This window comes from Nonomuraea insulae (assembly GCF_042656245.1).
Genome location: NZ_JBHSPA010000022.1, coordinates 202,562 through 316,403 on the forward strand (window position 1 = coordinate 202,562; position 113,842 = coordinate 316,403).

General features: G+C 69.3%; 104 protein-coding genes and 1 pseudogene (2 of these 105 cut by a window edge). 51 read left to right on the top strand and 54 right to left on the bottom strand.

Annotation, left to right across the window (positions count from 1 at the left end):
- The 3 genes from ACFPZ3_RS16900 to ACFPZ3_RS16910 form a co-directional block, all read right to left on the bottom strand.
- A protein-coding gene (locus ACFPZ3_RS16900; RefSeq protein WP_379515053.1) for a DNA translocase FtsK crosses the window boundary here: on the bottom strand, positions 1–1,822 show its 5' portion. Its footprint begins 689 nt before the window's first position; the window shows 1,822 of its 2,511 coding nt (coding positions 1–1,822); its start codon is at positions 1,820–1,822; the stop codon falls past the left edge of the window.
- Between the two features lie 70 nt (positions 1,823–1,892).
- Entirely contained in the window at positions 1,893–2,507 is a 615-nt protein-coding gene (locus ACFPZ3_RS16905) for a response regulator (RefSeq protein ID WP_379515054.1), read from the bottom strand.
- Positions 2,504–5,935 (bottom strand): HAMP domain-containing protein, encoded by a 3,432-nt coding sequence (locus ACFPZ3_RS16910; protein ID WP_379515055.1) that lies wholly within the window; start codon positions 5,933–5,935, stop codon positions 2,504–2,506. The genes ACFPZ3_RS16905 and ACFPZ3_RS16910 overlap by 4 nt, the downstream gene beginning before the upstream one ends.
- A 95-nt stretch (positions 5,936–6,030) precedes the next feature.
- Here ACFPZ3_RS16910 and ACFPZ3_RS16915 point away from each other — a divergent pair, with 95 nt between their 5' ends.
- Positions 6,031–8,481 carry a SpoIIE family protein phosphatase gene (locus tag ACFPZ3_RS16915; RefSeq protein ID WP_379515056.1) on the top strand — a complete coding sequence of 817 codons (2,451 nt, stop codon included), beginning with the start codon at positions 6,031–6,033 and terminating at the stop codon, positions 8,479–8,481.
- On the opposite strand, the gene ACFPZ3_RS16920 is transcribed toward ACFPZ3_RS16915, so the two are convergent.
- From ACFPZ3_RS16920 to ACFPZ3_RS16930, 3 genes are all read right to left on the bottom strand, one after another.
- Positions 8,474–9,415, bottom strand: a complete 942-nt coding sequence (locus ACFPZ3_RS16920; RefSeq protein ID WP_379515057.1) for an aldose epimerase family protein — start codon at positions 9,413–9,415, stop codon at positions 8,474–8,476. The genes ACFPZ3_RS16915 and ACFPZ3_RS16920 overlap by 8 nt on opposite strands.
- Positions 9,412–10,374 carry a LacI family DNA-binding transcriptional regulator gene (locus ACFPZ3_RS16925; RefSeq protein WP_379515058.1) on the bottom strand — a complete coding sequence of 321 codons (963 nt, stop codon included), beginning with the start codon at positions 10,372–10,374 and terminating at the stop codon, positions 9,412–9,414. The genes ACFPZ3_RS16920 and ACFPZ3_RS16925 overlap by 4 nt, the downstream gene beginning before the upstream one ends.
- Positions 10,375–10,467: 93 nt before the next feature.
- Positions 10,468–11,262, bottom strand: a complete 795-nt coding sequence (locus tag ACFPZ3_RS16930; protein ID WP_379515059.1) for an NAD-dependent epimerase/dehydratase family protein — start codon at positions 11,260–11,262, stop codon at positions 10,468–10,470.
- Positions 11,263–11,397: 135 nt separating this feature from the next.
- On the opposite strand from ACFPZ3_RS16930, the gene ACFPZ3_RS16935 reads away from it, so the two are divergent.
- From ACFPZ3_RS16935 to ACFPZ3_RS16955, 5 genes are all read left to right on the top strand, one after another.
- On the top strand, positions 11,398–12,711 hold the full coding sequence (locus ACFPZ3_RS16935; RefSeq protein ID WP_379515060.1) for a sugar ABC transporter substrate-binding protein: 1,314 nt from the start codon (positions 11,398–11,400) through the stop codon (positions 12,709–12,711).
- Positions 12,708–13,637, top strand: coding sequence for a carbohydrate ABC transporter permease (locus ACFPZ3_RS16940; protein ID WP_379515061.1), 930 nt, complete (start codon positions 12,708–12,710; stop codon positions 13,635–13,637). Before ACFPZ3_RS16935 ends, ACFPZ3_RS16940 begins: the two co-directional genes overlap by 4 nt.
- On the top strand, positions 13,634–14,494 hold the full coding sequence (locus ACFPZ3_RS16945) for a carbohydrate ABC transporter permease (RefSeq protein ID WP_379515062.1): 861 nt from the start codon (positions 13,634–13,636) through the stop codon (positions 14,492–14,494). The genes ACFPZ3_RS16940 and ACFPZ3_RS16945 overlap by 4 nt, the downstream gene beginning before the upstream one ends.
- 68 nt (positions 14,495–14,562) lie before the next feature.
- Positions 14,563–15,330, top strand: coding sequence for an IclR family transcriptional regulator (locus tag ACFPZ3_RS16950; RefSeq protein ID WP_379515063.1), 768 nt, complete (start codon positions 14,563–14,565; stop codon positions 15,328–15,330).
- 17 nt (positions 15,331–15,347) lie between these two features.
- Positions 15,348–15,716, top strand: coding sequence for a dihydrodipicolinate synthase family protein (locus tag ACFPZ3_RS16955; RefSeq protein ID WP_379515064.1), 369 nt, complete (start codon positions 15,348–15,350; stop codon positions 15,714–15,716).
- Here the strand turns inward: ACFPZ3_RS16955 and ACFPZ3_RS16960 are convergent.
- Positions 15,658–17,127 carry an aldehyde dehydrogenase (NADP(+)) gene (locus tag ACFPZ3_RS16960; protein WP_379515065.1) on the bottom strand — a complete coding sequence of 490 codons (1,470 nt, stop codon included), beginning with the start codon at positions 17,125–17,127 and terminating at the stop codon, positions 15,658–15,660. The genes ACFPZ3_RS16955 and ACFPZ3_RS16960 overlap by 59 nt on opposite strands.
- Positions 17,128–17,231: 104 nt before the next feature.
- On the opposite strand from ACFPZ3_RS16960, the gene ACFPZ3_RS16965 reads away from it, so the two are divergent.
- The 3 genes from ACFPZ3_RS16965 to ACFPZ3_RS16975 all read left to right on the top strand — a co-directional run bounded on the left by ACFPZ3_RS16965 (position 17,232) and on the right by ACFPZ3_RS16975 (position 21,121).
- The gene (locus tag ACFPZ3_RS16965) at positions 17,232–18,488 is read left to right on the top strand and encodes a glucarate dehydratase family protein (RefSeq protein ID WP_379515187.1); all 1,257 of its coding nucleotides are present in this window, start codon (positions 17,232–17,234) and stop codon (positions 18,486–18,488) included.
- 647 nt (positions 18,489–19,135) lie between these two features.
- Positions 19,136–20,269: a glycoside hydrolase family protein gene (locus tag ACFPZ3_RS16970; RefSeq protein ID WP_379515066.1), complete on the top strand. Its 1,134-nt coding sequence runs from the start codon at positions 19,136–19,138 to the stop codon at positions 20,267–20,269.
- Positions 20,270–20,623: 354 nt separating this feature from the next.
- Entirely contained in the window at positions 20,624–21,121 is a 498-nt protein-coding gene (locus ACFPZ3_RS16975) for a DUF402 domain-containing protein (RefSeq protein WP_379515067.1), read from the top strand.
- 45 nt (positions 21,122–21,166) lie between these two features.
- On the opposite strand, the gene ACFPZ3_RS16980 is transcribed toward ACFPZ3_RS16975, so the two are convergent.
- Positions 21,167–21,808: a response regulator gene (locus tag ACFPZ3_RS16980; RefSeq protein ID WP_379515068.1), complete on the bottom strand. Its 642-nt coding sequence runs from the start codon at positions 21,806–21,808 to the stop codon at positions 21,167–21,169.
- Positions 21,805–22,998, bottom strand: a complete 1,194-nt coding sequence (locus ACFPZ3_RS16985) for a sensor histidine kinase (RefSeq protein WP_379515069.1) — start codon at positions 22,996–22,998, stop codon at positions 21,805–21,807. Before ACFPZ3_RS16985 ends, ACFPZ3_RS16980 begins: the two co-directional genes overlap by 4 nt.
- A gap of 113 nt (positions 22,999–23,111) precedes the next feature.
- On the opposite strand from ACFPZ3_RS16985, the pseudogene ACFPZ3_RS16990 reads away from it, so the two are divergent.
- Both ACFPZ3_RS16990 and ACFPZ3_RS16995 read left to right on the top strand, forming a co-directional pair.
- Positions 23,112–23,762, top strand: a pseudogene (locus tag ACFPZ3_RS16990) (ABC transporter ATP-binding protein); the annotation flags it as partial.
- Positions 23,763–24,062: 300 nt separating this feature from the next.
- Positions 24,063–24,842, top strand: coding sequence for an ABC-2 transporter permease (locus ACFPZ3_RS16995; RefSeq protein WP_379515070.1), 780 nt, complete (start codon positions 24,063–24,065; stop codon positions 24,840–24,842).
- A gap of 636 nt (positions 24,843–25,478) precedes the next feature.
- Here the strand turns inward: ACFPZ3_RS16995 and ACFPZ3_RS17000 are convergent.
- From ACFPZ3_RS17000 to ACFPZ3_RS17010, 3 genes are all read right to left on the bottom strand, one after another.
- The gene (locus ACFPZ3_RS17000; protein ID WP_379515071.1) at positions 25,479–27,164 is read right to left on the bottom strand and encodes a ribonuclease J; all 1,686 of its coding nucleotides are present in this window, start codon (positions 27,162–27,164) and stop codon (positions 25,479–25,481) included.
- 54 nt (positions 27,165–27,218) lie between these two features.
- Positions 27,219–28,136: a 4-hydroxy-tetrahydrodipicolinate synthase gene (gene dapA / locus ACFPZ3_RS17005; protein ID WP_379515072.1), complete on the bottom strand. Its 918-nt coding sequence runs from the start codon at positions 28,134–28,136 to the stop codon at positions 27,219–27,221.
- Positions 28,137–28,989: 853 nt separating this feature from the next.
- Entirely contained in the window at positions 28,990–29,436 is a 447-nt protein-coding gene (locus tag ACFPZ3_RS17010; RefSeq protein ID WP_379515073.1) for a GNAT family N-acetyltransferase, read from the bottom strand.
- A 684-nt stretch (positions 29,437–30,120) separates the two neighbouring features.
- On the opposite strand from ACFPZ3_RS17010, the gene ACFPZ3_RS17015 reads away from it, so the two are divergent.
- Both ACFPZ3_RS17015 and ACFPZ3_RS17020 read left to right on the top strand, forming a co-directional pair.
- Positions 30,121–30,837, top strand: coding sequence for a GntR family transcriptional regulator (locus tag ACFPZ3_RS17015; RefSeq protein ID WP_379515074.1), 717 nt, complete (start codon positions 30,121–30,123; stop codon positions 30,835–30,837).
- Positions 30,838–32,210: 1,373 nt separating this feature from the next.
- Positions 32,211–32,927: a JAB domain-containing protein gene (locus ACFPZ3_RS17020; RefSeq protein WP_379515075.1), complete on the top strand. Its 717-nt coding sequence runs from the start codon at positions 32,211–32,213 to the stop codon at positions 32,925–32,927.
- Between the two features lie 2,204 nt (positions 32,928–35,131).
- On the opposite strand, the gene ACFPZ3_RS17025 is transcribed toward ACFPZ3_RS17020, so the two are convergent.
- Positions 35,132–35,911 (bottom strand): alpha/beta fold hydrolase, encoded by a 780-nt coding sequence (locus tag ACFPZ3_RS17025; RefSeq protein ID WP_379515076.1) that lies wholly within the window; start codon positions 35,909–35,911, stop codon positions 35,132–35,134.
- 57 nt (positions 35,912–35,968) lie between these two features.
- On the opposite strand from ACFPZ3_RS17025, the gene ACFPZ3_RS17030 reads away from it, so the two are divergent.
- The 3 genes from ACFPZ3_RS17030 (at position 35,969) to ACFPZ3_RS17040 (ending at position 37,972) form a co-directional block, all read left to right on the top strand.
- Positions 35,969–36,424, top strand: a complete 456-nt coding sequence (locus ACFPZ3_RS17030) for a MarR family winged helix-turn-helix transcriptional regulator (protein WP_379515077.1) — start codon at positions 35,969–35,971, stop codon at positions 36,422–36,424.
- Between the two features lie 530 nt (positions 36,425–36,954).
- Positions 36,955–37,443 carry a GntR family transcriptional regulator gene (locus ACFPZ3_RS17035; RefSeq protein WP_379515078.1) on the top strand — a complete coding sequence of 163 codons (489 nt, stop codon included), beginning with the start codon at positions 36,955–36,957 and terminating at the stop codon, positions 37,441–37,443.
- A gap of 40 nt (positions 37,444–37,483) precedes the next feature.
- Positions 37,484–37,972 (top strand): GntR family transcriptional regulator, encoded by a 489-nt coding sequence (locus tag ACFPZ3_RS17040; protein ID WP_379515079.1) that lies wholly within the window; start codon positions 37,484–37,486, stop codon positions 37,970–37,972.
- A 193-nt stretch (positions 37,973–38,165) separates the two neighbouring features.
- Here ACFPZ3_RS17040 and ACFPZ3_RS17045 read toward each other — a convergent pair whose 3' ends face one another.
- From ACFPZ3_RS17045 to ACFPZ3_RS17055, 3 genes are read right to left on the bottom strand one after another with little or no spacing between them, the layout of a single operon-like run.
- Positions 38,166–38,549 (bottom strand): ASCH domain-containing protein, encoded by a 384-nt coding sequence (locus ACFPZ3_RS17045; RefSeq protein ID WP_379515080.1) that lies wholly within the window; start codon positions 38,547–38,549, stop codon positions 38,166–38,168.
- A gap of 21 nt (positions 38,550–38,570) precedes the next feature.
- A complete protein-coding gene (locus tag ACFPZ3_RS17050) occupies positions 38,571–39,593 on the bottom strand; it encodes a hypothetical protein (protein ID WP_379515081.1) in 1,023 nt (340 codons plus the stop codon).
- Positions 39,594–39,638: 45 nt separating this feature from the next.
- On the bottom strand, positions 39,639–40,544 hold the full coding sequence (locus ACFPZ3_RS17055) for a DMT family transporter (RefSeq protein WP_379515082.1): 906 nt from the start codon (positions 40,542–40,544) through the stop codon (positions 39,639–39,641).
- 166 nt (positions 40,545–40,710) lie between these two features.
- Here ACFPZ3_RS17055 and ACFPZ3_RS17060 point away from each other — a divergent pair, with 166 nt between their 5' ends.
- From ACFPZ3_RS17060 to ACFPZ3_RS17085, 6 genes are all read left to right on the top strand, one after another.
- Positions 40,711–42,126 carry an aminotransferase-like domain-containing protein gene (locus ACFPZ3_RS17060; RefSeq protein ID WP_379515083.1) on the top strand — a complete coding sequence of 472 codons (1,416 nt, stop codon included), beginning with the start codon at positions 40,711–40,713 and terminating at the stop codon, positions 42,124–42,126.
- A 45-nt stretch (positions 42,127–42,171) separates the two neighbouring features.
- Entirely contained in the window at positions 42,172–42,687 is a 516-nt protein-coding gene (locus ACFPZ3_RS17065; protein WP_379515084.1) for a CGNR zinc finger domain-containing protein, read from the top strand.
- A gap of 44 nt (positions 42,688–42,731) precedes the next feature.
- Positions 42,732–43,340: a GNAT family N-acetyltransferase gene (locus ACFPZ3_RS17070; RefSeq protein ID WP_379515085.1), complete on the top strand. Its 609-nt coding sequence runs from the start codon at positions 42,732–42,734 to the stop codon at positions 43,338–43,340.
- Between the two features lie 15 nt (positions 43,341–43,355).
- Entirely contained in the window at positions 43,356–44,231 is an 876-nt protein-coding gene (locus ACFPZ3_RS17075; RefSeq protein WP_379515086.1) for a 1,4-dihydroxy-2-naphthoate polyprenyltransferase, read from the top strand.
- 9 nt (positions 44,232–44,240) lie between these two features.
- Positions 44,241–45,239, top strand: coding sequence for an adenosine deaminase (locus ACFPZ3_RS17080; protein WP_379515087.1), 999 nt, complete (start codon positions 44,241–44,243; stop codon positions 45,237–45,239).
- 67 nt (positions 45,240–45,306) lie between these two features.
- On the top strand, positions 45,307–45,996 hold the full coding sequence (locus tag ACFPZ3_RS17085; RefSeq protein ID WP_379515088.1) for a GAF and ANTAR domain-containing protein: 690 nt from the start codon (positions 45,307–45,309) through the stop codon (positions 45,994–45,996).
- A 143-nt stretch (positions 45,997–46,139) separates the two neighbouring features.
- Here ACFPZ3_RS17085 and ACFPZ3_RS17090 read toward each other — a convergent pair whose 3' ends face one another.
- The 6 genes from ACFPZ3_RS17090 to ACFPZ3_RS17115 form a co-directional block, all read right to left on the bottom strand.
- Positions 46,140–46,625 (bottom strand): GNAT family N-acetyltransferase, encoded by a 486-nt coding sequence (locus ACFPZ3_RS17090; protein WP_379515089.1) that lies wholly within the window; start codon positions 46,623–46,625, stop codon positions 46,140–46,142.
- Positions 46,626–46,768: 143 nt separating this feature from the next.
- The gene (gene dapB / locus ACFPZ3_RS17095) at positions 46,769–47,506 is read right to left on the bottom strand and encodes a 4-hydroxy-tetrahydrodipicolinate reductase (protein ID WP_379515090.1); all 738 of its coding nucleotides are present in this window, start codon (positions 47,504–47,506) and stop codon (positions 46,769–46,771) included.
- A gap of 9 nt (positions 47,507–47,515) precedes the next feature.
- On the bottom strand, positions 47,516–48,826 hold the full coding sequence (locus ACFPZ3_RS17100) for a M16 family metallopeptidase (protein WP_379515091.1): 1,311 nt from the start codon (positions 48,824–48,826) through the stop codon (positions 47,516–47,518).
- Positions 48,823–51,147, bottom strand: coding sequence for a polyribonucleotide nucleotidyltransferase (locus ACFPZ3_RS17105; protein WP_379515092.1), 2,325 nt, complete (start codon positions 51,145–51,147; stop codon positions 48,823–48,825). Before ACFPZ3_RS17105 ends, ACFPZ3_RS17100 begins: the two co-directional genes overlap by 4 nt.
- Before the next feature lie 298 nt (positions 51,148–51,445).
- Entirely contained in the window at positions 51,446–51,715 is a 270-nt protein-coding gene (gene rpsO / locus ACFPZ3_RS17110) for a 30S ribosomal protein S15 (RefSeq protein ID WP_106235181.1), read from the bottom strand.
- 176 nt (positions 51,716–51,891) lie between these two features.
- Positions 51,892–52,818 (bottom strand): bifunctional riboflavin kinase/FAD synthetase, encoded by a 927-nt coding sequence (locus ACFPZ3_RS17115; RefSeq protein ID WP_379515093.1) that lies wholly within the window; start codon positions 52,816–52,818, stop codon positions 51,892–51,894.
- An 82-nt stretch (positions 52,819–52,900) separates the two neighbouring features.
- Between ACFPZ3_RS17115 and ACFPZ3_RS17120 the strand changes: the two genes are divergently transcribed.
- The gene (locus ACFPZ3_RS17120; RefSeq protein WP_379515094.1) at positions 52,901–53,920 is read left to right on the top strand and encodes a TRM11 family SAM-dependent methyltransferase; all 1,020 of its coding nucleotides are present in this window, start codon (positions 52,901–52,903) and stop codon (positions 53,918–53,920) included.
- Here ACFPZ3_RS17120 and truB read toward each other — a convergent pair.
- The 8 genes from truB to rimP all read right to left on the bottom strand — a co-directional run bounded on the left by truB (position 53,917) and on the right by rimP (position 61,883).
- Positions 53,917–54,789 (bottom strand): tRNA pseudouridine(55) synthase TruB, encoded by an 873-nt coding sequence (gene truB / locus ACFPZ3_RS17125; protein WP_379515095.1) that lies wholly within the window; start codon positions 54,787–54,789, stop codon positions 53,917–53,919. The two genes, ACFPZ3_RS17120 and truB, sit on opposite strands and share 4 nt — an antisense overlap.
- A complete protein-coding gene (locus tag ACFPZ3_RS17130; protein WP_379515096.1) occupies positions 54,789–55,826 on the bottom strand; it encodes a DHH family phosphoesterase in 1,038 nt (345 codons plus the stop codon). The genes truB and ACFPZ3_RS17130 overlap by 1 nt, the downstream gene beginning before the upstream one ends.
- Positions 55,823–56,284, bottom strand: a complete 462-nt coding sequence (gene rbfA, locus ACFPZ3_RS17135) for a 30S ribosome-binding factor RbfA (protein ID WP_379515097.1) — start codon at positions 56,282–56,284, stop codon at positions 55,823–55,825. Before rbfA ends, ACFPZ3_RS17130 begins: the two co-directional genes overlap by 4 nt.
- Before the next feature lie 38 nt (positions 56,285–56,322).
- Complete coding sequence (locus tag ACFPZ3_RS17140) at positions 56,323–56,619, bottom strand: DUF503 domain-containing protein (protein WP_379515188.1); 297 nt, start codon at positions 56,617–56,619, stop codon at positions 56,323–56,325.
- Between the two features lie 120 nt (positions 56,620–56,739).
- Positions 56,740–59,973 carry a translation initiation factor IF-2 gene (infB, locus tag ACFPZ3_RS17145; protein WP_379515098.1) on the bottom strand — a complete coding sequence of 1,078 codons (3,234 nt, stop codon included), beginning with the start codon at positions 59,971–59,973 and terminating at the stop codon, positions 56,740–56,742.
- A 125-nt stretch (positions 59,974–60,098) separates the two neighbouring features.
- The gene (locus ACFPZ3_RS17150) at positions 60,099–60,398 is read right to left on the bottom strand and encodes a YlxR family protein (protein WP_379515099.1); all 300 of its coding nucleotides are present in this window, start codon (positions 60,396–60,398) and stop codon (positions 60,099–60,101) included.
- Complete coding sequence (nusA, locus tag ACFPZ3_RS17155) at positions 60,382–61,386, bottom strand: transcription termination factor NusA (protein WP_379515100.1); 1,005 nt, start codon at positions 61,384–61,386, stop codon at positions 60,382–60,384. Before nusA ends, ACFPZ3_RS17150 begins: the two co-directional genes overlap by 17 nt.
- A gap of 11 nt (positions 61,387–61,397) precedes the next feature.
- Positions 61,398–61,883, bottom strand: coding sequence for a ribosome maturation factor RimP (gene rimP / locus ACFPZ3_RS17160; RefSeq protein WP_379515101.1), 486 nt, complete (start codon positions 61,881–61,883; stop codon positions 61,398–61,400).
- A 234-nt stretch (positions 61,884–62,117) separates the two neighbouring features.
- Here rimP and ACFPZ3_RS17165 point away from each other — a divergent pair, with 234 nt between their 5' ends.
- Together ACFPZ3_RS17165 and ACFPZ3_RS17170 are read left to right on the top strand one after the other, a co-directional pair.
- A complete protein-coding gene (locus ACFPZ3_RS17165) occupies positions 62,118–62,573 on the top strand; it encodes a hypothetical protein (protein WP_379515102.1) in 456 nt (151 codons plus the stop codon).
- Positions 62,574–62,593: 20 nt separating this feature from the next.
- Positions 62,594–63,037 carry a ferritin-like domain-containing protein gene (locus tag ACFPZ3_RS17170; RefSeq protein ID WP_379515103.1) on the top strand — a complete coding sequence of 148 codons (444 nt, stop codon included), beginning with the start codon at positions 62,594–62,596 and terminating at the stop codon, positions 63,035–63,037.
- On the opposite strand, the gene ACFPZ3_RS17175 is transcribed toward ACFPZ3_RS17170, so the two are convergent.
- Complete coding sequence (locus tag ACFPZ3_RS17175; RefSeq protein ID WP_379515104.1) at positions 63,014–64,093, bottom strand: ArsR/SmtB family transcription factor; 1,080 nt, start codon at positions 64,091–64,093, stop codon at positions 63,014–63,016. The genes ACFPZ3_RS17170 and ACFPZ3_RS17175 overlap by 24 nt on opposite strands.
- 68 nt (positions 64,094–64,161) lie before the next feature.
- Here ACFPZ3_RS17175 and ACFPZ3_RS17180 point away from each other — a divergent pair, with 68 nt between their 5' ends.
- Genes ACFPZ3_RS17180 through ACFPZ3_RS17195 form a run of 4 tightly spaced genes read left to right on the top strand, consistent with a single transcriptional unit; the run spans position 64,162 to position 67,964 of the window.
- The gene (locus ACFPZ3_RS17180) at positions 64,162–65,010 is read left to right on the top strand and encodes an alpha/beta hydrolase family protein (protein WP_379515105.1); all 849 of its coding nucleotides are present in this window, start codon (positions 64,162–64,164) and stop codon (positions 65,008–65,010) included.
- Positions 65,007–65,993 carry a Bug family tripartite tricarboxylate transporter substrate binding protein gene (locus ACFPZ3_RS17185; RefSeq protein ID WP_379515106.1) on the top strand — a complete coding sequence of 329 codons (987 nt, stop codon included), beginning with the start codon at positions 65,007–65,009 and terminating at the stop codon, positions 65,991–65,993. Before ACFPZ3_RS17180 ends, ACFPZ3_RS17185 begins: the two co-directional genes overlap by 4 nt.
- Positions 65,990–66,463 carry a tripartite tricarboxylate transporter TctB family protein gene (locus ACFPZ3_RS17190; protein ID WP_379515107.1) on the top strand — a complete coding sequence of 158 codons (474 nt, stop codon included), beginning with the start codon at positions 65,990–65,992 and terminating at the stop codon, positions 66,461–66,463. Before ACFPZ3_RS17185 ends, ACFPZ3_RS17190 begins: the two co-directional genes overlap by 4 nt.
- A 1-nt stretch (position 66,464) precedes the next feature.
- A complete protein-coding gene (locus ACFPZ3_RS17195; protein WP_379515108.1) occupies positions 66,465–67,964 on the top strand; it encodes a tripartite tricarboxylate transporter permease in 1,500 nt (499 codons plus the stop codon).
- Positions 67,965–68,007: 43 nt separating this feature from the next.
- On the opposite strand, the gene ACFPZ3_RS17200 is transcribed toward ACFPZ3_RS17195, so the two are convergent.
- Positions 68,008–69,753, bottom strand: coding sequence for a proline--tRNA ligase (locus tag ACFPZ3_RS17200; protein ID WP_379515109.1), 1,746 nt, complete (start codon positions 69,751–69,753; stop codon positions 68,008–68,010).
- 136 nt (positions 69,754–69,889) lie between these two features.
- Positions 69,890–70,561, bottom strand: a complete 672-nt coding sequence (locus ACFPZ3_RS17205; protein ID WP_379515110.1) for a hypothetical protein — start codon at positions 70,559–70,561, stop codon at positions 69,890–69,892.
- A 133-nt stretch (positions 70,562–70,694) separates the two neighbouring features.
- Here ACFPZ3_RS17205 and ACFPZ3_RS17210 point away from each other — a divergent pair, with 133 nt between their 5' ends.
- Positions 70,695–71,636, top strand: coding sequence for an acyl-CoA dehydrogenase family protein (locus tag ACFPZ3_RS17210; RefSeq protein WP_379515111.1), 942 nt, complete (start codon positions 70,695–70,697; stop codon positions 71,634–71,636).
- Positions 71,637–71,652: 16 nt separating this feature from the next.
- On the opposite strand, the gene ACFPZ3_RS17215 is transcribed toward ACFPZ3_RS17210, so the two are convergent.
- Positions 71,653–72,129: a hypothetical protein gene (locus tag ACFPZ3_RS17215; protein WP_379515112.1), complete on the bottom strand. Its 477-nt coding sequence runs from the start codon at positions 72,127–72,129 to the stop codon at positions 71,653–71,655.
- A 101-nt stretch (positions 72,130–72,230) separates the two neighbouring features.
- On the opposite strand from ACFPZ3_RS17215, the gene ACFPZ3_RS17220 reads away from it, so the two are divergent.
- From ACFPZ3_RS17220 to ACFPZ3_RS17250, 7 genes are read left to right on the top strand one after another with little or no spacing between them, the layout of a single operon-like run.
- On the top strand, positions 72,231–73,298 hold the full coding sequence (locus tag ACFPZ3_RS17220) for an LLM class flavin-dependent oxidoreductase (RefSeq protein ID WP_379515113.1): 1,068 nt from the start codon (positions 72,231–72,233) through the stop codon (positions 73,296–73,298).
- Positions 73,298–74,368, top strand: a complete 1,071-nt coding sequence (locus tag ACFPZ3_RS17225; protein WP_379515114.1) for a phenylacetate--CoA ligase family protein — start codon at positions 73,298–73,300, stop codon at positions 74,366–74,368. Before ACFPZ3_RS17220 ends, ACFPZ3_RS17225 begins: the two co-directional genes overlap by 1 nt.
- Positions 74,369–74,380: 12 nt before the next feature.
- Positions 74,381–75,880, top strand: coding sequence for an AMP-binding protein (locus ACFPZ3_RS17230; RefSeq protein WP_379515115.1), 1,500 nt, complete (start codon positions 74,381–74,383; stop codon positions 75,878–75,880).
- A gap of 33 nt (positions 75,881–75,913) precedes the next feature.
- The gene (locus ACFPZ3_RS17235; RefSeq protein ID WP_379515116.1) at positions 75,914–76,375 is read left to right on the top strand and encodes a hypothetical protein; all 462 of its coding nucleotides are present in this window, start codon (positions 75,914–75,916) and stop codon (positions 76,373–76,375) included.
- Entirely contained in the window at positions 76,285–76,770 is a 486-nt protein-coding gene (locus ACFPZ3_RS17240) for an AMP-binding protein (protein ID WP_379515189.1), read from the top strand. Before ACFPZ3_RS17235 ends, ACFPZ3_RS17240 begins: the two co-directional genes overlap by 91 nt.
- Positions 76,771–76,779: 9 nt before the next feature.
- Positions 76,780–78,078 carry an FAD-dependent oxidoreductase gene (locus ACFPZ3_RS17245; RefSeq protein WP_379515117.1) on the top strand — a complete coding sequence of 433 codons (1,299 nt, stop codon included), beginning with the start codon at positions 76,780–76,782 and terminating at the stop codon, positions 78,076–78,078.
- Positions 78,062–79,204, top strand: a complete 1,143-nt coding sequence (locus tag ACFPZ3_RS17250; protein WP_379515118.1) for a DUF6986 family protein — start codon at positions 78,062–78,064, stop codon at positions 79,202–79,204. Before ACFPZ3_RS17245 ends, ACFPZ3_RS17250 begins: the two co-directional genes overlap by 17 nt.
- A gap of 7 nt (positions 79,205–79,211) precedes the next feature.
- Here ACFPZ3_RS17250 and ACFPZ3_RS17255 read toward each other — a convergent pair whose 3' ends face one another.
- The 4 genes from ACFPZ3_RS17255 to ACFPZ3_RS17270 all read right to left on the bottom strand — a co-directional run bounded on the left by ACFPZ3_RS17255 (position 79,212) and on the right by ACFPZ3_RS17270 (position 82,321).
- A complete protein-coding gene (locus ACFPZ3_RS17255) occupies positions 79,212–79,892 on the bottom strand; it encodes a copper homeostasis protein CutC (RefSeq protein WP_379515119.1) in 681 nt (226 codons plus the stop codon).
- Positions 79,893–80,030: 138 nt separating this feature from the next.
- Entirely contained in the window at positions 80,031–80,513 is a 483-nt protein-coding gene (locus ACFPZ3_RS17260) for a peptidoglycan-binding domain-containing protein (RefSeq protein WP_379515120.1), read from the bottom strand.
- 316 nt (positions 80,514–80,829) lie between these two features.
- Positions 80,830–82,047 carry a S8 family peptidase gene (locus ACFPZ3_RS17265; protein WP_379515121.1) on the bottom strand — a complete coding sequence of 406 codons (1,218 nt, stop codon included), beginning with the start codon at positions 82,045–82,047 and terminating at the stop codon, positions 80,830–80,832.
- A gap of 148 nt (positions 82,048–82,195) precedes the next feature.
- Positions 82,196–82,321, bottom strand: coding sequence for a hypothetical protein (locus tag ACFPZ3_RS17270; RefSeq protein WP_379515122.1), 126 nt, complete (start codon positions 82,319–82,321; stop codon positions 82,196–82,198).
- 282 nt (positions 82,322–82,603) lie between these two features.
- Here ACFPZ3_RS17270 and ACFPZ3_RS17275 point away from each other — a divergent pair, with 282 nt between their 5' ends.
- Complete coding sequence (locus ACFPZ3_RS17275) at positions 82,604–84,649, top strand: trypsin-like serine peptidase (RefSeq protein ID WP_379515123.1); 2,046 nt, start codon at positions 82,604–82,606, stop codon at positions 84,647–84,649.
- Positions 84,650–84,656: 7 nt separating this feature from the next.
- On the opposite strand, the gene ACFPZ3_RS17280 is transcribed toward ACFPZ3_RS17275, so the two are convergent.
- The 8 genes from ACFPZ3_RS17280 to ACFPZ3_RS17315 form a co-directional block, all read right to left on the bottom strand.
- Entirely contained in the window at positions 84,657–86,363 is a 1,707-nt protein-coding gene (locus tag ACFPZ3_RS17280) for a thiamine pyrophosphate-binding protein (protein ID WP_379515124.1), read from the bottom strand.
- A 10-nt stretch (positions 86,364–86,373) separates the two neighbouring features.
- A complete protein-coding gene (locus ACFPZ3_RS17285; protein ID WP_379515125.1) occupies positions 86,374–87,744 on the bottom strand; it encodes a hypothetical protein in 1,371 nt (456 codons plus the stop codon).
- A 14-nt stretch (positions 87,745–87,758) separates the two neighbouring features.
- Complete coding sequence (locus tag ACFPZ3_RS17290; RefSeq protein ID WP_379515126.1) at positions 87,759–90,674, bottom strand: peroxidase family protein; 2,916 nt, start codon at positions 90,672–90,674, stop codon at positions 87,759–87,761.
- 157 nt (positions 90,675–90,831) lie between these two features.
- Entirely contained in the window at positions 90,832–91,803 is a 972-nt protein-coding gene (locus tag ACFPZ3_RS17295) for a hypothetical protein (protein WP_379515127.1), read from the bottom strand.
- Positions 91,804–91,965: 162 nt separating this feature from the next.
- Positions 91,966–92,568, bottom strand: a complete 603-nt coding sequence (locus tag ACFPZ3_RS17300) for a GNAT family N-acetyltransferase (RefSeq protein ID WP_379515128.1) — start codon at positions 92,566–92,568, stop codon at positions 91,966–91,968.
- Between the two features lie 202 nt (positions 92,569–92,770).
- The gene (locus tag ACFPZ3_RS17305) at positions 92,771–93,508 is read right to left on the bottom strand and encodes a GntR family transcriptional regulator (RefSeq protein ID WP_379515129.1); all 738 of its coding nucleotides are present in this window, start codon (positions 93,506–93,508) and stop codon (positions 92,771–92,773) included.
- A gap of 827 nt (positions 93,509–94,335) precedes the next feature.
- A complete protein-coding gene (locus ACFPZ3_RS17310) occupies positions 94,336–94,770 on the bottom strand; it encodes a Zn-ribbon domain-containing OB-fold protein (RefSeq protein WP_379515130.1) in 435 nt (144 codons plus the stop codon).
- Positions 94,770–95,933, bottom strand: coding sequence for a thiolase C-terminal domain-containing protein (locus ACFPZ3_RS17315; RefSeq protein ID WP_379515131.1), 1,164 nt, complete (start codon positions 95,931–95,933; stop codon positions 94,770–94,772). The genes ACFPZ3_RS17310 and ACFPZ3_RS17315 overlap by 1 nt, the downstream gene beginning before the upstream one ends.
- A gap of 226 nt (positions 95,934–96,159) precedes the next feature.
- Between ACFPZ3_RS17315 and ACFPZ3_RS17320 the strand changes: the two genes are divergently transcribed.
- Genes ACFPZ3_RS17320 through ACFPZ3_RS17350 form a run of 7 tightly spaced genes read left to right on the top strand, consistent with a single transcriptional unit; the run spans position 96,160 to position 102,129 of the window.
- Complete coding sequence (locus tag ACFPZ3_RS17320) at positions 96,160–96,681, top strand: flavin reductase family protein (protein WP_379515132.1); 522 nt, start codon at positions 96,160–96,162, stop codon at positions 96,679–96,681.
- Positions 96,668–97,783 carry an acyl-CoA dehydrogenase family protein gene (locus ACFPZ3_RS17325; RefSeq protein WP_379515133.1) on the top strand — a complete coding sequence of 372 codons (1,116 nt, stop codon included), beginning with the start codon at positions 96,668–96,670 and terminating at the stop codon, positions 97,781–97,783. Before ACFPZ3_RS17320 ends, ACFPZ3_RS17325 begins: the two co-directional genes overlap by 14 nt.
- Positions 97,784–97,795: 12 nt before the next feature.
- Entirely contained in the window at positions 97,796–98,569 is a 774-nt protein-coding gene (locus ACFPZ3_RS17330) for an SDR family oxidoreductase (RefSeq protein ID WP_379515134.1), read from the top strand.
- A gap of 32 nt (positions 98,570–98,601) precedes the next feature.
- Positions 98,602–98,931: a PadR family transcriptional regulator gene (locus ACFPZ3_RS17335; RefSeq protein ID WP_379515135.1), complete on the top strand. Its 330-nt coding sequence runs from the start codon at positions 98,602–98,604 to the stop codon at positions 98,929–98,931.
- On the top strand, positions 98,928–100,010 hold the full coding sequence (locus ACFPZ3_RS17340) for a hypothetical protein (protein ID WP_379515136.1): 1,083 nt from the start codon (positions 98,928–98,930) through the stop codon (positions 100,008–100,010). The genes ACFPZ3_RS17335 and ACFPZ3_RS17340 overlap by 4 nt, the downstream gene beginning before the upstream one ends.
- 33 nt (positions 100,011–100,043) lie before the next feature.
- Positions 100,044–101,339 (top strand): DUF2252 domain-containing protein, encoded by a 1,296-nt coding sequence (locus ACFPZ3_RS17345; RefSeq protein WP_379515137.1) that lies wholly within the window; start codon positions 100,044–100,046, stop codon positions 101,337–101,339.
- 43 nt (positions 101,340–101,382) lie between these two features.
- The gene (locus ACFPZ3_RS17350) at positions 101,383–102,129 is read left to right on the top strand and encodes an SDR family oxidoreductase (protein ID WP_379515138.1); all 747 of its coding nucleotides are present in this window, start codon (positions 101,383–101,385) and stop codon (positions 102,127–102,129) included.
- On the opposite strand, the gene ACFPZ3_RS17355 is transcribed toward ACFPZ3_RS17350, so the two are convergent.
- The 3 genes from ACFPZ3_RS17355 to ACFPZ3_RS17365 form a co-directional block, all read right to left on the bottom strand.
- Complete coding sequence (locus tag ACFPZ3_RS17355) at positions 102,130–102,882, bottom strand: ATP-grasp domain-containing protein (protein WP_379515139.1); 753 nt, start codon at positions 102,880–102,882, stop codon at positions 102,130–102,132.
- A 164-nt stretch (positions 102,883–103,046) separates the two neighbouring features.
- Entirely contained in the window at positions 103,047–103,304 is a 258-nt protein-coding gene (locus ACFPZ3_RS17360; RefSeq protein WP_379515140.1) for a hypothetical protein, read from the bottom strand.
- A 44-nt stretch (positions 103,305–103,348) separates the two neighbouring features.
- Complete coding sequence (locus ACFPZ3_RS17365; protein ID WP_379515141.1) at positions 103,349–103,636, bottom strand: hypothetical protein; 288 nt, start codon at positions 103,634–103,636, stop codon at positions 103,349–103,351.
- 204 nt (positions 103,637–103,840) lie between these two features.
- Between ACFPZ3_RS17365 and ACFPZ3_RS17370 the strand changes: the two genes are divergently transcribed.
- On the top strand, positions 103,841–104,494 hold the full coding sequence (locus tag ACFPZ3_RS17370; RefSeq protein ID WP_379515142.1) for an NIPSNAP family protein: 654 nt from the start codon (positions 103,841–103,843) through the stop codon (positions 104,492–104,494).
- Positions 104,495–104,553: 59 nt separating this feature from the next.
- Here the strand turns inward: ACFPZ3_RS17370 and ACFPZ3_RS17375 are convergent, their stop codons facing one another.
- Positions 104,554–105,333 (bottom strand): SDR family oxidoreductase, encoded by a 780-nt coding sequence (locus ACFPZ3_RS17375; protein WP_379515143.1) that lies wholly within the window; start codon positions 105,331–105,333, stop codon positions 104,554–104,556.
- A gap of 45 nt (positions 105,334–105,378) precedes the next feature.
- On the opposite strand from ACFPZ3_RS17375, the gene ACFPZ3_RS17380 reads away from it, so the two are divergent.
- From ACFPZ3_RS17380 to ACFPZ3_RS17395, 4 genes are read left to right on the top strand one after another with little or no spacing between them, the layout of a single operon-like run.
- Positions 105,379–106,107 carry an enoyl-CoA hydratase family protein gene (locus tag ACFPZ3_RS17380; RefSeq protein ID WP_379515144.1) on the top strand — a complete coding sequence of 243 codons (729 nt, stop codon included), beginning with the start codon at positions 105,379–105,381 and terminating at the stop codon, positions 106,105–106,107.
- A gap of 32 nt (positions 106,108–106,139) precedes the next feature.
- Positions 106,140–106,901 carry a CoA transferase subunit A gene (locus ACFPZ3_RS17385; protein WP_379515190.1) on the top strand — a complete coding sequence of 254 codons (762 nt, stop codon included), beginning with the start codon at positions 106,140–106,142 and terminating at the stop codon, positions 106,899–106,901.
- A complete protein-coding gene (locus ACFPZ3_RS17390) occupies positions 106,873–107,604 on the top strand; it encodes a CoA-transferase subunit beta (protein WP_379515145.1) in 732 nt (243 codons plus the stop codon). Before ACFPZ3_RS17385 ends, ACFPZ3_RS17390 begins: the two co-directional genes overlap by 29 nt.
- On the top strand, positions 107,601–108,632 hold the full coding sequence (locus ACFPZ3_RS17395; RefSeq protein WP_379515146.1) for an NAD(P)H-dependent flavin oxidoreductase: 1,032 nt from the start codon (positions 107,601–107,603) through the stop codon (positions 108,630–108,632). Before ACFPZ3_RS17390 ends, ACFPZ3_RS17395 begins: the two co-directional genes overlap by 4 nt.
- On the opposite strand, the gene ACFPZ3_RS17400 is transcribed toward ACFPZ3_RS17395, so the two are convergent.
- From ACFPZ3_RS17400 to ACFPZ3_RS17415, 4 genes are read right to left on the bottom strand one after another with little or no spacing between them, the layout of a single operon-like run.
- On the bottom strand, positions 108,625–109,806 hold the full coding sequence (locus tag ACFPZ3_RS17400; protein ID WP_379515147.1) for an MFS transporter: 1,182 nt from the start codon (positions 109,804–109,806) through the stop codon (positions 108,625–108,627). The two genes, ACFPZ3_RS17395 and ACFPZ3_RS17400, sit on opposite strands and share 8 nt — an antisense overlap.
- A 28-nt stretch (positions 109,807–109,834) precedes the next feature.
- On the bottom strand, positions 109,835–110,506 hold the full coding sequence (locus ACFPZ3_RS17405) for a pentapeptide repeat-containing protein (protein ID WP_379515148.1): 672 nt from the start codon (positions 110,504–110,506) through the stop codon (positions 109,835–109,837).
- Between the two features lie 2 nt (positions 110,507–110,508).
- The gene (locus ACFPZ3_RS17410; protein WP_379515149.1) at positions 110,509–111,987 is read right to left on the bottom strand and encodes a glycoside hydrolase family 3 protein; all 1,479 of its coding nucleotides are present in this window, start codon (positions 111,985–111,987) and stop codon (positions 110,509–110,511) included.
- A gap of 45 nt (positions 111,988–112,032) precedes the next feature.
- A complete protein-coding gene (locus tag ACFPZ3_RS17415) occupies positions 112,033–113,244 on the bottom strand; it encodes an acetyl-CoA C-acetyltransferase (RefSeq protein WP_379515150.1) in 1,212 nt (403 codons plus the stop codon).
- A 97-nt stretch (positions 113,245–113,341) separates the two neighbouring features.
- Between ACFPZ3_RS17415 and ACFPZ3_RS17420 the strand changes: the two genes are divergently transcribed.
- Positions 113,342–113,842 carry the 5' portion of a TetR/AcrR family transcriptional regulator gene (locus ACFPZ3_RS17420; protein WP_379515151.1) on the top strand. Its footprint extends 168 nt past the window's final position, so 501 of the gene's 669 nt are visible here — the first part of the coding sequence; its start codon is at positions 113,342–113,344; its stop codon lies beyond the right edge, outside the window.

Genomic DNA, 113,842 nt, shown 5'->3' on the forward strand with positions numbered 1-113,842 from the left:
GCTCGCTGCCCGGCGGCGGCTGCAGCTTGCCCGCCCGCACGGCCTTGTTGAACTCATCCACGTGCCGGAACCCCGACGCCGCCAGGTCGTCGTAACGCCGGTCCATCTCCCCCACGACCCATTCGAGGGCCTCGGCGGCCTTCTTCGGGTTCGTGATGATGGGGGTGATGAGGTGGGGGATGCCCTCGTACACGCTGAGCTCGACCCGCTTGGGGTCCACCAGCACCATGCGCACCTCGTCGGGGGTGGCGCGCATGAGGATGCTGGTGATCAGCCCGTTGACGCAGACCGACTTGCCGGCGCCGGTGGCGCCGGCGATGAGCAGGTGGGGCATCTTGGCGAGGTTGGCGACGATGGTGCGGCCCTCGACGTCCTTGCCCAGGCCGACGATCATCGGGTGGTGGTCGGCCTGCGCCACCTGGGAGCGCAGCACGTCGCCCAGCGAGACCAGGTCCTTGTCGGCGTTCGGGATCTCTACCCCGATGGCCGACTTCCCCGGGATGGGGGAAAGGATGCGGACATCGGCGGACTTGACGGCGTAGGCGATGTTCTTGGTGAGCGCCGTGACCTTCTCCACCTTGACCGCGGGCCCGAGCTCGATCTCGTAACGGGTCACGGTCGGGCCCCGGGTGAAGCCGATCACCTGCGCGTCGATGGTGAACTGCTCCAGGACGCTCGTCAGCGCGTTCACCACGGTGGTGTTGGCCTTGGTCTGCGGCTTGGGCGCGCTGCCCGGGGTGAGGCGCTGCAGGTCGGGCACGCTGTAGGGGCCCGCCTGCGGCGACAGCACGAGCTGCTCCACCTTACGCGGCGCGGGAGTCGGCTCCGGCGCCTCAGAACGCCTCTCAGCCTCGGGAGCGGGCGCCTCCTCCTCGTCGGTCAGCCCCGGGACGATCTCGGGCGAGTGGTCGCTCCGCTTGTCCTTCTCGGCCAGCACGGGCGTGTCGTACGGCTTGATCAGGTCGCCGGGCTCGCCGTCCTCGGACTTCTTGGTCCTGACCCGCTTCCTGGCCGGCGACTTCGGCTGCTCGCTCTCGGAGTGCCGCTCGAAGAGCAGGTGCTTGAGCTCGGACAGCCGCTCGGGGATCCGGTGCACGGGAGTCGCGGTGATCACCAGGATCCCGAACCCGGACAGCAGCAACAGCAGCGGGATCGTGACCCACGGCGGCAGGATGCTCATCGGCGGCGCCGACACGATGAACCCGACCATGCCGCCGGCCTGCGACACCTTGTCCATGCCCTGGCCCTCGCCGGCCGGGTAGGGGGTGTCGTTCGCGACGTGGATGACGCCCAGCACGCCGACCAGCAGCGCGGCCCACCCGATCCCCATGCGCCCGGTGTCGGCGTTCTGGTCGGGGTGGCGCAGGTAGCGCCAGGCCAGCAGCCCGAGCAGCAGCGGCAGCGCCCAGGCGAGCGAGCCGAACACGCCCCGCACGGTCGTGTTGACCACGCCGGCCACCGCGCCGTCGGAGTTGCGCCACGTCATGGCCGCGAGCACGATCGCTCCGGCGAGCACCGTCAGGCCCACCCCGTCGCGCCGATGCGCGGGATCGAGTTCGCGGGCGTTCTTGCCCAGCGCCCGCGCGGTGCTGCCGATGCCGTTGGCGAGCAACATCCACAGCCCGACGATCAGCTTGCCGATCATGGTGAAGACCCAGCTGATGGGGTCAGGATGGGTCACTGAGGACTTGCGGCCGGCGGCGGTTCCCTTCGCCCTGGACCGCCCCGCCGACGTGCTCCCGCGCTTGGCAGGGGTCGAACGAGACGAGGTCGACCGCTTCGTCGGCCCCTTCGATGCGCTTTTCGGCGTACGGGTGGCCATGATGCCAAAGGTACGACGGAGACACCGCTGTACGCGCGTAGGCTCGCCGGTGTCCTGACATATGAACGCCTCAAAGCTGACCCCGTACGGACGACAGGGCCTCGAACGCGGCCTGCATGACCCCCACCCGATCCGCCAGATCCTTGACCGCCTCCCGCACCCCCTCGTCCTCCGCGTCCGACTCCGACAACCCCTCCAGACGCGACTCCACCGCCCCGAGCCGCCGCGCGAAGTCCCCCAGCGCCTCGTTGTCACGCACGAGCTGGGTCAGCATCGCCGCCTGCTCCATCAGCACGGCGCTCTTGCGGAACAACTCCAGGAACACCGCCACCTTCGACCTGAGCACCCACGGGTCGAAGGGCTTGGTGAGGTAGTCGACGGCGCCCACGGCGTAGCCGCGGAAGGCGGCGCCCGCGCCGGGCTCGGTGCCGGTCAGGAAGATGATCGGCACGTCGCGGGTCTGGTCGAGCCGCTTGATGTGGGCGGCGGTCTCGAAGCCGTCCATGCCGGGCATGAGCACGTCGAGCAGCACGACGGCGAAGTCGTGCCGCAACATCAGCTTCATCGCCTCGGGCCCCGACCTGGCCTTGAACAGGGGTTGCTGGAGCGGCCGCAACACCGCCTCCAGCGCGATCAGGCTCTCCTGGTTGTCGTCCACCAGAAGGATGTTGACCTGGCGGTTCATCCGCCAGCCTCCCGTTCGCCCGCGAGCCACCCGCGCATCACCTCCAGCAGCTGATCCAGGTCCACGGGCTTGGGCACGTAGTCCGACGCGCCGCACGAGATCGTCTTCTCCCTGTCGCCCGGCATCGCCTTGGCGGTGAGCGCGATGATCGGCAGGTCGGCGAACCTGGACATCCGCCGGACGGCGACGAGCGTCTCGTATCCATCCATCTCCGGCATCATCACGTCCATGAGGACCAGCGCGATGTCCACCTCGCGCTCCAGCGCCTCGATGCCCTCCCTGCCGTTCTCGGCGTAGACGATCTCCATGCCGAGCCGGCCGAGCACGTGGGTCAGGGCGTACACGTTGCGGATGTCGTCGTCCACGATGAGCACCCGCCGTCCGGCGAACGTCTCCCCGAGCGCGCCGTCCTTCAGCCGGGTGAGCTCGGAGGCGGACTGCCACAGGTCCTCGCCCACGGCGGGCCGGTCCGCGCGTGGCTCCGGCTCGCCGGGCGGGCTGGGCACCGGGGAGCCTGCGGGGACGTACAGCGTGAACGTGCTGCCCCGGCTGGGAGTGCTGCCGGCGTGGATCTCGCCGCCGAGCAGGCGGGCGATCTCGCTGCTGATCGACAGGCCGAGCCCGGTGCCGCCGTATTTGCGGCTGGTGGTGCCGTCGGCCTGCTGGAAGGCGCCGAAGATGGCTGGCAGCTTGTCGGCCGCGATGCCGATGCCGGTGTCGCTGACGGCGAAGGAGATCATCGGGTGGCCCTCCTCGTCGAGTCTGTCCTCGGCGAGGGTGACCGCCAGGCGGACCTCGCCCGCGGAGGTGAACTTGACCGCGTTCGACAGCAGGTTGCGCAGGATCTGCTGGAGGCGGCGCTCGTCGTTGTACAACACGCGGGGGGCGACGGGGCCGACCTCGATCTCCAGCTTGAGCCCCCGGTCCACGGTGAGGGGGCGGAAGGTGGCGTCCACGTAGTCGAGCAACTTGCTCAGCGGCAGCCTCTCCGGGCGTACGTCCATGCGCCCCGCCTCGATCTTGGACAGGTCGAGGATGTCGTTGATGAGCTGGAGCAGGTCGCTGCCGGCGTTGTGGATCGTGGTGGCGAACTCGACCTCCTGCTCCGACAGGTTCCCCCCGGGATTGTCGGCCAGCAGCCTGGCCAGGATGAGCAGGCTGTTGAGCGGGGTGCGCAGCTCGTGGGACATGTTGGCCAGGAACTCCGATTTGTAGCGGGAGGAGGTGGCCAGCAGGTGGGCCTTCTCCTCCAGCGCGGCGTTGGACCTGCGCAGCTCGGCCTGCTGGCGCTGCAGCTCGTCGGAGCGGCCCTGGAGCTGCTGGGCCAGCCGCTGCGACTCCGACAGCAGCGCCTCGGTGCGGGCGTTGGCGATGATCGTGTTGATCGCCACGCCGATGGTGACCACGAACTGGTCGAAGAAGGCCAGGTGCACGTCGCTGAACCGGCTGAACGAGGCCAGCTCGATCACCCCGAGCACGTGGTCCTCGAACACGATGGGCAACACCACCACGCTGGCCGGCGCGGCCTCGCCCAGCCCGGAGCGGACCTTGATGTAGCCGGGCGGCACGTCCTCCAGCAGGATGCGTTTGCGTTCGAGCGCGGCCTGCCTGATGAGCCCCGGCCCCGGGGCGCCCTGGCCGGGCCGCATGTCGTGGGCGGCGCCGTAGCCGGCGATGAGGGCCAGCGAGCCGGCGTCGGTCAGGAAGAAGGCGCCGTGCTGAGCGTTGACCAGCGGTGTCAGCTCGCGCAGGATCAGGTCGGCCACCTCGACCAGGTTCCTGTGCCCCTGCATGAGGCCGGCGATGCGGGCCAGGTTGCTCTCCAGCCAGTCCTTGGCGCGGGTGGTCTCGCGCAGGTTGGCGACCATGAGGTTGACGTCGTTCTTCAGCTCGGCGACCTCGCCCTTGGCCTCGACGCTGATCGAGCGGGTCAGGTCTCCCTGGGCGACGGCGCTGGCCACGTCGGCGATGGCGCGTACTTGGGTGGTGAGGTTGCCGGCGAGCTGGTTGACGTTCTTGGTGAGGCGTTCCCAGGTGCCGTAGACGCCTTCGACCTCGGCCTGGCCGCCCAGCCTGCCCTCGGAGCCGACCTCGCGGGCGACCCTGGTGACCTCGGAGGAGAACGACGACAGGGTGTCGACCATGGTGTTGATCGTGGACTTGAGCTCCAGGATCTCGCCGCGGGCGTCCACGTCGATCTTCTTGGAGAGGTCGCCGTTGGCCACGGCGGTGGCGACCTGGGCGATGTTGCGTACCTGGCTGGTGAGGTTGGAGGCCATGAAGTTCACGTTGTCCGTCAGGTCCTTCCACACCCCGCTCGCCCCGCGCACCCGTGCCTGACCGCCCAGCCGCCCCTCCGTACCGACCTCACGCGCCACCCGCGTCACCTCGTCGGCGAACGCCGAGAGCTGGTCCACCATCGTGTTGACGGTGTCCTTGAGCTGGAAGATCTCGCCCTTGACGTCCACGCTGATCTTGCGGCTGAGGTCTCCCTGGGCGACGGCGGTGGCGACCTGGGCGATGTCGCGCACCTGCTCGGTGAGGTTGGAGGCCATGAAGTTCACGTTGTCCGTCAGGTCCTTCCACACCCCGCTGACCCCGCGCACCTGCGCCTGACCGCCCAGCCGCCCCTCCGTCCCAACCTCACGCGCCACCCGCGTCACCTCATCCGCGAACGCCGAGAGCTGCCCGACCATGGTGTTGACGGTCAGCTTGAGCTCCAGCAGCTCGCCGGTGGCCTCGACGGTCACCTGCCGGGTCAGGTCGCCCCTGGCCACGGCCGTGGTCACGACGGCGATGTCGCGCACCTGGGCGGTCAGCCGCCCGGCCATGGCGTTGACCGCCTCGGCCACGTCACGCCAGCTCCCCGACATGCCCTGCGCCTTGGCCCGGCCGCCGAGCCGTCCCTCGGTGCCGACCTCGCGGGCCGCCCTGGTCACCTCGCCGGAGAACAGCGCGAGCTGATCGACCATGCGGTTGACCGCCTTGCCCATCAGGCGCAGCCCGCCGCGCAGCGGCCGGTCGTCCTCCTCCAGGTCCACCCGCTTCGACAGGTCGCCGTCCGCGACCGCGTTGACCACTCTGGTGGCCTTGGCGGCCGGGATGACGAGCGCGTCGATCAGGGTGTTGACGGCCGCCACGTTGGCCGCCCAGGCCCCCATGCCCGGGCCGGGATTGACCCGCTCGTCGAGCCGCCCGCGCCTGGCCACCTCGGTGCGCAGGCGGGCCAGCTCGCCCGACAGGTGTTCGTTGCGGTCGAGCACCTGGTTGAGCATGGTCGCCAGCTCCGCGAGAACGGGCGTGTCCGGCGGCTCCAGCCGCGCGCGGAAGTTGCCGTCACGCAGCCCGCGCAGGGCCACGAGCAGCGGGCGGAGGTCCGCAGGGTGGAGCGATCCAGGGACATATGCGGAATCCAACTGCGCGACCATGGCGGCCTTCTTCACAACTGGAGGTATCAGCGGCACCAGTCTGCCACCCTGAGAGTGACCGAACTGCCACATCGAGTGATGTTCTAGGACGCAGAGTGGACACGACCAGGGTGTCGAGCACGGCCTTCGACGGCACTGCCCATGCGCCGGCGCACGCGCGCAAGTTCGTCCGCCAGGTGCTCGGCGAATGGCGCCTGAGCCACCTGGCGGAGGACGCCGTGCTCCTGACCAGCGAACTCGTCACGAACGCGGTGGTGCACGCGGGCACCGGAGTCGAGCTGACCTGCCGCTTGGACGTCGACGCCATCCCGGCCAAACTCGAGATCGAGGTCGACGACCAGCACCCCACGCGCACGATCCCGAGCCCGGGGTCCGTCTCTCCCGAGGGGCCGCTGGCCACGTCCGGGCGGGGGCTGGCGCTCGCCGGGATGCTGGCCGACGCCTGGGGCGTGACCTACACCAGGACGGCCAAGCGCGTCTGGGTGCGCATGGAGCTCGGCGAAGGCTGTGACCCGCAGGAAGCCCAGCCGGGGCCGCCGGGCCGCGCCGTGGCGCCCCTGGAGACGCTGCACGTCGGCGTGGTGGTCGCCGACCTCGACGGGGTGGTGGAGTCGTGGAACTCCGAGGCGGAGAAGTTGCTCGGCTGGCCGGCGGAGCAGGTCGTCGGCCGGTCGCTGAAGGAGCTGGTGGCCTGGCGCGGCCACGGCCCCTACGCGTTGTCGCTGGCCGACACCCTCGGCCTGGTCCGCTGGCGGGGCGAGGCGCGCATGCGGCACCTCGACGGCAAGCTCGTCCCCGTCTACGTCTCCCATCTGCGTGCCCGCGGGCTGGCCGGGGAGCGCCGGACGATCTGGATGATCGTGGCCGGCGACCACCGCTACGTGCTGACGCCGCCGCCCCCGCCGGTGCGCAGGGAGGCGGGGCAGCGCATCAAGGAACTGATCGACCAGGACACGCCGTTCACCGAGTTGCTCGACACGATCGCGCAGATCGTCCAGGTCTCCAGCGGGGGTGACGCCGCCTACGTGCTGCTGGCCACCGAGGGCGGCAACCGGTTCGGCGTGGCGGCGGGCGCGGGCGCGACGGCGGCGCTGGTCGGCGTGCTGGCCACGGGCGTGCTGGGCGCCGACCGCAAGGCGCCCGCCATGATCGAGGACCTGCTCGCCGGTGACGTCGAGCTGGCCCAGCAGTTGCGCGCCAGGTCGCTGGCGTGCGCGCCGCTGCTGGTGGCCGGCGAGGTGATCGGCTATCTCGTGGTCACCGCCGCGCAGGCGAACCGCTTCGACCAGGAGCTCACGGTCAGCCTGCAGCACATCGCCGAGCAGGTGGCCGTTCCTGTGCAGCGGGAGCGGCTGGCCGAGCAGGACCGGGCCCATCGGGGGCGGCTGTCGTTCCTGGCCGAGGCGGGCGAGTTGCTGGCGGGCGTACACGATGAGGAGCTGATCGCGGCGCTCACCGCGCAGCTCGTGGTGCCCAAGATCGCCACGTGGGCGGCGGTCTATCTGACCGACCTGACCGGGATGACCAGGCTCGCCCACGTCTGGCACAGCGAGGAGCGCCACAACGCCGACCTGCGCAAGTCGTTGCCCGCCATCCCGCGCACGGCGCTCACCGAGGTGAGCTGGCCGGTGGGCCCGGAGACGGTGCTGGCGTTCCCGCTGCTGACGCAGGGCAGGTCGCACGGCGCGCTGGTGATCGGCCGCTCCGAGCCGACGCTGCCGCTGGAGCTGGCCGACCTGCTGGCGGACCTGTGCCGCCTGGTGGCGCTCAACCTGCACACGGCCATGTTGTACGCCAGGCAGGCGACCACCTCCCGGGTCCTGCAGCGCAGCCTGCTGCCCGTGCGCACGGCGCCCATGCCCGGCCTGGAGTCCGCGGTGATCTACGAGCCGGCCGAGGAGGGCGCGGACGTCGGGGGCGACTTCTACGACCTGTTCACGGTGGCCGACCACTGGTGCTTCGCGCTGGGCGACGTGTGCGGCAGCGGCCCGGAGGCGGCCGCGGTCACGGGGCTGGCCAGACACGCCGTACGCCTGCTCGCCAAGGAGCACTACACGGTGGCCGACATCTTCGACCGGCTCAACCACGCGCTGCTGGAGGAGGGCGAGGAGGGCAGGTTCCTGAGCCTGCTGTGCGGGGAGCTGACCCCGCTCCCGCAGGGCGGCGCGCTGTGCACGATCGCCTCCGCGGGTCATCCTCCGCCGCTCCTGCTGCGGGCGGACGGCGAGGTCGAGGCCATGGCGAGCCCGCAGTTGCTGCTGGGCATCGAGACCGGCGCCAGGTTCTACGTGGAGACGTTCGAGCTGGCGCCGGAGGAGGTGCTGCTGTGCGTCACCGACGGCGTGACCGAGCGCCGCAACGGCGACCGGCTGCTGGACGACGGGAACGGGCTGGCCGCGCTGCTGTCCGGCTGTACGGGGCTGAGCGCCCACGCGGTGGCCGAGCGGGTGCGGCACGCGGTCGAGACGTTCGCGGCCGAGCCGTCGCAGGACGACGTGGCCCTGTTGGTGATCAAGGCCTCCGCCACCCTGCGGCAGGTCATATGAAGCGGTAGGTGGTGGTGGAGGTGCGGCGCTCCCCCGGCCGCAGCACGGTGGAGGGGAACTGCGGCTGGTTCGGCGAGTCGGGGAAGTGCTGCGTCTCCAGGCACAACCCGGCGAACGGCCCGAACGGCGTCGCGGCCCCGTCCAGCATGCCGCCCGCGTAGAACTGCACGCCCGGCTCGGTGGTCGTGACCTCCATGGTCAGCTCGCCGCCCGTGACCTTGACGCCGCCGTCGCCGCCGTCGAGCACGAAGCAGTGGTCGTAGGCGCCCTCGTACCGCTCGCCCACCGCGTGCGGCTCGATGAAGTCGAACGGCGTGCCCTTGACCGGCGCGAGCTCGCCCGTGGGAATCTTGTCGTCGTCCACCGGCAGGTAGTGCTCGGAGCCCATCTGGACGACGTGGTCGAGCACGTCGCCCGCGCCCTTGAGGTTGAAGTAGGAGTGGTTGGTCAGGTTGACCACGGTCGGGGCGTCGCTCTCGGCCGCGTAGTCGATGCGCAGCGCGTCGTCCGCCAGCGTGTAGGTGACCGAGGCGGTCAGCGTGCCCGGATAGCCCTGGTCCCCGTCGGGGCTGATCAGCGTGAGCGTCACCGACGAGTCCGTGCGGCCGGCGATCGTCCACACCTTGCGGTCGAAGCCCTCGGTGCCGCCGTGCAGGCTGTTGGGGCCGTTGTTGGCGGGCAGCCGGAACTCGACCCCGTCGAGGGTGAAGCGGGCGCCCGCGATGCGGTTGCCGTACCGGCCGACGACCGCGCCGAAGTAGCGGCTGCGGGTGAGGTAGTCGTCGAGCGTGTCCAGCCCGAGCACGACGTTGACCCCGGACACCTCCAGCGTGCGCACGATGGCGCCGTAGGTGAGCACCTCGGCGCGCAGCCGTCCCGACGACAGCGCTACGCGCTCGACCTGCTGGCCTGATGGCAGCGTTCCGAAGATCATGTCTGTGCCCTTCCCGTGGACTCGCGGACTATGAGGGCGGTGTCGAGGGTCACTGTCGCGCCCTCGCCCCCCGACTGCAGCAGCAGATCGACGGCCATCCTCCCCGCGGCCACGGCCGGCATGGCCACCGTGGTCAGTTTGGGCCGGTTGAGCCGTCCCGGCAGGATGTCGTCGAACCCGATCACACTTATCTGGTCTGGTACCCCTATCTCCATCGCCGACAGCCCCTCGATGAGGCCGAGCGCGACGAGGTCGTTGTAGGCCAGCACCGCGCTCGCGCCGCAGGCGGCCACCTCGGGGGCCACGGACAGGCCGCCCGCCTCCGTCGGCTGGTTGGGGCCGAAGAAGACCAGGTCGAGCCCGACGGACTCGGCTGCCACGCCCTGCATCTCGTTGCTGGTCCACGAGCCGATCGGGCCGGACACGAGCGCGATCCTGCGGTGGCCGAGCGCGGCCAGGTGCTCCAGCGCCAGCTTGGCGCCCTGGGCGACGTTCATGAGGACGGCGGGCATGCCCTTGATGCGCCGGTTGATCACCACGAACGGCACGTCCTCCGCCAGACGCTCGATCATCTTGTTCGACAGCCGGGGGCTGCACAGCAGGACGCCGTCCACCTGCTTGGTGAACGTCCTGATCAGCTCCTCCTCCACCCGCGGGTCCTCATCGGTGTCTGCCACGAAGACGTGGTAGTCACGCCCTCTGGCCTGGGCCTGGGCGGCCTTGATGAGCGGCGGGAAGAACGGGTTGGAGATGTCGGCCACGATCAGGCCCATGTTGAACGTGCGCCCCGTGGTGAGCGCCCTGGCCGCCCGGTTGGGGCGGTAGCCGAGGTCGTCGGCGACGGCCAGCACACGACTCCTGGTGGCGGGATTGACCAGGTGCGGTGCGGAGAAGGTACGCGAAACAGTGGAGACGTGTACGCCGCAGGCGCGGGCCACATCCTTGATCGTCGCCGACATCGCCGCTCTCCCTTGCAAACGGTTGCCAGATCAAACCTTGACCTTTGTGCTTGTTGCCGTCAAGGTTCTTGCAACCGGTTGCTATGAGCTAGGTCACCATTTGCCGCCGAGTTCGTTCACCGTGAAGATGCCTCCGGCGTTCTTGTGCACCGGTTCCGACAGGTCGGGTTCGCCGTGCTGGGCGAGGAGGGCGGCGGCGAAGGGCTCGGAGGAGTCGCGGGAGTCGTACCCGATGGCCTTCCCCTCCTCCAGCGACCACCACCGGCGGGGGCTGTCGGAGACGCCCCAGACGACGTGGTAGCCGGGCGCCGTCAGCCCGGCCTCGACCAGGCGGGTCAGGTCGTCGGCCGAGATCCACGTGGCCAGCCCGCGGGTGTCCTGCGGCGCGTCGTTGCAGGTGCCGAGCCTGACCACGGTCACGTTCATGCCGAACCGGTCGTGGTAGAGGCTGCCGAGCGCCTCCATGACGACCTTGCTCACGCCGTAGAAGGTGTCGGGCCGCGGAAAGGCGTAGTCGGGCAGGTCCTCACCGGACTCCGGCCTGGGGTGGAAACCGGCCGAGTGGTGGCTGCCCATGAGAACGACGTGCTCGACCCCCTCCTTGTACGCCGCCTCCAGCAGAACCTGAGTCCCGTTGATGTTGGCCTGCACAATGTCGGCCCAGGGATGTTCCCTGCTCTGGCCGCCCAGGTGCAAGACAGCGTCCACGCCCTTCATCGCCTCGGCCATGGCATCCGGGTCGGCCAGGTCGGCCGTCACCCACTCCTCGCCCGGCCCGGGATCCAGCGGGTGAATATCGGAAAGCCGCAGCGTACGGCCCTCACCTGCGAGTCGCGGCCGTAGCAGCGTCCCGACCTTTCCAGCGGCCCCTGTCATGAGAATGCGCATGCATCATGATGTACACGAATCTGGCCGAAATTCACATCCTTGAATATTGACCGTGCGCCATGCCACTAGTTACGTTCACAGGCACACATCCAAGTCCACGACTCTCGTCCACATATGTGAACAGGAGGCGGTCTGATGTCACGTCGTCTGCTGGGAGTCGCGATAGTCACGACTCTGGCCGTAGGACTGACCGGCTGCGGTTCCGGGTCATCATCGTCTAGTTCGGACAACACTCTGGAGATCTGGATCAGGCAGGCGCCCGATTCCGACTCCGCCAAGACCGCCAAGAAGCTGGCCGACGCATTTACCAAGGCCAGCGGGGTGCAAACGAAAGTAGTCGCCCTTTTCGATGACTTCGAGACCAAACTGAACCAGCAGGCGGCGCAGAAGGATCTGCCTGACATCGTCATCAACGACACGGCCCAACTCGGCAACATGCAGTCGCAGGGCTGGCTGCAACCGGTCGACAAGGCCGCGCTGGCCGGCGGCGACCAACTCGCGGAGACGGCCTGGAAGGCCGCCGCCGGGGCCGACGGGAAGTACTACGCGGCTCCGTTCTCCGCCCAGTCGTTCGCGCTGATCGTACGCAAGGACTGGCGCGAGAAGGTCAAGATGGAGCCGCCCGCGACCTGGGAGGACCTCGCCAAGCTGGCCACCGCGTTCACCGAGCAGGACCCCGACGGCAACGGCAAGAAGGACACCTCCGGCTTCGTCGCCCCCGCGGGGACCAAACGCGGCTACGCCTCCTGGTACGCCTCCTCGCTCATCTACGCCAACGGCGGCGACTTCATCAAGTCGACCGGTGGGGGCAAGTTCGCCGCCACGGTGAGCGACCCCAAGACCGTGGAGGCCGTCCAGTACCTGCAGGACCAGTTCTGCAAGACCAAGACCGTCAACCCCGGCGCCGTCAGCAACGACACGACCGTCACGCACGAGGTCTTCGAGAAGGGCCTGGGCGGCATCTACCTGGTGGGGCCGTACGTGCTGGCCAGGTTCGTCACGAGCATCGGCACCGACAAGATCGAGGTCCTGCCCGTGCCCAAGGGCCCCTCCGGCGGTCCCGGCACGCTGGGCGAGGGCGAGAACGTCTACATGATGGCCGGGTCCAAGAACCAGGAGGCGCAGAAGAAGTTCACCGAGTTCGCGATCTCGCCCGAGGGCCAGAAGGTCGGCATGAACAAGGACGCCAACGGCGCCATTGTCCGCCTGCCGGTCAACACCACGGTCGACATGGCCGCCGAGCGGCAGGATCCGCGCTGGAAGGTGTTCCAGGACTCCTACGCGAACGCCGTCTACGCCCCGCCGGTGCCCAACTGGGCGCCGATCAGGCAGGACTCCGCCGACTCCATCAACACCGTCTGGGCCGACTGCGCGGCTGACGTCAAAACGGCGATGGATCAGCTCAACACCAAGCTGACCCAGGAACTGCAGAGCCAGAAAGCGTCATGACCTCCACACTCGCCCCGGCCTCCAACCGGACGGCGACCCCCGGCCACCCACCGAAGTCGGTGCGGTGGCGGGGGTCGCTGATCGCCTGGCTCTTCCTCGCGCCGGCGCTGCTGCTCTTCCTGTACTTCAAGTTCATCCCGATGTTCGTGGGCCTGTGGAAGAGCCTGTTCAAGGTCCAGACCTTCCTCGGTGACGAGTGGGTCGGCCTCCAGAACTACCAGACGATCATCACCGACGATGAGTTCGGTGCGGCGATCTGGCAGAGCATGGTGCTGGCGCTGGGCACCACGCTCGGCTCACTCGTGCTCGGCCTCGTGCTGGCGCTGCTCATCGAAGGCCCCGCCCGATATCTGTGGTTCGTCAGGACCGCGGCCTTCCTGCCGGTCGTCACCACGATGGCGGCCGTGGCCGAGGTGTGGCGCATCATGTTCCACCCCGCCGACAGCGGGATGCTCAACGTCGTCATCGGCTGGGTGGGCATCGACCCGCAGCCCTGGCTGGCCAGCGAGCACTCCTCGCTGTGGTCGATCATGCTGATGAGCATCTGGCGCGGCACCCCGTACGACATGATGATCTTCCTTGCGGGCCTGGTCGGCGTGAACCGCACGCTGTACGAGGCCGCGGCCGTGGACGGCGCCTCGACCTGGCGGCGGCTGCGGCACATCACGCTGCCGGCGCTGCGGCCGGTGTTCTGGATCCTGTTCACGCTGGCCGCCATTCGCGGGCTGCGGGTGTTCGTCGAGGTGTACGTGCTCACGAACGGCGGCCCCAACGGCTCCTCCGAGGTGCTGATGACGTTGATCTACAAGCTCGGGTTCCAGAAGAACGAGCTGGGGGTCGCCTCGGCGGGCGGGATCGTGTTGTTCCTGGCCACGCTGGTGCTCACCGTGATCGTCCAGACGATGCGGAGGAGGCAGGCGGCATGAGGTTCGACAGCGCGCTGGGCCTGGAGTCGCGGCGGGGGCCGCTGGCCGTCGTCGGCAAGGTCCTGATCTATGGGTTCATGGTGATCGTCTTCACCGGGCCGCTGGTCGGGTTGCTGATGAGCTCGTTCAGCAAGACCCTCGACCCCACCTCCTTCACCCTCTGGCCGGACGAGTTCACCCTCGAGAACTTCATCCAGGCCAAGGACAAGAACGTCTATCTCTACCTGCTCAACTCGTTCATCGTGGTGGGGTTCGGGCTGCTGCTGCAGATGCTGGTGAGCGTGTTCGCGGCGTACTCGCTGGCCCGTAAGAAGTTCCGTGGCATGACGTTGGTGATGCTGCTCATGCTCACCACGATGATGCTCCCCGAGGAGATCATCGCGATCCCCCTCTCCCTCGTCCTGTCCGACCTGCCCCTGCTGCACCTCAACCTCATCGGCACCTACGCCGGCATGATCCTGCCCGTCGGGGCCTGGGGCTTCTCCATCCTCGTCATGACGGAGTTCATGAAGGAGGTGCCGGTCGAACTGGAGGAGGCCGCGCGCATCGACGGCGCCGGCGAACTGCGCATCTTCGCCACGATCATCGTGCCGCTGTGCCGCCCCGCGCTCGGCGTGATCGGGGTCTTCGGGTTCACGATGATCTGGGACCAGTACCTGCTGCCGCTGATCGTCGCACCGGAGTCGGACATGTGGACGCTGCCCATCGCGCTGCGCTCGCTCCGCTCGGACGAGGAGGTCGGGATCGGTGTGCTGCTGGCGGCCTCGCTGCTGGCGCTGCTGCCCTCGATCATCGCGTTCCTGGCGTTCCAGCGGCAGTTCATGCGCGGTCTGACAAGCGGCGCGGTCAAGGGTTAGCCGTCCATGTATCTGGACGGCATCCCATATTCTGGATGCCCGAATCCGCCGAAGGATTACGAGATGGGATGAGCATGGAGCCCCAGCTGGTCAAGTCCGCGGAGCGGACCGTACGCATCCTGGAAGCGCTCGCCGAGTCGCACGACCACATGACGCTGTCGGAGCTCCAGCAGCGGACCGGCTTCCCGCGCAGCAGCCTGCACGCCCTCATGCGCACGCTGGTCGAGCTCAACTGGGTCGAGACCGACTCGGCCAGGTCGGCCTTCGGCATCGGGCCGCACGCGCTGCTGACCGGCACCGCGTACCTCGACAAGGACCCCGCGCTGCCGTTCGCCCAGGAGAGCCTGGAGGACCTGCGGGACGAGATCGGGCACACCGTGCACTTCGCCCGCCGTGACGGCGCCCATGTGCTCTACCTCGCGACCAGGGACTCGCGCGAGGCCGACCACATCATCCCGCGCGTCGGCCGGCGGCTGCCCGCCCACGTCACGGCGCTCGGGCAGGTGCTGCTCGCCCAGCTCACCGACGACGAGGTCGTGGCGCTGCTGCCCCAACCCCTGATCGCGCTGACCGACCACACCATCACCGACCTGGCCAAGCTGACAGGCGAGCTCGACCAGGTCCGCACCAGAGGCTGGTCCTACGAACGCGAGCAGGGCACGCCAGGCGTGGCCTGCGTGGCCGTGGCGGTCGACTACCGCATCCCCGCTACGGACGCGATCAGCTGCTCGATGCCCGCCGCCCTCGCGCCCGGCGCGGTCGAGCGGATCACCGAAGCGATCATCAAACACACCCGGAAGCTGGCTGCCACTCTCCGCCGGGAGGGCATCCGCTAGCTGGAAAGGAAGCGTTGATGCGCCTGGACGGCGTTCTCTTCTTCCCCGTGACCCCGTTCGGCCCCGATGGCGGCCTCGCCGAAGCCATCCTGGCCCGGCACGTCTCCGAGGGGGTCGCGGCTGGGGCGGGAGGAGTGTTCGCGGCGTGCGGCACCGGCGAGTTCAACGCCCTCGACCTCGATGAGTACACCCGCGTGGTGGCCACCTCCGCCACCGCCCTCACCACCTCCGGCACCGCCACTGCCGTCACCGCCACCTCCGGCACCATCGGCACCACCGCCACCACCGGAACCGCTCGTCCACGAACGCGATCAACCAATCACCGACTCACACGTGCAAACGCCCGTCCACCCTCCGCGGAACGGACAGCGGGTTGCTCTCCTTGAGCTCTTCCGGCAGCAACGCCTCCGGCCAGTCCTGGTAGGCAGTGGGAGCCAGCCACCGATCGATCGCCGTGGCGCCCACAGACGTGAACGTGGTCGTCGCAGCAGGCCACGGCCCCCCGTGCTGCATGGCCCAGCACACCGCGACCCCGGTCGGCCACCCGTTCCAGATGAGCCGCCCGGCCTTCCTTGCCAGCACCTCGGCGACCTCCGAACCCTCCTCGGGGTCAGTGCCGTGAACGGTCGCGGTCAACGACCCCTCGAGCCGCTCAAGAACCGGCCCCAGATCCGAGATTTCCCGATAAGTCACCACAATCGAGGCGGGCCCGAAGCACTCCTCCCCGATATGCGGCAGCTTCTCCGCGAACGTGTCGAGATCGGCGGTGAACACCTTGGGCGTGACCGCCCAGCTCCCCTCCCCCGGCTTGCCCTCGGCCAGCAACTGCAGCTCACCCAGCCGCTCGACGCCCCCGAGGTATCCGTCGCGGATCCGCTCGGCCAGCATGGCCCCGCCGCTGGTCCCTTCGACGGCCTCCACGATCGCCTGCCGCAGTTCCTCGCCCTCAGGCACGAACATGAGCCCGGGATTCGTACAGAACTGCCCGACGCCCAGCGTCAGCGACCCGGCGAACCCCGTCGCCACCTCCTTGGCAGGCGCCGACGGAAGCACGACCACGGGGTTGACGCTCCCGAGCTCGCCGAAGAACGGAATCGGTACCTCCCGCTCCTCGATCAGCTTCTGGATCGCCTTGCCCCCGGCCACCGACCCGGTGAACCCGGCCGCGACCACACTCGGGTGCTGTACGAGGTCGGCACCGGCCTGCATGCCCTGAACCAGCCCCAGCAGATCCGGGTACGGCAGTGCCTCCCGAACGATCTTCGCCACCCGCTCCGACGTGTTCGGGTGCCCGGGGTGCGCCTTCACGACCACGGGGCAGCCGGCGGCCAGCGCGGATGCGGTGTCACCCCCGGCCACCGAGAACGCGAACGGGAAGTTGCTGGCCGCGAACACGGCCACGACGCCCTGCAACGCGTGCTTCATCCGCCGCACGTCGGGCCTGGGCGGCGCGAGGGAAGAGTCAGCGTGATCGATGATGGCCTCCACGTAGGCGCCATCCCTGAGCACCTCGGCGAAGAGCCTGAACTGCCCCGCCGTACGCGCCACCTCGCCCCGCAGCCGTCCCTCGCCGAGCGCGGTCTCCTGGTCGGCGAGCTGCCACAGCTCTTCCACGTGCGCGGCGAGCGCGTCGGCGACGGCCTCCAGCGCGACGGCCCGCTCGGCCGCCGGAGTCGCCCGCCACGCCGTTCCGGCGGCGCCCGCCGCAGAAACGACCAGGTCGACCCCGGCGCTGTCGGTCTCGGGCAGGGCGGCGCCCACGGTCGCACCTGTCTTGGGGTCGTGTCCGTAGATCATCGAATGGCCCTTCGGAGTCTTGACACTTCTTCATCCCGATTCTTACAGTTGCGGCAACGTGTCCACAAATCTGGCTATTGTTCACATATATGGACGGCGCGCTAATGATCATTAGGCAGATCCACGTAACCCCCGTAGCTTTCCGGGATCCGCCCCTCCTGAACGCCGCCGGAGTCCACGAACCGTGGGCCCTCCGTACCATTGTCGAGGTCGTCACAGATGAAGGCCTGACCGGGTTGGGCGAGACCTACGGGGATCTCGATCATCTCGGCAAGGTACGCGAATGCGCGCAGGCCCTGATCGGCCTCGACATCCATGCCCTGAACACCATGTACGCCCGGATCGCCGCGATCGTCGGCGAGAGGGTGACCGACCTGCACGGCCTGACCGGCGTCGCCACGAAGGAGAAGAGCGTCGACCGGGTCTTCTCCCCCTTCGAAGTGGCTTGCCTGGACATTCGCGGCAAGGCGGCCGGCGTCCCGGTATCGGACCTCCTGGGCGGCAAGGTCAGGGACGCGGTCCCGTACAGCGCGTACCTCTTCTACAAGTGGGCCGGTCACCCGGATCAGGAACCCGACAGGTTCGGCGCCGCACTGGACGAGGCCGGCATCGTCGCGCAGACGGCGCTCCTCATCAAGGAGTACGGCTTCACCTCCATCAAGCTCAAGGGCGGTGTCTTCCCCCCGGACCAGGAGATCGCCGCGATCCGCGCGCTGCACGAGGCCTTCCCGGACATGCCGCTCCGCCTCGACCCGAACGCCGCCTGGTCGGTGGAGACCTCGATTCGCGTGGGCCGGGAACTGGACGGCACTCTCCAGTACCTGGAGGACCCGACCGCCGGCATCGCGGGCATGGCCGAGGTGGCCGCCGCCGTACCCATGCCCCTCGCCACGAACATGTGCGTGGTCACCCCTGAGCATCTCCCTCCCGCGATAGCATCCCGCGCAATCGGCGTACTCCTCCTGGACCACCACTATTGGGGCGGTCTCGTACGTTCGTCGCACATCGCCGCCATGTGCGACACCTTCGGCCTCGCCCTGTCCATGCACTCCAACTCCCACCTCGGAATCAGCCTGGCCGCCATGACCCACCTGGCCGCCGCCACACCGAACCTCACCTTCGCCTGCGACACCCACACCCCTTGGCAGGACGGCCAGGACGTGGTCCTGCCCGGCGCCCTCCGCTTCACCGACGGCGCCGTCCCCGTGCCCACCACCTCCGGCCTGGGCGTGGAACTGGACCGGGACGCATTGGCGGTGATGAACGAGCAGTACGAAAAGTGCGGAATCGTCGCCCGCGACGACACCTCGTACATGCAACGCTTCGCCCCCACCTTCTCCGCCAGGCGACCCCGCTGGTGACCCTCTCGCGACGGAGCGTCTTTCCTGGTGCCCGCGAAGGCAGCCTTTGCCGGTCCCCGCGAAGCGCCGTCTTTGCAGTGCCCGTGGAGCAGGTCCTTCCCGGTGCCCGCGATTGGGACCTTTGCCAGCGCCCCCACATCACCCCGCTGGCCACCCTCGACATCCACCTCGACCCGCACCTCAACGAAAAGCGCGAAAAGAGACCTCTTTCCCAGTGCCCGCGAAGGCGGTCATTGCCAGCGCCCCCCACATCACCCCGCCCATCACCCTCGACATCCACCTCGACCGGCACCTCGACGGAAAGCGGCGAAAAGAGACCTCTTTACCGGTGCTCGTGAAGGGGTCTTTGCCGGTGCTCGTGAAGGGCGTCAATGGGTGGCGTTCACCGGATGATGTCTTTGATCGCACCGCTGAGGACCGTCTCTTGTCGGCGCTCATCAGGAACGTCCATGCCGACGTATATCAACGGTCTTCTCGGCGGCGTTCCCGGGCGCCCGCCCAGCTAGGGAACCGCTCAACCTCCAGCAGCGAAGCCACGACCACCCAACGAACATCCGCAAACCCCCCTCAAGAACACCGACGATGAGCCCATCTGATAAACGTCGGCAAAGAAACCTACTGATGACTGTCGGCAAGGAGACCCGCTGGTGAACGTCGCCTACCTCTATCCGTGGGACGTGGTCGGGGACCCGTCAGCCCCCGGTCGCCTGGCAGACCTCGGCGTCCAGGCGGTCGCCCTGGCCGCCAGCTACCACTCAACGAGGGCGGCCACGCCGTACCACCCCGCCCACCGCGTACTGGATGTGCCGCACTCGGCCTTCTACCTCCCGATCCGCCCGGCGGCGTGGTCCCGCCTGATCCCCGCCGCCCCCACGTGGACCCCCGCCGACGCCTACCTTCAGGCGAGGGACGCGTTGAAGGCCGTCGGCCTCCAGGTGCACGCCTGGACGGTCCTCACCCACAACTCCCATCTGGGCACGGCCAACCCCGACTTGACCGTACGTAACGCCTTCGGCGACCCGTACCCGTACGCCCTGTGCCCCGCCCACGAGGACGTCATCGAGTACTGCGAACGCCTGGTCCAGGAAGTTCTCGAGATAGGCGAGCCGGACGGCCTGATCCTGGAGGCGTGCGGCCCCATGGGTTTCGGCCACCAGAGCGTCCATGAGAAGACGTCCGGCGCAGACTGGACACCGGTGGACATAGATCTCCTCTCCCTCTGCTTCTGCACAAGCTGCTCCCCTCGCTACCCATCAGCCACCAAGGCAGCGGTCCGCGCCGCCATAGACCGCTCGACCACCACAGCCCCCTCCGCACCCAGCACCATCGAAGAGGCCCTAGGCACATTCACCGATGAGGTACGCGCCGTCCGTGTCAGCCTGTCCACCACCCTCCGCGAGCGCCTGGTCTCCACCGCCAAGAGAATCGCCCCCAATCTCCCCATCACCCTGCACGCCAACCCAGACCCCTGGGCCACCGGCGCCTTCGCCCCGCTTCCCTCTGGTGAACCCGACGCAGACGTCCTGGTGGCCAACTGCTGGGGCGACCCGACCTCAGACGCCATCCGCCTCACCCGCCTGAAGGACCTCTCGACAACTGGCCAGCGAGTAGGCGCCTACGTCCTGACCCTCCCACCCCGCCCAGCCAACCCCGACACCTTGGCCGACCACCTGAGGACGTATGCCAAGGCAGGAGCGTCGGAGTTCCACCTGTACCACGCGGGCCTGGCTTCTCCCCAACGCCTGGCCGCCCTCTCCGAGGCCCTGCGCCTCCACCGGTAACCGCCCCTCACCCCCACGTAACCGCAACGGCGGCCCAGCTGACCACCGCCCGGCCGCCTCACCACACAGCCACCCGGGCCACCTGACCGCCTCACCACACAGCCACCCGGCCGCCTGACTGCCTGACCGCCCAGCCACCCGCCCGCCCGGCCACCTAACCGCTCGGCCACCTAACCGCCCGCCCGCCTGACTGCCTGACCGCCCGCCCGCCCGGCCGTCTGACCGCCCGGCCGCCCGGCCGTCTGACCGCCCGGCCGCCCGGCCGTCTGACACCAGCCACCTGACTACCTGGCCACCCGGGCCTCATCAGAGCCTTTCGTGTAGCTGCGATCCGACATGGATAGGTTGCTCGACATGACTGACGTACGAATCGTCTTCCGAAAGTACGGCGGCGCGTTGCACTGGAACCACCCCGGCCGTCTGCTCGGCGAGGACGAGCATGGCCTCTGGGTGGAGGTTCCGGGCGGAACGGTCGCTTACAAAGGCGAGGGTCCACCCGTCACGTGGGAGGCAACCGCGATCATGTTGTTCCCCCGGAATGCCTGGTGGGCGGCATCCTTCAACATGCCGCCCCACAGAAGCGAGATCTACGTCGACGTCACCACGGTTCCGGAGTGGAAGGACGGCGAGGTCACCATGCTCGACCTCGATCTAGATGTGATTCGCATGAGGGATGGACGGATCATTCTCGACGATGAGGATGAATTCGCGGAACACCAGGCCCTACTGAATTATCCACCTGAATTGATCGCGCAAGCAGAAGAAACCGCACACTGGCTACTCGACGCAGTAAGAGAAAGAAAGAGCCCATTCGACGGCGCACACTTGGATTGGCTCTCAAAATCAATCTGACTTCATCAGACCACAAAACCAACTGCAGGGCAACTTGGCACTCCATCACCCAGCGGCCGAAACCAACCCGCTCTCATACGCCACGATAACGAGCTGCGCCCGATCCCGCGCCTCCAACTTGGCCAACAATCGAGTGATGTGCGTCTTTACCGTAGCCAGGCTAAGTTGCAGATGCAGAGCTATCTCACTGTTGGACAACCCTCGCGCGATCAACATCAGCACTTCACGCTCCCGCTCCGTCACTCCCTCCAGCCCTTTCACCCGGGGCAGTATCGGAGTACGCGTGAACTCCTCGATCAACCTACGCGTAACCGTAGGAGCCAGCAACGCTTCCCCACCCGCCACCACCCGAATGGCGGCAAGCAAATCCGCAGGCGGCGTATCCTTCAGCAAAAATCCGCTGGCCCCAGCCCGAAGCGCATCATAAACATAAGCATCAAGGTCGAACATCGTCACCACCAAAACCCGAGCAACATCCCTAACGCGACGAGTAGCCTCAATCCCATCCATTTCCGGCATCCTTACGTCCATAAGCACCACATCCGGACGCATCTCCAAAGCAACGGCCACCGCTTCACTCCCGGTAGCCGCCTCCCCCACCACCTCCAAATCAGGCTCAGAGTCGACCAGCACTCTGAAACTCCCCCTGAGCAACGCCTGATCGTCGGCAACGACCACCCGAATCACGAGACCTCCTCATAGGGCAATCTCGCAAATACCCGAAATCCCCCTCCGGCAAGGCTCCCGGCGTCAAACACACCGCCGTACATCATGACCCGCTCCCGCATTCCAATGAGGCCATGCCCGGCGCCATCAGAAAGCAACGTGCGCCTTCCCGGCCCGGCGTCGACGACCTCTATCCGCACCTCCTTGCCATTGGCGACCACGGACACGCGGCAGCGAGTGGGCGCGGCATGCTTGACCACATTGGTGAGCGCCTCCTGCACGATGCGATAGACCGACAGCCCGACACCATCAGAGAGCCGCTCCCACCCGTCTGCCGCATCTCGCAGCGCATCGCCGACCTCGGGCTGCAGCTCCAGCTCCACCTCGACCCCCGCCAGCCGAGCCTGCCCCACCAACGCCTGGATCCCGGCCAGCCCAGGAGCAGGCACACGGTCGGGCACCTCCGTGGATCTCAGCACACCAAGCAGATGACGCATCTCGACCAACGCGCTCCGGCTGGCGGTCTCAATCACCCGCAAGGCATCGTGTGCCTCTTCCGGCTTGGTCGCCATGACGTGATTGGCGACCCCGGCCTTGACCGCGATCAGCCCCACGCTGTGCGTGACCACGTCATGCAGCTCGCGAGCGATCCGTAAACGCTCCTCCGCCACCGCCTGCGCCGCCAGCCGCTCCGTGTCACGAGCCGCGAAGGACCTGCGCTCCTGCACCGCCCGACCGACCGTCCATGCCCCTCCGAGCGCCGCGATGCCCAAAAGCGGCTGATCGAGGTGCAACACCCAGTCAGGAGCCTTCTCGCGCGACGCACCCGCCATCACCAAGCCGAGCATGGTGACCAGACTCACCAGCCCGATGGCCAACGTCGGGATCACCGGACCACGCCTGTCGGACAGGGCGACAATGTAGAGAGCGTACGCGGGCGCGAGGTAAGCGAGCCCTATGGCGCCGACCAGCGCCGTAATGATGGCGAGCAGCAGAGTGAAGCAGAAGACGGGCAGAGGCCACAGCCTGCGCAGGGCCAGCGGAAGCCCCAGCCCCGCGGGAAGGGCGATCCGCATCCAAAGCGGCAGCGTTGCGGCATGGACCGTCACCGTGAAGAGCACGAACGCCAGGCACAGGCCTGCCACAACATCGAGCATCACCAACTGGTGGCGGCTCATGCGCCTGGCGAAGAAGGGGTGCGTGTCGTCCACGCGTTGAACCGTAGCCGCTGAAGCGGCGTGCGCACGTCAACCCAGGGTCTGACCTTGAGGTTCGAACCGTAGTCCGACGCGCCGACGACCCCACCTCCCGCATCCTTTACGGCGTGATCGAACTCCAGCACCTCACCAAGCGCTACGGCCGCACTCTCGCCGTGGACGACCTGTCCTTCAGTGTCGAGCCCGGACATGTGACCGGCTTCCTCGGCCCCAACGGCGCCGGCAAGTCCACCACGATGCGCCTGATCCTCGGCCTCGACGCGCCGACCGCGGGCCGGGTCCTTGTCAACGGGCGCCGATACGCCTCGCTCGGCAAACCGATGCGCGAGGTCGGAGCGCTCCTGGACGCGACTGCGGTGCACGGCGGACGCAGCGCCTACAACCATCTGCTCTGCCTGGCCCGCACCAATGACATCGGCCACACGCGCGTGACCGAGGTGCTCGAGCAGGTCGGTCTCTCGGACGTGGCGCGCAAGCGGGTTGGCGGGTTCTCCCTCGGCATGAAACAGCGACTCGGCATCGCGGCCGCTCTGCTCGGCGACCCAGGCGTGTTGATGTTCGACGAGCCCGTCAACGGCCTCGACCCCGACGGCGTGCGCTGGATCCGCGACTTAATGCGCTCACTGGCCGCCGAGGGGCGGACGATCCTGCTCTCCAGCCACCTCATGAGCGAGATGGCCCTCACCGCCGAGCGCATCGTCATCGTCGGCCGCGGCAAGCTCATCACCGAGGCCACCGTAACCGAGCTGACCGCCCGCTACCCATCGCTGGAAGACGCCTACATGGCCCTGACCACCGACAGCGTCCAATACGGAGCGGCCCGGTGAAGGTCGTCCTCGTCCAACGGAGGCACCCGGCAAAAGCCGCTCCCATCCAATACGGAACCACCCAGCGAAAGCCGCCCTCACCCCGCGAAGCCACCCAGTGAAGGTCGTCCTCGCCCCGCGAAGCCACCCAGTGAAGGTCCTCCTCGCTCAATGGAGCCTCCTGACGAAGGCCCCCATCGTCCAACACGGACGCACTCAGTGAAAGCCGCCCTCACCCAACGGAGCCACCCGATGAAAGCCGTCCTTTCCTCTGAATGGCTGAAGATCCGCTCGGTCCGCTCGACCTACCTGATCCTCGGCCTCAGTCTCGGCACGGTCCTCCTGGGCCTCGCACTCGCCGTCATGGCCGCCGGCATGTACGACTCCGCTCCCCCTGAACGACAACCCATCGCCCAGATCGCGGACTTGGAGGAGGTGCTCGCAATAGTTCCCCAGCTCTGCATGGGCATCCTGGGCACCCTCGCCATCACATCCGAGTACGCAACGGGCTTGATCAGGACAACCCTGTCCATCGTCCCCCGTCGCTGGCCTGTCCTCACCGCCAAGTCCCTGATCGTCGGCGCTCTGGGACTGGTAGTCGGCACTGTGGCAGTCTTCGGCACCTATTTCGTGACCCGAGTCGTGCTCGGCGACCGTTTCTCCGGCGCGTACACCACCCCATTCGGCGACCGCCTTCCGCTCCTGATCGCCCTCAGCCTCACGGTGCCGCTGTTCGCGCTGCTCGGCGTGGGATTCGGCGCTCTCCTGCGCTCATCCGCAGGTGCGATAGCCCTCATCGTGGGCCTCGTCTACGTGGTTCCCATGATCATCGGCCATGTCCCCGAGCCGTGGAGCGAACGCCTCGGCTCGCTGATGATCGGCGCACTACCGCGTGAGATCACCGGCGACATCATCACCACCTCGGTGTACGGCTCGCTCCTGCCTCCCGCAGCAGCCGCCACCGTCATGATCGCTTACGCGGCGGTTCCCCTACTGGCTGCCACCTGGCTGGTACGCCGAAGGGACGCCTGACACATGAAGATCCCGAGTGGTGTCCCGCCGAGTGGTGGATCAACGATCTCGACGCGCGATGCCTACCTCGGCAAACATCGCTGAGCGGGTGCGAAATCACACTGCTCTGCTGGACGTCACCAGATCCATCCCGGTGTCACCACGTCGCTATTCCTCAGAACCTCGGCCTCCCGCTCCGGCAGGCGTGACAGAGCGTTCGGCGCATCATCCGCCTTCTTACCGGAGTCCGCCGCCGACCACACCCCGATGCCCACGACACCGAATACCGATCCGGCTGGGAGGCCACCCATGCACCACACCAACAAGGCACAACGTAACCCTGTCAGTAACCAGACAGACAGACCGCCAGAGACTCCTCCCCCAAAGGGATCGCAAAAGCCCCCGTACACCCATGCCATCGAGGAACTCCGCCGCAAGCCGTCACTTCAGAGCAACACCACGGCCTCGCCGCTGGCGCAGCTCGTTCAGGCCAACTTCCTCACAGCCACACCCGCGCAACCTCGCATCCCACGGAGTCCTCGAACAGCCCACCATGGCCACGTGCTGCACAGACCGCCAGCGCAACCGAATACCGACCGGGCATGGCGCCCTCCGCAGGTACGGCAGACGCGGACGCCTGCCGTACCGTCGGGTGGCTCAGACTTCGACCACCACAGGGATGATCATGGGTCGGCGGCGATAGGTGTCACTCACCCAGCGCCCCACCGTACGGCGTACGACCCTGCGGATCTCCTGCATGTCGACCACGCCGTCCGCGGCCTTCTCCGCGAGTGCCCTTTCGATCTGCGGTATGAACTCGTCGAACTGCATGGGGTCGATACCCGACCCCCGCGCGTGGATCTCCGGACCGGCGGTGAGCTTGCCGGTGTTGGAGTCGACCACGATGACCACGGAGATGAATCCTTCGTCGCCCAGGATCCTCCGGTCCTTCAACGAGGTGTCGGTGATCTCTCCCACCGACGAGCCGTCGACGTAGACGTACCCGGCATGGACCGCGCCGACGATCTTCGCACGACCGTCGACCAGGTCCACCACGACGCCATCCTCGGCGATCACGATGTGGTCCTCGGGCACGCCGGTGAGGGCGGCCAGCCTGGCATGCGCGCGCAGGTGACGCCACTCACCGTGCACGGGCATGAAGTTCGAGGGGCGCGTCAGGTTCAGGACGTACAGGAGTTCGCCCGCGGCCGCGTGGCCGGAGACGTGCACCTTGGCGTTGCCCTTGTGTACGACCCGGGCGCCCCACCTGGTCAGTCCGTTGATGACCTTGTTGACCGCCGTCTCGTTCCCTGGCACCAGAGACGAGGCCAGCAGCACGGTGTCGCCCTCGGCGATGCGGATGGGATGGTCACGGTTGGCCATCCTGGACAGCGCCGCCATCGGCTCGCCCTGGGAGCCGGTGCAGATCAGCACCACGTCCTCGGGCGGCCACTCCTCGATATCGCGCGAGTCGACGATGAGACCCGGCGGCACCTTGAGGTATCCGAGGTCGCGGGCGACGCCCATGTTGCGGACCATCGACCGTCCCACCAGGGCAACCTTGCGGCGGTGCCTGGCGGCGGAGTCCATGACCTGCTGGATGCGGTGTACGTGCGAAGCGAAGCTGGCCACGATGACGCGCTGTTCGGAGGTGCGGATCACCTCGTCGATGACCGGCGCGATCTCCCGCTCGCTGGTGACGAATCCCGGCACCTCGGCGTTGGTGGAGTCGGACATCAGCAGGTCGACGCCCTCAGTGCCGAGTCTGGCGAACCCGCCGAGGTCGGTGAGACGGCCGTCGCTCGGCAACTGATCCATGCGGAAGTCGCCGGTGTGCAGGACTATGCCCGCAGGCGTCCTGATGGCGACGGCCAGGGCGTCGGGGATCGAGTGGTTGACCGCGAGAAATTCGCAGTCGAAAGGCCCGAATACGTGCCGCTCGCCCTCGATTACCTCGAGTTTGGTCGGCTGGATCCTGTGCTCGGTCAGCTTGGCCTCGATCAGGGCAAGTGTGAGCTTGGAGCCGATGAGCGGGATATCGCGCCGCTCGCGCAGCAGATATGGCACCGCCCCGATGTGGTCCTCGTGGGCGTGCGTCAGTACGACGGCTTCGACGTCGTCGAGCCGATCTCTGATGTACTCGAAGTCGGGCAGGATGAGGTCGACACCCGGCTGATCGGGCTCGGGGAACAGTACCCCGCAGTCGACGACCAGCAGGCGGCCGTCATATTCGAAGACGGCCATGTTTCTGCCGATTTCCCCCAACCCACCGAGTGCGACGATGCGCAGGCCGCCTTCAGGCAGCGTCGGCGGGGGGCCAAGCTCAGGATGCGGATGGCTCATGCCAGGCCCCCACGGTCAGATCTTGTTCTCAAAACTCCCGGTTCCTCCCCGTTCCTATGCGTCTGTCAACTTCACCCCGCCGGCCACCAGGCAAGCACGCAGCTCGGCGATTTGCTTCTCTGTCGCGTCCACGAGCGGCAGACGTACCGAACCGACCGGTACCCCCACCATGCTCAGTGCCGCCTTTGCCATGATCGCGCCGCCCGCGCGCAGCATGATTCCGTCTACCACGGGAGACACCTGGCTGTGTACGGCCAGGGCCTGGGCGACGTCGCCGTTCTTGTGCAGGTGGATCATGCGCGCCAACTCGGCGCCCACCACGTGTCCGACGACGCTCACGAACCCGGCCGCACCAAGCGAAAGCCAGGCCAGGTTGAGCAGGTCGTCGCCGGAGTAGAAGACGAGGTCAGTAGAGGTCATCACCTGACTGGCGGCGAACAGGTCACCCTTGGCGTCCTTCACGGCCACGATACGTTCGTGCTGCGCCAGCCGGATCAAGGTCTCCGTCTTGATCGGTACGCCGCTACGTCCGGGGATGTCGTACAGCATCACCGGAAGATCGGTCGCGTCGGCCACTGCGGTGAAGTGCCGATACAGCCCCTCTTGCGGAGGCTTGTTGTAGTAAGGCGTCACCACCAGCAGGGCGTGCGCACCGGCCCGTGCGGCCTGCTTCGCGAGTTCGATGCTGTGACGGGTGTCGTTGGTGCCGGCTCCCGCCACCACGGTCGCGCGGTCGCCGACCGCTTCGAGAACGGCGCTGACGATGCGCTGCTTTTCCTCGTCCGAGGTGGTGGGCGACTCACCGGTCGTCCCGTTGACGATCAAGCCGTCATTGCGCTGCTCGTCCACCAGATAGGTGGCAAGGCGTCGCACAGCCACATAATCGACCTCGCCGTCAGAGGTGAACGGCGTGACCATCGCGGTCAGCATACGGCCGAAGGGCGCATCGGCGGTTCCAGTTGGCAATGCCATAGTGCGAACGCTACCTGGATTCAGAAATCCATTGGACGTCGCCACCCCGCTTCGCCTGCCTGGAGCCGGTAATTTGACCCCTTTTCGCCAACATCTGGACGCCAAGCCGCGCCACAGCCCGCCTCGAGGCCGCATCACTGATCGCCACTGGCCAGTCGAGCCGAACGGATCAAGCCAATACGGTACGTGCTGTGCCTGGAAAGCGTACTCGAGAGAGGGACTGCCTCGGTTCACCGGAAGGTCTGCAGGTCCAGCGATTTTTCCGGCCGCCAGCATCACTCGATCACCACTGGTGGGAGGGCATGCGAGTTCGCGGATGGCGCCTCACCCGGCGAGGAGAGCCTCGGCCGTCCTCGCACCTCCGAAGGAGGGACCATCGCGCGCTCCAGCGCTACGCCGTCCGGACAGAAGCCGACTTCCTCAAGCAGCACATCCCGCAGGATGCCCGACGTACAGCCATCGAAGCCTGAAATATCGAGACCAGATGGCCCTTAACGCCTCAAACCGTAAGAAATCTGCCAAGCACCACACTTGGAACGATCCACCGCTAAGCACCGTGCTCCATCAGAACGCCCGCGAAGCACTACAACCGGCGGAGTACGGTCTCACAACCGGTGGAGCGCGAGAACCGGTGGAGCACCTCGACCGGCAGGATCCAGGCAGCGCTGCCGACACCTCAAGCGCCACGCCACGGCCCTCACTTGCCGTGGCCGGTGCCGCATCCCAAAGCTGGCAGCGCCTCTTGAGCAGGGAGATTCCGGGGCATGGTTGGCCACGTCAGCGCGTACTGGAGCAGACATGGCCACTTCGGAGAGATCGGCCTGCCGCCGCCGGCGTTGCCGTCGATCCGCTGCTACTTCGGCAGTTCGATCTGGTAGCGGATGAAGCCACGGTTCTCGGCGACTTTGTCATACAGGCGGCGCGCTGTGCTGTTCGACTCGTGCGTGTTCCAGTACACACGGGAGCAGCCGCGCTCCCGAGCCCAGTCCGTGACGGCCTCGATCAGCGCCCGCCCCACACCTCTACCCCGTACGTCCGGAGCGGTGAACAGGTCCTGCAGGTAGCAAACGTCGGTGTCGGGCGCCGAGGTGTTCCCGTGGGTGAGGAAATGTGTGATGCCGACGAGCCGCCCGTCCAGCCTCGCCCCGAGGGCGTGCAATCGGGTGTCCGACTGGAATTCGCGCCAGGCCCGGTCGTACATGTCGTCCGGCTCGACCCTCTCGTAGAAGGTGATGTACGCGCGGAACAAGTCCTCCCATACGTCCCGGTCGGATGGACGGAGCCTACCAATGTCGATCATGGAATTCCTCTTGGCGATAGCGCGGGACAGCCCTGGCACTGTTCGGCGACACAAGGACATGGCCAGATGGAACGTGAACATGGCTTCGACGTCACAACTTAGGAAGAAGGTGGCTCTTGGGGTACGGCCACTCGGCAGTGAGATCAGGAGACCACTTGCGCTTGACGTCCAGAGGGCACTTCGGTGATCAACGAACGACACCCGCTCATCGGATTTCATGATCGGATCAGCCATCGACCGAGCTGAAGATACTTGAGGGTTCGCCAAAGAGCCCACCCCCGTACGTCGCAACGGCATGGCATGAGGAAGGGTGTGTGGCAAAGGAAGGCGGTGTGGTGGGAGCGCGAGGCGGGCATGGTGAGTCGGATCGACACGGCCGTACCGGCGTTCCAAACGCCTCGCGAAGCCCTACGAAAACGCCGTTCGACCAGGGGATTCATGGCCGTCGAGCAACGGAGCGCCAGGAGGCGGACATGGAAGAGGTCGCCGATATGTGCTCGGGGGTACACACATCGACGACCTCTACCGGAGAATCGGCACCCCTTACATCGGCGTTACAGGGTTTCGCCGATAATTTTCCGCCATCGCAAAGTTGGGGCTCCAGCTGTCATCGATGACGGTCGGTTACCTGCCGAATACGGCAACATGGGGCAACGCCTCACACGAACCCCCAGGGATGGACTAGTGGCCACCTCAGATCCGGTCTACCTGCGTGTCGTCGAAGACATCCGGCGACAGATCACCGACGGCACCCTTCCCCCAGGCGCGCCGATTCCCTCTCGGGCGCAGCTGACTCGCAAGTATCAGGTCGGCGAGACCGCCGCCCGTCACGCGCTGCGCGTGCTCGCCGGCGAGGGTCTCATCATCGGCCGAGTGGGCTCGGGCCATTACGTCAGAGAACGCCCCGATCTAACACCGCTCCACCGATGGCGTTTCCTGGATCACCCTGCCCCCTTCGCCGCCGACCTGCAGTCCCAAGGCAGGCGTGTGACATGGGACTGGCACAGTGAACCGGCCGAAGCGGGCCCCGACATCGGCAGACGGCTGCGCCTGCCGGAATCTGCCACGCTGACCAAAACGCATTACGTCTTCCGCGGGGACGGCAGGCCGCTGCAGCTTGCCACGTCCTACGAACTGCGGGAGTTCGTCCCACATTCAGATGAGGAGCGGCGGAGCCTGATCGCGAGGATGTACGCGCATGGCATAAAGATCACTGAGATCGTGGAAAGCGTACAGACGCGCATTCCCCGCCCTGTGGAGAGCGATGCGCTGGATCTGGCGGCGGGCGTGCACGTTCTGCATGTCGAACGTACCCATTGGGCGGGCGATCGGCCCGTGGAAACCAGCGACATCGTTATCCCTGGCGATCGCTTCCGGGTCACGTACAGCATGCCTGTTTAGGGCTGAGGGCTCCGGGCGAGGGCCCTCTCGTCCGGAGCCCCCACCTGCACCACTTCCAGGCGAACCCTCGAAGCTCCGATTCCGGCGGGCTTCGCCGGATCTGCGGGGAATGAGCATGACCGGGTCTGTCCCCGCAAGGACGCTGCGTACCGCCCCGACTGACGAGGTGCGTGCTTGGGGCGGCAGGAGCCGCACGGCGTCGCTGCGCGATCGCGTCGGTCTTGAGACGGACGGGCGCCGGCAGCATGAGCATGACGGGCGTGATGCTCAAGGGTGGCTGGATTTGTGACGACGTAACCGGCTCCTCCGTGGCAGGCCTGGAGCCGAGTGATCGGTGATGATGTACGCGGCTCCAGCAGCATGGAGCAAGGCACTGGACGTCGACGGAGTCGGTGACGACGTGCTCGCCCACAATGTCGGAATAGTCGCATAAGCACGAGCCCTGGGACTTCCCAGTCAAAAGACCAGGAACTTACTGACTCGCCGCCCCACCCCTCCTGCTGCGCCCTGCCGCTCTTCCTTGCCGGCCCACGCCTCCAACCGCCCTGCCCTCTTCCTCCCGGCCGCCGTCGCCTTACCAGTCCACCCCTCCACCATCCTGCTGCTCTCCCGCCTGCCGATCCGCCCCTCCACCGCCCCGCCACCGCCCCGCCCAGCCACCGCCCCGCCCTGCCACTGTGCCGCCCCCTGTTGATCCGTCGCCCTGCTGGTCCGTCGGCCTGCTGGTCCGTCGGCCTGCTGGTCCGTCGGCCTGCTGGTCCGTCGCCCTGCTGGTCCGTCGCCCTGCTGGTCCGTCGCCCTGCTGGTCCGTCGCCCTGCTGGTCCGTCGCCCTGCTGGTCCGTCGCCCTGCTGGTCCGTCGCCCTGCTGGTCCGTTGCCCTGCTGGTCCGCGACTTGCCGCTCGCCACGGTGCCTTACCGCCTCGGCAGGTGGCGTCCCACCGGGAGATCCCGCCATACGGCTTCTACCAGGGACAGAGCCGGTGTTGGAGCGGAGAAGCTCTACTCAGCACAAGCGGGTCGCCCGGGTCGCCCGCGACGGAGTCAAGGGGGGCCGGACAATACGGTCTGGCCCGCACCTCCTGCTACAGCGCTCGGCGGGACGTCATCCCCAACGGACCGACTTCCTGTCGAGCTGCGCGAGCCCAGTGTCCCGTCGATCCACTGGCCTACCGAGCCGTCGATCCGCTGGCCTACCGGGCCGTCGATCCGCTGGCCCGCCGGGCCATGATCCGCTCGCCCGCAGAGCCGTCGACCTGACCTCCTGCCGAGGCGCCTGACTGGTCTGCCGGCTCGTCGTGGCCGCCGCTGCGGCAGCGTGGCGATTCGCTGGCTTGATGGGGCATTGCTCACATACCACAACGAAGATTCATCGTGAACGTGCAGGTCAGAGATTGTCGGTGGGCGTTGATACAACAGTTGCGGAGGTTGCCGATGCGAGTCAAAGACCTGTCCATACGCGACCGGCCGCGCGAACGGCTCATGTCCTCTGGTGCCGCCGCGCTGGCGGACCGGGAACTGCTTGCCGTGCTGCTCGGTTCGGGGTTTCGGGGGGCGAGCGCACTTGACCTGGCCAGCCAGGTGATCGCGCACTGCGGAGATCTCGATGCGCTCGGTCGTTCCGAGCCGCACCGCTTACTGACGGTGCGCGGAATCGGTCCAGCGAAGGCCGCACGGGTGACCGCGGCCTTCCATCTCGTACGCCGGGCGGAGGCGTGGCCCGAGCGGGAGCGGATCAGCAGCACGTCCGACCTGGCGCATGCGTGCGCTCCGCTGCTGCACGATTGGACGCAGGAGCGGCTGATCCTGATCGTGTGCGACACCGGCGGGCGGATTCTGAAGCGGGCGGTGCTGACGGAGGGCGGGAGCGATCACACGGCAATGCCCGTACGTGAGCTGATCACTGAAGTGCTCACCTCCGGCGGGGCCATGTTCGGGCTTGCCCACAATCATCCCGGCGGGTCACTCGATCCGAGCCCGGAGGATCTGGAGGCCACGGCAAGGCTGGTGGAGGCCTCGCAGACGGTCGGGCTGCGACTCCTCGACCACCTCATCATTACGGAAGGGGCCTGGAGGCGAATTCCCACCTAAACCAATTCCAGCGCGGATGACGAGCCCAGCCAACCACAAAGGGAATGATCCCATGTATAGCGCCGAACAGCAGTTTCCCAACGGATGACCATGAGAACCTAATGGCGCGGGTAGGCCGTCACGGACGTCAGCCGGTTACTACTCGTCTTGGCGTGGCCCCATGTCCCCTGGTAAGCACGGGGCCACGTCCATGGTCTCGCACCGATCTCGGGCGAAGGCTTATTTCCTCGAGTGGAGGCCACTTCGAGGTTGAGCAGGCGCATCGTCCGGGATCATGCGGAGACACTGGTGCGTCCGGCGCGGCTTCGTGAGCGCGCCATCGCCAGCGGTGTCCGGTCGCAATATGCGGTGGGCATGGCGTTAACCGGGGTCCCCGGCCGCACCTTGTCACCGGACGGGAGGCTACGCCCGTCCGGTGACACCGCGGCGGAGACCGTATCCGAGCGATGGCAGCACGGCGACTGCCCCATCCGGCGAGAAAGCCCGGTGGAAACCACACTCTTGTTCGGTGACGGCACAGCACGAACTGCCCCTTCTGATGGCGGCACGGCGCGAAACTCCCCCATCCAGCGAGAAGCATGGCGGGACACCGCACCCTTGTTCGGTGGCGGCACGGCGCGAGGCTCCCCCATCCAGCGAGAAGCATGGCGGGACACCGCACCCTTGTTCGGTGGCGGCACGGCGCGAGGCTCCCCCATCTGGCAAGAAGTACGGTGGACCGGCGCCCCGTCTCCGTCTGGTGGGCGTACGGCACGAGACTCCGCCTGCCCGGTGGGAAGCACGACGGGACGCTACGCCCCGTCCGGGTGCAGGGCGGCGGGAGGGTGCGCTCTTCCGGTGGCAGAGTGCAAGCGACGCTGGCGCTCGTACGCCGAGGTACAGGCCAGGCGGGCGACGCTCAGCAACGCGGCGGGAGACCGCCCGGCGGCGGCGCAGGGGTAAACCCTGTCTGCTTGCAGCGCAGCAGTACTACGTCCATTCGGCGCAGGTTGCCGTACGGCATCCAGTCGGCACAGCCTCCAGCCGTACGGCGTCCAGCGGGCGCAACGCAGCTGTACGACGTCCGATCGGCGCGCCCCAGCGGGAGCGACACCCGATCGGCGCAACACAACTGCGCGGTTCCGGCCGGCGCACCCCAGCCGCACGACGTCCAGCCGGCGCAACGCAGCTGTACGACGTCCGATCGGCGCGCCCCAGCGGGGGCGACGTCCGGTCGGCGCGCCCCAGCGGGAGCGACACCCGATCGGCACAAGTCAACTGTGCGGTTCCGGTTGGCGCAACGGCGCCGTACGACGTCCAGTTGGTACGGCCCGGCTGTGCAGTGTCGAGTTGGCGGGGTGTGGTGGAGCTTCAGCTGTTCGGTGGCGGCGAGGCGGAGGGGCGCTCGGGCGGCGGCATTTGGGGGTGTTCGCGGCCTTCGAACCGGGGTCGAAACAGAAAGTCGGAGCCACCGGTCATGAAACCCTTCACCAACGGCCGTTCAGGCGGCACACTGTTGTCCGCGGCCATCGCGCTTGCTGTCCTCTGAACTGCGTCTTCAAAGGACCGCGATGGCCGTCACCATTTCTTCCGTCTGGATGCGGGTTCTCTTTCCATCGGGCACTTGGCGACGGTTCAAACGTCTGGCCAGCCCAGTCGGCGGGGAATCTGAAGGGTCGGCCTGCACTCCCCCACATGGCGGGCGTGTAGTAGAGGGCTATTCTCTTTGTGGCGATAATTCGGGCGATCGGGCAATGAGGCCGTGCAGACGATGGGGGCCTTGCCGGAGCAGTGCGACAGCGGGTCGTGCCCGTCGGCGGCGGCGGGAGAGGTGGTCAGTCAGGCTGGCGGCGACAGGCGGAATGGGGTCTGCGAACGGCTTCGGGGTTCTTCGGGGCTTCAGGGTGGCTGACAGGCGTGGATGTCCATGCACGACGCGGCTGGGCTCCGGGAGATCGCCTTTGGTCCGCTCGTCGCTGCCTCGCCGTAAGCAGCCCCGCACAGGCTGTCAGCCGCAGCCGACATTAACGTCCTTGTGACAGCCACCGCGCATGCCCTCTTCAAAGCGACGATTCATGGCGGAGGGGGGAACGCAACGCAGTGGTCGCGATGCCTGGTGTGGCGGCAGGGCAGGGGTGACACAGGAGATTCAGTTCTAGGGGAAGTTGCGTTGCCGCTGCTCAGGAGGTACGTAACGAGCTTGCGCGCTCCTGAGGGCGCCTCCGTTACGGGAGGGTGTGGAGGAAGTCTTCGAGGAGCTTGTTGTAGGTGTCCGGGCGTTCCATGTTGGGGTAGTGGGCGGTGCCGGCGATGGAGAAGGTGCGGCCGTTGGCGACGGCGCCGGTGAGGCGTTCGGCCATGCCGATGTGGTCCGGTGAGTCGATGGAGCCGTTGATGGCCAGTACCGGAACCTTGATCTCGGTGAGGCGGTTCCAGGTGTCGTGTACTGGGATGAGGTGGCTCGGTTCGCCTACGGCGTGTTTGGACATGGTGCCTCTGGCCATGTGACGCAGGCGGTTCACGGTGTCGGGGGCGAGGTCGTCGATGGTGCGGTACGGGCCCACGGCGAGGAGGGTGAAAGCCTCGATCGAGGCGTCCAGGTCGCCGGCGGCCATCGCCGAGTGCCAGGTGGTCATGGTTTGGGTGGTCCAGGGGTCGGTGAAGTACGGCTCGCTGGTGCCGGCGCCGGTGATGACCACGGCGCTGACCAGGTCCGGGTGTTCAAGTGCCGTGTCGACCGCGAGGCTCGCACCCATGGAGACGCCCACCAGGATCGCGGGGCCTGTGTTCAGCTCGCGGAGGAGCGCGGCGAGGTCGTCGGTGAGCCGGTACGGGGCGGCGGCGTTGGCGGAGCGGCCGTGGCCTCGGGCGTCAGGGGCGATCACGCGGTAGCGCGAGGCGAAGGCCGGGATCTGGTCGTCCCACATGTGGTGGTCCAGGAAGCCGCCATGCAGGAGAACGAGGGGGCGGCCGGTGCCGGTGTCGAGCCAGAACAGATCGTTCATGACAACTAAGGTGTCATTATTGGCCTTGAATGACAACTCAGGTGTCATAATGGAGGGGTGAGTGGGGCTGGAGAGCTGACCGATCGGCTGACTGAGGTGTTCGATCTGGTCGGGCCGCTGTACCGGCGGGCTCAGCGCAAGGTGGAGCAGGACGCGCCCATCGAGGGACTGTCGGTGGGGGTACGGGCCGTGCTCAACATGCTCCGTGAGCAAGGGCCCATGACCGTCCCGCAGATGGGGCGGGCGCAGGCGTTGAGTCGACAGTTCGTACAGCGCATGATCAATGACGCGGCGGCGCGGCATTTGGTGGAGTTCGTGGCCAACCCGGCGCACAAGCGGTCCTCGCTCATCCGGCTGACCACGGAGGGGCGTGCGGCCATCACCGCTGTGATCGACCGTGAGCACGCGGTACTGCGCCAGGTCGGCGGCGACCTGACCGAGGCCGAGGTCGACGCCTGCCTGCACGTGCTGACGCGCCTCCTGCGACTCCTCGACGACATCGACATGGATTGAGCGGATTGAGACGTGCGGCATACCCGGCAGGTGGCGTGCGGTGGGATGACACCTGCCGGGTACGGGCAGGCAGGGCCATGAAATGCCTGCCCCGATTGAACGGTCGCGGCGTGGTTGCCGCGTTGCCGTAGAACATGGCTCCGTGAGCACGTGAAATCCCCTTACACGGAGACCATGTGAGCCCGGCTCAAACCGGCAGGAAGTGAGCCGGGGGTCTTGGGGGAATCGGTCTGAGATCCAGGGGCCGTTGGGGAGACCGTGGAGGGGGCGGCCCCCGGATCGAGTGGGGGTGCCGCTCTACGGTGGCCTTTCTTCGTTGTGGCGGGCCCTTTTCGGGGACCTCCATGTTGCGACTGGGCCCTGCGCTACAGGGCCACCAGCGAGACAAACGATAAGAAAGTGGGAAGTTCCTTTCGGCTCATGGCTTCACTATAGCGCGATCGTACCTAAGGGTCTACCTAACGTATCGATACGCTCGTAGATGCGTCTGCTTTTGAGCGGGCATGTACGGTTTCGTCTATACTCCCGGCGTGCTAGACCGCGAGGGACCCGTGCCCATCTACAAGCAGGTCGCCGAGCTGGTACGCGATCAGATCGAACGCGGCGTGCTCAAAGCCGGCGATCCCGTGCCCAGCGAGGCCACCCTCGAGAAGGACTACGAGATCGCCAGGACGACGGCCCGGCGGGTGGCCCGGGAGCTGCGGGAGCAGGGGCTGGCGTACACGATTCAGGGCGAAGGTACGTTTGTCGGCCAGCCTGGCACTCCCCGCTCGCCCCGGAAGACGCCGATTTATCAGAAGATCGCCGGAGAGGTCATCGAACGCATCCAGAAGGGGGAGGTCGCGCCGAACAGGGCCATTCCCGGTGAGAAAGTGATGATGCGACAGTATGGCGTGGCAAAGGTGACAGTACGTCAGGCTGTCGCGTATCTCAGGGATCAGGGATGGGTGTTCACGGTGCCATATCGCGGCACATACGTGACCGACCCTGAGAAATGGCCCATAAATCAGGGTTCTTGATTGCCCTTCCTTTAGCAGGGCCGTTGGATACCCTTGAGGCGTGCTGAACCGCGATGGTGAAACCCATCTATATCTCCAGATCAGCGAGGTCATCAGAGCGCGCATCATGGCCGAGCTTTCGCCCGGAGACCTGGTGATCAGCGAGGCGGGAATCCAGCGGGAGTTCAACGTGGCGCGCACCACCGCGCGCCGGGCCATTCGTGTGCTGCGCAACCAAGGACTGGTTCACACGCGGCAGGGAGAGGGGACGTTCGTCAACGCTCCCGGGCAGAGTGGGCCATCTGGGCGCGGGGCGCCGTTCTACCGGCATATCGCGGGTGAAATCCGGGAGCGGATAAAAAGCGGTGAACTGGCGGTGGAACGGCAGATTCCGAGCGAAGTCGATCTGGTTCGTGGCTATGGTGCGGCGCGGGAGACCGTACGGCGGGCGATCGCGTTGTTGCGTGAGGAGGGGTGGGTGTACAGCGTTCCGCATCGGGGGAGTTTCGTCTCTCCCGAAGAGCGGTGGCCGCACGAAAATCTCCCCTGACGGGCGGTGACCGTACAAAGAAGATCCCCTGGCGGCGGTGGCCGTACGAAGAAGATCCCCTGGCGAACGGTGGCCGTACGAAAAAGATCCCCCTGACGAATGACGACCGTATGAAGAAGATCCCTGGCGAACGGTGACCGTACGAAGAAGATCTCCCATGACAAGCGCCGACCGCAAGTGAGAAGAGGCGCGGTTACGGGACGAGGCGGAACCAGAGGCAGACGATCGTGGTGGCGTCGTCCACCTCATGCCCCAGGCCCGACCAGTAACGGCGATGTGTTTCCCGCCAGTCCGCCGTAGAGGTGAAGCCCTCGCCCTCCGCCTGCGCGAACTCCCACGTGACCTCCGCGAACGGCATGAACTCCACCCGCGTCACCTCGACCTCCGCCACCCGCTCCCCCGAGTCGCCGACGAGCACGAGATGTTCGCCGATGTGCTCCACCTCCTCGCCCTCGGCCTCGTAGTCGAACAGCAGGAGCCCCGCGGTGGCCCTTTTCGTCCCCGACAACGCCAGGTCGTTGAGCCAGGTGCGGATTCTGCCGGGAGTGCCCAGTCCGAAGACTCGTAGTCCGTCCATGCGCGGCCACATGGTGACAGGTTAGAAGACCGGGATGATGTCCTCCGGGTCGATGAAATCCACCGGCACGCCCTCCAGATCCAGCTCGGGAATGGCCGGGAAGGCGATCCCCCATCGCTCGACGATCGCGCGGATTCTCGCCATCGCCACCCGCCAGTTCTCCGCCTGCTCCTCGTACGACAACACGCCCAGCCCCGCCTGCCTGGCGTGATCCATGAGGACACGGTGGTTGGCCAGGAAGTACGGCGGCAGTTCCCAGAAGCCTTCCGGCGGCTCCCAGAGAATCATGCTGAGGAAGACGAAACCCGCTCGGAGTTGGCGGGTGATGAGGACGCGGGTCTCGTCCGTGAGGCCCGGCCATTCGTTCTCCAGGATCGTCATGCAGATCTGCAGATGGCGGGACTCGTCACGGCCGATGCGGTGGAACATCTCGCTGAAGACGGGATGCCTGGTGCCCGAGGCCATGCCCCTGAACAGGGTCGAGGCGGCCATCTCCCCCATCATGAAACTCGTGAACAGGACCGGGAGCGAGTATTTGCCGACGGCCGAGGTATAGCCGGTCCAGTAGCGGCCGCCGTTGTGGTAGAGCCAGCCGATGTTGTTGTGGGCGGCCGATTCGAGGTCGTCGGACGGGGTCCAGTCGAGCGGGCCGCCCGGCCAGAGCCTGGCGATGGTGCGCTGGCAACATTCCTCGTGGTTCATCTCGTCACGGGTGATCGAGAAGAAACACTTCCTGACCGGGTCCTCCTCGTGTTTCTCGAACGCCTGAATGGTGGCGCGGGCGAACACCGCAGGCCCCGAGGCGTCGAAGTTCGCCAGGACAGCGAACCAGTACATGATGCCCAGGCGCTGCTCCCGCGTGAAGTCGTCGGGGTTCAGGCCGTCCCAGGGCAGGTCGGCCGGGTTCCAGACCACGCGCTTGGACTTCTCGTAAATGGCGGCGAGCTTCTCTGTCTCCACTCGCCATTCCATGGGATAGATATTGGGTTGCGGGATCTCCGGCGCCGGCCAGAAGCCGCCCTCCGGGATCGTGAGGTCCGCCATGATGTGACACCTCCTCTCCCATCCTGCGGTGCGGCGTCACGGCTTTCAAGTACGGGCGCGCTGGGTGATGGCCACGCACACGAGTACGGCCACGGCCGCCACCACCGTCGCCGGGCCGAAGCGCTCGCCCATGAGGAACCAGGCCCAGATCAGGGTCAGGAGCGGCTGGGTGAGCTGGGTCTGGCCGGCTCTGGCGATGCCGCCCTTGGCCAGGCCCGCGTACCAGGGGATGAAGCCCAGGAACATGGAGACCACCGCCACGTACGCGAAGCCCGTGACGGCCTGGGGAGTGATCGTGATGGGGGTGGCGATCGCCAGGACCGCCGTCGCGGGGGCGGTCAGGGGGAGGGAGAGGACGAGGGTGTGGGAGATGACCTGCCAGCCCGGGGTGCTCCTGGACAGGCGGGCGCCTTCCGTGTAGCCGATCGCGGCCGAGATCAGGGCGCCGAGGAGGAGCAGGTCGGGCCAGGAGGGTCTGCCCTGGTGCTGGGTGAGGGTGAACGTGGTGATGGCTATGGCGCCGGCCGTACAGGCTGCCCAGAAGAGGGGACGGGGGCGTTCCGAGGCTCTCAGGACGGCGCAGACGGCTGTGGCGGCCGGCAGGAGGGCCGTGACCACGGCGGCGTGGGCGGTGCCGGCGCCCAGGTCCAGGGCCAGGCCGCTGAAGAGGGGGAAGCCGAAGACCACGCCCATGGAGATCGCCGCGTAGGAAGGCCAGTGGGCTCTTGGGGGCAGCAGGGGGCGGCGGGTGACTTTCAGGCAGGTCAGGGCGATGACGCCGGCCAAGGCGGCTCGGCCTATGGCCACCAGCCAGGGGTTGAAGCCCTGCATCGCGTAGACGGTGGCGGGAAAGGAGCCGGAGAAGGCCAGGACGCCCAGGAAGGCCAGCGCGGTGCCTTGGCGGGCACCGGTGGGCTGCGCCGAGCCCTCCCGCCGACCCGGCGACCCCACGAGATCCGTGGGTTGCGCCGAGCCCTCCCACCGACCCGGCGACCCCACGAGATCCGTGGGTTGCGCAGAACCCTCCCGCCGACGCGGGAGCCCCGCGAGATCCGGATCCGGCCCATGGGCGGGGAGCGCTACTCCGCCATCACCAGTAGCGCTATTCTGATCCTTCATGAACAACGATAGCAGTATCGCGCAGATTGCCGCGATGCTGCGTGAGGAGGCCGACCGGCTGGGGCCGGGGGTGCGGTTGCCGTCCAGCCGGGAGATCATGCGGCGGCACAACGTCAGCCCCGTCACCGTCTCCAGGGCCATCGGGCAGCTGGCCGCCGAAGGGCGGGTCGTGGCCAAGCCGGGCAACGGGGTCTTCGTGGCGCAGCGGGTCGGCCGGGCGGCGCAGGACGCGGTCGATCTGTCGTGGCAGACCGTGGCCCTGGGCGATCGGGTGGTGGATGAAGGGCCCATCTCGACGTTGCTGGGGGCGGCGGCCGAGGGGGTGGTGCCGTTGACCGGCGGATATCTGCGGGCGGGATTGCGACCGGACAAGCAGCTCGCGGCCGCGGCGGTGCGCGCCGTACGGAGAGGTGAGGTCTGGGGGATGCCGCCCCTGGCCGGGCTGGCGGAGTTGCGGCGGTGGTTCGCGGTGCGGGCCGGCGGGGATGTGACCGCGGCCGACGCGTTGATCGTGAGTGGCGGGCAGGCGGCGCTGACGCACGCGTTCAGGGCGCTGGCAGCTCCGGGGACGCCCGTTCTGGTGGAGACGCCCACCTATCCGGGGGCGCTGGCGGCAGCCAAGGCGGCGGGGCTGCGGGCCACGGCGGTGCCGATGGACCGCGATGGCGTACGCCCTGAGCTGCTGGCCGAGGCGTTCGCCGTCACGGGGGCGCGGGTGTTCTTCTGTCAGCCCACCCTGCACAACCCCACCGGCGCCACCCTGCCCGTCGAACGCAGGGAGCAGGTGCTGGAGGTGGCCAGGGCGGCGGGGGCGTTCGTGGTGGAGGACGACTTCGCCCGATACCTGACCGAGCAGCCGCCCCCGTCCCTCGCCTCCATGGACCGGCACGGCACCGTGGTGTACGTCGGGTCGCTGACGAAGATCCTCTCGCCGAGCATGCGGGTGGCGGCCGTGATCGCCAGAGGGCCGGCCGCGCACCGGCTGCGGGCCGGTCAGCTCGTGGAGTCGTTCTTCGTGGCGCGGCCTCTGCAGGAGACGGCGCTGGAGTTCGTGGGGTCACCGGCCTGGCAGCGGCATCTGACGAACGTGCACGCCGAGATCAGGACCCGCCGCGACGCGCTCGTGGCGGCGCTGGCCGCGCACCTGCCCGAGGCCGAGCCGCACCTGCTGCCCTCCGGCGGGATGCATCTGTGGGTACGACTGCCCGCCGCCGTCGATGAGGGCGCCCTGGTGGAGGCGGCCAGGCAGCATGGGGTACTGGTGAGCCCGGGCAGGATGTACTACCCGTCGGAGCCACCGGGGCCGCGGCTCCGGCTCACGCACATGGCCGCGGCCCATCTGGGGGAGTTGCGGGAAGGGGTCCGGCGGCTGGCCGAGTCCTTGACGGCCATCGGCGGCAGACCCGCCCGTTGAGGTCCTGGTGATCATCGGCTTCCGGGGTCCCAGTAGAGTGACGGCATGCCGTTGCCCGCGGAGCTCGTACGAGACTTCGTGAACACCTTCGACGTCGAAGCCCAGACGGACGAGCTGTCCTCCCCCGCCGACCTGGCCCTGTGGCTGCGCGCACGCGACCTCATCAGCCCTCGCGACCGCGCCACGGACGACGACCTCAGCACCGCCCACGCCCTGCGTGAGGGCCTCAGAGCCGCGCTGAGACGCGAAGCGGCGCAACTTCCCGCGCTGCCCCTGTACGTCCAGGTGCGGGAGGGTGAGGTGCCCGAACTGGTCCCAGCGGGGGGCGGCGTTCGGGGCGGGCTGGCGGCGATCGCCTCGGCCGCCGTGGGAGCGGCATGGGACCGGCTGAAGGTGTGCGCGGAGGGAACTTGTCAGTGGGCGTTCATCGACTCGTCGAAGAACCGTTCCCGCTCGTGGTGTTCCATGCGTGTATGCGGCAACCGCACCAAGACGCGGGCTTACCGGGCGAGGAAGCGGGGTTCGCGTCCTCTACAAGGCTCAAACACCGATACGGTGTAACTCGTGCCTTGTGGCATGGACGGCAGGCGAAGGAGCGGGCCGAGATGGCAGACGTAGGCGTCCGGGCGGCCCGGCGCGAGGATGTGCTCCAGGTTGCGAATACTCAGATCCGCGCCTGGCGCTACGGCTATCGGAACTTCCTCCCCGAAGGCCCACTCGAGCAGATGACCGGCGCGGCGGCGGAGAAGATGTGGCTGCGCCAGTGGGACGAGGCGATCGTCGCCCCTCCCACGCCTATGCACCGGGTGCTGGTGGCGGTCGAGACCATCCTCGACACCGAGGGGTTTCCGGCGCTCGGCGCCGGTGGCAGCGCCGCCCTGGTGACCCCTCGCGGCGGAGAGCGCGTGGTGGGCCTGGCCTCCCATGCCCCCGCCGAGGATCCCGACCTCGACCCCAGCATGGTGGCCGAGATGCTCACGCTGCTGGTGGACCCCGACTTCGTCCGCCGGGGGCACGGCAGCCGGCTGCTCAACGCCACGGTCGACTACCTGCGTGAAGACGGCTTCCGGCAGATCGTCACCTGGGTGTTCGCCGACAACTACGCGGTGCTCGGCTTCCTGGAGTCGGCCGGCTGGGGCGAGGACATGGCCGAACGCGTTCTCGACATGGGCCGCCCGATCAGGATGGTCCGGCTCACCACGGATATCAGCTAGAGGTTGAATCAGAACATGGCAACACCGGGCCAGTGGATTGCCGGCGCCCGCCCGCGCACGCTCCCCAATGCGATCGTGCCCGTCATGGTCGGCACCGGCGTGGCGATCGGCGAAGACGGTTTCGTATGGTGGCGGGCGATCTTGGCGCTGCTCGTGGCGCTGTCGCTGCAGATCGGCGTCAACTACGCCAACGACTACAGCGACGGCATCCGTGGCACCGACGACGAGCGGGTCGGCCCGATGCGGCTGGTCGGCTCGCGCGCGGCCACGCCTCGCCAGGTGCTCATAGCCGCGCTGGGTTGTTTCGCGCTGGCGGCGGTGCTGGGGCTGATCCTTGTCGTGGCCATTCAGGCGTGGTGGGTGCTGCTGGTGGGCGCGGCGGCGATCGCGGCGGCCTGGTTCTACACGGGCGGCAAACACCCCTACGGCTACCGCGGGCTCGGCGAGCTGGCCGTGTTCGTGTTCTTCGGGGTCGTGCCCGTGGTCGGCACGGCCTACATGCAGACGGAGCATCTGAGCTGGGCGGCGTTGTTCGCCTCGATCCCGGTGGGGCTGCTGTCGTGCTCGATGCTGGTGGTCAACAACCTGCGTGACGTCGGCACGGACGGGCAGGCGGGCAAGCGTACGCTGGCGGTGCTGCTGGGGGCCGAGCGCACCCGCACTCTCTACGTCGCCTGCCAGGTGGTGCCGTTCGTGGTGGCGCTGGCCATGATCCCGATCACGCCGTGGGCGGCGCTGGTGCTGCTCGCCGCTCCGCTGGCGATCTCGCCCATCAGGGCGGTGCTGAGCAAGGCGGTGGGCCCGGCGCTCATCGGGGTGCTGCAGCAGACGGGCAAGCTGCAGATGGCGTACGGTCTGCTGTTCGCCGTGGGCCTGGCGATCATCTTCTAAGGTGGGACGGTGAAGGATTTCATCGCCGGATTGCCCAAATGCGAGCTGCACCTGCACATCGAGGGCACGCTGGAGCCCGAGCTCAAGTTCGAGCTGGCCAGCCGCAACGGCCTGGAGCTGCCCTACTCGACCGTGGAGGAGATGCGGGCGGCCTACACCTTCGACAGCCTGTCCTCCTTCCTGACGATCTACTACGAGGGCATGCGGGTGCTGCGCACCGAGCCCGACTTCTACGACCTGGCCATGGCCTATCTGCGCAAGGCCGCCGAGCAGAACGTGCGCTACGCGGAGATCTTCTTCGACCCGCAGGCGCACACCTCGCGCGGGGTGCCGTTCGACGTGGTGATCAGGGGGCTGCGGCGGGCGCTGATGGACGCGCACGCGCAGCTCGGGGTGCGGGCGCAGCTCATCATGTGCTTCCTGCGTGACTTCCAGGCCGAATACGCGATGGCGACGTTGCTGGAGTCGCTGCCGTACAAGGAGTGGATCGCCGGGGTGGGGCTCGACTCCGACGAGAGGGGCAACCCGCCGAGCAAGTTCGCGGCGGTCTACGAGCGGGCCAGGCAGGAGGGCTACCTGCTGACCATGCACTGCGACGTCGACCAGGACAACGCGGTCGAGCACATCCGCCAGGCCATCGAGGACATCGGCGTCAACCGGATCGACCACGGCGTCAACATCCTGGAGGACCAGCGGCTGGTGGAGGTGGTGCTGGAGCGCGGCATGGGGCTGACGTGCTGCCCGATCTCCAACGGCTACGTCACCGAGTCGATGAAGGCCGAGGGCATCCGCAAGCTGCTGGACCTGGGCGTGCGGGTGACAGTCAACTCCGACGATCCGGCATACTTCGACGGCTACGTATCGGAGAACCTGCTCGCCCTGCAGGACGCGCTCCAGCTCAACCGCGAGGAGCTGGCACAGCTCCAGCGCAACGCGTTCGAGATCACCTGGCTGCCCCGGCACGTCAAGGATGCCTACCTGGCCGAAGTGGACGCTTTCGTCTCGTGACGGCGTCCCCGAGCGGTTAGCCTGGAGTTGCCCGAGACAGCGAGGGACCGTGGCGAACCGGCCGAGAGTGCCCACCGACATCGAAGAGTTCGAGCGGGCACTCACTGACTGCGTCACCATCGCCGAGCAGGCGATGCCTGACTCGGCCATGCTCAGCATCACGCTGCTCGCCGACTACGGCCTGCGCACGGTGGCCGGTACTCATCCGCGGGCCGAGTTGCTCGACGGGCTGCAGGAGGCCATGAAGCAGGGGCCTGTCCTCGACGCCGTCGAGAGCGGGCAGCCTGTGACGGCCGGTGACCTGGCCTCGCGATGGCCGCGGTTCGCGGCGGAGGCGCCGGAGGTGCGCAGGGTGCACTGTGAGCCGCTGGAGTCGGAGGGCGCGCTGCTGGGGGTGCTGACGCTCTACTCCGGGCAGGCCGGTGGGTTCGCCGACGAGACCAGGGTCGCCGTACGCGTCACGGCCGCGCACGTCGGCGTGCTGTTCCGGACGGCGCTCGACGTGGCCCGCATGCGGGAGGTGGCGGCACAGCTCAAGGAGGCGCTGACCACCCGCGCGATCATCGACCAGGCGCTCGGCATCGTCATGGCGCAGCGGCGGTGCACCGCGCAGCAGGCCTTCGAGATCCTGCGCCACGTCTCCCAGGACAAGAACGTCAAGCTCCAGCAGCTCGCCACCTCCCTCGTGGAGAGGGTGAGCGGCGAGCCGGCGCAGCGCTCCCGCTTCCAGGATCCGCCGCCCGACATCGTGCGCTGACGCACTGACCCGCTGCCGGGCTGCCGGGCTGCCGGGCTGCCGGGCTGCCGGGCTGCCGGGTGCTGACGCTGATCTCCTGCTCGGAGGTTCAGGGCGCAAGGGGCCGTCGGGCACGTGGTTCCGCCGCCGGCCAAGCCCACCCTTCACCTCGGGAGCGCGACGCGCATCGCCACTCGCGGCGCGACCTCGATGCCCAGCTCCCGCTCGTGCTCGACGAGAGCCCGCAGTTCCGGCCCCCACTCGGCCTCGGGCATCACGGAGAAGCCGTGCCGGGCGTACCACGGCGCGTTCCAGGGCACGTCCCGGTATGTCGTCAGCGTCACGGCGGGCGCCCCGGCCGCTCGCGCGTGGTCGATCACGCCCCCCACCAGCCGCCCGCCGATGCCCTGGCGCATGCTCTCAGGAATCACGGCGAGCTGGTCGAGGTGCAGGTTGCCGTCCACCCACCCGACCATCGCGAATCCGGCCGGCGGCGCGCCCTCGACCAGCACGCAACCCGGGTCGTCCGCCTCTTCGACCATCGTGGTGCCGGGCGGGAACACGATGCCCACCTGCTCGAACAGCCGATCGGCGGCCAGCTCTATGGAGATCAGCCCGGGTAGTTCGTCCGCTTCGGCCCATCGCACCATGGCGACACGATCTCATGGTTCGGGCGGAGCTCGCCTCTGGTATTAGGGTTGAAGATCGTAGGCCTGGCTGTGCGGAGCCGGGACCCTCTCCTGACGACGTGCCCACGACCCATGTGCGGGAGTGGGCACGTCGTGCGTGTGGCCTAAAGGTCCAGCAAGGGTTCGAGGCCCACCGTGAGACCGCGCAGCTCACGCACCCTGCGCACGCCGAGCAGCACGCCCGGGGTGAACGCCGACCTGCTCATCGTGTCGTGCCTGATCGTCAGGATCTCGCCGTCACCGCCGAGCAGCACCTCCTGGTGCGCGATCAGCCCGGACAGGCGCACCGCGTGCACGTGCACGCCGCCCACGTCGGCCCCTCGCGCGCCGTCGAGCGCGGTGCTCGTCGCGTCGGGCATCGAGCCCAGCCCGGCCTTGGCCCGCGCCTCGGACACCAGCTCCGCCGTGCGGCGGGCCGTGCCGGAGGGCGCGTCGGCCTTGTTGGGGTGGTGCAGCTCGACGATCTCGGCGGACTCGAAGTAGCGGGCCGCCTGCTGCGCGAAGTGCATCATGAGCACGGCCGCGATGCCGAAGTTGGGCGCGATCAGGCAGCTGGCGCCCGGGTTGGCCGCCAGCCAGCCGCGCACGGTCTCCAGGCGGCCCTCGTCGAACCCGGTCGTGCCCACCACGGGATGGATGCCGTGGCCGATCATCCATTCGAGGTTGCCCATGACCACATCGGGATGGGTGAAGTCGACCACCACCTCGGTGCCGTCGAGCCCCTGGATGGGATCGTCCTTGTCGAGCGCGGCCACCAGATCCATGTCGGTGGCCGCCTCGACCGCCTTGCACACCTCGACGCCCACACGCCCACGGGCGCCGAGCACACCTACCCTGATCACAGGCAAACCCTATCGGACGGCGTCGGTGAAGTCCTTGTCGCCGTACGGGCCGATCACGGCGAGCGTGAGCGGCCGGTTGAGCACGTCGCGAGCCACCTCGGACAGCTCGTCGGGGGTGACGGACTCGATGCGCGAGAGCACCTCGTCCACCGACATCAGCTCGTCGTAGACCAGCTCGTTCTTGCCGATGCGCGACATGCGCGAGCCGGTGTCCTCCAGGCCGAGCACCAGCCCGCCCCGCATCTGCCCCTTGCCGCGCATGATCTCGTCGGCGCTCAGCCCCTCGGCCACCACCCGGGTCAGCTCATCCCGGCAGATCTTGAGCACGTCGTCGATCTTCGACGGCAGGCAGCCCACGTAGATGCCGAACTGGCCGGTGTCGGCGTAGGCCGAGGTGTAGCTGTAGGCGGAGTAGGCCAGGCCGCGCTTCTCCCTGATCTCCTGGAAGAGCCTGGACGACATGCCGCCGCCCAGCGCCGCGTTGAGCACGCCCAGCGCGAACCTGCGATCGTCCGTGCGTGCCAGCCCCGTCGTGCCGAGCACCAGGTTGGCCTGCTCGGTGGGACGGTCGAGCACCGCCACGCCTGAGTGCGACTCGGCGCCGGGGCCGCTGGTGCGCGGCGGCGCGAACTCGGCCGGGCCGTCCAGCGCGCCCGCCCGGTCGTACGCCCTGGCGACCAGCTCCACGACCTCTTCGTGCCGGATGTTGCCCGCCACGGACACCACAGTGCAACGGGGCCGGTAGTAGCCCCGGTAGTACTCGGCGATGCGCTCCTGCCCGAGCGTGTTGATCGACTCGACCGTGCCCAGGATCGGCCGCCCGATGGGCGAGTCACCGTAGAGCGCGGCGGCGAACTGCTCGTGCACCACGTCGGAGGGGTCGTCGTCGTGCATGGCGATCTCTTCGAGAATCACGCCCCGCTCGGACTCGACGTCCTCGTCGGTCACCAGCGAACTGGTCACCACATCGGCGAGCACGTCGACCGCGACCGGCAGGTCCTCGTCGAGGACCCGCGCGTAGTAGCAGGTGTACTCCTTGGCGGTGAAGGCGTTGATCTCACCGCCGATGCCCTCGATGGAGGCGGAGATCTCCATGGCGTCCCGCGTGGGGGTGCCCTTGAACAGCAGGTGCTCAAGGAAATGGGTGGCCCCCATGTGCTCGGGGGCCTCATCACGCGAGCCGATGCCGACCCACATGCCGACCGCGACACTGCGCACGGTCGGCATGGTCTCGGTCACCACGCGCAGCCCACCCGGGAGGACGGTGCGCCTTACCACCCCGGCTCCATCCTTGCCGGGGTGCAGCGTGGTCGTCGTCACGAGTTCCGGTCGTCCCCATCAGCGCGAGGGGTGCTGCGCACGCGGGTGCGGGTGCGGCGCGGCCGGTCGGACTTGTCATCGCCGGCGTCGGACTGCTCGGGCGCCTCGTCGGAACCGCCCTCGACGCCCTTGGCCTCCTTCTCGGCGGCCTCCTTCTCGATGACCTCGACCGGCACCAGCGAGAGCTTGCCCCGGCCGTCGATCTCGGCGATCTCGACCTGGATCTTCTCGCCGACGCTCATGACGTCCTCGACGTTCTCGATCCGCTTGCCGCCGTGCAGCTTGCGGATCTGCGAGACGTGCAGCAGACCGTCCTTGCCCGGCATGAGCGAGATGAACGCGCCGAAAGCCGCGATCTTGACGACCGTGCCCAGGTAGCGCTCGCCGACCTCCGGCATGTGCGGGTTGGCGATGGCGTTGATCGCGGAACGGGCGGCCTCGGCGGAGGGCCCGTCGGTGGCGCCGATGTAGATCGTGCCGTCGTCCTCGATGGTGATCTCGGCGCCCGTGTCGTCCTGGATCTGGTTGATCATCTTGCCCTTCGGGCCGATGACCTCGCCGATCTTGTCCACCGGGACCTTGATGGTGATGATGCGCGGCGCGGTCGGGTTCATCTCCGCCGGAGAGTTGATCGCCTCCTGCATCACGTCGAGGATCGCCAGGCGGGCGCCCTTGGCCTGCTTGAGCGCGCCGGCCAGCACGCTGGCCGGGATGCCGTCGAGCTTGGTGTCGAGCTGCAGGGCGGTGATGACGTCCTTGGTGCCGGCGACCTTGAAGTCCATGTCGCCCATGGCGTCTTCCGCGCCCAGGATGTCGGTCAGCGTGACGTAGGTGTCACCCTCGCCGATCAGGCCCATCGCGATGCCCGCGACCATCTCCTTGAGCGGCACACCGGCGTCGAGCAGCGCCATCGTGGAGGCGCAGACCGAGCCCATCGAGGTGGAGCCGTTGGAGCCGAGCGCCTCGGAGACCTGGCGGATGGCGTACGGGAACTCCTCACGCGTGGGGAGCACCGGGGTCAGCGCCCGCTCGGCCAGCGCGCCGTGACCGATCTCGCGGCGCTTGGGCGAGCCCACCCGGCCGGTCTCACCGGTGGAGTAGGGCGGGAAGTTGTAGTTGTGCATGTAGCGCTTGGTCCGGTCGGGGTTGAGCGTGTCGATGACCTGCTCCATGCGCAACATGTTGAGGGTGGTGATGCCCATGATCTGGGTCTCACCGCGCTCGAACAGCGCCGAACCGTGCACCCGGGGCACCACGTGGACCTCGGCCGACAGGGCGCGGATGTCCTTGGTGCCACGGCCGTCGATGCGGATGCCCTCGTTGACGACCCGCTCGCGCATGAGCTTCTTCATCACCGAGCGGAACGCGGCGGAGATCTCCTTCTCCCGGCCCTCGAACTCGGGCAGGAGCTTCTCGGCGGCCAGCGCCTTGACCTTGTCCAGCTCGTTCTCGCGCTCCTGCTTGCCCGCGATGGTCAGCGCGGCGGCCAGCTCGGTCTTGATCGCGGCCTCGACGGCGGCGAAAACGTCCTCCTGGTACTCCAGGAAGATCGGGTATTCGGCCGTCTCCTTCGCGGCGACCTGCGCGATGCGCGACTGCGCCTCGCACAGCACCTTGATGAAGGGCTTGGCGGCGTCAAGGCCCTGCGCGACGGTCTCCTCGGTGGGCGCGACGGCGCCCTCGGTGATCAGCTTGAGCGTGTCCTTGGTGGACTCGGCCTCGACCATCATGATCGCGACATCGCCGTCGGCGAGCACGCGGCCCGCCACGACCATGTCGAACGTGGCCCGCTCCAGCTCGTGGTGCGTCGGGAAGGCCACCCACTGGCCATCGATCAGCGCCACCCGCACGCCGCCGATCGGCCCGGAGAAGGGCAGGCCGGCGAGCTGCGTGGACAACGACGCGGCGTTGATCGCGACCACGTCGTAGAGGTGGTCGGGGTTGAGCGCCATGACGGTGACGACGACCTGGATCTCGTTGCGCAGGCCCTTGACGAACGACGGGCGCAGCGGCCGGTCGATCAGGCGGCAGGTCAGGATCGCGTCCTCGGAAGGACGGCCTTCACGGCGGAAGAACGAGCCGGGGATGCGGCCCGCGGCGTACATGCGCTCCTCGACGTCCACCGTGAGCGGGAAGAAGTCGAACTGTTCCTTCGGGTTCTTCGACGCGGTGGTCGCCGCGAGCACCATCGTGTCGCTGTCGAGATAGGCGACGGCGGAACCCGCCGCCTGACGCGCGAACCGACCCGTCTCGAAGCGGATCGTGCGCGTGCCGAATGTGCCGTTGTCTATGACGGCTTCAGCGGTGTGGACACCCTCCACGGGGGACCTCCTTGTGGTCGGTCACCCGCGCCCTTTTCTCACCGGCACCCTCGTTAGGTGCAGCGCCGGTCTTCGATCGAAGCGCCCGGTCACGTTCGTTCTTACCGGAAGCCACTACCGAGGACCGGCCCGCAGGCGTCGCGGGTCGCATGGTGCTGAACGGACGCGGGGGCTGTGTGTCTCGGATATTCAGTTGTACGTCAGTCGCGGGGGCGTTTTCACGCCGCCACGCGCCCTGCTGTTCGGGGTCCTACCCCATATGAGAAGGGAGCGGCGCGGACGCCGCTCCCTTTTCACGCTATCGGCGCAGGCCGAGCCGCTCGATGAGCGTACGGTAGCGCTGAATGTCGACCTTCTGCAGGTACTTCAGCAGGCGGCGCCGGCGACCCACGAGCAGCAGCAGACCACGACGGCTGTGGTGGTCGTGCTTGTGCGTCTTCAGGTGCTCGGTCAGCTCGCTGATGCGCTTGCTGAGCAGTGCGATCTGCACCTCAGGCGACCCGGTGTCGCCGTCAGCCGTCGCATACTCCTCGATGATGGTCTTCTTGGCAGCGGTGTCGAGGGACACGGCTCTCCTTCAATCTACGGACACGCGCGAGTGAGAATGAGAGTGCGAGCGACCGTGCGTGCCTACAGTCGCCGCGTGAAGGCCGTCATGGGCAGCGCGCAGCGCCGCCGCTACAGAGCCGACATGCAAGGTTACCACCATGCGTCGACTGCTCGGGCGGTCGCCTCCCGGACAGATCAGCTCGTCAGGCGTCGTGTGGCCTCCACGTCGGCGTGAATCTGGGCGATCAGCGCGTCGATCGAGTCGAAGCGGGTGTTGCCGCGCAACCGCGCGGCGAACTCCACCGCCACGTGCACGCCGTAGAGCTCCAGATCGTCCCGGTCCAGCGCGTACGCCTCCACGGTACGCGGAACGCCGTCGAACGTCGGATTCGTGCCCACGGAGATCGCCGCGGGCCAGCGCTCGCCCTCGTAAAGAGCGGGCAGATTGGCCACCGGGACGCACTCCATCCAGCCCGCGTAGACCCCGTCCGCCGGGATCGCGGTGTGCTGCGGCGTCTCGACGTTGGCCGTGGGGAAGCCGAGCTGACGGCCGCGCTGGTAGCCGCGTACGACGACGCCCTCCACGCGGTGCGGCCGGCCGAGCCGGTCTCTGGCGCCCTCCACGTCGCCCGCGACGAGCAACTGGCGGATGGAGGTCGAGGAGACGGCGTCGAGCGTGGGCACGGCCTCCACCTCGAAGTCGTACTTCTCGCCCAGCGTCCGCAATGTCTCTACATCGCCGCTGGCACCCTGCCCGAACACGAAGTCCTCCCCCACCACCACGACCGCCGCCCGCAACCGCTCGGCCAGCACATTCTGCACGAACTCATCGGGACGGCTACGCGACAACCCGAGCGTGAACTCGACCACCTCGACGTCGTCCACCCCGAGTGCGTACAGCAACTCGGCCCTGCGCCGTGGGCTGGTCAGCCGCTGCGGATGCGACCCCGGCCGTACGACCTCGTCAGGATGCGGCTCGAACGTGACGACCGCAGAGCGCAGCCCCCGCTCCCTGGCGACGGCGACGGCACGCCCGACCACCCGCTGGTGCCCGCGGTGAACTCCGTCGAACACGCCGACGGTGACGACAGACCTCTCCGAACCCTGCACGCTAGGCCCCATTCGCTCGTCCCCGGATCAACCCGTACAAGCCTGCCATGCGCGTCGGCATTCCCTCCAATCGAGGGGACTATCATCGGGCATCATGCCTCGTTACGCGCTTCTGATCCTGCCTGCCTTCAACCGGGTCTACGGAGAGAGCTCCATCCGGCTGACCCGAAGTGAGCTGGCCGTCTTCAGCGATCGCGCCCTCGAAGCCGAGGTGCTGGACAGCGACGAGAGGCGGATCGGCGGCGTCCCCTATGTGACGTTCGAGACCACGCTCCCGCTGAGCGAGCACGACGTGCGCCTGCTGTCCGACCTCTCCTCCGTCTACGCCGTCTTCGCGCTGGAGGGCGAGCTGCTCAGACCGCTGGAGATGCGCTCACGCGACCGGCTGAGCAGCGATCTGATCACCATCCAGAAATACGCCGGCAAGACCAACGAGCACTTCACCAAGCTGCTGCTCAACGTCACGGCGCTGGCGGGCGACAAGGGGCTGGCCGACGGGCTGTCGGTGTTCGACCCGCTCTGCGGGCGCGGCACGACCCTCAACCAGGCCCTCATGTACGGCTACGACGCCTACGGCATCGACCTGGACGGCAAGGACTTCGAGGCCTACACCGGCTTCGTCAAGACCTGGCTGCGCAACAAGCGGCTCAAGCACACCGCGGAGACCGTGCCGGTGCGCCGCGAGCGGGCCCTGGTCGGGCGGCGGTTCAACGTCTCCTTCGGCCTGTCGAAAGAGGCGGTCAAGGCCGGCGACACGCAGCGCCTGACCGTGGTCAACGCCGACACCCTCAAGAGCCGCGAGTTCTTCAAGCCGAACTCGTTCGACATCCTGGCGACCGACGCCCCCTACGGCGTCCAGCACGGCAGCAAGGGCGGCGCGGGCCTGTCCCGCAGCCCCCTGGAGCTGCTGGGCAGGGCCGTGCCGGTCTGGGCCGAGCTGCTGCGCCCCGGCGGCGCGATGGGCATCGCCTGGAACACCTACGGGGGCAAGAGCTCGGACCTGGCAGGAATCCTCACCGACGCGGGCCTCGAAGTGCAGAGCTACCCCGACTTCGAGCACTGGGTGGACCAGGCGATCGTCCGCGACATCATCGTGGCCCGCAAACCGCGTTAGCCGGCGAAGACGGCGAGGGGCCTGGCCATCCTGCCCTGCTCCTCCACCAGCGCCAGCAACTCGCCCTCCGGCCCGAACACGCCGATCGGCCCGCCGCCGAGCCCCACGGCCGGCAACCGGCCGCCGTGCCCAATCACGCGCGCCTCCTCGGCCGTGACGTCCCTGCGCGGGAACGCCGCCGCCACCGCCTCGCCGATCGGCAGGATCACGCACTCCTCGGTGAGTTGGTCGATGCTCCTGGCCAGCGAGAGATCGTAGGGCCCCACCCGGGTACGCCGCAGCCGCGTCAGATGCCCGCCCACCCCGAGCGCGCCGCCCAGGTCGCGGGCCAGCGCGCGGATGTAGGTGCCGCTGGAGCAGGTCACGACCGCGTCCACGTCCACCACGTCATCAGCGGCCCTGACGTCGAGCACGTCGAACACCCGCACCGTGACGGGCCTGGCCGCCAGCTCGACCTCCTCGCCCGCCCGCGCCATCTTGTACGCCCGCTGCCCGTTCACCTTGATCGCGCTGACCTGCGGCGGGACCTGCATGATCTCCCCGGTCAGCGCCGCGACGCCCTTGTGGATCTCGGGGGCGGTGACGCCGGCGGCCGAGGCCGTGGCGGTGACCTCGCCCTCGGCGTCGTCGGTGTTCGTGCTCACGCCGAGCCGGATGGTGGCCTCGTAGACCTTCTCGGTCAGCGTCAGGTGCCCCAGCAGCCGGGTCGCCTTCTCCACGCCGACCACCAGCACGCCCGTCGCCATCGGGTCGAGCGTGCCCGCGTGCCCCACCCGGCGGGTGCCCGCGATGCGCCGCATCTTGGCCACCACGTCGTGCGAGGTCCACTCGCCCGGCTTGTCGACGATGATCAGACCGCTCTCGGCCATCAGGAGACCTTCCCCAGCTCTCTCCGGAACTTGTCCATGGTCTCCTCGACGGTGTCGTAGGAGGTGAATCCGGCCGCGTTGTGATGCCCGCCGCCGCCCAGCGCCGAGCACACCGCCGCCACGTCAACCGTGCCCTTGGACCTGGTGGACACCTGCCAGTCGCCGTAGTCGTCCTCCTTGAGCACGACCGCGACCTCCGCCTCGTCGGTGCGGCGGACGATGTCGATGATGCCCTCCAGCTCGGAGTAGGGCAGCGCGTACGCGGCCCGGTCCACCCGCGTCACGTACGTCCACACCAGCCCGCCCTCCAGCGTCACCCGCTCGAGCCCGGCGGCCAGCACCTTGAGATAGCCGAACGGGGAACGGTCCCACAGCTCGCGGGCGATCTCGTCGACCCGCAGCCCGGTGGCCACGAGCCTGGCCGCCATCTGGTGCACGGCCGGCGTGGTCGAGGCGTAGCGGAAGGACCCGGTGTCGGTCACCAGCCCCGCGTACAGGCAGATGGCGATGTCCCGGTCGAGCCGCCCGCCGAGCCGGTAGACGAGCTGCTCGGCCAGCATCGCGGTGGCCGCGGCCTCGGCGTCGATGAGGTCGAGCGAGCCGAACCCCGAGTTGGACGGGTGGTGGTCGACCACCACGACCTCGGCCGCCGCGGCGGCGTTGGCGCCCAGCAGCCCGACCCGCTCGAACGTCGAGCAGTCGAACACGATCATCAGCTCGGGCGCGGCCGGATAGTCCTCGGGCGGCACCAGCATCTCCTGCCCCGGCAGGAAGCGCAGCAGCCGCGGCACCGCGAAGACCCGGTCGCCGAACGAGGCCACCACCCGCTTGCCCATCGAGCGCAGCACGAACGCGACGGCCAGCATCGAGCCGAGCGCGTCGCCGTCGGGCGTCACGTGGCAGGCCAGCGCGACCTCGTCGGCCCGGCCGATCAGCCGAAGTGCCCGATCCCACGACGTCTCGGGGATCGGGGTGCTCTCAGGCGGACCGCCCAGTCGGGGCGGACGGTCTGCCCTGTCGCGCACGTCGGGCGTCACGCCTGGTCGCCCTTGGCCACGTCCTGGCCCGTCTCTTCCTCCTCGGGCTTGCGATACGGGTCCGGCTCGCCCGCGTAGGAGGCGCTCTGAGCCTGCCGCGCCACCTCGGCGTCGCGTTCCCTGGCGGCGTTGATCAGGTCGTCCAGGTGGCGCGCGCTGTCGGGCAGCGGGTCGTGCTTGAACGTCAGCGTCGGGGCGAAGCGCACGCCGGTCTGCTTGCCCACCTCGGAGCGGAGAATGCCCTTGGCGCTTTCGAGGGCGGCGGCACTGTCGGCCCGCTCGGCGTCGGAGCCGAACACCGTGTAGAACACCGTCGCGTCACGCAGGTCAGCGGTGACGCGCGTGTCGGTCACGGTGATGAAACCCAGGCGCGGATCCTTGATCCGGCGCTCCAGCATCTCGGCGACGATCTGCTGGATGCGGTCGGCGAGCTTGTGTGCTCGTGCGGCATCCACCATCTTTGCCCCCCTCACGCACGACCTGGCCGTGCAGTCGTTCAATCTTCGTCGTTGTAGAGCCGATGCCGGGCCGACAGCAGCTCGATCTCGGGGCGGAAGGCCACCATCCGCTCGCAGGCGTCCATCACCTCTTTGCAGTTACCCGCGGAGGCGGAGACCACCGCCAAGCCGACCTCCGCCCTGCGGTGCAGGTCGAGATGGCCCGTTTCAGCCGCCGCGATGCTGGGATAACGGCGCTGCAACTCGGCGATCAGCGGACGGACGACAGAGCGCTTCTGCTTCAGCGATCTGACGTCGCCGAGCAGGATGTCCAGGGTAAGAGAACCCACATACATCGTTGGCAACCACCGCTTGACCTGGTGTGGTGAAAGCACGACCGGCCCGGTGCGGTGGGGACCAGGCCAGAGCGTGCGAGAGGCGCCCGGCGGATGTCCCGCCGGGCGCCCGGCCGCTTGTTACACGCGCGGCTTCTCCCGCATCTCGAACGTCTCGACCACGTCCTCGATCCTGATGTCGTTGTAGCCGACACCGATACCGCACTCGAAGCCCTCGCGGACCTCGGTCGCGTCATCCTTGAACCGACGCAGCGACGAGACGGTCAGGTTGTCCGCGATGACGACGCCGTCGCGGATGATCCTGGCCTTGGTGTTGCGGACGATCACGCCGGAGCGGACCAGCGAACCGGCGACGTTGCCGATCTTCGGCACCTTGAAGACCTCGCGGACTTCCGCCGTGCCCATCTGGACCTCTTCGAACTCGGGCTTGAGCATGCCCTTGAGCGCCGCTTCGATTTCCTCGATCGCCTGGTAGATGACCGAGTAGTAGCGGATGTCGACGCCCTCGCGCTCGGCCAGGTCGCGCGCCCGAGGCTCGGGGCGGACGTTGAAGCCGATGATGACCGCGTTGTCGTCGGCGACGGCCAGGTTGACGTCGTACTCGGTGATGGCGCCGACCGCGCGGTGCAGGACACGAAGCCTGACCTCGTCGCCGACGTCGATCTTGAGCAGAGCGTCTTCCAGGGCCTCCACCGAACCGGAGACGTCACCCTTGATGATGAGCTTGAGCTCGTCGACGCGACCCTTCTCGAGGTTGCTGAACAGCTCCTCGAGAGTCAGGCGGCGGCTCGACTTCGCCATGTCGGCGCTGCGCTTGCGCGCCGCGCGCTGCTCGGCGATCTGACGGGCCATGCGGTCGTCGGTGACGACGATGAAGTTGTCACCGGCGCCGGGCACGGCCGTCAGGCCCATCACCCGGACCGGACGGGACGGCGTGGCCTCCTCGACCGCGTCGCCGTTGTCGTCGAGCATCGCGCGGACGCGGCCGTAGGCCTCGCCACACACGATCGAGTCGCCGACGCGGAGCGTGCCGCGCTGGACCAGGACGGTCGCGACAGGGCCGCGGCCCTTGTCGAGGTGCGCCTCGATCGCGATGCCCTGGGCGCCCATCGACGGGTTGGCCCGCAGGTCGAGCTCGGCGTCCGCGGTCAGCACGATGGCCTCGAGGAGCTGGTCGATGCCCGTGCCGTTCCTCGCCGAAATGTCGACGAACAGCGTCGAGCCGCCGTATTCCTCCGCCACCAGGCCGTACTCGGTGAGCTGGGCGCGCACCTTGTTGGGGTCGGCGCCCTCCTTGTCGACCTTGTTGACCGCGACCACGATCGGAACCTCGGCCGCCTGGGCGTGGTTGAGGGCCTCGATCGTCTGCGGCTTCACACCGTCGTCGGCCGCGACCACCAGCACCGCGATGTCGGTGGACTTGGCGCCTCGGGCACGCATGGCGGTGAACGCCTCGTGACCCGGGGTGTCGATGAAGGTGATCTTCCGTTCCTGGCCGTCGTGCTCAGCGGCGACCTGGTAAGCACCGATGTGCTGGGTGATGCCACCGGCCTCGCGCGCCACCACGTTGGTCTTGCGGATGGCGTCGAGCAGCTTGGTCTTACCGTGGTCGACGTGACCCATGACGGTCACGACCGGCGGACGTGCGGCAAGGTCTTCCTCGTCGCCCTCGTCCTCGCCGAACTCGATGTCGAAGGCCTCGAGAAGCTCGCGGTCCTCCTCCTCCGGGCTGACGACCTGGATGTTGTAGTCCAGCTCCTGCCCGAGAAGCTGCAGCGTCTCCTCGTTGACCGACTGCGTCGCGGTCACCATCTCGCCCAGGTGCAGCATGATCTGCACGAGCGAGGCGGGGTTCGCGCCGATGCGGTCGGCGAAGTCGGACAGCGACGCACCGCGCGGGAGGCGGATCGTCGCGCCGTTGCCGCGAGCGACCTGCACACCGCCGATCGCCGGCGCCGACATGTTGTCGAACTCCTGGCGCCTCTGACGCTTGGACTTGCGGCCACGCGCGGGACGGCCACCGGGACGCCCGAAGGCTCCCGCGGTGCCGCCGCCACGACCACGGCCGCCGCCACCGGGACGGCCGCCGAAGCCACCGCCGCCGCCGGGACCACCGGTGCCGGTGCGCTGACCGGTGCCACCGCCACCCGGGCGACCGGCGAAACCGCCGCCACCGCCACCGGGACGACCGCCGCCGCCACCGCCGCCGGGACGGCCACCGCCGCCACCGCCGCCAGGACGACCGCCGCCGCCACCGCCACCGGGACGGCCACCGCCGCCACCGCCGCCGCCGGGACCGGCAGGGCGACCCTGCGGCATCATCATCGGGTTGGGCCGCGGGCCACCCGGACGCGGACCGCCCGCACCGGGACCGCCCGGACGCCCACCGCCGGAGGGCGGACCAGGACGGGGACCGGCTGAGCCGCCTCTGCCCTCGCCGCCGCCGCCACGACCCTGCGGCGGACGCGGCATCGCGCCGTCGCGCGGCGGACCGTCACGACGCTCGCGCTGACCGGGACCGCCACCGCCTTCGCGGTTGCCGCCGGGACGCGGCGGACGGGACTGGCCCATGCCGCTGGCGTTGGAAGAGAACGGGTTGTTACCAGGACGCGGGCCGCGCGGGCCGGGCTTGGGACCCGGTCCTGGACGCGGGCCGCCGCCGCCACCTGGGCGCGGCGCCTGCTGCGAGCCGCCGCCACCACCCGGGGCGCCCGGACGGGACGCCGGGCCGGGCTTGGGACCCGGACGAGGGGCGGGACCAGGCCGCGGGCCTGGAGCAGGACGAGAGGACGCGCCACTCTCAGGACGAGAGGGGGCACCTCCCTCAGGACGAGAAGGGGCGCCGCTCTCGGGACGAGAGGGGGCACCCCCTTCAGGACGAGCGGGCGCGCCGCTCTCGGGACGGGCGGGCGCGCCACTCTCGAAACGCGCCTGCGGGGCACTCGAGGTCTCGCCGCGGGCGGCCTGAGGCTCCTGCTGCGGCTGGTGCGGCATCGGCACCGGCGGCCGCGGCTGCGAGCCGCCGCCGCTCTGGGGACCCGGACGCGGGCCGGGCTTGGGGCCCGGACGCGGCGGGGCGGGGACCGACGCTTGACCAGCGCCGTTACCGGCCTGGCTGTCTGCCGGCCGGGGAGCAGCCCTTGGCGGCTGCGGCTTGTTGGACGGCTGACCGCCGCCCCTAGAGGGGCCACCTTTCGATGCCCCCAACGCTTCGGTGAGCCTGCGGACCACCGGCGCTTCGATGGTGGAGGACGCCGAACGGACGAACTCCCCCATCTCCTGGAGCTTGGCCATGACGACCTTGCTCTCTACGCCGAACTCCTTAGCGAGCTCGTATACCCGGACCTTCGCCACTGCACTCCCTTACTCGGCCCGGGAGGCTGGCTATGCCGTCCGGACCGTCGCTACCTTGACGTCTTCATCGCCGCGTGCTCATCAGGCGCTCATAGCAATCTGACTCCGCCCATCAACTCGGCGTCCTACATGACATTTCGTGGTTCTCCCTCCAAGTGCGCCCGCACGGGCGACACGTCAAGCGGCCCCGGCACGCGGAACGCGCGCGGAAACGCTCGGCGCCGCTCGGCAAGCTCCAGACAACTCAAGGACGGATGCAGCGATGCACCGCGGCCTGGAAGCTGTCCTCGCAGGTCAGGGACTACGTGATCCTCGACCCGCACCAGACGGAGCAGCTCGGTCTTAGCCGTGCGAACCCTGCAGCCCACACAGGTGCGCTGTGGGACCGCGTGGCCACCATATTCCAGCTTACCGTGTTGACGCATCTACGGAACCGGCGGCGTCCTCGGCTTGTGTATCGGGCCGGATGTCGATCCGCCATCCCGTTAGTCTCGCGGCTAGCCGGGCGTTCTGCCCCTCTTTGCCGATGGCCAGCGAGAGCTGGTAGTCGGGCACGGTGACCCGCGCGACGCGGCCGTCGAGGTCCAGAACCTCAACGTGGGAAACGCGTGCGGGAGACAGGGCATTCCCGACGAACTCGCCGGGATCCTCGGACCAGTCGATGATGTCGATCTTCTCGCCGTGCAGCTCGGTCATCACGTTGCGGACGCGCGAGCCCATGGGCCCGATGCACGCGCCCTTGGCGTTGACGCCGGGCTTGCGCGACCTGACCGCGATCTTCGTACGGTGGCCGGCCTCGCGCGCCACCGCGGCGATCTCCACGGTGCCGTCGGCGATCTCCGGCACCTCCAGCGCGAACAGCTTCTTCACCAGCCCGGGATGCGTGCGAGACAAGGAGACGGAGGGGCCCTTGTGACCCTTCTTCACCTGCACGACGTAGGCGCGGATGCGCTCACCGTGCACGTAATCCTCGCCCGGGACCTGCTCGGCGTGCGGCAGCACGGCCTCGATCTTGCCGAGGTCGACCAGCACGACGCGCGGGTCCTTGCCCTGCTGGATGACGCCGGAGACCAGCTCGCCCTCGCGGCTGGCGAACTCGCCGAAGTTGATCTCGTCTTCGGCGTCGCGCAACTGCTGCAGGATGACCTGCTTGGCGGTGGTGGCGGCGATCCTGCTGAAGTTGCCCGGGGTGTCGTCGAACTCCCTGACGACCTCACCTTCGTCGTCGAGCTCGGCGGCCCAGATCGTGACGTGACCGCTGGTGCGGTCGAGCTCGGCCCGCGCCTTGGAGGGGGCGCCCTCCGTGCGGGAGTATGCGATGAGCAGCGCGTCCTCGATCGCCTTGACGACCAGCTCGAAGGAGATGTCCTTTTCCCGCTCCAGGCTGCGCAGGACGCTCATGTCGATGTCCACGGCGGCTCCCCTTAGCCTTCGTCGCCGTCGACGTCGTCGAAGCGGCGGAACTCCACCTGCACCCGTCCGCGGGTCAGGTGTTGGTAATCAAGTCTTCGTGCCGTGCCCTCGACGTCGAGGTCGACGCCGCTCTCGTCGGCGGCCAGGACGCGGCCCTCCACGACGGCGCCGTCGTCCAGCTCCGCCTTTACCAGCCGCTTGGCCGCGCGGCGCCAGTGGCGCGGCTCGGTGAGCGGGCGATCGATGCCGGGTGAGGAGACCTCGAGTGTGTAAGCTGCCTGGCCCATCGCGTCGGTGTCGTCCAGGGCCGTGGAGACGGCCTGGCTCACGTCGGCCACGTCGTCGAGGCTCACGCCGCCGTCACGATCGACGATCACACGCAGCAGCCGTCTCTTGCCTGCCTGGGTGACCGTGATGTCCTCCAGGTCAAGGCCCTCCGCGCTGACCACGGGCTCCAGGAGCTCCATCAGGTGGTCGCGGGGTGAAGCGCTGCCCATATCGACCTCCCTTATTGTCATGTTCTCAGCCGGGCGGACCTCGCCTCTGGCTCTCCGCCGTCTGGCCGCTCAGCCAGCGACGACATTGACACCCTATCCGTATGAGGGCACGGAAAGAGCGCCACTCGTCGCGGTCGAATGGCGGTGCGTCGCCGGACGGCGATCACGGGCACTGGCCGTACGATGCTACCGAGGCCAGGAATAAGGGTCTGTGACAACTGGAGGTTCGAGTCCGTGCGCCCGCGTCAGCTCTCCCGGCGAGCCTTGCTGGCGGGCGGGGCGGCCGCTCTCACCGCCTGCAGCGCGTCCGGCCCGCCGCAGCCGTCCGCTCCGGCCCCTGACTCTCCCGAGACAGTCCTGCTGAAGGACCTCATCGCGGAGAAACAACGCACAATCGCGCTCTATTCATCCCTGATCACCGGCGGGGCGGACAAACTGGTGCCGTTCAGAGATCGCCATCAGGCCCATCTCAACGAGTTGCGCAAGCACGTGAAGGCCACCGCCTCGGCGCCGCCGTCGCCCACGCCCACCGCCAAGACGTCGTTGTCGCGGCTGCGCGAGCTGGAGCGCAAGGCCTCCGCGGCGCGGGCGCGCACGCTGGCCGGGCTCTCGCCCGGTGTCGCCCAGCTCGTCGCCAGCATCGGGGCCTGTGAGGCCGCCCATGTCGTCGCCCTGCCGAGGTCGTTGTGAACACCGGTGATGTTGACAAGTTGCGTAAGGCGCTGGCCGCGGAGCACGCGGTGCTGTTCGCGTACGGGCTGCTCGGCGCCCGCACGTCGGGGAGGTTGCGCGAAAGGATCACCTTGGCCTTCGACGAGCACCGGGCCGGCCGTGACCAGTTGCGCGGGTACATCACGGCGCGGGGCGGCCGGCCCGTCGAGCCGGACGCGTCGTACGCGCTGCCGTTCTTCCCCTCCAACGCGACGCTGGCCGCCAAGCTGGCGGCGCACCTGGAGAACGGGGTGACGGCGGCCTACCTGGAGCTGGCCGCCGCCGATGAGGCGGCGCTGCGGCGCTATGCCGCGCTGGCCATGCAGGAGGCGGTCAGGCGCTCCTACCTCTTCCGCCCCGACCAGCCCGCGGCCTTCCCCGGCATGCCCGTGGCGGCGGCGGTGCCGTCGGCGACGCCCTCAGCGGTACAGAACGGAGAGTAGGTCGGGGCCGAGGCGTTCGATGGCGTCGGCGTCGAGCTGGTAGTAGACGACCGAGCCGCGCCGGTGGGTGTGCACGAGCTGGGCCTCCCTGAGCCTGCGCAGGTGCCTGGAGACCTGGGGCGCGGTCATGCCGAGCTGGTTGGCCAGCTCGGCGGTGGCGACGGGGTTGCGCAGGATCGCGTAGCACAGGCGCAGCCTGGTGGGGTCCTGGAGTGCGGCCAGGCGTCTCCTGGCCGTCTCCAGGGTGGGGGTGCCGGCGCCGTCGGCGCTGTACTGGATGACGACCGGGTAACCCGGATAGTGCTTGATCACGAAGTGCGGGCGGCCGTGCACGGTGGGGACGAGCAGGCAGGGGCGGCGCTCGTCCACGCGGGCGGTGGCGTTGTAGAGCTTGTCGAACACGATGTGCAACGGGCCGCCGGAGCCCTGCTCGGCGCCCCGCACGGCGCCGGCCGTCGGCAGGTCGGCCAGCGCCAGGGCGCCCTTCCTGCGCAGGTCGCGCTCGCGTAGCGCGCCGTCGCGGTCGAGGGCGCGGCGCAGCGCGGGCCATTCGGCGTCGAAGACTGCGGCGGCGAAGGCGGCCAGGAAGTCGAGCAGCTCGCCGCGCACACCCTCGGGGTCGGCGCGCAGCCGGGCGCCGATCTCCATGCGGCTGGAGGAGATCAGCCGCAGCCGCTGCACGGTCTCGTCGCTGAGCCGCGGCGCCAGCTCGGTGTCGTTCTTGCCGATCAGGGCCTGCACGGTCATGGCCACGAAGTCGCCGACGGGCAGTGCCGCCACCTCGCGCAGCTCCTCCTCCAGGGTGCGCCGAGGACCCGCGGACAGCGGCAGCAGGTAGCGGGCGCGGAAGGGGCCCCAGAGCGGCGCCAGGACGGCGGCCGTGGCCAGCAGCGCGGTGTCCAGCTCGGCGTGCGCCCTGGCCACCCAGCCGGCGCTGGCGGGATGGTGGCCCGGCTCGTCGAAGGCGTGCAGGCTGGCGCACAGCTCGGCCAGGGGTGACTGCTGAACGGCGACGGATCCGGTGGTGGGTGAGTCGAGGAGGAGCGTGACGGCCACCCTGCAGATTACCGCATTGGCGTCAATCTCCTTGTGCGGGCACCGGCGTTTGCGCAGGCTGTCGCCTCATGGCTGAGGCACTGCACGTGGTCAAGCACCCGACCGGCTTCTATTCGGCGGGAGCGACGACCGTCTTCGCGTCGAGATACGACCAGAGGTTCTCCTACTGTCTGTACGTGCCGTCCGCCCACGACCCGGACGGCGCGCCCCTGCCCCTGGCGGTGCTGCAGCACGGCACAGGGCGGCGCGGACCGCAGTATCGCGACAACTTCGCCGAGTGGGCCGAGGAGCAGGGCTGCCTGGTGCTGGCCCCCCTCTTCCCCGCCGGCATCGGGGACGACCCCGACGACCTGCACAACTTCAAGTTCCTCCGGTACGGCGACATCCGCTTCGACCTGGCCATGCTGGCCATCGTCGAGGAAGTGGGCGAGCGCTTCAACGTGGACACCGAGCGGTTCCTGCTGCACGGCTTCTCCGGCGGCGGGCAGTTCGTGCACCGGTTCGCCTACCTGCACCCCGACCGGCTCGCCGGATTGTCAATTGGCGCACCAGGGCGGATAACGTACATCGATCCGAGCAGCCCGTGGTGGATCGGACTGAAGGGGTTCGAGGAGGAGTTCGGCTGCGCTCCGAGGGTGGAGGAGCTGCGCGACGTGCCGGTGCAGATGATCGTGGGCAGCGCCGACGTGGAGACCTGGGAGATCAACAACCAGGGTGACTCCAACTGGATGGACGGCGCCGACGCCCACGGCGTGACGCGCGTGGAGCGGCTCAGGGCGCTGCGCGACAACTTCGAGGCCCACGGCATCGGCGTGCGGTTCGACGTCGTGCCGGGCGTGGGACACGAGCCGATGCGCGTGCTCGGGCCGGTCAAGGACTTCTTCGCATCGATTCTCACCCCCCAGGAGACATCATGAAGATCAAGCTGCTCGCCGCCGTCGCGGTGGCCGTGACGCTCAGCGGCTGCGCCGTGGGCGAGAGCGCCGACGCGGGCGGCGAGTATCCGAGCAAGTCGCTGTCGATCATGGCGCCGGGCAGCCCGGGCGGCGGCTGGGACACGCGGGCGCGGGGCATCGCCAGCGCGCTCAGCGAGTGCAAGGTGACCGACGCGGACGCCACGGTCACGAACGTGCCGGGCGCGGGCGGGACGATCGGGCTGGCCCAGTTCGCCAAGAAGCAGGGCGATCCTTACCAGCTCATGGTCATGGACAGCGTGACCATGCTGGGCGGCATCGTGAACAACAAGTCGCCGGTCGACCTGTCCACGCTGACGCCCGTGGCGGGGCTGAGCAGGGGGCCGAGCGCGATCGTGGTGGCCAAGAAGTCGCCGTACAAGGAGCTGAAGGCCCTGCTGGACGCCATGGAGGCCAAGCCGCACAGCGTCAAGTGGACGGGCGGCTCGCTCGGCGGACCCGGCCAGATGACGGTGGCGGGGCTGGCCAAGAGCCGCGGCGTCGCGGCCAAGGAGATCAACTTCGTGCCCACGGCCGGTGGCGGCGAGTCCATGAACCTGCTGCTCAGCGGCGCCGCCACGGTCGGCGTCGACACCGTGGCCGAGCTGCGGCCGCAGATCGAGGCGGGCGAGCTGCGGGTGCTGGCGGTGGACTCCGAGGAGCGCGTCACCGGCATCGACGCCCCGACGATGACGGAGCTGGGCATGGCCGGCGAGGCGGTCTCCACGCTGGCCGGCGTGCTGGCCCCGGCCGGGCTGTCGAAGGAGCAGCAGCAGGACGTGATCGGCCTGCTCGACAAGGTGCGTCAGTCGTCGTGCTGGAAGAAGGTCCTTGAGCGCAACAACTGGACCGAGGACTGGAAGCCGGGCGAGGAGTTCGGCAAGGTGCTGACCGAGCAGCGTACGCAGGTCACCGCCATCCTGGGCGAGCTGGGGCTAGGCACGTGACGCAGCGGATCGTCTCGCTCGGCTTCCTGGCGGCGGCCCTGGTGGTGCTGGCGCAGGCGTTCTCGATCCCGCAGGGCGACGCCTACCAGGCGGTGGGGCCGCGCGCGTTCCCGCTGCTGGTGGGGGCGGGGCTGGGCGTGGTGTCGGTGATCGGGGTCGTCCAGGCGTTCAGGTCCGGCCCGTCGCCCGCGGAAGAGACGCCCACAGAAGAGACGCACTCGGAGGAGACGCACTGGCCTTCTGTGCTGATGCTGCTGGGGGCGCTGCTGGCGTACGCGCTGCTCCTCGTCCCTGTCGGTTACTGGCAGGCCACCACGTTGTTCTTCGTGGCCGTGGCCAGGGTGCTGGGCAGCCGGCGGCTGGTGCGCGACGTGCTCGTGGGGCTGGTGCTGGCGCTGGCCACGTACTTCCTCTTCGACCGGCTCCTCGGCATCACGCTGCCGCCGGGCCTGATCAGATTGGCGTTCTGAGATGGACGTGCTGGGCAACCTGCTCGACGGGTTCGGCCACGCGCTGAGTCTGCAGAACCTGCTGCTGGCCGTGCTCGGGGTCACCGTCGGCACGCTCGTGGGCGTCCTGCCGGGGCTCGGTCCCGCCACGACGATCGCGTTGCTGCTGCCGCTGACGTTCGTGTTCGACCCGGTGGGGGCGTTCGTGATGTTCGCCGGGATCTACTACGGCGGCATGTACGGCGGTTCGACGACCGCGATCCTGCTGAACATCCCGGGCGAGACGGCCTCGATCCCGACGACGCTGGAGGGCTATCCGATGGCCCGGCGCGGCCGGGCGGGGGCGGCGCTGGCGACGGCGGCCATCGGCTCGTTCGTGGCCGGGACGATCTCCACGGTCGTCATCACCTTCCTCGCCCCCGGAATGTCGAGCATCGCCAAGCTCATCCAGCCCGCCGAGTACTTCTCGATCATGGTGCTCGCGTTCGTGACGGTGACCTCGCTCATGGGGGACTCGATCGTACGGGGGCTGTCGAGCCTCTTCCTCGGGCTGACCATCGGGATGGTCGGGATCGACCAGATGACCGGCCAGCCACGCTTCGCCTTCGGCGTGCCCGAGTTGTACGAGGGGCTGTCGGTGGTCGCGGTGGCGGTGGGGTTGTTCGCGGTCGCGGAGGCGATCTCCACGGCCGCCTCGCGGCACCGACCGGCGCAGGCTCCCGTCACGGTGGACGGGAAGATCGGGATGACGCGGGAGGACTGGCGGCGCTCGTGGAAGCCGTGGCTGCGCGGGACGTTGTTCGGGCTGCCGATCGGGTCGCTGCCCGCGGGCGGGGCCGAGTTGCCGACGTTCCTGAGCTACAACGTGGAGAAGCGGCTGTCGAAGCACCCGGAGGAGTTCGGCCAGGGTGCCATCGAGGGCGTGGCGGGGCCGGAGGCGGCCAACAACGCGGCGTTCTCCGGGGTGCTGGTGCCGCTGCTCACGCTGGGGATCCCGACCTCGGCCACGGCGAGCATGTTGCTGATCGCGTTCCAGATCTACAACGTGCAGCCAGGGCCGCAGCTGTTCGACCAGCAGCCGGTGCTGGTGTGGACCCTGATCGCCAGCCTCTACATCGGGAACGTGATGTTGCTGGTGCTGAACCTGCCGCTGATCCGGGTGTGGGTGAAGTTGCTGAGCGTCCCCGCCGCGCTGCTGACGGCGGCGATCCTGACGTTCGCGACGCTGGGGGTGTACTCGATCTCGCAGAGCGTCTTCGAGGTGCTGGTGGCCTACGGGTTCGGGCTCCTGGGATGGGTGATGCACCGGGCCCGGTATCCGGTGGCGCCGTTGATCCTGGGGGCGGTGCTGGGGCCGTTGATGGAGGTGCAGTTCCGGCGGGCGCTGGCCTTCAGCGAAGGGGATCCGTCGGTGTTCGTGACGCGGCCGGTGTCGCTGGTGATCCTGCTGGTGGCGGTGGCGTGCCTGGTGGGGCCCGTGTTCGTGAGGAAGCGGTCGAAGACGGCCCTGCCCGCCGCCTGAGCGCGGAGCCCTCCCACGGCGGGAGGGCTCCGTGCGGCAGGACTCAGGCCGAGGCGGCGGCGAGGATGAGGTCGGCGGCCTGCGCGAGGGGGATCTCCGACTTCTCGCCGGAGACGCGGTCGCGCAGCTCCACGACGCCCTGCGACAGCCCGCGCCCGACCACCACGATCGTCGGCAGCCCCAGCAGCTCCGCGTCCTTGAACTTCACTCCGGGCGACACCTGCGCCCGGTCGTCCACCAGGACCCGCAGCCCGCGCGACTCCAGCTCGGCCCCCAGTTGCAGAGCGGCCTCCACCTGGTTCTCCTTGCCGGTGCCGACGATGTGCACGTCGGCGGGGGCGACCTCGCGGGGCCAGACGAGCCCGAGCCGGTCGTGCGCCTGCTCGGCGATGACCGCCACCGCGCGGGACACCCCGATGCCGTAGGAGCCCATCGTGATGCGGATCGGCTTGCCGTCGGGGCCGAGCGCGTCGAGGCCGGCGACGTCGGCGTATTTGCGGCCGAGCTGGAAGATGTGGCCGATCTCGATGCCCCGGTCGATGGACAGCTCGGATCCGCAGCGGGGGCAGGAGTCGCCGGCGCGCACCTCCGCGGCCTCGATCGTGCCGTCAGGGGTGAAGTCGCGGCCCGCGACCACGTTGGCGGCGTGCTTGCCCGCCTCGTTGGCGCCGGTCACCCAGGACGTGCCCGTGACGACGCGGGGGTCGACGAGGTAGCGGATGCCGAGCTCGCGCAGGACCTGCGGGCCGATGTAGCCGCGCACGAGCCCGGGGTGCCTGGCGAAGTCGGCGGCCTCGAAGATGGCGGGCTCGCCGGGCGCCAGCGACGCCTCCAGGCGCTTGAAGTCCACCTCGCGGTCGCCGGGCACGCCGATGATCAGCGTCTCGACCTTGTCGGAGCCGGGCGTGGAGACCTTGACGACGACGTTCTTGAGCGTCTCGGCGGCGGTGATGGCCAGGCCGTGGTGCTCGTTGACGTAGGACACCAGCGTCTCGATGGTGGGAGTGCCGGGGGTGTCCATGACCCGCAGCGGCGCCGCTTCGTCCACGGGCCTGGCGGCGGGGGCGGTGGTGACGACGGCCTCGGCGTTGGCCGCGTAGCCGCACGAGCGGCAGGCCACGAACGTGTCCTCGCCGGTGGGCGTGGGCGCCAGGAACTCCTCGGAGGCCGAGCCGCCCATCGCGCCCGACTGCGCGAAGACGATCTTGTATTCGATGCCGAGGCGGTCGAAGGTCCTGATGTAGGTCTCGCGGTGCTGCTCGTAGGAGTGCTTGAGCCCGTCGTCGTCGAGGTCGAAGGAGTAGGAGTCCTTCATCAGGAATTCGCGGCCGCGCAGGATGCCCGCCCTGGGCCGCGCCTCGTCGCGGTATTTGGTCTGGATTTGGTAAAGGGTGACCGGATAGTCCTTGTAGGAGGAGTATTCGCCCTTGACCATGTCGGCGAAGAGTTCCTCGTGCGTGGGGCCGAGGAGATAGTCGGCGCCCTTGCGGTCCTGGAGCCGGAACAGCGTGTCGCCGTATTCGGTCCAGCGGCCGGTCGCCTCGTAGTATTCGCGGGGCAGCAGGGCGGGGAAGAGCACTTCCTGGCCGCCCATGCGGTTCATTTCCTCGCGGACGATCTTCGCGACGTTTTCCAGCACCATCTTCCCGAGGGGCAGCCAGGAGTAGATGCCGGGCGCGACGCGGCGTACGAAACCGGCGCGGACCAGGAGCTTGTGGCTCGGCACTTCCGCGTCTGCCGGGTCGTCCCGCAGGGTGCGAAGAAACAACGACGACATGCGCAGCAACACGGCTACTCCTTGGTGGAACCTGGATGTGAGGGACTACAGGCTATCGAGTCGGAGGAGCGCCGCGCGCGGCCTTATCGGCCGCGATCAATGACGATCAGACGGAGCCGATCAGATGGGGCCGATCAGACGGGGCCGATCAGACGGCCAGAGGAATCCAGCCCGCCACGAAGGCGGCCAGGCAGACCATGAACACTCCCGCGAACACCGCCGACACCGCCAGCGCGCGCACCCGGCCGCGCGCGTTCCTGCGCAGCGCGAACACCACCGCCACGGCCGCCAGCCCGACCACCAGCGCGGGGACCGGCCAGAACGACCGCTCGCTGTCGATGAACCCCGGGGTCGCCCGGTCCACCACGTCGGCGATCAGCGCCGCGCCGATCGCGCCCGCCGCCAGGTCGCCCCAGCCGTCGTCCCTGCGCGTGGTGTAGGCCAGCAACCCCAGCCCGACCAGCAGCGCGAGCGTCCAGTTGAGCCCCGCGGCGCTGCCGCCGATGAACTCGAAGGCGTCGTGGCCGCGCACCGCGCTCGCGCCCAGGGCCGCGACCAGCGTGGACACCGCCGCCAGGAACGTCGTCAGCAGCGCCCACCCGAAGCCCGACGCGCTGACGCCCACGGCCAAGGACAGGGCGAGATAGGCGTAGGGGTCGTAGATCTGCGTGATCCATCCGGGGCCGATGCCGGAAAAGAGCATGCCGATCAAACCGACGACCAGACCTCCGAGGAAGGCCGCCAGCAAATGGCGTTCGATGGCACGCTGACGCCGGTCGTATTCGGCGTAGTCGGCGTAGTCGATGGTGGTGTTGTTCATCTCCATTTCCCTGGTCAACCCCTCCCCTGAAACATCCGGGGAAGACCAGCTTCAGATTATGTGACCGTCCCAAAAAGGCAAATTTCGGTCATCCCTATGCCAAAACGAGCAACCGCTTGGTTATGGTGGCGGCGTGGCACTCGCCGATGACCTTCGCGCCGTCGTCCGTGACTATCTCGCCGACCGTCCCGGAGCGTCGTGGCAGGCGTTCGCGCGGGACGTGGGGATCGCGGGGCTGCTCGTGCCCGAGAAGTACGGCGGCGCCGGTTGCGGGCCGGTCGAATTGGCGGCCGTGGCGGAGGAACTGGGGCGGGTGTTGTCACCGCAGCCGTTCCTCCAGACGGCGGTGATGGCGGTCGAGGCGGCCCTGGCGTGCGGGGCGGGCGAGGTGGTGGAGGCGCTGGCCGGGGGCGCCACGACGGCGGCCGTGGTGTTGCCAGGAGACGGTGACCTCTCGCTGGAGGGGGATCGGCTCACGGGTGTCGTGCCGTACGCGCTGGAGGGGGAGCTGGTCCTCCTCTACGCGGGCGGGGTGCTGGTGGAGGCGGTGCCGGAGGAGCGGGTGGCGTACCGGACGATGGACGAGAGCCGGCCGCTGTGGCGGCTCGACTTCCGCGACACCCCCGTGCGGCGGTTCGGGGACGGCTCGGCGTGGGAGCGCGTGCGTGATCTCGGGATCGCGGCGCTGGCGGCCGAGCAGGCGGGCGGGGCGCGGCGGTGCCTGGAGATGGCGGTCGAGCACGCCAAGCTGCGGCACCAGTTCGGGCGGCCGATCGGGTCGTTCCAGGCGATCAAGCACAAGCTGGCCGATCTGCTCCTCCTGGTGGAGTCCGCGCGGTCGGCGGCGCTGGCGGCGGCCGGGGACCCGGTCTCGGCGGCGGTCGCGGGGTCGTACTGCACGGAGGCCTATCTGGCGGCGGCGGGCGAGAACATCCAGGTCCACGGGGGGATCGGGATCACGTGGGAACATCCCGCGCATCGCTACCTCAAGCGGGCCACCTCCGACGCCCAGCTTTTCGGCCCGCCGCAGAGCCATCGCGCCCGCCTGGCCGCGCACGTGCTCGGCGGCGGCTGAAGCGCCTCGGAGGAGGTCAGCCGCCGAGGAGCTCTTCCCACGGGTGGCGGGCGTTGGTGCGGCGGGTGGTGTCGAGGGCTTCGGCCAGGCGCCAGAACCCCGGGCGGGCGCGTACGGTGGCCCGGCCCATCGGGTCGATGGCGCGCAGCTCGAAGCGGACGCCCATCACGTCGAGCACCGCGCTGGCCCCGTCGCCCGGCCCGGCCTGGGTGACCAGGGAGCCGTCGTATTCGGGGTCGCGGACCTGGTCGGCGAGCAGGATGGCGACCTCGGACGCGTAAGGTCCGTCGCGCCACTCGATGTGCCAGCTGTGGTCGGCCCCGCGCCACCACGTCAGGTCGCGGCACGACTCGATGAAGTCGGCCTCGGTCGCCAGCGCGGCCATCACCCGGCCGAACGCCTCGTATCTGCGGGTGCTGGTGAGCGAGAGATCGTCGCCTTGGTCCGGAGACGTGCCGTTCTTCGGCCGCCGCAACGCGTGCTTTCGCTTCACGAACAACCACTCTGATCGCCGCCGCGCCCTTCCCGCAAGTCTTTGCCGCTGATACGCTCTACCAAGCGAGCGCTTGGTTCCCTATGAACGCCGGAGGCGCGATGACGTCCCTACGGATCAGCCTGGGGTACGAGCTGGAGGTCCGCGGGCGCACCCGTGAAGTGGAGCAGCAGGCGTTCCAGAACGTGATCGACCAGGTCGTGCTGGGCGACCGGCTGGGCTTCGAGGCCGCCTGGTTCGTGGAGCACCACTTCACCAGGGGCTTCTCCCACTCCTCCGCCCCCGACCTGGTCCTGGCCGCCATCTCCCAGCGCACCGAGCGCATCCGCCTCGGGCTCGGGGTGGTGCTGCTGCCGTTCCAGTCCCCCATCCGCACGGCCGAGCGCGTCGCCACGCTGGACGTGCTGAGCGGCGGCCGGGTGGACTTCGGCACGGGGCGCGGCGCCTCGCCGCTGGAGTATCAGGCGTTCCAGCGGCCCTTCGAGAAGTCGCGGCAGATCTGGTCGGACTCGCTCGACGCCACGCTGGACATCTGGCGGGCCGACGGCGAGCCGATCAGCCGGTCGAACGAGTTCTTCGAGATCCCCGACGTGGCCGTCTACCCGCGCCCGACGCAACGGCCCCACCCGCCGGTGTGGGTGGCCTCCACCTCTCTGGACGGCTATCTGGCCGCCGCCAGGAGCGGCTACAACCTGCTCGGCATGACCATGGTCAAGGGCATCGACGACGTGGCCGCCGACATCGCGCAATATCGGGAGTGTCTGGCCGAGCATGGCTTCGACCCGGCCGAACGGCGCGTCGCCCTCATGATCCCCTGGTACGTCGCCCCCACCCGCGAGGAGGCCAACGCCACGGCCGCCGACCCCGTCCTGTGGTACATCCGCCGCCAGGTCAACCTCGTCACCCCGCCCGACTACTACGACGCCCGCCACGCCACCCACCGCGTGCTGGGCCAGCTCGCGGCCGGGCTGCCGCCGGACGAGTCCATGGCCACGCTGCGCGAGCACCTGATGGTCGTGGTGGACGACGTGGAGGGGTCGCGCAAGGCGCTGGCCAGGATCGCCGAGGCGGGAGCGACGGATCTGATCATCCAGGCGCAGGTGGGCGGGCTGGCGCACGAGCAGGTGTGCGACTCCATCAAGCTCTTCATGACCGAGGTGGCACGCTGATGACGCAGGCCGGGCGCTGGCTGACCCGTGACGACCTCGGGGCCGCCGCGGGCTCCGCCACCGGGCTGCTGCTCGTCTCCCCCGATGTGTCGAGCGTCTTCCCGCTGGGCCCCGACGACCGTACGGCGGCACGAGAGCTGACCGGGGCGGCGCTGCGGGAGGCGGGGGTCGGCGAGCGCGACCGCGTCGTGGTGGCCCTCGCGGAACCGGCAGGGGCGCTGTGGGCGAGCGCGGCGGCGGACGTGGCGCGGGCGGCCGCCTGCGTGGGGCCGCGCGGCCGGCTGCGCCTGCACCACGCCCTGTCCGCACTGAAGGCCACCACGCTGGTCGCCACCCCGACGGGCGCGATGGACTTCCTGGCCCGCCTGCACCTGGAGTTCCTGCTCGACCCCCTGGACCTCGGGCTCACGAACATCGTCCTGACCGGCGAGATCGCCTCCAGGCGCACGATGGGGCACCTGGCGGCCGAGTTCGCGGCCACGGTGACGGAGGTGCTGGCCAGCCCGTTCGGCGGGGGTGCGCTGGCGTGGCGGACGGCCGAGGAGGATCCGCTCAAACCGCTCGTGGACGGCGTACTGGGGCTGGCGTCGCTGACCGCGGACGACGCCGCTGACCCCGCGGCCGGGCTCGCCGAGCTGGTCGTCACCCCGCACGCGCACTCGACGCTCGGCGACGCCGTGCTCAGGACCGGGCTGGTCGCCAGGACGACCGGCCCCGGCATCCCCGCGCCCGCGCACACGGTGGGCGAGCACGTGCTGGTCAGGGGCGTGTGGCTGGCGCTGCCGCGCATCGAGAAGGCGCTGTCGAAGATCGACGGCGTGGCGGGCTGGGAGCTGGCGGTCAGCCGTCAGGGAACGCTGGACACGGCGGCGCTGACGGTGCGGTTCGCCAGGGAGAGCCTGGTCGGCAACCCCATGTGGAAGGCGCGCATCGAGCAGTCCGTACGCGCGCTCACCCCCGTGTCGGTCACCGTGGAGATCGACCAGAAGATCGCCGAGACCCCCGCGCCCGGCACCGTGAACGACCTGCGCGGCCACCACCTCGGAAGGGACCGGACCCCGCGCACCTAGAAGGGGCAGCCGATGGGATCGATGCCGGACTGGGGAACGCTCCCCCGCATGCTCCGCGACCAGGCAGAACGGCATCCCGGCGACGTCGTGATCGCGGGGGGCCTGACGCTCGCCGGGCTGAGGTCCGCGGCGGCCGGGATCGCCCGCGGCCTCATCGCCCTCGGCGTGGCCCCCGGCGACCGGGTGGCGCTGTGGGGGGTGAACTCGGCGGACTGGGTGGTCAACGCGTTCGGGATCTGGGACGCGGGCGCGGTGCTCGTGCCGCTGTCGCCCCGGTACAAGGGCATCGAGGCGGCCCAGCTCATCGGGAAGACGGGCGCGCAGGTGCTGATCACCGGCGTGGGCCCGGCGGAGGCGCCGCTGGCGGGCCTGCGCCACGTCGTGGCGTCCGGGCTGGCCGCCCTGGGCGCGCGGGTGCCGGAGCGGGAGGCCGAGGACCGGGCGCTCGCCGTAGGGCCGGAGGATCTGAGCGAGATCATGTCCACCTCGGGCACCACCGGCACGCCCAAGGGCGTCATGCTCGACCACTCCCAGGTCCTGCGCGGCTACTGGGACTGGTCGGAGATCGTCACGCTGGACGAGCACGACCGCTATCCGGTGATCGCGCCGTTCAGTCACGGGTTCGGGCTGAACGCCGGGCTCGTGGCCTGTGTGTTGCGCCGGGCCACGATGGTGCCGATCCCGGTGTTCGCGCCGGACGCCCTGATGTCGCTGATCTCCTCGGAGCGGGTCACGATCCTGGCCGGTCCGCCGACGTTGTTCCACCGGGTGCTGGACGAGCTGGACCGGGGCTCCTGGGACGTGTCGTCGTTGCGGGTGGCCATCTGCGGGGCGGCGGCCGTGCCGGCGAGCCTGATCACGCGGCTGGTGGAGCGGGTCGGGCTGGAGCGCATGATCAACGCGTACGGGCTGATGGAGGGCACGGTCGTCTCCATGACCAGGGCCGGCGACCCGATCGAGGTGATCGCCCGCACCGCCGGCAGGCCCGTGCCGGGCATCGAGGTCATGGTCGTGGACGACGACGGCAAGCAGGTCGCGCCCGGCGAGCGCGGAGAGATCCTGCAACGTGGGTACGGCGTCATGCGCGGCTACTGGGACGAGCCCGCCAGGACGGCCGAGGTGATCGACGGGGACGGCTGGCTGCACACGGGCGACATCGGCGTGCTGGACGACGCGGGCAATCTCGCCATCGTGGACCGCAAGAAGGAGTTGTACATCGTCAACGGGTTCAACGTCTCCCCCGCCGAGGTCGAGGCGCTGCTGCTGCGGGAGGGCTCGCTGGCGCAGGCCGCGGTCGTCGGCGTGCCGGACCCGGTGTCGGGGGAGGCCGGGCTGGCGTACGTCGTCCCCAGGCCGGGCGTGCGGCCCGACCCCGAGGCGCTGCTGGCGTGGGCGCGCGCGAACATGGCGAACTACAAGGTGCCCAGGCGGATCTCGGTGCTGGACGCCCTTCCGACGAACGCCAACGGAAAGGTGGACAAGCTCGCGTTGCGCGGGACTACGGGCGGGTAGCGGAAAAGGGCGCCCTTTGCCCCAGGAGCCGCCATGTTGCGCCTGCTGGCCGGTGAGGCCGCACGTAGGTTCGTGATCTGTTACGTCGCGGCGGCCAAGATCGGCGCGGTCACCGCGGGCATCGGCACCCAGCGTGCGCCGCCGTTCCCGCCGGACCCCGCGCGGCCCGTCGTGATCACCTACACCTCGGGCAGGACAGGACCGCCCAAGCTGGTCGTCTTCGGCAACCGCCAGCTCGAAGCCATCCGCGCCCATGGCGCCGGAGCCCGATGGGGCACCGGAGACGCGCGGCTGGTGCCGCACCCCCTGGGCCGGCTCGGCTTCGCCACCCGGCTGCCGGTGTTCCTGCAGACCGGTCGACCTGCCACGTCGTGCCCGAATGGAGCACGGACGCCGCCCTGCGGGTGGTCCGCCAGTACGGGATCGGGGTGTTGCAGGGCAGCCCGTACCAGCTGTCGCGCATCCTGGCCCTCGGCGAGGACCTGCCGGACCTGACGCTCATCCTGTCCAGCGGCGCCCCCGCCGCACCGGAGCTGATCAGGGCGCTGCGGGACCGCTACGGCGTGCCTGTCTGCAACCGCTACATCTGCACAGAAGCCGGGCTGGGGCTCGGCACGCGGCCCGACGACCCGCCCGAGGACGCGGAGGAGAGTGTGGGCAGGCCGCGCAGCGGGGTGGACGTGTCGATCAGGGACGGGCAGGGCCGTGCCCTGGCGGATGAGGACCCGGGCGAGGTGCTTCTCCGCTCGAAGGCGGTGATGAGCCGCTACGTTGGCAAGAGCCCCTATCAAGCGGTATTCGCCAGGGACGGGTTCATCCGGACCGGCGACCGGGGATACATCGATCACACTGGCCGGTTACATCTGGTAGGACGCGTTACACCGGCGTAGGGAGGCAGCGTGGCGTTGCACGTGGCGGTCATCGGGTCGGGCCCGGCCGGGATCTACACGGCCGAGGCACTGGTCAAGCAGTCGTCCGAGCCTGTCGAGGTCGATGTCCTCGAGCGTCTGCCGACGCCGTACGGGCTGGTCAGATATGGCGTCGCACCCGATCACACGTCGATCAAGTCGATCGCGAACTATCTGCGCAAGGTGCTGGAGCTGCCCCAGGTGCGCTTCCTCGGAGGCGTCACACTCGGCTCGCACCTGTCCGTGGAGGACCTGCTGGGCGTCTACGACGCGGTGGTCTACTGCACGGGCGCGATGGTCGACAGGCGGCTCGGCATCCCCGGCGAGGACCTGCCGGGGAGCGTGGCGGCGACCGACTTCGTCAACTGGTACTGCGGGCATCCCGACGTCGATCCCGGCCGGTTCACGCTCGACAGCTCCGAGGTCGCGGTGATCGGGGTCGGGAACGTGGCCGTGGACGTCGTCCGCGTGCTGGCCAAGACCTCCGAGGAGCTGCGCGCCACGGACGTGCCGCACGAGGTGCTCGAACGCCTGGAGGAGAGCCAGGTCAAGGCCATCCACATGGTCGGGCGGCGCGGTCCTGAGCACGCCAAGTTCACCCTCAAGGAGCTGCGCGAGCTGGGCGAGCTGACCAACGCCGACGTCTGCGTGCGCCCCGACGAGGCGATCGTCCTGGGCGCCGACTTCCCGCGCCAGGTGCAGGGCAACATCAAGATCCTTCAGACGTGGGCCTCCCGCGAGCCGGTCGGCCGTCCGCGCCGCCTCGACGTGCGGTTCTGGCTGCGGCCGGTGGAGATCCTCGGCACCGAGCGGGTGGAGGGGCTCAAGCTGGAGCGCACCCGGCTCTCGGAGGAGGGCCGCGTGGTCGGCACCGGCGAGTACGAGACGCTGCCGGTCGGCATGGTGCTGCGCTCGGTCGGTTACCAGAGCGTGCCGCTGCCCGGAGTGCCGTTCTCCGAGAAGAGCATGACCGTGCCGAACGAGGCGGGGCGCGTACGTGATCGCGAATACGTGGCAGGCTGGCTCAAACGCGGGCCCACCGGGGTGATCGGCACCAACAAGTCGGACGCGTCGGAAACGGTCCGCACGCTCCTGGCCGATCTGGAAGGCGGGCAACGGCTCGCGGGAGACGTCGACGCGCTGCTGGCCTCCAGAGGGGTGCGGCCGGTGACGTACGAGGAATGGCAGGCCATCGAGGCGGCCGAGGGCGAGCTCGCCCAGTCGCTGGGCCGGGGCGAACGCGTCAAGCTCGTGGGTTTGGAGGCCATGCTCCGTGCCGGCCGTCCCTGAGGGCTTCGACGAGGCCTACCGCCTCCAGCAGGCCCGCTACCCCGCCGCCGAACCCGGCTGGCAGCCCGTCCACACCGTCTACGTCCCCGCCGACCGCTTCTCCGCCCGCACGGCCGCCGAGTGGGGCGTCCAGGCGTTGTCCCTGGTCAAGGCGCACCTGGCCGGGCCCGAGGAGCTGACGGAGGTGTTCGGCGTGCCAGGCGCGCTGGCCTCCGTCGTCCACGACAAGGTGCTGCGCAAGTTGTCCACCGAGCCCGTCGAGGACCTGCGGGTGGACTTCGAGGACGGCTACGGCTCCCACCCCGACGCCGTCGAGGACGAGCACGTGGAGCAGGCCGTCGAGGCGATCACCTCGATGCACGCCATGGGGACGCTGCCGCGGCGGTGGGGTCCCCGGGTGAAGTCGTTCGCCGACGGTGACCCGTCGCGGTCGGTGCGGACGCTGCGCGGGTTCGTGGCCGGGGTGGTGGCGCGGGCCGGGGAGCTGCCCGGCGGGTTCACGGTGACCTTTCCCAAGGTGCTGATGGAGGCCTACCTCGGGCAGTTCGCGGCCGTGCTGGAGGAGCTGGAGGGTGAGCTCGGGACGCGGTTGCGGTTCGAGATGCAGGTGGAGGCGCCGCAGACGCTGCCGTTCCTGCGCGGCGACCTGAACGAGTCGCTCGGCGGGCGGCTGGTGGCGGCGCACTTCGGGGTCTTCGACTACACCGCCGCGATCGGGCTGCCGCCGCACGAGCAGCGGCTCGACCACCCGGCCTGCGACCACGCGCGGCACGTGATGCAGACGGCGTTCGCGGGGACGGGGGTGGAGCTGTCCGACGGGTCGCTGGCGGCCTCGCCCGCGTCCGACGGGGCTGCGGACGTGCACGGGTTGTGGCGGCGGCACGCCGAGCTCGTCCGCCACTCGTTGCGCCACGGCTTCTACCAGGGCTGGGACATGCACCCGTCGCACCTGGTGAGCCGCTACGCCACCGTCTACGCCTTCCACCTGGCCCGCTACGACGCCTATCGGGAGCGGGTGCGGGCCTGGGAGGAGCGGCGCTCGGCCGGGGGCGGCGTCATGGACGAGCCCGCCACGATCCGCACCCTGGCCGCCGCCCTGCGCCGGGCGGACGCGGCTCTGCCCTGAGCGATCCTCAGTCGCGCTCCACCAGCGCCCGCCACTGGCGCACCAGGCGCCACTCGACCGGATCCGACCAGCTCGCCCGTACGGCCGACCCGACGTGGAAGGCGCGGATGCCGTAGTCGAGCAGCGGCGGCACGTACACCGGCTTCAGCCCGCCGCCGGCCAGCACGATCGAGCCGTCGCCCGCGTCGGCGCGCGTCTTCAGCACCTTCAGCCCGTCCCCCACGCCCGTGGGAGAGCCTGAGGTGAGCACGGTGGCCAGGTTGGGCAGCAGCCGCACGGCCCGCCAGGCCGCCTGAACGTCGGCGGCGTGGTCGACGGCGCGGTGGAACGTCCACGGGAGGGGGGACACGGCGTGAATGAGCGCCTCGGTGGCGGCCAGGTCCACGGCGCCCGCACCGTCGAGGAACCCGAACACGAATCCCGCAGCCCCGGCCTGAGCCAGCGCCTTGGCGTCGCGGCTCAGCCGCTGGAGGACATCGGGATCGGCGGCGAAGTTGGCGTCGCAGCGCAGCATCACCATCTGGGGGAGGGGGCATTCCGCGGCGATCGCGGCAACCGTCTCCGGCGAGGGGGTCAGGCCGTCGGCCGCCATATCGGCGACGACCTCCAGCCGGTCGGCGCCGCCCTGTTCTGCGGCCACGGCGTCGCGCACGTTGAGCGCGATCACCTCGAGCAGGGATCCGGTCATGGAGGAGAGGTTATAGGGTGCTTTGCGCCTTTGTGCCAGAAGGTTGACCTCAGGCCCCAGCCCGAGCACGACCGGAGCGGGGAGACAGTTGAGCCGGCGTCCCTGAGCGGGGACGCCGGCCAGACGAGAAGGACGCGCTCACATGGCCGCTGCCACGGGCACCTTCTCCAGCCACGCCTCCTTCCACGTATTCGTGTCGATCTCGCCGGTCACCGGCAGACCCTTGAGCTTCTGCAACTCCTTGCAGGCCTTCTCCGTCTCATCGCCGAAGATGCCGTCGTCCTCGAGTTTCGGCCAGCCGCGGTTGTTGACCTGCCGTTGCCATGTCTTGACGTCGTTGTTCTTCGGGTCGCCCTTCTTCAGGGTGTGATTGGGTGCCGGCTTCGGCTTCGTGCTGCCGGCCTCCCAGGTGGCCTTCCACGTCTTCTCGTCGACGTCGCCGTTGGCGGTGAGACCGTGCTCCATCTCGAAGTTGGCGCAGAGACGCCTGCTCTCTTCGCCGAACTCGCCGTCGACGGCGATGTTCCAGCCGCGGTGCCTCATCTGCTGCTGCCAGATCTTGACTTCCGGCCTCTTGTCTCCGAAGTCCAGAGGGGGAGGGCGGAATCTCGGTGTCGTCACGGCTACCTCCTTGATGTCATGAGGGCGGATTCCACGAGGCGGGCCGAATTGTTGTCGCCCACGATCGCGGTCCGACCATTTGTGTGAGCGCTTGGAGTTTGCCCACAGCTCCCAGCACAGCACAGAAAAGTCCGAAATGCCATTAATCGCGTGCTTTTTGGGGGATTATTGACGCGTCGCACAGTAGCTCTGGCTAAAGTCATAAAAAGGCGATGTATAAATTCCCTGGCGTATTCGCAGTCTTCGTGGCGCATAGAAAAAGCACGCGCCGGACGCGGGCCGGCGCGCGTTCACTTCGGCGATCCAGGACGCCGTGCTACGGGGCCCGCACCAGGCCCACGCCTCGGTCGGCCACATCCACCCCGGCGGCCAGCGGACTGACGACGGCGCCGGCGAGCAGGCGCGCGGTGACCGTGGACGAGGTCGCCGGCAGCGGCGACTTCGTCACCTCTTCCCACCACAGCGCGGCCGCGCCCGCGACGTGCGGCGTGGCCATGCTGGTGCCGCTCAGGGAGCGCAGGCCGCCTCCGTTCCGCGCGGAGATGACGCCCACCCCTGGTGCGCTGATCTGCGGGAAGGTGTTGGAGAACGGCGCGATGACCAGGCCGTTACCCGTGGGCGACTGCGCCAGCGCGCCGACCGCGATAATGCCCTCCGCGGCGGCGGGCAGCGACACGGCGATCTCGAAGTCCGGCCCGGTCTGGCGTTCGCTCTCGTTCCCGGCGGCGGCCACGACGAGGGCGCCGAGGCCGAGGGCCTCTCGGGCGGCCACCATCCGCATGAGCGCGTCGAAGAGCCGCAGATTTGCCCGGTACGCCTCAAGGGCGCGCGACGTGGCGAACCTCGGCTGCCGTCCCCCGTCCACCATCCGCTGCACCATGCCGGGGAAGTCGAACCCCAGAGACATCGAGATCACCTGGGCGCCCTGGTGCAGCGCCCATTCCAGGCCGCGCAGCAGCCCTTCTGTGTCGCCGCTCCCGTCGTCGGCGAGCACCTTGCCGATCAGCGCCCGGGTCACCCCGGGAGCGACGCCGATCCGCGTGCCCTCGACCGGCCGGCCGAAGATCGTACCGGCGCAGTGCGTGCCGTGCCCCTGCTTGTCGCCCACGCCTGAGCCGCTGAAGTCCTCCTGGATGAGGGTCACCCCGGTGAAGGTGGGATGGGTGGCGTCGATGCCGGTGTCGAGGACGGCCACGATCGTGTCCGCTCCCGTCCGCATCGAGACGTCGGCGCCCACGGCCTTGACGCCCCACGTGGCCGCGGCGGCGGCCGCCTCGGCCTCCGCTCGTCCTTCGGAGCCGTCCTCGATCGGCTGGATGAGCCTGGTGGGCATGACCGGCGCCACCGCCCGCACCTCCGGGTCTCGTGACACTTCGCGCAGCTCACGCTTGCCGAGCTCGACCACCTCGACGTGAGGTTCGCTGCCCGCGGCGGCCGCCTGCGACGGCGCCGGACCTCCCGCCCCCGTCGATTCGAAGGGGCCCGCCGTGCGTACGCCGCTCATGTCGCGCAGCACGCTGTATCTCTCACCCATCGCCTATGCAGCTCCCGTTCGACACCGCCCCCCATGGACGGGGTGCCGGCCACCGGCCCCACAGGAACACTGCCCCCAGGTGGTTCCGCTGCCGCCCAAGCCACGCTGAAATGCGACCAAACGACTGCGCTCTCCCGCCGCCCGTTGCTCAAGGAAGCGGCGTGACGACGAAGAGCACCGTCAGCTCCTCCAGGCGGTCGAGCTCCGCCTCGGTGAGCTGCTGGCCTCGCCTGTCCAGGGACACGGCGGAGACGAAGTCGATGATGTCACCCATGAGACTCCTCTTTCCCTCACTTCCCACGCTGCGCCATGACGTGCCGGAAGACCAGAAAAGAAGAAATAAGCCATCTCAATGACATTTTTAATGACCTAACTTGACTTCGCGCGACCAGATGGAACGGGCACCGAATGCCGAAATATGGGTCAAGGCGCGGCTAATTACTCGCTGGACACCTGGACGACTGCGCGGCACGACGCACACATTCGAGATGAGATGCCTGCTTTATAGGAGCGGCGGACGATTATGGTTATATCAACGGAAGTCAGCGAAAGCAGGGTGCGGCAGACCAGGGCCGCCGCCGAACGGTATCGCTGGAGCAGCTCCGATCGCGACGAAGCCGAGCGCAGGAAGGAGCGGGGTGAGGCGTTCCCCGACTCCCCGGAGATGCTCGCCGCCCGTACCGCCCGCCTCATCCGGCGCAACGGGCTCCCGGTCGAAGCGGCGCTGGAGGCCACCAGGGCCGACGTCCTCGACCAGCCCCAGATGTACGAGCGCATCCTCGGGGTGGCCAAGGACCTGCAGTCGTGGAGTTTCCTGCCCCGCGGGGCACGGGCCGCGCGGACGGTCGCCCGGATCTCCGTCGTCGAGAACGGCCGCGAGATCCCGATCGGCACCGGTTTCCTGGTCTCCCCCAGGCTGCTGCTCACCAACCATCACGTGCTGCCCGACGCCACGGCGGCCGGCTCGGTGATCGCGGAGTTCGACGCCCAGGTCACCGTGGACAACACGCCCGAGGTCTCCCGGCGGTTCGTCCTGGCCCCCGACGCGTTCTTCGTCGCCGACGCCGCCCTCGACTTCGCTCTGGTCCTCGTGAGCCCTGACGCCGACGGCCGGCCGGCCGGGGAGACGTTCGGCTGGAACCGGCTCAGCGTCCAGACGGGCAAGCTGGTCATCGGTGAGCCGGTCAACATCATCGGTCATCCCAGCGGCCGGTTGAAGGAGATCTCCATCCGCGAGAACCGGCTGGAGGCGCGCCTGGACGACTTCCTCCAGTACCAGACCGACACCGAGCCGGGTAACTCCGGCTCCCCGGTCTTCAACGACCAGTGGGAGGTCACGGCCCTCCACCACAGCGGCGTCCCCAGAACGGACGAACAGGGGCATATCCTGCGCCGCGACGGACAGCTCTGGCGGGAGGGAGACGGCGACGACGCCGTCGACTGGGTCTCCAACGAGGGCGTGCGGATCAGCGTCATTCTCAAGCACCTGGCCGCCCTGCCCCTCGACGAGGCCCGGCAGGCGTACCTGACGGAGATGGGGCCCGAGTCGGGTCTCAAGGACGCGACCGCCCCGCGGCCGGCCGCCACCGCTCCGCCGGCGGCCGTCACCGTCCCGCCGCCCGCGTCGCCGGTGGACGGGTTGCTCACCGAGACGGACGCGCGCGGCACGCCCCTTCGCCCCGGCGCCGGCGTACCCGCCGCCCCGGACGCCTTCGGCGGGGCCAGGCACGTGGTCTTCCTGCACGGGCGCGGCCAGGAAGGAGAGAATCCCGAACAGTTGCGCCGCTACTGGACCGCGGGGCTGAACGGCGGGCTCACCCGGGCGGGGCTGGCCACGATCGCGCCGGCCGACGTCTGCTTCCCCTTCTACGCGAAACAGCTCCTCGCGGCCATGCGACCGCTGGAGTCCCTCCCCCGTTCGCCGCTCAGGGCCGTGGCCGATCCCGCCGAGGCGATGGCCCCGGCCCCCGGCTCCACGCGGCAGCTGTACGAGCAGATGATCATCGAGGCGGCGGGCCAGGCCGGTATGCCCGGGGCTCAGCCCGGGGGCATGGAGGGGCTGGGCGACGCCGTGCGCCGCGGATTGAGCTGGCTCGCCGACACCACCGACCTGGATCGCCTGCTCATCGCCGCGATCTTCGGAGACGTGGCCGCCTATCTCGACGACCAGGCGGTCCGCGAGACCGTACTGGACTGCGTGCTCAGGGACATGCCGCGGTCCGGCCGGCTGGTGCTGGTCAGCCACAGCCTCGGCACGGTGGTGGCCATGGACCTGCTCACCCGGCTCGACCCGGCGGTGGAGGTCGAGCTGCTCGTCACCGCCGGAAGCCCGCTCGGTCTCGACAGCGTGCACCAGCGGCTGCTCACCGGCGGGCCGCACCGTCCTGACCGGGTGACGCGCTGGTTCAACGCCTGGTGTCCCATCGACCCGGTCGCCCTGGGGTGCCCGCTGGCCGCCCACTGGCCCGACGGTCCGGACGAGGCCGCCGTCGCCAATCCGGCGGGCAGGGCCCACCACATCGAGGAGTACCTCGCCCATCCAGAGGTCGCCCACCCGATCGGGGCCTCGCTGAACGCGCCGGCCCCGCTCACTCGTGCCTGACGCCGTCTCAGCCACGCAGACGGTCCTCGATGGTCTCCACCAGGCCGGCGATCACTCCGTCGGGTGAGGGGCTGTAGTGCGGGATCGCCCACCGCGTGATCCTGGCGTCGATCACCGTGGGACGGCCCGAGGCCAGCGCCGCGCGGAAGGCGTCCTCGAACTCCTCGATCGTCTCCACCCGGTGACCGTCCGCTCCGCACGCACGGGCGTAGGCGGCGAAGTCCGGGTTCCGGAACTCGACCAGGCCGGACTCCAGGTATGTCGAGAGCTGGTAGAGCTTGATCAGCTTGAACTCCTGGTCGTCGAAGATGATCCAGATGACGGGGATGTCGTGCTCGACGGCGGTCATCAACTCGAAGCCGGACAACGAGTAGCACCCGTCACCGCAGCCGACCACGACCGTACGATCGGGCTGGGCGACCTTCAGCCCGATCGCGCCGTTGACATGCCCGGCCATCGGCCCGAACGAGCCGGCCTTGCGGAAGTTCTGGCCCTCCTCGACGTCCACGTAGTAGCCGAGCCACGCCAGGTGGGCCCCCGCGTCGGCCAGAAGCACGGCACGCTCCGGCAGCAGCCGGCCGATGGCCTGCGCGAGCTCCCCGGGGTGGATCTGGCCGGTCAGGTGCAGGATGTGCCTGCTCTCGTAGTCCTTCGCGGCCACATCGGCGGCCGGGACCTCCCCGACCTTCCGCTCCAGCGCCTCGACAAGGGCGGCGACCGCCGGGCGCGCGTCGGACAGGAGCGCGTGGTCAGGCTTGTACGCCTTGTGGAACTCGATCTCGGAGATGTTCACGTGGATGAGCAGCTTGTCGTCGAACAGGTCCTGGCGGTAGTTGAACGTGGCGTGCTGGTTCAGGGAGTTCCCGACGCACAGGACGACGTCGGCCTCGCGGAAGGCCTTCCAGGCGCTCGCGTGACCGCTGTCGGAGAAGACTCCCAGCGCGAGGGGGTGCGTCTCCGACACGATTCCCTTGCCGTCGAGCGTGGTCAGCAGCGGGATCTGGAACCGTTCGATCAACTGCTTGACGTGCGGGCCCGCGCCGCTGCGGACCGCGCCGAAACCGGCGAGCACCACGACCCGCCGGCCCTCCTGGATGGCGTTCGCCAGCACCGACGCGATCTCCTCGACGCGTGCCGGGTCGGGCAGGACCGGCGCGACGTCGAGCCGGACGGGCCGCTCGTTCCCGACCTCGACGCCGCGTTCGGTCAGGTCGAGGGGGACGTGGATGTGAACGGGACCTGGCCGCCCCTCGAAAGCGGTGTTGATCGCCTCCTCGAGCACGTCGAAGGTGTCCGCGGCGGTGTCCAGCAGGAAGGACTTCTTGGTCGTGGCGGCGAACATGGCCTGCGAGTCGGGTGTCCCGCCGAGGCCCGAGGTCTCGTTCAGCGAGCCCCACCCCTGCCACTCCCTGGGCGCGTATCCCGAGACGGCCAGGACCGGGTAGGAGTCGGACATCGCCATGGCCAGCCCGGAGAACAGGTTGAACGCCCCTGGCCCGGCCGTGGCGAAGCAGAAGCCCAGCTTTCCGCTGTACATCGCGTACCCGCAGGCCATGAACGACGCGGCCTGCTCGTGGCGGGTGATGATCGGCCGGATCCGCCGCGAATGCTTCAGTGCCAGCATCAGACCCGCCGCGTTCTCCCCCGCGCCGCCGAAGGCGGCCTCGACTCCGACATCTTCGAGCCCTGCGACGATGGCCTCGTAGACCTTCATGGGCTTCCCCTCAGTGCCATCGCGCGGCATGCCGCTGGTGCGCGTCGGTCATTCCGTTCGCGAAGAACCGCTCGTAGTACTCGGGCTCGATGTGATGCGTCTGCAGCCAGATGCCGGGAACGTGGATGGCGTCGGCGTGGGCGGGGAACCGGCCGTGTGTCTCGTGGATGTAGACGCAGACGTCCCGCACGCAGTCGATCACCGCCTGGTCGTACGCGCTCGCCTCGGCCAGGTAACGCCGCCCGTAGTCGCCCTTGTAGATGCGGGCGAAGGTCTTGTCGTCGGTGTAGATCCCGTCCGGGCCGAACTTCGCCCGCACGACGCTCTCGACGGCCGCCTCCATCGAGCGGTGGTTGGGCGGGCAGGCGGCCTTGATGAGGTGCTCCCCGTCGACCCGGAGGCCGACCGGGTGGGAGCGCAGGGCGGCGTACTTCGGCAGCGGCACGTGCCAGCGCAGGATGTCGGCGAGACGGAAGCGCGGCGTGACGAAGTCGAAGCCGAGCATCCTGCCATAGACCCGGGAGAATTTCGGGTCGCCCAGCATCATCTGCGGGTGGATCGTTCCATGGATCCAGGCGCCCAGCCCCATCGCGTCCGCGGTCAGCATCAGGTTCTGCACCAGCAGGTCGGCCTCGACCTGGGTGCGCATCGGCCCCATGGCTCCGAGCGGCAGTTTGATGTCGGCGTTCAGGAATCCGTTCTTCACCCATTTGCCCACGCCGGCCGGGCGGTAGAAGTTGCGGTCGTCGACGAACGTCGGCCTGGCTCCCTCCGGCTGGGTGAGCAGGTACATCAGGCAGTTGATGTACTGGTGGGAGATGTCCACCACGGGCAGGAAGATCGTGGTGCCGGGGAGATTGGACAGGAACCGGTTCGAGTCGAGGTAGGCCGGGAAGTCCCGCGCCCCCTCGGCCACGTCGAGCCGGCGGTCTAGGACTCGCACTTTGGCCTGACGGCCCCGCTCGATCAGCGCTTCGGCGGTGAAGGGCAGGTCCGGAGCGGGTGGGAGCTTCCTCAGGTAGTACGTGCCGGTGTCGTTGATCATGAAGAAGTGGGTGCCCTGCGCGTTGTCGGGGCTGCCAGCCGTCCGGCCGGCCATGGTGAGGTTGGGCTTGGCCATGATGGGTTCGCCGTCGCGTGGGTCCTCGAACGGCCGGTCGGGCATGGTGAGGCCGGAGCAGCCGGTGAGCGCGATGAGGATCGCCTCTTCCAGCTCCGTCAGCGGCATCGGCTGGTTCGGTGACCGGTAGCTCATCGAGCCCGCCGGGACGCGCGCGCCGCGGCTGACGCGATGGGTCCGGCGTTTCCAGATGCTCTCCAGGAGCGGCCGGGACAGGAGCTCTTCGAGCCCCTCCTGCCTGATGGCCGGTTTGACGTCCATGGTCGGCCTCGCTTTCAGTGGTGCCTGATGCCGGTGTTCGCCTCGGGCATGGCCGGACGCCACGGCGCGAAGGCGCTCGTGGTCCTGGGCAGGACTCCCGCCAGTTCGGGGCAGTGCCGCAGGATGACGCTGCTCATGCCGTTGCGCTCGATCCAGTCCAGCCCCAGCGGGGTGTAGATCTCGGGCCTGAAGTCGACAGTGAGGAAGCGGTCGCTCTGCAGCCGCCGGCTGGCCATGAGGATGAAGATGCGGAACGCCGTGTCACTGAAACCGAAGCGCTCGGGCGGGTTCTCCGCGAAGAGCCCGACCATCGTGTCGATGTCGTCGACCGAACGGTAGACCTCCTTCAGCCGGGCCAGGGAGTCAGGATCGGAGGTGAGGTCCTCGAAGCGCCGCAGGCGCGGCTGGTGCACACCGGCGCGGAAGTCGTTGTAGCGCGGAACGGCGCGGCGGCGCGTGCGGACCAGGTCGACCACGGACAGGTCGACGATCTCGCCGTCCCGCTCGAACGCCTGCAGCGCGCGCGGGAAGTTGCGCAGGGTGATCGCCCCGGGATGGGCGATGCCGAGCGAGTAGAGCGAGTTCGCCAGGCCCGCCCGGCGCATGAGCGGCTCGGTGGCGGCGCCCTGCACGTCGTTGAAGCCGAGGCTCTCCAGCGGCCGCCCGCTCCTGTGGTCGGCGATCTCGTAGTCGTCCGGGATCAGCGGGTGCATGCGGTAGACGGTGACGAAGTCCTCGGTGAGCGAGTACGGCGCGCCGTGATGGTCGGGCAGGGTCCCGGGGATGCCGGTGAGCGCGTGCGTGTCGGCCAGCCACAGCCCGAGCTGGGTCAGCCAGTTCTTCGGCGGCCCCGACCAGTTGGCCTTCAGCCCGATGTCGATCAGCTCGGTGGCGAGGATCGCGGGGGTCCACTCCACTGTGTGGATCTTGGCGATGAGGGCCGAGATCACGAGCCTGGCCGTGTGATAGACCGAGTCCTCGTCCATGCCGGGATACTCGTCGCGCAGGGCCTGGCACACGGCGTTGTGCTCGCGGGCGAAGAGAGTGTGCATGACGCTGAGCCCGAGCCACCAGTTGTCGCGGAACCCGGTGATCGGGACGCCGCCCGGTCCGGGCACCAGGTGGCCGTTCTCCAGCCGCAGCGACGCACCGCCGTCCGGCTCGCGCAGGGACTTCGCGACGCTCTCGTCCCCGCCGTAGACCTCCGAGCCGTCCCACCAGTGGGAGGCCGCGTTGGCGGACAGGATCGGCGGCCCCGTGCCGCCGGCCGGGCGCAGGTCCTCGTTCTCGGCGAAGCGCATCACGCTCTCGGGTGCGCCCCCCGGGGTGTTGGTCCACGTCATGCCGTGAGGGAGCGGCACCTCGACGCTCTTCGTGCCGGGTGGGCAGCGCCTGTGGTCGACCCAGTCGTGCACCTGGAACTGGATCCAGGCGGCGGCGATCACGTTCAGCGACCGCGCCGGGAGGAAGATGTCGCGGTGGAGCAGCTCCCTGCTGACGACCACCGGATTCGGCTCGTCGAACAGGTCCGGCCGGTAGACGGGCGGGAGATTGCGGCCGAAGGTCGAGCCGAGTGCTCCCATCGCAGGGGCGGACAGGTCGTTGTAGGTGCCGTCGTAGGTGCGCCGGACGCGCAGGCGATCCTCAAGGGGCGGGGACACCGGATGCGCCGCGGGCGGCCCCTGCCGCACGTCGGTGTCGATGAGGTTGTCGCGGCGCAGCACCTGCCGGATGGTCTCGACGTTGAGCAGACCGATCCAGGTCGGCAGCCTGTGCCAGGGGAGGAATCGGTTGAGGACGCGGAATCCGGCGCGCAGCAGCGCGCCGACGACCAGGTTGCGTTTCGGCGTCGGCGTGATGAAGCGGTATCCGCGGCGATGGGCGCTGCCGGCCTCGTAGGCGGCCTTGCGCGCGCGGTTCAGGTTGCCGAGGGGACGGAACTCCTCGGTGGTGTTCCACGGGTCGAAGGCGAGCTGGTCGATGCGGACCTCGGTGGCGCGCGCGTCGGCGGTGTCGAGATCCTGGCGCGGGATCGTCAGCGTGGCCACGGGGACGACGGGCACGTCCGCGTCCGGCCAGTCGGCCGCGCCGTCCTCGATGGGCGTGAGCCGGGCGTCCTCGTATCGCTGTACGCACAGGTCGAAGACGACGTCCTGCCCGGCCAGCCGTGCCGCGAGCTCGTGCGACAGGTAGTCGGAATCCCCTCGCGGCGGAGGGGGCGCCGCCGGGGTCCCCGAGGCCGGTCGCAACCGGAAGCGAACCGGGCCGGCCTCGCCCCAAAGGATGGAGCCACGGCTCCAGTACGTCTCCAGAGCGAGGCTGCGCACCTCACGCCGGGTGCCGGCGAGCACGTTGCGCCGCATACGGGCGGCGGTGGACCAGCCCAGAGCCCACGGCAGCTTGACGTACAGCGCCACGGCCTTGCGCAGATTGGAGTTCGCGCCCGCCATGACCTGCGCGAACACGACGAACTCGCGCGCGTTCCTGGCATGGGAGACCGGATGGCTCGTCATGAGAAGGTCGTGGGTCTCATCCGGCCCCACCTGGATCCGCAGGGCCGCGCCCCGCAGGTCGGGGGCGGAGTCGGGCTGGCGGGCACCGCTCGCGTTCGACAACCGGACGATGACCGGATATTCGGCGTCGGGCTGGGCGAATCCGGTGCGCAGCTCCTCGGGCAGGGAGGCGTTGAACCTCAGTCTGGCGTTCTCGACGCCGAGGATCGCCTTCGCGTGGAAGGCCCGGTCGATCCCGGCGGCGCCACTGCGCTCCTTGATCTTCAGCTGGACCCGCATGAGGTCGCGGGCGAGCCGCTCCAAGATCGTCCGCTCTCTCTCGGGTGAACCCCCGACATAACGCTCGTACTGCTCGGCCGTGGAGGGTTTCCGCGCTACCGGACGCTCGCCGGCAAGGTGCTCCTGCTGCTTGACCATGTGAACTCCCCCGAAATGCGGCCGCGCCGGACACAAGCGGTTGCGGCGCGAGAATCTTTGTCCGCTATTCCCCGGCCCGGGCGGACAATGCGCCGGCCTCCTCCAGCGCTCCTCATTCTTGGGACAACGACAATCTCCCGGAAACCGGCTTCGCCGATCAACCCGGCTTGGCGGCCTCCACGCCACGCGAGGCGCCGCGCACGTTCTCGAGAACGTGCTGGCCCTGCTCGTCGACCAGTCGCGTGACGAGCTGTTGCGCGGCGCCGAAGATGGCCGCCCAGCCGATGATCTGGGCGCTGGTGTCGAGCTCACTCAGCCCCGGGACGAAGCGCGCCTGGATCAGCACCAGTCCGATGACCGCGGACACCGCTCCGGCCGGGAGCTTCAGGAGCGCCAGCACGATCGGAAGCGTGTAGGGCGTCGAGGTCCCGTAGATGCGACGCAGGCCGATCGCGCCCACCAGCGAGGCCGCGGCCAGGCCGACGATCTCCACCACGGGCACGTCCCAGGCGGTCGGGACGCGCCCGATGGGACAGGAGGGCCCGGTGGAGGGCTCGTTGAAGCAGAGCTTGATCGCCTGGGGAATCAGCGCCCCCACCAGAGCCAGGGCCACGGCGACCAGGGCCATGACGGTGGTGGAGATCAGGATCGTGTTGCGGAAGCTGCGCAGCCGCACCTTCTCCTGCTGCGCGGCGATGTTGGCGGCCTGAAGCGTGATCACCGCCAGGGTACGGTCCTGCGGCGACAGCTGCCCGTCCTGGCCGCGAAGGTGCTCCTCCAGCTTGACCCTGCGCGGGTCCTGCGGTCCCAGGTGCTGCAACGCCCGCGCGAGGACATCGCTGCCCCACCACGGGAGGTCTTTGTCAGGCATCAGCCTCAGCAGGGCGACCTCCACCTGGTTGATGTTCTCCCAGGTGCGGTCCAGCGCTGTCCCGGACCAGGCCTCTCTCAGACTCTGTTCGCCCGCCGCGGCCTCGCGAGCCGCCTCGAGGTGCCTCTGCGCGCCCTGGGCCCCCGGGGATCCGTCGTCGAAGCTGTCCAGCTGGCTCTGCAACTCGGCGATGTACGCCAATGCGCGCTGCCGCCACGAGAACGCGTTCTTTCCGGCCACATCCTGCATGGGGTCCATCGCTGTGCATCTTTCCGCGTGCGCGATCGTTGTCCACTGACAAGCTGCCCGGGACCGTACGCGGAGGAACGGCCGCCTATTCAATAACGACGAAGTCCGGGCCTGTTGTTGACGCCTTTGGGGCCCGGCCCCGAACGCGAGGCCGGGCCCACGGAAGGGGGGTTAGGCGCTGATCAGCTCGGCGACCGTGAGGTCGCGGAACACCGTGGTCGGCACGTCCTCCGACGAGCGCTGGAAGAGCGCCCCGGACGAGCGGTGCGGCAGGTCCACCGTGCGGACGTGGCGGAAGCCGCGGTCACGGTAGTAGCCCTGCAGCCGCGGGTTGGCCTTGGCGCAGTCGAGGCGGAGCCAGGGCAGGCCCGCCGAGAAGGCGGCGGCGCGGGCCCAGTCGAGCAGGGCGTCTCCGAGACCGGAGCCCGACCAGGGGCGGGCCACCGCGAGCTTGTGGATGTAGAGGGCCGAGCCCGGGTCATCGGCGGAGGTCCAGAACTCCGGGTCCGCATGGTCGTCGAGAGCTATGGTCGCGACCGGCGGGGCCGATTCGTCGGGGTCGAGGTATCTGAGTTCGTCGTCCAGCAGGAACAGCACCCGCTCCTCGATGAGCGGTTCGATCCGCTCGGGGCCGAATCCACCGCGGGGCCATTGCCGCACCCCTTGTGCGTAGAGCCACTCCGCCGTGTCGGAGAGCAGCGTCAGTACGCCGGGAAGGTCCGCGGGTTCCGCTCTGCGAAGCGAGAGCGGATGAAGCAGGGTGTTGGTGTGCATAATGCAACCCTTCGTTGCGATGTGTGAGCGCGTTTGCACAATGCGTGATGGCGCAGTGTCGCGCAGAGCCGAAATGGGTCCTTAACCCGATATATAGTGATAAATGGCGATTTAGGGGAGTATGCACGACTCCCCTAGGCCAGCGAGGCGGCTAATTCTCGCTGCACCCGGCCGGCGGGATCACCCCTTCACCCCGAGCTCGTCAGCGGCGATCGAGCTCGTACCTGATCAAATGTTTGTCGGCTGGCAGCACCGACACGGCGACACGCACTGGCATGTCTGCCCCGTCGTAACCCACTCGGACATACACCATGACTGGCGTGCCGAGCTCAAGTTGGAGGCGCTCGGCCTCCTCCTGGTTGGGCATGCGCGCCCAGATGTCGTCCACGACGCGCACCTGCGCGTGCCCCAACTCCTCCAGCACCCGGTTCGCCCCTCGCGCGATGTCTCCGGGCCTGGCGATCTCGGAGTCGGCAACCATGTCACGGGGGAAGTAGGAATCGTTGGTGTTGTACGGCTGTCCGTCCACGAAACGCAGACGGCGTCTCACCACCGCCAATTCCCCATCCGCCAACTCCAGCCTGCTGGCGATCTCCTCGACGGGAGACACCGTCAGCACCTCGATGTACTGGCTTGGCGCGCGGCCTTCCTGCGCCACGGCGAAGGCGAAGGCCTCCCGCAGTTCCCCTCTGGGTTGCGGCTCAAGTTCTCGCTGCGGATAGATCAGCAGTGGTCTGCGGTCTCTGACCACTGTTCCGCGCCGCGGGGTGCGTGTGACGAGCCCTTCATTGACCAGCTCCCCAAGGGCCAGCCTGACGGTGTTCCTGCTCACCCCATGGTCTTCCATGAGCTGCGCCTCGGTCGGCAGCTGCGACCCGGGGCCGAGGACACCCGAGTAGATGGCTCGTCGCAACTCCGAAGCCACCTGCTGATACAGCACCGACCTTGCCACTTTCACCCCTTTTGTTCCAACAATTTAGACGATCTGGTTCTAGCAGGCCACAAGCCCTTGACCGAACCCCCTCGACCGGCCCATCATCCATTCGTTGGTACAAATCCATCTAAAGGCCGGTGAGGGGGTGAAGGCCAGTGTCGCCGGACCGCACGGGTACGCCATACCTGCCCTGGCATGACCCTCGTGAAGCAACACGTTTACTGCGTTACGGGTTGCGTCGCCAGGGGTTCACCCACACCTACCAGAGCGACGGCTTGTCCGTGCAATCGGTGCTGACTGAGCTGACCGTGAAGTGCGAGGACGGATCCTTAGTCTGGAACAAGGAGGGTGGCGCCCCCGTCACGCACTTCGTCGATGACCCGGTTGGTGCAGCTCAACACATCGCCGCACGTTGCCGACGACAGGGATCTTCACGCTCCCCCATCGACTCCGTGTGCGGACCAACGGTCTAGGACTCCATCCCTCGCCGGAGTCCTGGCGCCGTCGCACACGGGGCAGGAAACGCGTCCTGGCGGGTCCCCCACGCCCGCCAGGACGCGTTTTCCTCCGAGGACCGGCCACGACATACGCCTCCATCTCCTGATGGGGGCTTTTCCGTGTCCTGGACCGGCGGGGCGCGGGCAGGCGGGATCGGGGCCATGTGCACCACCGGGTCCGTACCGCTCACGTCTGCCGCCAAGTCCTGGCCGTCCACGTCGACGACGCCTACATCACAATCATCGACCCTCGAAGCCCGACGCGTGGGCAGGTTTCATGATGGTGGGACTGGTGGGATTTTCCGGTACAAATCCAATTTCCAGGCCAACGGTCAACTAATGGGAGGGATTGCGCCGGAGCGGATGGGGATGCGGGTTCCCGGCGTCGGCCGGCGCCCAGTCCAGCAGCGTCACCCCCTCCTCGACCTCGGTGTACACACCCCGCACCCGCTCCCCGTACGCCGGAGGCCGCTCCCCGCGCCAGTTCCCGTACACCAGACACTCCGGCACCACGGCCAAACGAATCATTACCACTAGGTATGGATCGCGCCGCCCAGGAACGAACGGCTGATGGCTGACGATCCAGCTCTCCACCGTCCCCTCGGGCTCCGCCTCGTGCCAGTGCCACCCCTCCGTACGGCATCGCGGGCAGAACGCCCGCGGCGGGAAGCGCGACGTGCCGCAGGAGTCGCATTCCTGCACCGCGAACTCCCCCGCGGCGACCCGTTCCCACCACGGCGCGGAGTCCCTGTCGGGCTGCGGAAGGTACATCAGGCGCTCCTCAGGATCAGGGCGGAGGTGGCGGGCAGGATGTAGCCGGGCTGGGCCGTCGAGAGCGCCACCTCCGCGCCCGGCACCTGGCGGTCCCCGGCGTCGCCCCTGAGCTGGGACACCGCCTCCGCGATGTGGTTGATGCCGTGCACGTATCCCTCGGACAGGAAACCGCCGTGCGTGTTGACCGGGAGCGGGCCGTCCAGGGAAGTGGCGCCCGAGGCAGCGTACGGGCCGCCCTCGCCCTTGGCGCAGAAGCCGTAGTCCTCCAGCTGGACGATCACCGAGTAGGTGAAGCAGTCGTACAACTCGGCCACGTCGATGTCTTCGGGCCCGAGCCCCGCCTGCGCGTACAGGCGCGGGGCCAGGGCGGCGGCAGCCGTCACCGTGGGGTCCGCGCACGAGAGGTGGGAGGTGCCGCCGCCCCAGGCCGCGGCCGAGATGAGGACCGGCGGGCGGCGCAGCGAGCGGGCGCGGTCCGCCGTGGTGACGACCACGGCGCAAGCCCCGTCGGTCTCCAGGCAGCAGTCCAGCAGGCGGAACGGCTCGGCGATCCACCGGCTGGACAGGTAGTCGTCCATGGTGATCGGGGTGCGCATGAGAGCGCGCGGGTTCTTGGCGGCGTTGGCGCGCTGGGTGATCGCCAGGTGGCCGAAGTGCTCGGGCCTGGTGCCGTAGCGGAGCATGTGGGCGCGGGCGTACATGGCGTAGTGCTGGGGCGGCGCCACGTACCCGTACGGGGCCTGGTACTGCACCTCCGGGCTCACCGGCACGCCCCGGCCGGTCCCGCCCATGCGGAACTCGGAGCGGGCGTTGATGGCCCGGTAGCAGACGACGGTGTCGGCCATGCCCGCGGCGACCGCGAGCGCGGCCTGGCCGACGACGGCGTGGGAGACGCTGCCGCCGCCGAACTGGTCGAGGTGCCAGGAGAGGTCGCTCAGCCCCAGCGCGGGGCCGACCAGGGTGGGCGGGGCCGAGTCGCCGACCCGGTGCGTGGCCAGGCCGTCCACGTCGTCGGGCGACAGGCCGGCGTCCTCCAGGGCGGCCAGTACGGCGCGGCAGGCCAGGGTGAGGGTGCTGACGCCGGAGTTCTTGGTGAAGGGGGTGTAGCCGACCCCGGCGATCGCGGTGCGGTCACGGAAATCAAGCAAGCGCTTGGGCACAATGGTCACGGTAGGCAGCCTCTTTAGCCCGTGTCAACGCTGGTCGGGCGGCACGACTTGACACCGGTTCCGGCTTCCCCCTAGCGTCCAAGCAAGCGCTTGGTATGATGGGCGCAGTGGACGAGGAGGCGGACCAATGAGCACACACTCTGCCCGGCTCATCGCGCCGGACGGTTGTCGCGGCCTTCCGACGCCCCATCAGCGCAGGATTCGCGACGGAGCCGCCATGCCGACGGGCCAACCCCATCACAGCCCGAACGGTCACCTCGACAGCCGCCGTTTCCGTCAGGTCCTGGGCAGGTTCGCGACCGGCATCGTGGCGATCACCGCCGTCGATCCGCTGAACGGGCAGCCGTGCGGGCTGGCGGCCAACTCCTTCACCTCGGTCTCGCTCAACCCGCCCCTGGTGGCGTTCTGCGTGGCGCACACGAGCACGAGCTGGCCCCGGGTGCGCGGCTCCAAGGTCATCACCGTGAACGTGCTGGCCGAGGACCAGCAGGCCGTCTGCGCGCAGATGGCGGCCAAGGGCGGCGACAAGTTCGCCGGTCTCGCGTGGACCGGCTCCCCCGGCGGCAACCCGGTGCTCGAAGGCACGCTGGCCTGGCTCGACTGCGCGGTCGAGAACGAGCACCTGGCGGGCGACCACATGATCGTCGTGGCCAGGGTGCTGCAGCTCGACACGCACGCCGACGGCGGCCCGCTGGTGTTCTTCCGCGGTGGTTATGGGGGGTTCGTTGAGCCTTCGTGAGGAGGCGCGGTCCTGGCTGGCGGAGAGCCTCGGCGGGGAGTTCGCCCACGCGAGGGGCCTCGGCGGGCCGGGCCGCGAACACGAAGGGCACGAACTTCGCCTGGCCTGGGAGCGTCACCTCGGCGAGCACGGCTGGACCTGCCTGGCCTGGCCCCGCCGGTACGGGGGCCGCGACGCCTCCCTGGAGGACCAGGTCGCCTTCCACGAGGAGTACGCCAAGGCCGACGCCCCCGCCCGGGTGGGCCACATCGGCGAGGGCCTGATCGGCCCGACCATCCTCGAATTCGGCACCGACGAGCAGAAAGACCGTTTCCTGCCCCCGATTCAGCGCGGCGAGGAGCTGTGGTGCCAGGGCTACTCCGAGCCCGAGGCCGGCTCCGACCTGGCGAACGTCCAGACCAGGGCCCGGCTCGAAGGCGAGGAGTGGGTGGTCACGGGCCAGAAGGTGTGGACGTCGCTGGCGCACGTGGCCGACTGGTGCTTCGTCCTGTGCCGTACGGAAGAGGGCTCCCGCCGCCATCACGGGCTGTCGTACCTGCTGGTCCCCATGCGGCGACCCGGCGTCGAGGTGCGGCCGATCGTGCAGCTCACCGGGACCTCCGAGTTCAACGAGGTGTTCTTCGACGGCGCGCGGACGGCGGCCGGCAACGTCGTCGGAGCGCCGGGCGACGGCTGGCGGGTCGCCATGGCCACCCTCGGGTACGAGCGCGGCGCCTCCACCCTCGGCCAGCAGATCGGGTTCAGGCGGGAGCTGGCCCAGGTCATCGAGACGGCGCGGCGCACGGGCGCGGCCGACGATCCCGTGCTGCGCGACCGGCTCGTGCGGTCGTGGCTGGAGCTGGAGATCATGCGGCTCAACGCCCTCAGGATGCTCCGCCCCGACCCCGGCCCCGAGGCGTCGATCGCCAAGCTGTACTGGTCGGAGTGGCACCGCAGGCTGGGCGAGCTGGCGCAGGCCGTACAGGGCAGGGCGGGACTCGTGGGAGAGCTCGGCGAGTTGCAGCGGCTCTACCTGTTCAGCCGCGCGGACACGATCTATGCCGGTTCCAGCGAGATCCAGCGCAACATCATCGCCGAGCGCACCCTGGGACTCCCCCGCTGATTGGAGCCGCCGATGTCACCGCCCTACCCGAAGGCGCACGGCCTGCTCGACGGCAAGGTCACGCTGGTCACGGCCGCCGCGGGCGCGGGCATCGGCTACGCCACGGCCAGGCGCTGCGCCGAGGAGGGCGCCACGATCGTCGTCTCGGACATGCACGAGCGCCGCCTGAGCGCCGCCGCCGACGCGCTGACCGACCTCACCGGCGTCAAACCGCTCGCCGTCCCGTGCGACGTCACGTCGGAGCCGCAGGTGCTGGCGCTGTTCGACGCGGTGGTGGAGGCGCACGGCCGGCTGGACGTGGTGGTCAACAACGCCGGACTCGGCGGTACGGCGCCCCTGGCCGAGATGTCCGACGAGCAGTGGCACGCGGTCGTCGACGTCACCCTGAACGGCACCATGCGCTGCACCAGGGCCGCGCTCCGGCAGATGATCGCCCAGGGCTCGGGCGCCATCGTCAACAACGCCTCGGTGATCGGCTGGCGGGCCCAGCGAGGGCAGGCGCACTACGCGGCGGCCAAGGCCGGGGTGATGGCGCTGACCAGGTGCGTCGCGCTGGAGGTGGCCGAGCACGGCGTACGGGTCAACGCCGTGGCGCCGTCGCTGGCCGTGCACCCGTTCCTGGCGAAGGTGACCAGCGAGGAGCTGCTGGCGGAGCTGACGGCCAAGGAGGCGTTCGGGCGGTCGGCGGAGCCTTGGGAGGTGGCGAACGTGATCGTCTTCCTGGCCAGCGACTATGCCTCGTACATGACGGGCGAGGTCGTCTCGGTCTCCTCGCAACATCCCTGACGATATCTTGCGGGACAGGATATCGTGGGTCTGTGAATATCACGGAGCCCATGTTCCTGGCGCTGACCGCGCTGGTGGACGAGCCCCGCCACGGCTACGGGATCGTCCAGGAGGTCGATCGGTTGTCCGGGGGGCGCGTACAACTCAAGATCGGCACGCTCTACGGCGTGCTCGACCGGCTCTCCGCAGCCGGACTGGTGGTGCTCGACCGGGAGGAGGCCCAGCGGGGGCGGCTGCGGCGCTACTACCGGCTGACCGACGAGGGCGCGCGGGCCCTGCGGGACGAGGCGGCCAGGATGGCCGCCACCGCCGAGACCGCCACCGCCCGCCTGCGCGCCAGAGCCGCCGGAGGGACGGCGTGAGCGCGGGGGACGGCGTGAGCCCCGCGGACGGCCCGAGCCTCACGGACGGCGTGAGCCTCACGGAGGGCCCGAGCCTCGTGGACGGCGTGAGTTTGCTCGAACGGCGTTATCGCTCCGTGCTGCGCCTGCTGCCCGCCTCCTACCGCGCCGGGCGCGAGGAGGAGATGGTGGACGCTTTCATGGAGTCGTCGGGCGAGGCGCCCGACGAGGTGAACCCGCGGCCCAGCGCGGGCGAGGTCGCCAGCGCGCTGGCCCTGTCCCTGCGGGTGCGGCTCGGCGGTGCGAGCGCTACCCCCCGCTATTTCGCCTGGGGCGAGGCCGTCCGGCTCGTGGCGCTGCTCGGGCTTGCCTACCAGAGCCTGAACGCCGTCCAGCTGATCCTCTCCTGGGTCGGCGCGCTCGTCTTCGGCGCCGAGTTCGTCCCGATCGGCGCGCCCGGCTCGTTCGTTCGCCTGGTGTACATCGGCAACATGGGGGCGACCGTCTGCTGGGCCGTCGCGTTCATGGCCATCATGCGCGGCCGGGTCCGGCTGGCGAAGGTCACGGCCCTGATCGGCGCCGTGCCCACGGTGGCCTACTTCCTGGTCCCCATGGTCCTGGCCGGGCCCCGGCCGCTGACGGAGGCGGCCGATCTGATGTTCACGGTCGTGCCGGTGATCGCGCTCCTGCTCGGCTTCCACAGCGACGTCACGCCGTGGCGCCGTTCGTGGCGGCTCACGCTGTCGGTCGTGGCCGCGGGCCTGGCGGCGGTGGGCTGCGACAGGCTGGTGATCGCGCTGGAGCCGCAGGGATCGGACTGGCTCTACCTGTGGCTGCACCTCGGGCTGGCGGTCCTGGTGTGGGCCGCCGCTTCAGTGGCCGTGCTGGCTGGGCGGCACTCCGCGTCATGGTCGCTCGCGCTGGCGGGCGCCGGGTCGCTCCTGCTGCTGGCCCGGCTGCCGGAGCTCGAGAGCCTGCCGGAAGGCGCCATGTGGGGCACGGCCTGCGCGCAGTGTGTGCTGCTCGGGGCGCTCTCCGTCATGCTCGCCGTGGTGGGTTTGCGAGCTCTGCCCAACCCTGTCAGGGAAAGATCAGGGTAGGCGGAAGCGGGATTCGGATTTAAGGTCCGAAACATGGGCACACGCTCTTCCTTCCTGCTCGATGTCCTCATGACGGAGTTCGGCGAGTCGATCAAGCGAGACCCCGCCGCTTTCAGGCGGAAATTTCGGAAAATGGCGGCGACACCCTTCGCCTTCTACCGGGGCAGCGCCAGCCTGTTCTACGCGGACATGGCGGGAAGATACGCCGACGAGTCCTACCTCGACGGGCCGACCAGCAGAGTGTGGATCCACGGTGACCTGCACGCCGAGAACTTCGGCACGTACATGAACGCTTCCGGCGTGCTGGTGTTCAACGTCAACGACTTCGACGAGGCGTACGTGGGGCCGTACGTCTGGGACCTCAAACGGTTCGCCGGCAGCGTGGCCCTGCTCGGCTACGCCAAGGCGCTGTCCGACGACTCCATCAGCGTGCTCGTGACCGACTTCGCCGCCGCGTACCTGGTGGAGCTGGGCGCCATCGCGGCCGGCGGGGACGACGCGATCGGCTCGCTCACCCTCGGCACCACCAGCGGCGTGCTGCACCGCGTGCTCCAGCGGGCCCGGCTCAGCACCCGCGTGGCGCTGCTGGACGTGGAGACCGTGGTCGACGACTACGACCGGCGCTTCGCGCTCATGGAGGGGCGCGAGCCGGTGGACGCGGCGACCAGGCGGGCCGTGCTGGCGGCGTTCGACGACTACCTGGGCACGCTGCCGGTGACGGCCAACCCCGTCGAGCACGTGATCAAGGACGTGGCGCTGCGCAAGGGCGTGGGCATCGGGTCGGCGGGGCTGCCGTCGTACAACCTGCTGCTCGAAGGGCGCTCGCAGGCGCTGGAGAACGACGTGATCCTGTACATGAAGCAGGCGGCGGTGCCGGCGGCGGCGCGGCACGTCACCGACGAGAAGGTGGCCTCCTACTTCCTGCACCAGGGGCATCGCACGGCCGAGTCTCAGCGGGCGTTGCAGGCCTACGCCGATCCCTGGCTGGGTTACACCGCGCTCGACGGGGTGGGGCAGCTCGTGGCCGAGGTGTCTCCGTACTCCGCCGACCTGGACTGGGACGACGTCAACGAGCCGGACGAGCTGCGCTCGATCGTGCAGGACCTGGGGCGGGCGGTGGCGCGCATGCACTCCGTGGCCGACGACGAGTCCAGCCACGACCTGGTGGACTTCTCGACGGAGGAGGCGATCGTGGCGGTGATCGGCAACGACAGGGCCGGATTCATCGGGATGCTGGTGGACTTCGCCCACAAGTACGGGGTGCAGGCGCGGGAGGACCATCAGAGGTTCGTGGACCTGTTCCGCAACGGGCGTCTGCCCGGCGTGTGAGCGCACTGGCAACCGACCGGTCGGTATGGCATGCTGCCAGAACATGACTCTGTTCTCAGTGGAAGGCAAGACCGTCGTCGTGACCGGCGGCTCGCGGGGCATCGGGCGCATGATCGCCGCCGGCTTCGTGGAGGCGGGGGCGACGGTCTACATCTCCGCCCGCAAGGCGGCCGAGGTGGAGAAGACGGCGGCCGAGCTCGGCTGCTTCGCCGTGCCGGCCGACCTGTCCACGCCCGAGGGGGTGGAGCGGCTGGTGTCGGCCGTGGAAGGGCCGCTGCACGTGCTGGTGAACAACGCGGGGGCGACCTGGGGCGCGCCGCTGGAGGAGTACCCGGAGCACGCCTTCGACAAGCTCTGGGACATCAACGTCAAAGGCGTCTTCTACCTGACGCGGAAGTTCCTGCCCCGGTTGAGGGAGGCGGCCGGGGCCGAGGATCCGGCCCGGGTGATCAACGTGGGCTCGATCGACGGCATCAAGGTGCCCGCGCTGGAGAGCTACGCCTACTCCTCGACGAAGGCCGCCGTGCACATGCTGACCCGGCACCTGGCCAAGCAGCTGGCGAAGCAGCACATCACGGTCAACGCCATCGCGCCCGGGCCCTTCGACTCCAAGATGATGGCCTTCGCGCTCGACGACCCGGCCACCCGGGCGGCCATCGCCTCGAACGTGCCCCTGGGGCGCATCGGCCGGCCGGAGGACATGGCGGGCACGGCGATCTATCTGTCGTCGCGGGCGGGGGCGTACCTCACGGGGGCGGTGATCCCGGTGGACGGCGGGATCACCTGCTGATCAGAGCAGCTCGCGCAGCGCCCTGGCGAAGTTCGCCGGCGCCGACGGCTCGTGGCTCAGGAAGAGGTACGGCTCGGTCAGCTCCACCTCGATGACGGCGGGAGCGCCGCTGGAGAGCCGGACCAGGTCGATCCTGGCATAGAGAAGGACATGGGGTACGGCGGTGAGCACCTTCTCGGCAAGTTCGACCTGGTCCGGGGCTGGTGTGCGGAGCTGGGCCCGGGCGTCGTCCTCAGGACCCGCCCCGTGGGCGAGCATGGGGCTGCGGCGGACGGTGTGGCTGAGGCGGCCGTTGAAGTACAGCAGCGAGGTCTCACCCTCCGCCTCCACCATGTCGAGGTAGGGCTGCACCATCGGCGTGCGTCCCGCGGCCTCCAGCGCCGCGGCCAGCGCCATGGCCTCGGCGCGGTCGGCGGTCCTGGTGGTGTCGCGGGCGCCGCCGGAGACGGCCGGCTTGACGACGTATTCCGGCCAGTCCGGCAGCCCTTCCGACGTCCAGTGTGTGGGCACCGTCGGCACGCCGAGGTCGCGCAGGTAGGTCTTGTCGGTGTTGGACTCCAGCACGGCGTACGGGTTCAGCAGCCTCGTGACGGACTCCACGCCCCGCGCCCACGTCAGGAACTCCTCCCGCCTGAAGATGTAGTCCCAGACGGACCGGACCACCACGGCGTCGTACGCGCTCCAGTCGACGGCCGGATCGTCCCAGCGTTCGACGCGCCCGCCGATGCCGGACTCCTGCCAGGCCGCCACCATCGGACCGCTCTCGTCATCGTGGCCCTCGGGACCCGCGGAAGTTACATAAGCACAGGTAGTCACGCATGGATGCTAATACGGCGCGAGCCGGATCAAACCGGACCCGGCTCGCGCACGCTCCGGACACCGCCGCGTTCTGGCGGTCCGCGGCGCGACCCGCCGGACTAGTCGTGCACGTCGTCCACGACGACGTCGCTGCCGTTGGTGCCGGTCACGGTGTTGCCGTTGACGTTGTTGATGCCGGTCGCGCCGTGGCCGTTCACGTTGACGTTGGCGACGTTGCCGAAGTTGTTGCCCGACTGCGAGGAGTCGACGTTGGAGCTGGTGTTGCCGGCGTTCGTGTCGGCCAGCGCGGGGGCCGACAGCAGGGTCATGCCGGCCGCGGCCGCGATGAGACCGGTCACGCAGAGCTTCTTCATCATGAAGATGTCCTTTCAGAGTGCTGTAATTCCCGGACGTCAGCCGGTCAGTCGAAGATGTACGTCACCGCGATCCCGCCGTTGGTAGCGGTCTGGGCGAAGCCGTTGACGTTGTTGACGTTCGTCGAATATCCGTCGCCGTCGTTCTGGGCGAGGACGTCGCCGAAGTTGTTGCCCGACTGGGTCGAGCCGTTGTTGCCACTCCGGTTCGTGGACCAGTTGCCGCCGGCCCACGGACCAAGCCAGTCGTCGTCAGCGTGAGCGGGGACTGCCAGTAGTGTGCCGCCGGCGACCGCTGCCAGCACGGCCGTGGCGGCGCACATCCTTTTGATCACTTGTGCTCCTTCGCCCTTCGGAGACGGCGGCCGTCAGGGCCCAAGACGCGCCCCCGCCCCTTTGACCTTCCTTGACCTCGGGGGATCAAGGTCAGTGCGAGCATATAACTAAGAGTTGCCATTATGTAGCTCTGAGTGATCAGAATATTGTTCGGACCATACGCTGACACAAGATGTCAGCGACGCGGGCCTAACGTCCGGCGCATGATCTACGAGCTGCGGCACTACACGACGCGCCCCGGCCTGCGGGACACGCTGATCTCACTGTTCGAGCGGGAGTTCGTCGAGACACAGGAGGCTGTGGGCATGCGCGTCGCCGGCACCTTCCGCGAGGCCGGCGAGCCTGACACCTTCCCCTGGCTGCGGGCCTTCCCCGACATGGAGGCGCGACGGGCGTCGCTGGAGGCGTTCTACGGCGGGCCCGTGTGGCAGGCCCACCGCTCCGCCGCCAACGCCATCCTGGTCGACTCCGACGACGTGCTGCTGCTGCGGCCGGCGGGGCCCGAGTTCCCCTCCTGGGAGCGGCCGCCGGTGGGCGCGGGGGAACCGCCATCGTCCCTGTACGTCGCCACGATCTACCACGTCGAGGACGGCTTCGCCGCCTTCTTCGCCCGTGAGGTCGCCCCCGTGCTGGCCGGGGCCGGGGTGCCGCCGGTCGCCTGCCTGGAGAGCGAGCACGCGGACAACACCTATCCGCGGCTGCCCGTACGGGCCGGGGAGAACGTGTTCGTGTGGTTCGCCCGCTTCGAGACGCCGGAGGACGAGCGGGAGGTGGACCTGCCGATGCTGAAGACCCACCTCACCGCGCCCCCGGAACGCCTGCGCCTACAGCCCACCGCCCGCTCGTCACTGCGCTGACCCACCCCCGGGAGCGCCCCCCTCGTCACTGCGCCGACCCACCCAGGACCCGCCGCTCGTCACTGCGCTGACGTCTCCTCCGCGACCAGGTGGTGCCAGGCGGGGACCTCGCCGCCGCCGTCCACGCGTACCTCGGCGCCGGTCACGTAGCCGGGGGCGGCCAGCCACAGGCATGCCTGGGCCACGTCGGCGGGGGTGGCCATCCGGCCGGCCGGGACGGCCCTTTCGTCCAGGTCGGATCGGCCCCCGTAGTGGCCGGCGGCGTCCTGGGTGGCGGCCAGGCCCACGACGACCGTGTTGACGCGCACCCGTGGGGCCCATTCGGCGGCCAGGCAGCGGGCCAGGTGGTGCAGGCCGGCCTTGGCGGCGCCGTACGCGGCGGTGCCGGGCGAGGGGCGGGCGCCGCTCGCGCTGCCGATCATCACGATGGCTCCGCCGGCGGCGGCGAGCAGGGGGTGGGCGCGCTGCGAGATCAGGAGCGGGGCCGTCAGGTTGAGCTCGATGACGCGGGCGTGCAGGCGCGGCGAGGTGCCCTCCAGCGGTGCGTGAGGTGAGCCGCCCGCGTTGTTGATCACCACGTCGAGGCGGTCGAACCCGGAGATCAGCCGATCGACGTCCTCGGGGTCGCGCACATCCGCCTGCACGAACCGGTACGCCCCGGCGTGGGGCGGCTCGGCCACCCCGAGGGGGATGCGCGCGTCCGGCTGGGGTGGGGTGCGGGCGCAGATGGTGACTTCGGCGCCCGCGTCGCGGAAGGCTCTGGCGATGCCGGCGCCGATGCCTCTGGTGCCGCCGGTCACCAGGACGGCCTTGCCCGCGTAGTCGTAAGTGACGGTCACGGATGCTACCGTACCAAGCAAGCGTTAGGTGCAGATAGGAGCACTATGGGGATCTCGCTGCTGGGCGGGCCCGTCGCCGAGGTCGTCATGGACGTGCCCCCGGTGAACGCGCTGGCCGTGCGCGACTGGGAGGAGCTGGCGCGGGCCGTCCGGTCGGCCGGGGAGGATCCCGGGACCAGGGTGGTGGTGCTGCGAGCCGAGGGCCGGGGGTTCAACGCCGGGGTGGACATCAAGGAGTTACGGGACGCCGAGGGGTTCGAGGCGCTGGTCGGCGTGAATCGGGCGTGTTATGCGGCGTTCGCGGCGGTGTACGAGTGCGCGGTGCCCGTCGTCGCCGCCGTGCACGGGCACTGCCTGGGCGGCGGGATCGGGCTGGCGGGGAACGCGGACATCGTGGTGGCCAGTGAGGATGCCTACTTCGGGCTGCCGGAGGTGGACAGGGGCGCGCTGGGAGCGGCCACCCACCTGGCCAGGCTGGTGCCGCGGCAACTCGTGCGGGCCATGGTGTACACGTGCAGGAACGTCACGGCGGCGGAGCTGCACGCGTTCGGGTCCGTGCTGGAGGTGGTGCCGCGCGAGAAGGTGCGGGACGCGGCGATGGAGGTGGCGGGTCAGATCGCGGACAAGGACCCGTACGTGATCCGCCGGGCCAAGGAGTCCCTCAACGGCATCGACCCCGTGGACGTCAACCGCAGTTACCGCTTCGAGCAGGGCTTCACCTTCGAGCTGAACCTCATGGGCGTCGCCGACCGGCACAGGGAGCGGTTCCAGTGAGCTCCCCGGCCAGCCCTTCCGTGACCAAGGTGATGACGGCCGAGCAGGTCGCCGCGTCGGTGGAGAGCGGGATGACGGTCGGGATCGGCGGCTGGGGCTCGCGCCGCAAGCCCATGACCCTCGTCAGCGCCCTGCTCCGCTCCCCCGTCCGCGACCTGACGATCATCTCCTACGGCGGCCCCGACGTCGGCATGCTCTGCGCGGCCGGGAAGGTGCGCAGGGTCGTGGCCCCGTTCGTGACGCTCGACTCCATCCCCCTCGAACCGCACTTCAGGCGGGCCAGGCAGGGCGGGGAGATCGAGTTCACGGAGTACGACGAGGGCATGTTCATGTTCGGGCTGCTGGCCGGGGCGCACCGGCTGCCGTTCCTGCCGACGCGGGCGGGGCTGGGCTCGGACGTGCTGCGGGTCAATCCCGAGCTGCGGACCGTGCGCTCGCCGTACGGGGACGGGGAGGAGCTGGTGGCGGTGCCGGCGCTGACCATGGACGTGGCGCTCGTCCACCTGAACCGGGCCGACGCGCGGGGCAACGCCCAGTACCTGGGGCCCGATCCGTACTTCGACGACCTCTACGCCAAGGCGGCCGGGCGGTGTTACGTGTCGTGCGAGCGGGTGGTGGACACGGCGGACCTGCTGAAGGAGGGGCCCGTGCAGTCGTTGCTGATCAGCCGGTCCATGGTGGCGGGCGTGGTGGAGGCGCCGGGCGGGGCCGGGTTCACCTCGTGCGAGCCGGACTACGGGCGCGACGAGGCCGCCCAGCGACAGTATGTGGAGGAAGCCCGTGAGCAGGGCTGACATCTGCGTGGTGGCGTGCGCGGAGGCGTTCAGGGGCGATGGGGAGATCCTCGCGGCCGGGATCGGCGGCGCCGTCACGGTGCTGGCGGCGCGGCTGGCGCGGCTGACGTTCGAGCCGGAGCTGCTCACGCACGACGGCGTCTGCCTGCTCACCGGCGACGTGCCGGCGCTCGGGGCGGCGCCTGAGGTGGTGGAGGGCTGGCTGCCGTTCCGCGATCACCTGTGGCTGGTGCTGAACGGGCGGCGGCACGTCATGCTCGGGGCGAGCCAGATCGACCGGTACGGCAACACGAACATCTCCTGCGTCGGCGACTGGGCGCGGCCCAAGGCGCAGTTGCTGGGGGTGCGGGGAGCGCCGGGGAACACTCGGTGCGATCCGACGAGCTACTGGATCGCCCGGCATTCGAGGCGGGTCTTCGTGCCCGAGGTGGACATGGTGAGCGGGCTCGGCACGGATCGAGGGGCGTACGAGCTGCGGCGGGTGGTGACGGACCTGGCCGTGCTGGACTTCGGGGGGCCTGGCGGGGCGATGCGGCTGGTCTCCGTGCATCCGGGGGTGAGCGTGGACGACGTGGCGGCGGCGACGGGCTTCGACCTCGATACCCGAAATGTCGCCCAGAGCCGGGAGCCCACCGCCGAGGAGCTGCGCGTCCTGGACCGGCTCGACCCCGGCCGCCTGCGCGACCGCGAGGTGGCGGCGTGAGGACCGCGCTGACGGCGCTGGTCGGCTGCCGGTACCCGATCGTGCAGACCGGCATGGGGTACGTCGCCGGCGCCCGGCTGGCCGCGGCCACCTCCGAGGCGGGCGGGCTGGGCGTGATCGGGGCGGCCACCATGTCGGTGCCCGAGATGACGGCGGCGATCCGGCGGGTGAAGGAGCGGACGTCGGCGCCCTTCGGGGTGAACCTGCGTGCCGACGCCGACGACGCGGCCGAGCGGGTCGAGGTGCTGGTCAGGGAGGGAGTGCGGGTGGCGTCGTTCGCGATGGCGCCGCGCGGGGAGCTGATCGCCCGGCTCAAGGACGCGGGCGTGGTGACGATGCCGTCGGTGGGGGCGCGGCGGCACGCCGAGAAGGTGGCGGCGTGGGGGGCGGACGCCGTCGTCGTGCAGGGCGGGGAGGGCGGCGGGCACACGGGGCCGGTGGCCACCACGCTGCTGTTGCCGCAGGTGGTGGACGCCGTGGACATCCCGGTGGTCGCGGCGGGCGGGTTCTTTGACGGGCGCGGACTGGTGGCGGCGCTGGCGTACGGGGCCTGCGGGATCGCCATGGGCACCCGGTTCCTGCTGACCAGCGACTCCACGGTGCCCGACGAGGTGAAGAAGTTCTACCTGGCGGCGCGGGAGACGGTGGTGACGCCGAACGTGGACGGGGTGCCGCACCGGGTGCTGAACACGCCGTTCGTGGCCTCGCTCGACCGTTCCCGCCTGGTGCGGGCCATGGTGAACGGGGCTCGGTTCAAGCGGCTGTCGCGGTTGTCGTGGCGTTCGATGCTCCGGGAGGGGCGGCGGATGCGGCGGGGGCGGGAGCTGACGTGGGCGCAGGTGTTGCAGGCGGCCAACACGCCTGTCCTGTTGCGGGCGGCCATGGTGGAGGGGCGGGTGGATCTGGGGGTGATGGCCTCCGGGCAGGTGGTGGGGGTGATCGACGACCTGCCGTCGTGCCGGGAGCTGGTGGAGCGGATCATGACGGAGGCGGAGGCCGCCCTGACGCGGCTGACCGCCGTTACTTGACGCGGCCTCTGTCGAGGAAGGCGGCGAACATCATGACGACGAAGGCGACCAGGACGATGGCGGCGCCGACGTACAGCGGGGCGGTGTAACCGAAGCCGGCCGTGATGGCCAGGCCGCCGAGCCAGGCGCCCAGGGCGTTGCCGACGTTCGAGGCCGAGACGTTGGCGCTGGCGGCGAGCGGGACCCCGTGGGCGTGGTCGGTGACGCGGGTGATCATGCCGGGCACGCCGGCGAACCCGAACACGCCCAGCAGGAAGACCAGGGCCACCGAGGCCACCGGGCTGTCCGCCAGCAGGCCGAAGGCGATGAGCGTGATGGTGAGACCGGCCAGCGAGACGATCAGCGTACGGTCGCGGTCGTGGTCGGCCGCCCGTCCCCCGGCCAGGTTCCCGATCACCAGGCCGGTGCCGTACACGATGAGCAGCCACGCCATGTCGCGGCTGGAGAAGCCGGTGACCTCGGTGAAGGTGTAGGCGATGTAGCTGAAGGCGCCGAACATGCCGCCGTAGCCGAGGGCGGTGGCCACCAGGGTCAGCCACACCTGCCAGGAGCGGAACGCGCCGAGCTGGGGCCTCCCGCGGGTGTGCGCGTCCTCCACCGCCCCGGCCCAGGCCGGGACCAGGGTCGCGATCGCGATCAGGGCGAGCACGCCGAGCACGGTGATCGCGTAGAAGGTGGCGCGCCAGCCCCAGCGTTCGCCGACGAGGGCGCCGAAGGGCACGCCCAGGACGTTCGCGACCGTCAGACCGGCGAACATCACCGCCACCGCCCGCGACGCCCGCTCCGGCGCGACCATGCGCCGGGCGACGAGCGAGCCGAGGCCGAAGAACGAGCCGTGGCACAGCGCGGCGACGACCCGGCCCAGGAGCATCGACGGGTAGTCGGGCGCGAGGGCGGACAGCAGGTTGCCGGCGACGAACAACGCCACCAGCCCGACCAGGACCGGCTTGCGGGGCAGCGAGGAGGTGGCGGCGGTCAGCAGGATGGCGCCGACCGCGACGCTCAGGGCGTAGCCGGAGATCAGCCAGCCCGCCGCGGCCTCGGACACGGCCAGGTCGCGGCTCACCGCCGGCAGCAGGCCCGCGATGACGAACTCGGTCAGGCCGATCCCGAAACCGCCGAGGGCCAGCGCGACGAGCCCGGCGGGCATCCGCGCCATGTTCGTCCCTGCCATGTCGTGCCCTGGTTCGTTCGTCTCGTGCTCAGAGGACCGTGATGCCGCGGGCGGCGAGGATGGCGTTGGCCTGCGCCTGGTTGATCACGGCGCCGGCGAAGGCCCGTAGTCTGGAGTCGTCGGGCTCGCCCAGGTCGGCGCCGCGCAGGTCCGCCTTGGCGAACTTCGTCAGCAGCAGGCGCGTGCCGATGAGGCGGCAGTCGCTGAGCGTGGCCTCGGTGAAGTCGCAGCCCGACAGGTCGGCGTCGTCGAAGCGCACGCCCTCGATGAGCTCACCGCGCAGCGAACAACCACCGAGGTTGGCCAGGGTGAGGTTGGAGCGGGACACCTTGAAACCGGTGCCACGGGAGCCGGTGAGGGAGGCGCCGATCATGCGGCAGCCCGTGAACGAGGCATCCGTCAGCAGGGCCCCGGCGAACAGCGCCGACGACAGGTCCACGTCGGTGAAACTCACGTCGATGAGGTCGGCGTCGTTGAACCGCGTGCGCATCCCGCCCCCGCCCGTGAACACCGCCCCGTCGAGGTCGGCCTTGCGGAAGTCGGTCTGCTCCAGCACGCACGACTCGAACCGCGCCCCCGCCAGCGAGGCGCCCCACAGGTCGGTCTCCGTCAGATCGCACGCGCGGAACACATGCGACTCGCCGGACGGGAGCCGGTCGCCCAGCGCCTTGTGGGAAAGATCCTCGCCGTCGAAGTTCACGATCAGAGACTACCGGTCAGCACCTCCGCCGCCGCCTGGCCGCAGACCCTGGCGGAGCCGTACGTGGCGATGTGCACGGCGCCCAGGTCGGAGCGGGCGGGCAGGCCCATCTCCACCACCACGGCGTCCGGGCGGGCGCTGAGCAGGTGCCGCAGCGCCTCGGACTGCCAGGCGTGGCGGTGCACGTCCCTGACCACCACGACCAGCGGGTGTCCCGCCGCCCGGCCGAGCAGGCGCTCCAGCTCCGGGCCCGTGGCCTGGCCGGCCGTCAGGCGGGTGACCGTGGTGCCGGGGAGCAGCCTGCTCAGCGGCTCGCCGACGCCCCACGGGGTGTTTCTGTCGATGGCCAGGTTCATCGCCGGGGCCAGCTCCACCACGTGCGGCCCCGGCTCCAGGGGGAGGACGGCCGCGGTGGAGCGGCGCGTGACCCGGATCGCCCGGCGGGCCGCGACCAGCCCGACCTGACCGTTCCCCGGTGCGGGGCTGCCCGAGGAGACGGCCCATCCGGCCAGCTCGCGGACCCTGCGAGCGGCGTCGGCCAGTCGCTCCTCGGGCAGCAGTCCCTGGGTCACCGCCGCCACGATCGCGTCGCGGATCCCGGCGGCGGTGGCTTCGTCGGCACGCTCGCCGCCGACGCAGATCGCGTCGGCGCCGGCGGCTATGGCGCGGGCGGAGGCGCCCCCGATCCCGTACGCCCCCGCCACCGCCTCCATCTCGATGCCGTCAGTGATGATCATTCCGTCGAACCCGAGCTCCTCGCGCAACAACCCGGTGAGGACCTTGGGGCTGAGCGTGGCGGGCCGCTCGGCGTCGTACGAGGGCACGAGAAGATGCCCGGTCATGATCGCCTTGACCCCCTCCTCGATCGCCTCGCGGAAAGGGTGCAGCGCGTCCTCGATGCCGCTCTCGGCCACCACCGGCACCCCGTGGTGGGAGTCCACCGAGGTGTCCCCGTGCCCGGGGAAGTGCTTGGCGCACGCGGCCACCCCGGCGGACTGGAGCCCGCGGACGAACGCCCTGGTGTGCCGGGCCACCAGGGACGGGTCGGCGCCGAAGGCGCGCAGGCCGATGACCGGGTTGTCCGGGTTGGAGTTCACGTCGGCGGAGGGGGCGAAGTCGATCGTGATGCCCGCCCTGGCCAGGTCGCCGCCGAGGTCCGCGGCCAGCGACTCGGTGAGGTGCACGTCGTCCACGACGCCGAGCGCGTACCCGCCGGGCCGGCTGCTGCCCGTGGCCACCTCCAGCCTGGTGACCTCGCCGGACTCCTCGTCGGTGCCGACGAGCACGGAGGGGTTCTCGGCGCGTAGCGCGGCGGTCAGCCGGGCCACCTGGGCGGGGTCCGCGATGTTGCGCGAGAACAGCGCCACGCCGGCCAGGCCGTCGCCGAGCCGGCGCCGGAGCCAGTCGGGGGGCGCGTGTCCGGCGAAACCGGGGAAGAGGACGGCGTCGGCGAGGCGAAGCAGGTCACCGCTCAAGGGCATGACCCGAAATCTAATAGGAAAGTTTCCTATTTGCTAGGGGTATTTTCAGATGTCAGCCCCATCACCGTACGCCCCGGAGTCCTCTGCGGGCGACGGGGGCGACGGAAGCAGGCGTTCGATGACGGTGACGTTCGCCTGTCCTCCGCCCTCGCACATGGTCTGCAGACCGTAACGTCCGCCGGTCCGCTCCAGCTCGTACAGCAGCTTGACCGCCAGCACCGCGCCGGTCGCGCCGAGGGGGTGGCCGAGCGCGATGGCGCCGCCGTTCGGGTTGACCCTGGCCGGGTCGGCGCCGGTCTCCTTGAGCCAGGCCAGGACGACCGGCGCGAACGCCTCGTTGACCTCGATCGCGTCGAAGTCCTCGATGGCCATGCCGGTCATGCCGAGCGCGTGCACGGTGGCGGGGATCGGGGCGGAGAGCATCATGATCGGGTCGTCGCCGCGCGCCGACAGGTGGTGCACGCGGGCGCGCGGGGTCAGGCCGTGCTCCTGTACGGCGCGGGGCGAGGCGATGAGCAGGGCCGCGGCGCCGTCGGAGATCTGGGAGGCCAGGGCGGCGGTCAGGCGGCCGCCTTCCGTGAGCGGCCTGAGCGTGGCCATCCTCTCCGGCGTGGTGTCCCTCCTCGGGCCCTCGTCCGTGGTGACACCCTCGTAGGGGGCGATCTCGCGCCGGAAATATCCGGCGTCGATGGCGTGCAGGGCCCTGCGATGCGACTCGTACGCGTACCGCTCCATCTCCTCCCGCGACAGCTCCCACCGGGCGGCGATCATCTCGGCGCCGGCGAACTGGGAGACCTCGCGCGTCCCGTACCGCTCGGCCCAGCCCTTGGAGCCCCCGAAGGGGGTCTCGTGCCCGAGAGGGCGGCCCGCGAGCATCGCGGAGGCGATGGGGATCATGCTCATGTTCTGCACTCCCCCGGCCACCACCAGGTCGTTCGTGCCGGAGAGCACGGCCTGGGCGGCGAAGTGCAGCGCCTGCTGCGAGGAGCCGCACTGGCGGTCGATCGTGACGCCCGGCACCTCCTCGGGCAGCCCGGCCGCGAGCCAGCACGTACGGGCGACGTCGCCGGCCTGCGGGCCGATCGTGTCCACGCAGCCGAAGATCACGTCCTCGACCGCTGAGGGGTCGACGTCGGTGCGCTCCATCAGCTCCCTGAGCACGTGCGCGCCGAGGTCGGCGGGGTGGGCCGCGGCCAGTCCGCCGTTCCTGCGCCCTACGGGGGTGCGGACGGCGCCGACGATGTACGCCTCGCTCATCCACGCATCGTAGCAAGCGCTTGGTCTGCACGGGAACCGCGTATGAGCTGGGCCGGTTAGGTGAACAAGCGATTGTCCGAGGGTTCATAATGGTGACGTGACCACGCGAAAGAACTCCGGCACGACCACCACCCCGGCGAAGCGCCAGCGCGCCACCTCATCGGGGCCGGCGTCCGAGCGCCGCGACCACCTCGTCAAGCTCGCCGCGGAGCTCTTCGCGCGCAAGGGCTTCCAGGCCACGACCGTACGCGAGATCGCCGACGAGGCGGGCATCCTCTCAGGAAGTCTCTACCACCACTTCGACTCCAAGGAGACGATCGTCGACGAGGTGCTGTCCACCTTCCTCGACGACCTCGTCGCCCGCTACCGCGCCGCGCTCGACACCACCGCCGACGCCCGCACCGTGCTGTCCGAGATGGTGCGCATCGGCTTCGGCACCCTTGAGCCCCACCGTGCCGCCATCACGGTGATGCAGAACGACTGGAACTACCTTCGCCAGTTCGAGCGGTTCAACTACCTGGTCAAGGCCGAGGACGAGGTCGAGCAGATCTGGGTGAAGCAGATCAAGGCGGGGCAGGCGGCCGGGCTGTTCAGGACC

Coding starts and splice junctions, on each gene's coding strand:
- ACFPZ3_RS16905 (WP_379515054.1), bottom strand. CDS start 2,507: ATGAACCGCCAGGTCAACATCCTTCTGGTGGACGACAACCAGGAGAGC.
- ACFPZ3_RS16910 (WP_379515055.1), bottom strand. CDS start 5,935: ATGGTCGCGCAGTTGGATTCCGCATATGTCCCTGGATCGCTCCACCCT.
- ACFPZ3_RS16920 (WP_379515057.1), bottom strand. CDS start 9,415: ATGATCTTCGGAACGCTGCCATCAGGCCAGCAGGTCGAGCGCGTAGCG.
- ACFPZ3_RS16925 (WP_379515058.1), bottom strand. CDS start 10,374: ATGTCGGCGACGATCAAGGATGTGGCCCGCGCCTGCGGCGTACACGTC.
- ACFPZ3_RS16930 (WP_379515059.1), bottom strand. CDS start 11,262: ATGCGCATTCTCATGACAGGGGCCGCTGGAAAGGTCGGGACGCTGCTA.
- ACFPZ3_RS16935 (WP_379515060.1), top strand. CDS start 11,398: ATGTCACGTCGTCTGCTGGGAGTCGCGATAGTCACGACTCTGGCCGTA.
- ACFPZ3_RS16940 (WP_379515061.1), top strand. CDS start 12,708: ATGACCTCCACACTCGCCCCGGCCTCCAACCGGACGGCGACCCCCGGC.
- ACFPZ3_RS16945 (WP_379515062.1), top strand. CDS start 13,634: ATGAGGTTCGACAGCGCGCTGGGCCTGGAGTCGCGGCGGGGGCCGCTG.
- ACFPZ3_RS16950 (WP_379515063.1), top strand. CDS start 14,563: ATGAGCATGGAGCCCCAGCTGGTCAAGTCCGCGGAGCGGACCGTACGC.
- ACFPZ3_RS16955 (WP_379515064.1), top strand. CDS start 15,348: ATGCGCCTGGACGGCGTTCTCTTCTTCCCCGTGACCCCGTTCGGCCCC.
- ACFPZ3_RS16960 (WP_379515065.1), bottom strand. CDS start 17,127: ATGATCTACGGACACGACCCCAAGACAGGTGCGACCGTGGGCGCCGCC.
- ACFPZ3_RS16965 (WP_379515187.1), top strand. CDS start 17,232: ATGATCATTAGGCAGATCCACGTAACCCCCGTAGCTTTCCGGGATCCG.
- ACFPZ3_RS16975 (WP_379515067.1), top strand. CDS start 20,624: ATGACTGACGTACGAATCGTCTTCCGAAAGTACGGCGGCGCGTTGCAC.
- ACFPZ3_RS16995 (WP_379515070.1), top strand. CDS start 24,063: ATGAAAGCCGTCCTTTCCTCTGAATGGCTGAAGATCCGCTCGGTCCGC.
- ACFPZ3_RS17000 (WP_379515071.1), bottom strand. CDS start 27,164: ATGAGCCATCCGCATCCTGAGCTTGGCCCCCCGCCGACGCTGCCTGAA.
- dapA (WP_379515072.1), bottom strand. CDS start 28,136: ATGGCATTGCCAACTGGAACCGCCGATGCGCCCTTCGGCCGTATGCTG.
- ACFPZ3_RS17010 (WP_379515073.1), bottom strand. CDS start 29,436: ATGATCGACATTGGTAGGCTCCGTCCATCCGACCGGGACGTATGGGAG.
- ACFPZ3_RS17025 (WP_379515076.1), bottom strand. CDS start 35,911: ATGAACGATCTGTTCTGGCTCGACACCGGCACCGGCCGCCCCCTCGTT.
- ACFPZ3_RS17045 (WP_379515080.1), bottom strand. CDS start 38,549: ATGGACGGACTACGAGTCTTCGGACTGGGCACTCCCGGCAGAATCCGC.
- ACFPZ3_RS17050 (WP_379515081.1), bottom strand. CDS start 39,593: ATGGCGGACCTCACGATCCCGGAGGGCGGCTTCTGGCCGGCGCCGGAG.
- ACFPZ3_RS17060 (WP_379515083.1), top strand. CDS start 40,711: ATGAACAACGATAGCAGTATCGCGCAGATTGCCGCGATGCTGCGTGAG.
- ACFPZ3_RS17065 (WP_379515084.1), top strand. CDS start 42,172: ATGCCGTTGCCCGCGGAGCTCGTACGAGACTTCGTGAACACCTTCGAC.
- ACFPZ3_RS17070 (WP_379515085.1), top strand. CDS start 42,732: ATGGCAGACGTAGGCGTCCGGGCGGCCCGGCGCGAGGATGTGCTCCAG.
- ACFPZ3_RS17075 (WP_379515086.1), top strand. CDS start 43,356: ATGGCAACACCGGGCCAGTGGATTGCCGGCGCCCGCCCGCGCACGCTC.
- ACFPZ3_RS17090 (WP_379515089.1), bottom strand. CDS start 46,625: ATGGTGCGATGGGCCGAAGCGGACGAACTACCCGGGCTGATCTCCATA.
- ACFPZ3_RS17115 (WP_379515093.1), bottom strand. CDS start 52,818: ATGGGGCCTAGCGTGCAGGGTTCGGAGAGGTCTGTCGTCACCGTCGGC.
- ACFPZ3_RS17120 (WP_379515094.1), top strand. CDS start 52,901: ATGCCTCGTTACGCGCTTCTGATCCTGCCTGCCTTCAACCGGGTCTAC.
- truB (WP_379515095.1), bottom strand. CDS start 54,789: ATGGCCGAGAGCGGTCTGATCATCGTCGACAAGCCGGGCGAGTGGACC.
- rbfA (WP_379515097.1), bottom strand. CDS start 56,284: ATGGTGGATGCCGCACGAGCACACAAGCTCGCCGACCGCATCCAGCAG.
- ACFPZ3_RS17140 (WP_379515188.1), bottom strand. CDS start 56,619: ATGTATGTGGGTTCTCTTACCCTGGACATCCTGCTCGGCGACGTCAGA.
- ACFPZ3_RS17150 (WP_379515099.1), bottom strand. CDS start 60,398: ATGCGTCAACACGGTAAGCTGGAATATGGTGGCCACGCGGTCCCACAG.
- rimP (WP_379515101.1), bottom strand. CDS start 61,883: ATGGGCAGCGCTTCACCCCGCGACCACCTGATGGAGCTCCTGGAGCCC.
- ACFPZ3_RS17180 (WP_379515105.1), top strand. CDS start 64,162: ATGGCTGAGGCACTGCACGTGGTCAAGCACCCGACCGGCTTCTATTCG.
- ACFPZ3_RS17185 (WP_379515106.1), top strand. CDS start 65,007: ATGAAGATCAAGCTGCTCGCCGCCGTCGCGGTGGCCGTGACGCTCAGC.
- ACFPZ3_RS17195 (WP_379515108.1), top strand. CDS start 66,465: ATGGACGTGCTGGGCAACCTGCTCGACGGGTTCGGCCACGCGCTGAGT.
- ACFPZ3_RS17205 (WP_379515110.1), bottom strand. CDS start 70,561: ATGAACAACACCACCATCGACTACGCCGACTACGCCGAATACGACCGG.
- ACFPZ3_RS17220 (WP_379515113.1), top strand. CDS start 72,231: ATGACGTCCCTACGGATCAGCCTGGGGTACGAGCTGGAGGTCCGCGGG.
- ACFPZ3_RS17225 (WP_379515114.1), top strand. CDS start 73,298: ATGACGCAGGCCGGGCGCTGGCTGACCCGTGACGACCTCGGGGCCGCC.
- ACFPZ3_RS17230 (WP_379515115.1), top strand. CDS start 74,381: ATGGGATCGATGCCGGACTGGGGAACGCTCCCCCGCATGCTCCGCGAC.
- ACFPZ3_RS17235 (WP_379515116.1), top strand. CDS start 75,914: ATGTTGCGCCTGCTGGCCGGTGAGGCCGCACGTAGGTTCGTGATCTGT.
- ACFPZ3_RS17255 (WP_379515119.1), bottom strand. CDS start 79,892: ATGACCGGATCCCTGCTCGAGGTGATCGCGCTCAACGTGCGCGACGCC.
- ACFPZ3_RS17265 (WP_379515121.1), bottom strand. CDS start 82,047: ATGGGTGAGAGATACAGCGTGCTGCGCGACATGAGCGGCGTACGCACG.
- ACFPZ3_RS17270 (WP_379515122.1), bottom strand. CDS start 82,321: ATGGGTGACATCATCGACTTCGTCTCCGCCGTGTCCCTGGACAGGCGA.
- ACFPZ3_RS17280 (WP_379515124.1), bottom strand. CDS start 86,363: ATGAAGGTCTACGAGGCCATCGTCGCAGGGCTCGAAGATGTCGGAGTC.
- ACFPZ3_RS17285 (WP_379515125.1), bottom strand. CDS start 87,744: ATGGACGTCAAACCGGCCATCAGGCAGGAGGGGCTCGAAGAGCTCCTG.
- ACFPZ3_RS17290 (WP_379515126.1), bottom strand. CDS start 90,674: ATGGTCAAGCAGCAGGAGCACCTTGCCGGCGAGCGTCCGGTAGCGCGG.
- ACFPZ3_RS17295 (WP_379515127.1), bottom strand. CDS start 91,803: ATGGACCCCATGCAGGATGTGGCCGGAAAGAACGCGTTCTCGTGGCGG.
- ACFPZ3_RS17300 (WP_379515128.1), bottom strand. CDS start 92,568: ATGCACACCAACACCCTGCTTCATCCGCTCTCGCTTCGCAGAGCGGAA.
- ACFPZ3_RS17310 (WP_379515130.1), bottom strand. CDS start 94,770: ATGTACCTTCCGCAGCCCGACAGGGACTCCGCGCCGTGGTGGGAACGG.
- ACFPZ3_RS17320 (WP_379515132.1), top strand. CDS start 96,160: ATGCCGACGGGCCAACCCCATCACAGCCCGAACGGTCACCTCGACAGC.
- ACFPZ3_RS17330 (WP_379515134.1), top strand. CDS start 97,796: ATGTCACCGCCCTACCCGAAGGCGCACGGCCTGCTCGACGGCAAGGTC.
- ACFPZ3_RS17345 (WP_379515137.1), top strand. CDS start 100,044: ATGGGCACACGCTCTTCCTTCCTGCTCGATGTCCTCATGACGGAGTTC.
- ACFPZ3_RS17350 (WP_379515138.1), top strand. CDS start 101,383: ATGACTCTGTTCTCAGTGGAAGGCAAGACCGTCGTCGTGACCGGCGGC.
- ACFPZ3_RS17355 (WP_379515139.1), bottom strand. CDS start 102,882: ATGGTGGCGGCCTGGCAGGAGTCCGGCATCGGCGGGCGCGTCGAACGC.
- ACFPZ3_RS17360 (WP_379515140.1), bottom strand. CDS start 103,304: ATGATGAAGAAGCTCTGCGTGACCGGTCTCATCGCGGCCGCGGCCGGC.
- ACFPZ3_RS17370 (WP_379515142.1), top strand. CDS start 103,841: ATGATCTACGAGCTGCGGCACTACACGACGCGCCCCGGCCTGCGGGAC.
- ACFPZ3_RS17380 (WP_379515144.1), top strand. CDS start 105,379: ATGGGGATCTCGCTGCTGGGCGGGCCCGTCGCCGAGGTCGTCATGGAC.
- ACFPZ3_RS17385 (WP_379515190.1), top strand. CDS start 106,140: ATGACGGCCGAGCAGGTCGCCGCGTCGGTGGAGAGCGGGATGACGGTC.
- ACFPZ3_RS17390 (WP_379515145.1), top strand. CDS start 106,873: ATGTGGAGGAAGCCCGTGAGCAGGGCTGACATCTGCGTGGTGGCGTGC.
- ACFPZ3_RS17400 (WP_379515147.1), bottom strand. CDS start 109,806: ATGGCAGGGACGAACATGGCGCGGATGCCCGCCGGGCTCGTCGCGCTG.
- ACFPZ3_RS17410 (WP_379515149.1), bottom strand. CDS start 111,987: ATGCCCTTGAGCGGTGACCTGCTTCGCCTCGCCGACGCCGTCCTCTTC.
- ACFPZ3_RS17415 (WP_379515150.1), bottom strand. CDS start 113,244: ATGAGCGAGGCGTACATCGTCGGCGCCGTCCGCACCCCCGTAGGGCGC.